100 protein-coding genes, 2 pseudogenes and 1 riboswitch (2 of these 103 running past the window's edge) are annotated in these 114,181 nt (G+C 62.8%); of the genes and pseudogenes, 67 read left to right on the top strand and 35 right to left on the bottom strand.

Translation table 11 applies throughout. The annotated features are described in order from the left end of the window. From V7S54_RS01985 to glcF, 4 genes are all read left to right on the top strand, one after another. Positions 1–390: the end of an FAD-linked oxidase C-terminal domain-containing protein gene (locus V7S54_RS01985; RefSeq protein ID WP_065372725.1), read on the top strand. It extends 1,050 nt beyond the left edge of the window; the window shows 390 of its 1,440 coding nt (coding positions 1,051–1,440); its start codon lies beyond the left edge, outside the window; the stop codon is at positions 388–390. Continuing rightward, positions 387–1,598, top strand: a complete 1,212-nt coding sequence (gene glcE / locus V7S54_RS01980) for a glycolate oxidase subunit GlcE (protein ID WP_065372724.1) — start codon at positions 387–389, stop codon at positions 1,596–1,598. The genes V7S54_RS01985 and glcE overlap by 4 nt, the downstream gene beginning before the upstream one ends. Before the next feature lie 30 nt (positions 1,599–1,628). Beyond that, complete coding sequence (locus V7S54_RS01975) at positions 1,629–2,009, top strand: DUF4870 family protein (protein WP_057250898.1); 381 nt, start codon at positions 1,629–1,631, stop codon at positions 2,007–2,009. A 118-nt stretch (positions 2,010–2,127) separates the two neighbouring features. Then, positions 2,128–3,423: a glycolate oxidase subunit GlcF gene (glcF, locus tag V7S54_RS01970; protein ID WP_065372723.1), complete on the top strand. Its 1,296-nt coding sequence runs from the start codon at positions 2,128–2,130 to the stop codon at positions 3,421–3,423. 64 nt (positions 3,424–3,487) lie between these two features. Here the strand turns inward: glcF and V7S54_RS01965 are convergent, their stop codons facing one another. Then, positions 3,488–4,183: a L,D-transpeptidase gene (locus tag V7S54_RS01965; RefSeq protein ID WP_065372722.1), complete on the bottom strand. Its 696-nt coding sequence runs from the start codon at positions 4,181–4,183 to the stop codon at positions 3,488–3,490. Between the two features lie 180 nt (positions 4,184–4,363). Next, on the bottom strand, positions 4,364–5,134 hold the full coding sequence (locus tag V7S54_RS01960) for a L,D-transpeptidase (protein WP_065372721.1): 771 nt from the start codon (positions 5,132–5,134) through the stop codon (positions 4,364–4,366). A 254-nt stretch (positions 5,135–5,388) separates the two neighbouring features. Here V7S54_RS01960 and V7S54_RS01955 point away from each other — a divergent pair, with 254 nt between their 5' ends. Further along, a complete protein-coding gene (locus V7S54_RS01955) occupies positions 5,389–6,033 on the top strand; it encodes a DNA-3-methyladenine glycosylase I (protein ID WP_065372720.1) in 645 nt (214 codons plus the stop codon). Between the two features lie 117 nt (positions 6,034–6,150). Here V7S54_RS01955 and V7S54_RS01950 read toward each other — a convergent pair whose 3' ends face one another. After that, positions 6,151–6,579, bottom strand: coding sequence for a hypothetical protein (locus V7S54_RS01950; RefSeq protein ID WP_065372835.1), 429 nt, complete (start codon positions 6,577–6,579; stop codon positions 6,151–6,153). A gap of 430 nt (positions 6,580–7,009) precedes the next feature. Here V7S54_RS01950 and hisS point away from each other — a divergent pair, with 430 nt between their 5' ends. The 6 genes from hisS (at position 7,010) to V7S54_RS01920 (ending at position 15,555) form a co-directional block, all read left to right on the top strand. Next, on the top strand, positions 7,010–8,521 hold the full coding sequence (gene hisS / locus V7S54_RS01945) for a histidine--tRNA ligase (protein WP_065372719.1): 1,512 nt from the start codon (positions 7,010–7,012) through the stop codon (positions 8,519–8,521). Positions 8,522–8,526: 5 nt separating this feature from the next. Beyond that, positions 8,527–9,669 (top strand): ATP phosphoribosyltransferase regulatory subunit, encoded by a 1,143-nt coding sequence (locus V7S54_RS01940; RefSeq protein WP_065372718.1) that lies wholly within the window; start codon positions 8,527–8,529, stop codon positions 9,667–9,669. Then, complete coding sequence (gene hisG / locus V7S54_RS01935) at positions 9,666–10,361, top strand: ATP phosphoribosyltransferase (protein ID WP_065372717.1); 696 nt, start codon at positions 9,666–9,668, stop codon at positions 10,359–10,361. The genes V7S54_RS01940 and hisG overlap by 4 nt, the downstream gene beginning before the upstream one ends. A 159-nt stretch (positions 10,362–10,520) precedes the next feature. Continuing rightward, the gene (locus tag V7S54_RS01930) at positions 10,521–11,228 is read left to right on the top strand and encodes a glutathione binding-like protein (protein WP_065372716.1); all 708 of its coding nucleotides are present in this window, start codon (positions 10,521–10,523) and stop codon (positions 11,226–11,228) included. 89 nt (positions 11,229–11,317) lie between these two features. Further along, on the top strand, positions 11,318–12,541 hold the full coding sequence (locus tag V7S54_RS01925; RefSeq protein WP_065372715.1) for an NAD(P)/FAD-dependent oxidoreductase: 1,224 nt from the start codon (positions 11,318–11,320) through the stop codon (positions 12,539–12,541). Between the two features lie 215 nt (positions 12,542–12,756). Beyond that, positions 12,757–15,555, top strand: a complete 2,799-nt coding sequence (locus V7S54_RS01920; RefSeq protein WP_336408032.1) for a bifunctional diguanylate cyclase/phosphodiesterase — start codon at positions 12,757–12,759, stop codon at positions 15,553–15,555. Positions 15,556–15,664: 109 nt separating this feature from the next. Here V7S54_RS01920 and V7S54_RS01915 read toward each other — a convergent pair whose 3' ends face one another. The 3 genes from V7S54_RS01915 to groES all read right to left on the bottom strand — a co-directional run bounded on the left by V7S54_RS01915 (position 15,665) and on the right by groES (position 18,643). Next, positions 15,665–16,114: a hypothetical protein gene (locus tag V7S54_RS01915; protein WP_057250878.1), complete on the bottom strand. Its 450-nt coding sequence runs from the start codon at positions 16,112–16,114 to the stop codon at positions 15,665–15,667. Positions 16,115–16,643: 529 nt separating this feature from the next. Further along, positions 16,644–18,284: a chaperonin GroEL gene (gene groL, locus V7S54_RS01910; protein WP_065372713.1), complete on the bottom strand. Its 1,641-nt coding sequence runs from the start codon at positions 18,282–18,284 to the stop codon at positions 16,644–16,646. Positions 18,285–18,346: 62 nt separating this feature from the next. Then, complete coding sequence (gene groES / locus V7S54_RS01905; RefSeq protein WP_004675403.1) at positions 18,347–18,643, bottom strand: co-chaperone GroES; 297 nt, start codon at positions 18,641–18,643, stop codon at positions 18,347–18,349. A gap of 444 nt (positions 18,644–19,087) precedes the next feature. Between groES and V7S54_RS01900 the strand changes: the two genes are divergently transcribed. The 5 genes from V7S54_RS01900 (at position 19,088) to V7S54_RS01880 (ending at position 25,332) form a co-directional block, all read left to right on the top strand. Beyond that, positions 19,088–19,936: a TIGR01459 family HAD-type hydrolase gene (locus tag V7S54_RS01900; RefSeq protein ID WP_065372712.1), complete on the top strand. Its 849-nt coding sequence runs from the start codon at positions 19,088–19,090 to the stop codon at positions 19,934–19,936. Positions 19,937–19,949: 13 nt separating this feature from the next. Continuing rightward, positions 19,950–20,933 carry a bifunctional riboflavin kinase/FAD synthetase gene (locus V7S54_RS01895; RefSeq protein WP_065372711.1) on the top strand — a complete coding sequence of 328 codons (984 nt, stop codon included), beginning with the start codon at positions 19,950–19,952 and terminating at the stop codon, positions 20,931–20,933. 247 nt (positions 20,934–21,180) lie between these two features. Beyond that, positions 21,181–24,090, top strand: a complete 2,910-nt coding sequence (ileS, locus tag V7S54_RS01890; protein ID WP_065372834.1) for an isoleucine--tRNA ligase — start codon at positions 21,181–21,183, stop codon at positions 24,088–24,090. Between the two features lie 127 nt (positions 24,091–24,217). Then, a complete protein-coding gene (locus V7S54_RS01885; RefSeq protein ID WP_058320442.1) occupies positions 24,218–24,838 on the top strand; it encodes a hypothetical protein in 621 nt (206 codons plus the stop codon). A 14-nt stretch (positions 24,839–24,852) separates the two neighbouring features. After that, positions 24,853–25,332: a GNAT family N-acetyltransferase gene (locus V7S54_RS01880; RefSeq protein WP_065372710.1), complete on the top strand. Its 480-nt coding sequence runs from the start codon at positions 24,853–24,855 to the stop codon at positions 25,330–25,332. 51 nt (positions 25,333–25,383) lie between these two features. Here V7S54_RS01880 and V7S54_RS01875 read toward each other — a convergent pair whose 3' ends face one another. Then, entirely contained in the window at positions 25,384–25,833 is a 450-nt protein-coding gene (locus V7S54_RS01875) for a nucleoside deaminase (RefSeq protein WP_058320440.1), read from the bottom strand. Positions 25,834–25,906: 73 nt separating this feature from the next. On the opposite strand from V7S54_RS01875, the gene V7S54_RS01870 reads away from it, so the two are divergent. The 3 genes from V7S54_RS01870 to V7S54_RS01860 all read left to right on the top strand — a co-directional run bounded on the left by V7S54_RS01870 (position 25,907) and on the right by V7S54_RS01860 (position 29,661). Then, on the top strand, positions 25,907–28,066 hold the full coding sequence (locus V7S54_RS01870) for a pseudouridine synthase (protein WP_065372709.1): 2,160 nt from the start codon (positions 25,907–25,909) through the stop codon (positions 28,064–28,066). 6 nt (positions 28,067–28,072) lie between these two features. Then, positions 28,073–28,633: a 16S rRNA (guanine(966)-N(2))-methyltransferase RsmD gene (gene rsmD, locus V7S54_RS01865; RefSeq protein ID WP_065372708.1), complete on the top strand. Its 561-nt coding sequence runs from the start codon at positions 28,073–28,075 to the stop codon at positions 28,631–28,633. 146 nt (positions 28,634–28,779) lie between these two features. Continuing rightward, positions 28,780–29,661: a patatin-like phospholipase family protein gene (locus tag V7S54_RS01860; RefSeq protein WP_065372707.1), complete on the top strand. Its 882-nt coding sequence runs from the start codon at positions 28,780–28,782 to the stop codon at positions 29,659–29,661. A gap of 48 nt (positions 29,662–29,709) precedes the next feature. Here V7S54_RS01860 and V7S54_RS01855 read toward each other — a convergent pair whose 3' ends face one another. After that, complete coding sequence (locus V7S54_RS01855) at positions 29,710–31,545, bottom strand: monovalent cation:proton antiporter-2 (CPA2) family protein (RefSeq protein ID WP_058325442.1); 1,836 nt, start codon at positions 31,543–31,545, stop codon at positions 29,710–29,712. Between the two features lie 146 nt (positions 31,546–31,691). On the opposite strand from V7S54_RS01855, the gene V7S54_RS01850 reads away from it, so the two are divergent. The 6 genes from V7S54_RS01850 to lpxK all read left to right on the top strand — a co-directional run bounded on the left by V7S54_RS01850 (position 31,692) and on the right by lpxK (position 37,720). After that, positions 31,692–33,038 (top strand): TldD/PmbA family protein, encoded by a 1,347-nt coding sequence (locus V7S54_RS01850; RefSeq protein ID WP_336408060.1) that lies wholly within the window; start codon positions 31,692–31,694, stop codon positions 33,036–33,038. An 82-nt stretch (positions 33,039–33,120) separates the two neighbouring features. Further along, positions 33,121–33,936: a 3'(2'),5'-bisphosphate nucleotidase CysQ gene (locus V7S54_RS01845; RefSeq protein ID WP_065372706.1), complete on the top strand. Its 816-nt coding sequence runs from the start codon at positions 33,121–33,123 to the stop codon at positions 33,934–33,936. A gap of 59 nt (positions 33,937–33,995) precedes the next feature. Continuing rightward, positions 33,996–34,232, top strand: a complete 237-nt coding sequence (locus V7S54_RS01840; RefSeq protein WP_057250859.1) for a DUF4170 domain-containing protein — start codon at positions 33,996–33,998, stop codon at positions 34,230–34,232. Between the two features lie 91 nt (positions 34,233–34,323). Continuing rightward, on the top strand, positions 34,324–35,637 hold the full coding sequence (gene waaA, locus V7S54_RS01835; protein WP_065372705.1) for a lipid IV(A) 3-deoxy-D-manno-octulosonic acid transferase: 1,314 nt from the start codon (positions 34,324–34,326) through the stop codon (positions 35,635–35,637). A 25-nt stretch (positions 35,638–35,662) separates the two neighbouring features. Further along, on the top strand, positions 35,663–36,367 hold the full coding sequence (locus V7S54_RS01830; RefSeq protein WP_065372704.1) for an HAD family hydrolase: 705 nt from the start codon (positions 35,663–35,665) through the stop codon (positions 36,365–36,367). A 312-nt stretch (positions 36,368–36,679) separates the two neighbouring features. Next, complete coding sequence (lpxK, locus tag V7S54_RS01825; protein WP_065372703.1) at positions 36,680–37,720, top strand: tetraacyldisaccharide 4'-kinase; 1,041 nt, start codon at positions 36,680–36,682, stop codon at positions 37,718–37,720. 35 nt (positions 37,721–37,755) lie between these two features. Here lpxK and V7S54_RS01820 read toward each other — a convergent pair whose 3' ends face one another. Beyond that, a complete protein-coding gene (locus tag V7S54_RS01820) occupies positions 37,756–37,989 on the bottom strand; it encodes a DUF2093 domain-containing protein (protein ID WP_057250852.1) in 234 nt (77 codons plus the stop codon). 91 nt (positions 37,990–38,080) lie between these two features. Beyond that, a complete protein-coding gene (gene mutL / locus V7S54_RS01815; RefSeq protein WP_065372702.1) occupies positions 38,081–39,889 on the bottom strand; it encodes a DNA mismatch repair endonuclease MutL in 1,809 nt (602 codons plus the stop codon). 378 nt (positions 39,890–40,267) lie between these two features. Here mutL and V7S54_RS01810 point away from each other — a divergent pair, with 378 nt between their 5' ends. Both V7S54_RS01810 and V7S54_RS01805 read left to right on the top strand, forming a co-directional pair. Further along, a complete protein-coding gene (locus tag V7S54_RS01810; RefSeq protein ID WP_065372701.1) occupies positions 40,268–41,992 on the top strand; it encodes a response regulator in 1,725 nt (574 codons plus the stop codon). A gap of 308 nt (positions 41,993–42,300) precedes the next feature. After that, positions 42,301–43,608: a putative bifunctional diguanylate cyclase/phosphodiesterase gene (locus V7S54_RS01805; protein ID WP_065372832.1), complete on the top strand. Its 1,308-nt coding sequence runs from the start codon at positions 42,301–42,303 to the stop codon at positions 43,606–43,608. A 5-nt stretch (positions 43,609–43,613) separates the two neighbouring features. On the opposite strand, the gene V7S54_RS01800 is transcribed toward V7S54_RS01805, so the two are convergent. Then, a complete protein-coding gene (locus tag V7S54_RS01800; RefSeq protein ID WP_065372700.1) occupies positions 43,614–44,552 on the bottom strand; it encodes a LysR substrate-binding domain-containing protein in 939 nt (312 codons plus the stop codon). A 92-nt stretch (positions 44,553–44,644) separates the two neighbouring features. Between V7S54_RS01800 and V7S54_RS01795 the strand changes: the two genes are divergently transcribed. The 3 genes and pseudogenes from V7S54_RS01795 to V7S54_RS01785 all read left to right on the top strand — a co-directional run. Beyond that, positions 44,645–46,195, top strand: coding sequence for a trimethylamine methyltransferase family protein (locus V7S54_RS01795; protein ID WP_065372699.1), 1,551 nt, complete (start codon positions 44,645–44,647; stop codon positions 46,193–46,195). A 39-nt stretch (positions 46,196–46,234) separates the two neighbouring features. Beyond that, on the top strand, positions 46,235–46,360 hold the full coding sequence (locus V7S54_RS01790) for a hypothetical protein (protein ID WP_268753016.1): 126 nt from the start codon (positions 46,235–46,237) through the stop codon (positions 46,358–46,360). Then, positions 46,327–46,650, top strand: a pseudogene (locus V7S54_RS01785) (N-methylproline demethylase); the annotation flags it as partial. The gene V7S54_RS01790 and the pseudogene V7S54_RS01785, both read left to right, overlap by 34 nt. A gap of 118 nt (positions 46,651–46,768) precedes the next feature. Here the strand turns inward: V7S54_RS01785 and V7S54_RS01780 are convergent. Next, positions 46,769–47,404 carry a PRC-barrel domain-containing protein gene (locus V7S54_RS01780; RefSeq protein WP_065372697.1) on the bottom strand — a complete coding sequence of 212 codons (636 nt, stop codon included), beginning with the start codon at positions 47,402–47,404 and terminating at the stop codon, positions 46,769–46,771. A 363-nt stretch (positions 47,405–47,767) separates the two neighbouring features. Between V7S54_RS01780 and V7S54_RS01775 the strand changes: the two genes are divergently transcribed. After that, the gene (locus V7S54_RS01775; RefSeq protein ID WP_065372695.1) at positions 47,768–48,871 is read left to right on the top strand and encodes a hypothetical protein; all 1,104 of its coding nucleotides are present in this window, start codon (positions 47,768–47,770) and stop codon (positions 48,869–48,871) included. 63 nt (positions 48,872–48,934) lie between these two features. Here V7S54_RS01775 and V7S54_RS01770 read toward each other — a convergent pair whose 3' ends face one another. From V7S54_RS01770 to V7S54_RS01750, 5 genes are all read right to left on the bottom strand, one after another. Then, complete coding sequence (locus V7S54_RS01770; RefSeq protein WP_065372694.1) at positions 48,935–50,659, bottom strand: IlvD/Edd family dehydratase; 1,725 nt, start codon at positions 50,657–50,659, stop codon at positions 48,935–48,937. 82 nt (positions 50,660–50,741) lie between these two features. Next, entirely contained in the window at positions 50,742–51,626 is an 885-nt protein-coding gene (locus tag V7S54_RS01765; protein ID WP_336408031.1) for an SMP-30/gluconolactonase/LRE family protein, read from the bottom strand. Beyond that, positions 51,626–52,261: a 2-dehydro-3-deoxy-6-phosphogalactonate aldolase gene (locus V7S54_RS01760; protein ID WP_065372692.1), complete on the bottom strand. Its 636-nt coding sequence runs from the start codon at positions 52,259–52,261 to the stop codon at positions 51,626–51,628. Before V7S54_RS01760 ends, V7S54_RS01765 begins: the two co-directional genes overlap by 1 nt. A 15-nt stretch (positions 52,262–52,276) precedes the next feature. Next, complete coding sequence (locus tag V7S54_RS01755; RefSeq protein WP_065372691.1) at positions 52,277–53,194, bottom strand: 2-dehydro-3-deoxygalactonokinase; 918 nt, start codon at positions 53,192–53,194, stop codon at positions 52,277–52,279. Beyond that, positions 53,194–53,964 (bottom strand): SDR family NAD(P)-dependent oxidoreductase, encoded by a 771-nt coding sequence (locus tag V7S54_RS01750; protein WP_065372831.1) that lies wholly within the window; start codon positions 53,962–53,964, stop codon positions 53,194–53,196. The genes V7S54_RS01755 and V7S54_RS01750 overlap by 1 nt, the downstream gene beginning before the upstream one ends. Before the next feature lie 152 nt (positions 53,965–54,116). On the opposite strand from V7S54_RS01750, the gene V7S54_RS01745 reads away from it, so the two are divergent. From V7S54_RS01745 to V7S54_RS01690, 12 genes are all read left to right on the top strand, one after another. After that, positions 54,117–54,932 (top strand): IclR family transcriptional regulator, encoded by an 816-nt coding sequence (locus V7S54_RS01745; RefSeq protein WP_065372690.1) that lies wholly within the window; start codon positions 54,117–54,119, stop codon positions 54,930–54,932. Positions 54,933–55,126: 194 nt separating this feature from the next. Continuing rightward, positions 55,127–55,867 (top strand): autoinducer binding domain-containing protein, encoded by a 741-nt coding sequence (locus V7S54_RS01740; RefSeq protein ID WP_065372689.1) that lies wholly within the window; start codon positions 55,127–55,129, stop codon positions 55,865–55,867. Positions 55,868–56,009: 142 nt separating this feature from the next. Further along, entirely contained in the window at positions 56,010–56,783 is a 774-nt protein-coding gene (locus tag V7S54_RS01735) for a LuxR family transcriptional regulator (protein ID WP_065372688.1), read from the top strand. 472 nt (positions 56,784–57,255) lie between these two features. Further along, positions 57,256–58,419, top strand: a complete 1,164-nt coding sequence (locus V7S54_RS01730; RefSeq protein WP_065372687.1) for an Mrp/NBP35 family ATP-binding protein — start codon at positions 57,256–57,258, stop codon at positions 58,417–58,419. Positions 58,420–58,964: 545 nt separating this feature from the next. Then, the gene (locus V7S54_RS01725; RefSeq protein WP_065372686.1) at positions 58,965–59,942 is read left to right on the top strand and encodes a magnesium transporter CorA family protein; all 978 of its coding nucleotides are present in this window, start codon (positions 58,965–58,967) and stop codon (positions 59,940–59,942) included. Between the two features lie 16 nt (positions 59,943–59,958). After that, a complete protein-coding gene (locus V7S54_RS01720) occupies positions 59,959–61,857 on the top strand; it encodes a potassium transporter Kup (RefSeq protein ID WP_065372685.1) in 1,899 nt (632 codons plus the stop codon). Between the two features lie 300 nt (positions 61,858–62,157). Further along, complete coding sequence (locus V7S54_RS01715; protein ID WP_336408030.1) at positions 62,158–63,333, top strand: cell wall hydrolase; 1,176 nt, start codon at positions 62,158–62,160, stop codon at positions 63,331–63,333. A 301-nt stretch (positions 63,334–63,634) separates the two neighbouring features. Next, on the top strand, positions 63,635–63,994 hold the full coding sequence (locus tag V7S54_RS01710) for an AtpZ/AtpI family protein (protein ID WP_065372683.1): 360 nt from the start codon (positions 63,635–63,637) through the stop codon (positions 63,992–63,994). Positions 63,995–64,054: 60 nt separating this feature from the next. Further along, the gene (locus tag V7S54_RS01705; RefSeq protein ID WP_058325455.1) at positions 64,055–64,807 is read left to right on the top strand and encodes a F0F1 ATP synthase subunit A; all 753 of its coding nucleotides are present in this window, start codon (positions 64,055–64,057) and stop codon (positions 64,805–64,807) included. Positions 64,808–64,889: 82 nt separating this feature from the next. Beyond that, a complete protein-coding gene (locus V7S54_RS01700) occupies positions 64,890–65,117 on the top strand; it encodes a F0F1 ATP synthase subunit C (RefSeq protein WP_025426100.1) in 228 nt (75 codons plus the stop codon). A gap of 76 nt (positions 65,118–65,193) precedes the next feature. Beyond that, positions 65,194–65,811 (top strand): F0F1 ATP synthase subunit B, encoded by a 618-nt coding sequence (locus tag V7S54_RS01695; protein WP_065372682.1) that lies wholly within the window; start codon positions 65,194–65,196, stop codon positions 65,809–65,811. Positions 65,812–65,824: 13 nt separating this feature from the next. Then, on the top strand, positions 65,825–66,310 hold the full coding sequence (locus V7S54_RS01690; RefSeq protein ID WP_065372681.1) for a F0F1 ATP synthase subunit B: 486 nt from the start codon (positions 65,825–65,827) through the stop codon (positions 66,308–66,310). A 305-nt stretch (positions 66,311–66,615) separates the two neighbouring features. On the opposite strand, the gene V7S54_RS01685 is transcribed toward V7S54_RS01690, so the two are convergent. Continuing rightward, positions 66,616–67,263 (bottom strand): ribonuclease HII, encoded by a 648-nt coding sequence (locus V7S54_RS01685; RefSeq protein ID WP_065372680.1) that lies wholly within the window; start codon positions 67,261–67,263, stop codon positions 66,616–66,618. 249 nt (positions 67,264–67,512) lie between these two features. Beyond that, positions 67,513–68,670 carry a PA0069 family radical SAM protein gene (locus V7S54_RS01680; protein WP_065372679.1) on the bottom strand — a complete coding sequence of 386 codons (1,158 nt, stop codon included), beginning with the start codon at positions 68,668–68,670 and terminating at the stop codon, positions 67,513–67,515. 188 nt (positions 68,671–68,858) lie between these two features. Between V7S54_RS01680 and V7S54_RS01675 the strand changes: the two genes are divergently transcribed. After that, positions 68,859–69,395: a glycosyl transferase gene (locus V7S54_RS01675; protein WP_065372678.1), complete on the top strand. Its 537-nt coding sequence runs from the start codon at positions 68,859–68,861 to the stop codon at positions 69,393–69,395. A gap of 288 nt (positions 69,396–69,683) precedes the next feature. Here V7S54_RS01675 and moaB read toward each other — a convergent pair whose 3' ends face one another. The 4 genes from moaB to V7S54_RS01655 form a co-directional block, all read right to left on the bottom strand. Continuing rightward, positions 69,684–70,226, bottom strand: coding sequence for a molybdenum cofactor biosynthesis protein B (gene moaB / locus V7S54_RS01670; protein WP_065372677.1), 543 nt, complete (start codon positions 70,224–70,226; stop codon positions 69,684–69,686). A 1-nt stretch (position 70,227) separates the two neighbouring features. Then, positions 70,228–71,142: a 4-(cytidine 5'-diphospho)-2-C-methyl-D-erythritol kinase gene (locus tag V7S54_RS01665; protein WP_065372676.1), complete on the bottom strand. Its 915-nt coding sequence runs from the start codon at positions 71,140–71,142 to the stop codon at positions 70,228–70,230. Positions 71,143–71,149: 7 nt separating this feature from the next. Beyond that, positions 71,150–72,994, bottom strand: coding sequence for a tetratricopeptide repeat protein (locus tag V7S54_RS01660; RefSeq protein WP_065372675.1), 1,845 nt, complete (start codon positions 72,992–72,994; stop codon positions 71,150–71,152). A gap of 162 nt (positions 72,995–73,156) precedes the next feature. After that, positions 73,157–74,173 (bottom strand): polyprenyl synthetase family protein, encoded by a 1,017-nt coding sequence (locus V7S54_RS01655; RefSeq protein WP_058320418.1) that lies wholly within the window; start codon positions 74,171–74,173, stop codon positions 73,157–73,159. Positions 74,174–74,280: 107 nt separating this feature from the next. On the opposite strand from V7S54_RS01655, the gene V7S54_RS01650 reads away from it, so the two are divergent. From V7S54_RS01650 to V7S54_RS01625, 6 genes are all read left to right on the top strand, one after another. Next, the gene (locus tag V7S54_RS01650; RefSeq protein ID WP_057250796.1) at positions 74,281–74,502 is read left to right on the top strand and encodes a putative signal transducing protein; all 222 of its coding nucleotides are present in this window, start codon (positions 74,281–74,283) and stop codon (positions 74,500–74,502) included. Then, positions 74,499–75,287 (top strand): tRNA1(Val) (adenine(37)-N6)-methyltransferase, encoded by a 789-nt coding sequence (locus V7S54_RS01645; RefSeq protein WP_065372674.1) that lies wholly within the window; start codon positions 74,499–74,501, stop codon positions 75,285–75,287. Before V7S54_RS01650 ends, V7S54_RS01645 begins: the two co-directional genes overlap by 4 nt. A gap of 147 nt (positions 75,288–75,434) precedes the next feature. Further along, on the top strand, positions 75,435–76,301 hold the full coding sequence (locus V7S54_RS01640; protein ID WP_065372673.1) for a S49 family peptidase: 867 nt from the start codon (positions 75,435–75,437) through the stop codon (positions 76,299–76,301). A 132-nt stretch (positions 76,302–76,433) separates the two neighbouring features. Continuing rightward, positions 76,434–76,625, top strand: a complete 192-nt coding sequence (locus tag V7S54_RS01635) for a hypothetical protein (protein ID WP_065372672.1) — start codon at positions 76,434–76,436, stop codon at positions 76,623–76,625. Between the two features lie 127 nt (positions 76,626–76,752). Further along, positions 76,753–77,709 (top strand): glycine--tRNA ligase subunit alpha, encoded by a 957-nt coding sequence (locus tag V7S54_RS01630; RefSeq protein ID WP_065372671.1) that lies wholly within the window; start codon positions 76,753–76,755, stop codon positions 77,707–77,709. Then, positions 77,706–78,257: an AAA family ATPase gene (locus V7S54_RS01625; RefSeq protein WP_065372670.1), complete on the top strand. Its 552-nt coding sequence runs from the start codon at positions 77,706–77,708 to the stop codon at positions 78,255–78,257. Before V7S54_RS01630 ends, V7S54_RS01625 begins: the two co-directional genes overlap by 4 nt. Here the strand turns inward: V7S54_RS01625 and V7S54_RS01620 are convergent, their stop codons facing one another. Next, positions 78,258–78,455: a hypothetical protein gene (locus V7S54_RS01620; RefSeq protein WP_065372669.1), complete on the bottom strand. Its 198-nt coding sequence runs from the start codon at positions 78,453–78,455 to the stop codon at positions 78,258–78,260. It lies immediately after the preceding gene. Between the two features lie 254 nt (positions 78,456–78,709). On the opposite strand from V7S54_RS01620, the gene V7S54_RS01615 reads away from it, so the two are divergent. The 6 genes from V7S54_RS01615 (at position 78,710) to V7S54_RS01590 (ending at position 86,011) form a co-directional block, all read left to right on the top strand. Next, positions 78,710–79,258, top strand: a complete 549-nt coding sequence (locus V7S54_RS01615; RefSeq protein ID WP_065372668.1) for a LemA family protein — start codon at positions 78,710–78,712, stop codon at positions 79,256–79,258. Positions 79,259–79,344: 86 nt separating this feature from the next. Continuing rightward, positions 79,345–80,616, top strand: a complete 1,272-nt coding sequence (locus tag V7S54_RS01610; RefSeq protein WP_065372667.1) for a 3-phosphoshikimate 1-carboxyvinyltransferase — start codon at positions 79,345–79,347, stop codon at positions 80,614–80,616. A 48-nt stretch (positions 80,617–80,664) separates the two neighbouring features. Next, entirely contained in the window at positions 80,665–82,605 is a 1,941-nt protein-coding gene (locus V7S54_RS01605; RefSeq protein ID WP_065372666.1) for a DUF2207 domain-containing protein, read from the top strand. A gap of 112 nt (positions 82,606–82,717) precedes the next feature. Further along, entirely contained in the window at positions 82,718–84,883 is a 2,166-nt protein-coding gene (gene glyS / locus V7S54_RS01600; RefSeq protein WP_065372665.1) for a glycine--tRNA ligase subunit beta, read from the top strand. Between the two features lie 120 nt (positions 84,884–85,003). Next, positions 85,004–85,384 carry a cupin domain-containing protein gene (locus V7S54_RS01595; RefSeq protein ID WP_065372664.1) on the top strand — a complete coding sequence of 127 codons (381 nt, stop codon included), beginning with the start codon at positions 85,004–85,006 and terminating at the stop codon, positions 85,382–85,384. A gap of 126 nt (positions 85,385–85,510) precedes the next feature. Further along, complete coding sequence (locus V7S54_RS01590) at positions 85,511–86,011, top strand: DUF523 domain-containing protein (protein ID WP_065372663.1); 501 nt, start codon at positions 85,511–85,513, stop codon at positions 86,009–86,011. 118 nt (positions 86,012–86,129) lie between these two features. Here V7S54_RS01590 and V7S54_RS01585 read toward each other — a convergent pair whose 3' ends face one another. From V7S54_RS01585 to V7S54_RS01565, 5 genes are all read right to left on the bottom strand, one after another. After that, entirely contained in the window at positions 86,130–86,657 is a 528-nt protein-coding gene (locus V7S54_RS01585; protein ID WP_065372662.1) for a plant virulence effector HPE1-like domain-containing protein, read from the bottom strand. A 107-nt stretch (positions 86,658–86,764) separates the two neighbouring features. After that, positions 86,765–88,036 (bottom strand): phosphoribosylamine--glycine ligase, encoded by a 1,272-nt coding sequence (gene purD / locus V7S54_RS01580; RefSeq protein ID WP_065372661.1) that lies wholly within the window; start codon positions 88,034–88,036, stop codon positions 86,765–86,767. Between the two features lie 106 nt (positions 88,037–88,142). Next, positions 88,143–90,512: a putative bifunctional diguanylate cyclase/phosphodiesterase gene (locus tag V7S54_RS01575; RefSeq protein WP_065372660.1), complete on the bottom strand. Its 2,370-nt coding sequence runs from the start codon at positions 90,510–90,512 to the stop codon at positions 88,143–88,145. Then, complete coding sequence (locus V7S54_RS01570; protein ID WP_065372659.1) at positions 90,509–91,549, bottom strand: polyamine ABC transporter substrate-binding protein; 1,041 nt, start codon at positions 91,547–91,549, stop codon at positions 90,509–90,511. The genes V7S54_RS01575 and V7S54_RS01570 overlap by 4 nt, the downstream gene beginning before the upstream one ends. Positions 91,550–91,722: 173 nt before the next feature. Continuing rightward, positions 91,723–92,919, bottom strand: coding sequence for an MFS transporter (locus V7S54_RS01565; RefSeq protein ID WP_065372658.1), 1,197 nt, complete (start codon positions 92,917–92,919; stop codon positions 91,723–91,725). Between the two features lie 109 nt (positions 92,920–93,028). On the opposite strand from V7S54_RS01565, the gene V7S54_RS01560 reads away from it, so the two are divergent. From V7S54_RS01560 to ubiA, 3 genes are all read left to right on the top strand, one after another. Next, on the top strand, positions 93,029–93,844 hold the full coding sequence (locus V7S54_RS01560; RefSeq protein WP_065372657.1) for an AraC family transcriptional regulator: 816 nt from the start codon (positions 93,029–93,031) through the stop codon (positions 93,842–93,844). Between the two features lie 172 nt (positions 93,845–94,016). After that, positions 94,017–94,823 carry a MipA/OmpV family protein gene (locus V7S54_RS01555; protein WP_065372656.1) on the top strand — a complete coding sequence of 269 codons (807 nt, stop codon included), beginning with the start codon at positions 94,017–94,019 and terminating at the stop codon, positions 94,821–94,823. A 70-nt stretch (positions 94,824–94,893) separates the two neighbouring features. Beyond that, the gene (ubiA, locus tag V7S54_RS01550) at positions 94,894–95,853 is read left to right on the top strand and encodes a 4-hydroxybenzoate octaprenyltransferase (protein WP_065372655.1); all 960 of its coding nucleotides are present in this window, start codon (positions 94,894–94,896) and stop codon (positions 95,851–95,853) included. A gap of 512 nt (positions 95,854–96,365) precedes the next feature. Here ubiA and V7S54_RS01545 read toward each other — a convergent pair. Continuing rightward, on the bottom strand, positions 96,366–96,932 hold the full coding sequence (locus V7S54_RS01545; protein ID WP_057250756.1) for a DUF6101 family protein: 567 nt from the start codon (positions 96,930–96,932) through the stop codon (positions 96,366–96,368). A 336-nt stretch (positions 96,933–97,268) separates the two neighbouring features. Here V7S54_RS01545 and V7S54_RS01540 point away from each other — a divergent pair, with 336 nt between their 5' ends. Then, positions 97,269–99,743: a DUF1217 domain-containing protein gene (locus V7S54_RS01540; RefSeq protein WP_065372654.1), complete on the top strand. Its 2,475-nt coding sequence runs from the start codon at positions 97,269–97,271 to the stop codon at positions 99,741–99,743. A 70-nt stretch (positions 99,744–99,813) separates the two neighbouring features. On the opposite strand, the gene V7S54_RS01535 is transcribed toward V7S54_RS01540, so the two are convergent. The 3 genes from V7S54_RS01535 to V7S54_RS01525 all read right to left on the bottom strand — a co-directional run bounded on the left by V7S54_RS01535 (position 99,814) and on the right by V7S54_RS01525 (position 103,044). Continuing rightward, positions 99,814–101,247 (bottom strand): FAD-binding oxidoreductase, encoded by a 1,434-nt coding sequence (locus tag V7S54_RS01535; protein ID WP_336408027.1) that lies wholly within the window; start codon positions 101,245–101,247, stop codon positions 99,814–99,816. A gap of 143 nt (positions 101,248–101,390) precedes the next feature. Beyond that, positions 101,391–102,365 carry an L-threonylcarbamoyladenylate synthase gene (locus V7S54_RS01530; RefSeq protein WP_065372652.1) on the bottom strand — a complete coding sequence of 325 codons (975 nt, stop codon included), beginning with the start codon at positions 102,363–102,365 and terminating at the stop codon, positions 101,391–101,393. Positions 102,366–102,444: 79 nt separating this feature from the next. Then, positions 102,445–103,044: a DUF6656 family protein gene (locus V7S54_RS01525; protein WP_057251094.1), complete on the bottom strand. Its 600-nt coding sequence runs from the start codon at positions 103,042–103,044 to the stop codon at positions 102,445–102,447. A gap of 313 nt (positions 103,045–103,357) precedes the next feature. After that, a riboswitch (cobalamin riboswitch) is annotated at positions 103,358–103,562 on the top strand. 104 nt (positions 103,563–103,666) lie between these two features. Here V7S54_RS01525 and V7S54_RS01520 point away from each other — a divergent pair. Then, positions 103,667–104,911 (top strand): aromatic ring-hydroxylating oxygenase subunit alpha, encoded by a 1,245-nt coding sequence (locus V7S54_RS01520; protein ID WP_065372651.1) that lies wholly within the window; start codon positions 103,667–103,669, stop codon positions 104,909–104,911. Between the two features lies 1 nt (position 104,912). Beyond that, positions 104,913–106,007, top strand: coding sequence for a hybrid-cluster NAD(P)-dependent oxidoreductase (locus tag V7S54_RS01515; protein WP_065372650.1), 1,095 nt, complete (start codon positions 104,913–104,915; stop codon positions 106,005–106,007). Positions 106,008–106,202: 195 nt separating this feature from the next. Here the strand turns inward: V7S54_RS01515 and V7S54_RS01510 are convergent. Continuing rightward, positions 106,203–107,243: pseudogene (locus tag V7S54_RS01510) on the bottom strand (glycoside hydrolase family 25 protein); the annotation flags it as partial. Between the two features lie 79 nt (positions 107,244–107,322). On the opposite strand from V7S54_RS01510, the gene V7S54_RS01505 reads away from it, so the two are divergent. Both V7S54_RS01505 and V7S54_RS01500 read left to right on the top strand, forming a co-directional pair. Beyond that, entirely contained in the window at positions 107,323–107,478 is a 156-nt protein-coding gene (locus V7S54_RS01505; RefSeq protein ID WP_176707514.1) for a hypothetical protein, read from the top strand. Between the two features lie 172 nt (positions 107,479–107,650). Continuing rightward, positions 107,651–108,103 (top strand): BA14K family protein, encoded by a 453-nt coding sequence (locus V7S54_RS01500; protein WP_065372649.1) that lies wholly within the window; start codon positions 107,651–107,653, stop codon positions 108,101–108,103. A 59-nt stretch (positions 108,104–108,162) separates the two neighbouring features. Here V7S54_RS01500 and V7S54_RS01495 read toward each other — a convergent pair whose 3' ends face one another. Further along, the gene (locus V7S54_RS01495) at positions 108,163–109,152 is read right to left on the bottom strand and encodes a transporter (protein ID WP_065372648.1); all 990 of its coding nucleotides are present in this window, start codon (positions 109,150–109,152) and stop codon (positions 108,163–108,165) included. Positions 109,153–109,339: 187 nt separating this feature from the next. Between V7S54_RS01495 and V7S54_RS01490 the strand changes: the two genes are divergently transcribed. The 3 genes from V7S54_RS01490 to mcpU all read left to right on the top strand — a co-directional run. Further along, positions 109,340–111,121, top strand: a complete 1,782-nt coding sequence (locus V7S54_RS01490; protein ID WP_065372647.1) for an acyl-CoA dehydrogenase — start codon at positions 109,340–109,342, stop codon at positions 111,119–111,121. A gap of 11 nt (positions 111,122–111,132) precedes the next feature. Continuing rightward, a complete protein-coding gene (locus V7S54_RS01485; protein ID WP_065372646.1) occupies positions 111,133–111,885 on the top strand; it encodes a crotonase/enoyl-CoA hydratase family protein in 753 nt (250 codons plus the stop codon). 360 nt (positions 111,886–112,245) lie between these two features. Then, a protein-coding gene (mcpU, locus tag V7S54_RS01480) for a methyl-accepting chemotaxis protein McpU (RefSeq protein WP_442892529.1) crosses the window boundary here: on the top strand, positions 112,246–114,181 show its 5' portion. 152 nt of this gene lie beyond the right edge of the window; 1,936 of the gene's 2,088 nt are visible here — the first part of the coding sequence; its start codon is at positions 112,246–112,248; the stop codon falls past the right edge of the window.

Here is a 114,181-nt window from a genome sequence, read left to right as displayed (position 1 = left end):
ATCTGCATGGACGGCACCGTGCCGCTCAGCCAGCTCTCGCATGTGTTGCGTCGCACCGGCGAGATCGTCGCGGGCTATGGCCTGCGCGTCGCCAATGTCTTCCACGCCGGCGACGGCAACATGCATCCGCTGATCCTCTACAACATCAACGACCCGGAGGATGCGGCGCGCGCCGAAGCCGCCGGCAACGATATCCTCAAGCTTTGCGTCGATGCCGGTGGCTGCCTGACGGGCGAGCACGGCGTCGGCATCGAAAAACGGGACCTCATGCTGCACCAGTACAACCAGGCCGACCTCGACCAGCAGATGGCGGCACGGGCCGCCTTTGATCCGCAATGGATCCTGAACCCCTCCAAGGTCTTCCCGCTCGAAGGGCGTCCCGCCGCATGATCGTGCATTTTGAACCGGCAAGCGAAGAGGGGATTGCAACCGTCGTGCGCGCGATGGCGGCCGATAGGGCTTCGCTCGCGGTGATCGGCGGCAACACGCGCTCGGGTCTCGGCAATCCCGTGCGCGCCGACCGCGTACTGTCGACGCGCCGCTTGTCCGGCATCGTCAGCTACAATCCGGCCGAGATGACGATCACCGCGCTTTCGGGGACGCCGCTGCGCGAGATCGAAGAGGCACTGGCAGAGAACCGGCAGATGCTTGCCTTCGAACCGATGGACCATCGGCCGATTTTCGCCTCGTCGGGAGAGCCGACGATCGGCGGGGTCTTTGCCGCCAACGCCTCCGGCCCCAGGCGCTATGTCGCCGGTGCCGCCCGCGACAGCCTGCTCGGCGTTCGCTTCGTTAACGGCCAGGGCGAGGCGATCAAGGCTGGCGGCCGGGTGATGAAGAACGTCACCGGCCTCGATCTGGTCAAGCTATTGGCCGGCTCGCACGGCACCCTCGGCATCCTCACCGAAGCCACGTTCCGCGTCCTGCCGCTGCCACCGGCGTCCGAGACCATTGTGGTCTCCGGGCTCAACGATGCCGAAGCCGCGGCGGTCATGGCCGAGGCGATGGCGCAAACGGTGGAGGTTTCGGGTGCCGCGCATCTGCCGGAGAGCGTGCGCGGGCGGTTCCTCGACGGCGGGCTTCCAGACGGTTCCTCGACGGTGCTGCGGCTCGAAGGACTGGAGGCATCGGTTGCGCTCCGGGCTGAAAAACTGACGAACGCGGTCGGCCGCTTCGGCGCGGTGACTCGGCTCGATGCGCCGCAGACGCGGCAGCTCTGGGCCGAGATCCGCGACGTCAAACCCTATGCCGACGGCACCAGGAAGCCGCTCTGGCGCGTCTCCGTCGCCCCGTCGCTCGGCCATCAATTGGTGGCGGCGCTCCGGTTGCAGACCGGCGTCGATGCCTTCTATGACTGGCAGGGCGGTCTCGTGTGGCTGCGCATGGAGGCCGACCCCGAAGCGGAACTCGTGCGCCGCTATATCAAGGTTCTCGGTGGCGGCCACGCGACCCTAGTCAGGGCCGAAGAAGGCTATCGTGCCGCCATTCCATCGTTTGAACCACAACCCTTGGCCGTGGCACAATTGAGCGAGCGCGTCCGCGCGAAGTTCGACCCGCACCGGATCTTCAATCCGGGCCGCATGGCTGCGGTCTCCTGAGGCGACGGCGGTGGAACATGGGAGGAGTTGATGAGCGATAATGGTCCGCAGACACCGTTTTCCCGCGAGACTGATCGCTGGCTGGAGCCGGGCAAGATCAATGTCCAGGTGATCTATGTCCTTTATCTCGTGGGCTTTGCGGTGGGGATCACTCCGATCATCGGCGTGGTGATGGCCTATCTCAATCGCGGCAAAGGTGCGCCGTGGGTCCAGACGCACTATGAATGGGCGATCCGGACCTTTTGGATCGCCCTGTTGTTCGGAGTGATCTCGTTGCTGCTGACGGTGCTGTTGATCGGCGTTCTCGGTTTCATCGCCACCGCCGTCTGGATCGTCGTGCGCTGTGTCGTCGGCCTGCAACGGGCGGCGCGCCAGGAGCCGATCACCAATCCCGAAAGCTGGATGGTGTAGACCACGGCGCAAACCCTGAAGCCGGCTTCGGTCGAAGGATGCTGAAATCAGAATGCCGCGGTGATCGAAGCACGTCGCACGTGCCCGTTACCACGGAACCGGAAAGTGGAGTTCGCGTTTGCAGACCAATTTTACCCCCGCACAGCTCGCCGACCCGCATGTGGCCGAATCCGAGGCCATCCTGCGCAAATGCGTGCATTGCGGTTTCTGCACGGCGACCTGTCCGACCTATGTGACGCTCGGCGACGAACTCGATAGTCCGCGCGGGCGCATCTATCTCATCAAGGACATGTTGGAAAACGGCAGGGCGGCCGACAAGGAAACGGTGACCCACATCGACCGCTGTCTCTCCTGTCTCGCCTGCGTAACCACCTGTCCCTCCGGCGTCGACTACATGCATCTCGTCGACCATGCGCGCGTCCACATCGAAAACACCTATCGGCGCCCGTTTAGGGACAGGCTGGCGCGTTCCGTGCTCGCGGCTGTGCTGCCCTATCCCGCGCGCTTCCGTCTGTCGCTGAAGGCGGCCGGCCTTGCCCGGCCCTTCGCAGGGATGATGAAGCGCATGCCGTTGCTGAAGACCTTCGGTATCATGCTCGATCTGGCACCTGCCGCCGTGCCGCAGCCCTCCGCTTCCGCCTTGCCCGGCGTCCACACGGCGCAGGGAAAACGTGTCAGTCGTGTCGCGCTCCTGAACGGATGTGCGCAGCCGGTGCTGAAGCCGGAAATCAACGAGGCGACGATAAGACTGCTGACGCGCTTTGGCGTCGAAGTGGTTGTTTCGGCCGGCGAAGGCTGTTGTGGCGCCCTGGTGCACCACATGGGGCGCGAGAACCAGGCGCTTGAGGCGGCGCGTCGCAACGTCGACGCCTGGCTGAAGGTCGCCGACGAAGGCGGGCTCGATGCCATCGTCATCACCGCTTCGGGCTGCGGAACGACGATCAAGGACTACGGCCACATGCTGCGGCTCGATCCGGATTATGCGGAAAAGGCGGCACGTGTCTCGGCGCTGGCAAAAGACATCACCGAGTACCTGTCTACGCTAGACCTGCCGGAACAGGACGCGAGGGGCATGACGCTTGCCTATCATTCCGCCTGTTCGATGCAGCACGGCCAGAAGATCACCATGGCGCCGAAGCAGCTTCTGAAGCGTGCCGGTTTCGTCGTTCGCGATCCGGCCGAAGGCCACCTCTGCTGTGGTTCGGCCGGCACCTACAACATTCTGCAGCCGGAAATCTCGGCGAAACTGAAGGCGCGCAAGGTCAAGAACATCGAGGCGACCAAACCGGATGCGATCGCCACCGGCAATATCGGCTGCATCACCCAGATCGCCAGCGGCACTGCGATCCCCATCCTGCACACGGTCGAGCTGCTCGACTGGGCCTATGGTGGAGCGAAACCCAAGGGGCTCTGATTGACAGGAAAAAGGCCGGCTCCGTGAGGAACCTGCCTTTCAAACTGTGCATGGTCGATGGCTGTCAGCCGCCGAAGATCTGGCGGAAGATATCGACGCCGCGATCGTCGAAATAGGTGTCGCCTGGCTTGCTGCCCGGGCCGATGACGATGACCTTGGTGCCGACATCGGCGCGGTCATAGAGATGCTCCACGTCGTCGTTCATCATGCGGATGCAGCCGGACGACATGTTCTGGCCGATGGTCCAGGGCTGGTTGGTGCCATGGATCCGGAAGATCGTGTCGCGGCCGCCCTTGTAGAGATACATGGCGCGGGCGCCGAGCGGGTTGTCGATGCCGCCTTCCTGGGTGATCGGCAGGATGCGGCCTTTGGCAGCCTCGCGCCGGCGCATCTCCGCCGGCGGCGTCCAGGTCGGCCATTCGGCCTTGCGGCCAACCTTCACGACACCCGACCAGCCGAAGCCGTCGCGGCCGACGCCGATTCCGTAGCGCGTCGCGCGGTTCGGGCCGTCGATGTAGTAAAGGTACTTGTTGTTGGTATCGATGATGATCGTGCCGGGGGCTTCGTCGGTGCGGAAGCGAACCTTGGTGCGCCAGTATTGTTTTGCCGGTTTCTTCGGCGTGGCCACGAGTACTAAGTCTGATGATTTGACCTTGGGGCCTGTGGCCGGCGTCGGCGTGAAAGCCGAGGCGCTGGCGGCGGCAAGAATAGTGCTGGTCGCGATGGCGATCGCGACCACTTTGCTGGCATGACGCTTCATATACGATTCCCTCTAACCCTCGTTGCAGGCAGGCTAAGCAAAATGCGCCGAAGTTCAAGCCTGCCATACAGCCGGCGGACCGCCGAACTTATATCTGTTCATGCTGCTGTTGCCTGAAAATCACGCATAGGCAATAGCAAAACGTGCGAGGGGGAGGGAATATTCTATGCTATGCTCCAATTATATGACGATAACCTTCGTACCCAGCTTCACGCGCTCGTAAAGGTCGACGACGTCTTCATTGCGCATGCGGATGCAGCCGGAGGAAACGGCATAGCCGATCGTCCAGGGCGCATTGGTGCCGTGGATTCGATAGAGCGTCGAGCCGAGATACATGGCGCGCGCGCCAAGCGGGTTTTCCGGGCCGCCGTCCATGCGCGCCGGTAGGTAGTGGCCCTTGGCGGCTTCGCGGCTGATCATCTCCTGCGGCGGCGTCCAGCTCGGCCACTCCGCCTTGCGCGTGACCTTGTGGGCGCCTGCCCATTCGAAGCCCGGCTTGCCGACGCCGACGCCATAACGCCGTGCCTCGCCGTTGCCAGTCACCAGATAGAGAAAGCGGTTGTTCGTATCGATGACGATCGTGCCCGGCTTTTCCTTGCTCTCATAGGCGACCGTCTGCGGCAGGTATTGCGGGTCGAATTTCGACTTGACCGGCCGCTGAGCGCGCATGGCGTTCGCCGGCTGGATCAGCGGGTTGATGGCGCGGCGCTTGACCTGCGGCTGCGCGACCTGTCCCTGATAATACTGTTTTCGGGTGGCGGCCGGAATCTGCTGCCGGTAGATGACCTGCCGCGTGCGGGCCTGCTGCCCGCCGAGCTGCATTACCCAGGGGGCGGTGAGGTCGGGGCTGACGACCACCGGAGGCCGGTTCTGATACCGATCCTGCGCCACGGCGGGAGCGGCGACGAGGGTCAGCAGGGAGACTGCTAAAAGAAGGGATTTTTTCAACATCGGACGGACTCGCTACCTTTCGCCGAAATTCATCAAGGGGGCGCAGACAGCCGAAGAACCGGACGCTCGAGCGGGGGGGTATGCGCCTTGGCAATGGCGCGATCGTGTCACCGGGGGGCCACCGAATGGTAAACGGCGCTTCATTAAAAGGCGAAGGCGCCGATAAAGCTTTGGGTAGGGTTATCCGCCGCTTTAGGAATCTGGTTTGCAAATGGTAAAGGCAGGGAAATGAACGGGATGGAGCGAGGAAAGCGATGACGGTCAAGGGCATAGTAATTGGCGAGGACGGACTTCAGCGCTGCGCCTGGCAGGGCAATCTCGACGACTACCGTCGCTATCATGACGACGAATGGGGCCGTCCGGTCACCGACGATCGCCGCCTGTTCGAGAAGATCTGCCTCGAAGGGTTCCAGTCCGGCCTGTCATGGCTGACGATCCTGCGCAAGCGCGAGGCGTTCCGCGCGGCCTTTTCCGGTTTCGATTTCGATAAGGTCGCGACATTCGATGAGACGGATATCGAGCGCTGCCTGGCAGACACGGGCATCGTGCGCCACCGCGGCAAGATTGTCTCGACCATCAACAATGCGCGCCGCGCCCAGGAGCTCAGGCAGGAGTTCGGTTCGCTCGCGGGCTATTTCTGGTCCTATGAACCCGCCGCGGAAGAGCGCCCGAAACAGGTGACCTACGAGGCGATCGTTGCCAATCCTACGACCCCGACCTCGACGCGGATTTCCAAGGACCTGAAGAAGCGTGGCTGGACCTTCGTCGGGCCGACGACGATCTACGCCTTCATGCAGGCCATGGGCCTCGTCAACGATCACATCGAAGGCTGCCATTGCCGCGTGGTTGTCGAGGAACTGCGTGGCAGGCTCGCAAGACCCAGGGCTCGCGTGGTCTGATTGGCGCGCCCGTCATCAGTTTGGGGGTAGGCGTTTCCCGGTGAGGGAGCGCCAGCGAGGCTCTTCATAGAGCTGCTTCAACCCAGGGAAAAGTGTCCGCGGTTTCAAGCTTTGCGCTCAAGCGCAGAGCATCACGCGCTCGCGCGGAAAGGCGAAGACGCCTTGCAGCAGTTCCTCGCCGGTTGGGGTGTCCAGCAAGGACCGACCGACGCAGATAAGCTGCGCCGCTTGCGATGTCGGCGCGCGCACCATGGCGGTAAAGCAGAACGAGGATGACGAGGCGGTCGCCTGTTCGAGTATGTTGAGCACGGTTGGGCGATCCTTGCGGTCATAGGCGCGAACCAGATCGATGATGCCGCAGGAAGGAGCGGAGATGCCGAGCAAGGCGGCGGTATTTTGGCCGAGCTGGAAAATGCCGGTCGCGAGATCGCAGCGCCAGGCTTCGATGAGGTAGGTCCCCTCGTCGAGGCCCCGCATCCAATTGTCATGTGCGCCCAGATGTCCGGGCTGGATCGCCCCGCAGCCAGGTGTCATGAATCTCAACATGATGCCCATCCCTCTCTTCGCGCCGACCGCGAGACGTCTCCGCAGAAATCCGCCATTCCCGATGAAATGGTTCGCCGTTCCATTTTGCCGTTGGGGTATTGGGTCCGATGCTCTCATTGCATCCGGAGTGACCTGCGGGTAATGCTCCGGACCGAAATTAGCCGATGATCTCCATGATCGAAACGTCGGCGATCGATCGGGTGATAAACTTTTAGTGATTGCTGGCGATTTAATGCGCCTTATGGTTGAAGTCAACCCGTTCCGATCGACAGGGTCGAGACAACCGGCTCCAGCTTCGTCTCGCGCCGAGTGGCCTGCGTCGCTTGCTACGACCGGCGCGACGCGCGCTTTGCGCGGTGCAAACCCTTGCCGCCCCCCACTTGATCCGATAGGGAAAGCAGCCAACACGCTGACAGTCCGGAATGCTCCCATGACCGAGAAACAGAAGAAACCGCAGAAGCTCAAGGCGCGCCTGCCGCGCGGCTTTGTCGATCGCTCCGCCGCCGATATCCGTGCGACCGACGAAATGATCGGCAAGATCCGGGCGGTCTACGAGCATTATGGATTCGATCCGGTCGAAACGCCGCTGTTCGAATATACCGACGCGCTCGGCAAGTTCCTGCCCGACAGCGACCGGCCCAACGAAGGCGTCTTCTCGCTGACGGACGATGACGACCAGTGGATGTCGCTGCGCTACGACCTGACGGCGCCGCTCGCTCGTCACGTTGCCGAAAACTTCAATGAGATCCAGCTTCCGTTCCGCACCTACCGTGCCGGTTACGTCTTCCGCAACGAGAAGCCGGGCCCTGGCCGCTTCCGCCAGTTCATGCAGTTCGACGCCGATACCGTCGGTGCTGCCGGCGTCCAGGCGGATGCCGAAATGTGCATGATGATGGCCGACACCATGGAAGCCCTCGGCATCGCGCGCGGCGACTACGTGATCCGCGTCAATAACCGCAAGGTGCTCGATGGCGTCATGGAAGCTATCGGCCTTGGCGGCGACGACAAGGCGAACGCCCGCCTGACGGTGCTGCGCGCCATCGACAAGCTCGACAAGTTCGGTCCCGAAGGCGTGCGGCTGCTGCTCGGCGAAGGCCGCAAGGATGAAAGCGGCGACTTCACCAAGGGCGCTGGCCTGAGCGCCGAACAGATCGACAAGGTGCTCTTCTTCGTCGGCATCAAGGACTACGCCGAAAGCGCTGCCGAACTCGCGGCCCTCGTTGCTGGAACGTCGAAGGGCGGCGAAGGCGTCGAGGAACTGAACACGATCCGCAGCCTTGTGCTGAGCACCGGCTATGAGGCTGACCGCATCAAGATCGATCCCTCGGTCGTGCGTGGTCTAGAATATTATACCGGCCCGGTCTTCGAGGCCGAACTGCAGTTTGCCGTCACCAATGAGAAGGGCGAGAAGGTCGTCTTCGGATCGGTTGGCGGCGGAGGCCGCTATGATGGCCTCGTGTCGCGCTTCATGGGCCAGCCGGTGCCGGCCACCGGTTTCTCGATCGGCGTTTCCCGTCTGATGACGGCGCTGAAGAACCTCGGCAAGCTCGGTGCCTCCGAAGTGATTGCTCCGGTCGTCGTCTGTGTCATGGACCGCGACATCGAGAGCATGGGCCACTACCAGCGCTTCGTGCAGCAGCTGCGCCATGCCGGCATCCGCGCTGAAATGTACCAGGGCAACAAGAAGAATTTTGGCGATCAGCTGAAATATGCCGACCGCCGCGGCTCGCCGCTGGCGATCATCCAGGGTGGCGACGAACGCGCCGCCGGTCTCGTGCAGATCAAGGATCTGATCGAGGGCAAGCGCCTGTCGGGTGAGATCGAGGACAATGCGGCCTGGCGCGAGGCGCGCGTGGCCCAGGTTTCCGTTCCGATGGCCGAGCTGGTCGAAAAGGTACGCGAGATGCTGGCGGCGCAGGCCGAGGATCGGGCAAGGGGCTGACGGTCATGGCCCTCATCAATCTGCCTGCCTTCGCCGACGATCTGCTTGCCGACTTCGAAAGCCTTGGCACGCTGCGTGTCGACACACCGGTAATCCAGCCGGCCGAACCCTTCCTCGCCATGGCTGGCGAGGATCTGCGCCGCCGTATCTTCATGACCGAGAGCGAGACGGGCGAGAGCCTCTGCCTGCGCCCGGAATTCACCATTCCTGTCTGCCTGCGCCACATCGAGGCGGTGACCGGCACGCCGAAGCGCTATGCCTATCTCGGCGAGGTCTTCCGCCAGCGCCGCGAGGGCGGCAACGAATTTTACCAGGCCGGCATCGAGGATCTCGGTGATACAGACATTGCCACAGCCGATGCGCGCATCGTCGGCGATGCCATGCGTGTTGTCGCCAACCGTCTACCCGGCCGCGCCCTCAGCGTGACGCTCGGTGACCAGGCGGTGTTCGAAGCCGTCGTCGGCGCCTGCGGTCTGCCGGCCGGCTGGCAGAAGCGGCTGATCCATGCCTTTGGCGACCAGAAGCACCTGCAGAAGCTGCTCACCGAACTCGCCCATCCGCGGACCGTCGGTGTCTTCGGCCCTGAGGTGGTCCGCCTGTCGATGGACGGATTGCTTGAGGATGAAGCCCGCCTCGTCGCCCATATCGCCGAAACGATGGAAGCGACCGGCTACTCCACCAATGCCAGCCGCTCGCCGCAGGACATCGCCCGGCGGCTGAAGGAAAAGATGGAGCTGGCGAACACGCAGCTCGATCGCAAGACGCTGGACCAGGTTGGCGCGTTCCTGGCGCTCGACGTTCCGCTCGCCGATGCTCCGGCGGCACTCTTCGCCTTCGCGCAGAAGTCCGGCCTCAAGCTCGATGAGGCGCTCGTCCGCTTCGATGCCCGTGTCGCAGCACTTTCCAAGGCCGGTGCCGACATCGGCGTGATCCGCTATCGCGCTGCCTTCGGTCGTCCGCTCGACTATTACACAGGCCTCGTCTTCGAGGTCGAAGTCGCCGGCATTCAGGCCGTTCTGGCCGGCGGAGGTCGCTTTGACCGGCTGCTGACGCTGCTCGGCGCCCGCGAACACATTCCCGCCGTCGGTTTCTCGCTCTGGCTCGACCGCATCGAAAAGGCGATTACCTCCCAGGGAGGCGTTCAATGACCATCACCATCGCGCTGCCGTCCAAGGGCCGGATGAAGGATGACGCCTCGGCGATCTTCGAACGGGCCGGCATGAAGATCGTCGCCGTCGGCAACGATCGCTCCTATCGCGGTCGGGTCGAAGGTTCTGATGATGTGGAGATCGCGTTCCTGTCGGCCTCCGAGATTTCCCGCGAACTTGCCAACGGCTCGATCGATTTCGGCGTCACCGGCGAGGATCTGGTGCGCGAGGGGCTTGCCAATGCCGATGCCCGCGTCGAGTTCTGCGCCCGTCTCGGCTTCGGTCATGCCGATGTCGTCGTCGCAGTGCCGGAGATTTGGTACGACGTCGACACCATGGCCGATCTCGGCGACGTTGCCGCCGACTTCCGTGCCCGCCATGGCCGCCGCCTGGCGATCGCGACCAAGTACTGGCGACTGACGCAGAACCATTTCTCGGGAAGCCACGGCATCCAGCTCTATCGCATCGTCGAAAGCCTCGGTGCGACCGAAGGCGCGCCGGCGTCCGGCTCGGCCGACATCATCGTCGATATCACCTCGACCGGCTCGACGCTGAAGGCGAACCATCTGAAGATCCTGACGGACGGCGTGATCCTGCGTTCCGAGGCCTGCCTGGTGCGGGCGCGTAAATCGGCGCATGACGGCGATCCGGTCGTGGCACGGGTTATTGCGGCGGTTCGCGGCGTGCTTTGACGCTGCGAACGGGGCAGGGCGGAGCCTACGGCTATCTCGCTGGCCCCGCGGACTGCAAAAATTAAAGTAGGGCCCTCACAAAGCACGCCCTCCGCTCCTATGTAAGGCGTGCGAACGGCGCTTCTGCCGTTCTGCGCCATTCCGTTCCAGGAGACCTTCATGGCCGATCTTTCCGCCTTTCCGATCACCAAGCGCTGGCCGGCGAAAAACCCCGATATCATCCAACTTTATTCGCTGCCGACGCCGAATGGCGTGAAGGTCTCGATCGCGCTCGAAGAGCTGGGTCTCGCCTACGAGCCTCACCGGGTTGCCTTCGATGCCAACGAGCAGAAATCGCCGGAGTTCGTTTCGCTCAATCCGAATGGCCGCATCCCGGCGATCATCGATCCCAATGGCCCGGATGGAAGGCCGATCGGTCTCTTCGAGTCCGGCGCGATCCTGATCTATCTGGCGGAAAAGACGGGAAAACTGCTTCCGGCCGATGCGGCTGGTCGCTACGAGACCATCTGCTGGGTGATGTTCCAGATGGGTGGCATTGGCCCGATGCTCGGTCAGTTCGGCCATTTCTTCAAGTTCGCTGCCGACAAGGTCGCCAACAATTCCTATCCCGTCGAGCGCTACCGTGACGAAGCGAAGCGTTTGCTCGGCGTGCTGGAAGCGCGCCTTGAGGGGCGGCAATGGCTGATGGGTGACGATTACACGATCGCCGACATCGCCACCTACCCCTGGGTCGAAGGCGCTCGCAGGTTCTATGGCGGCGCCGAGGTCCTCGATTACAAGAGCTTTCCGAACGTGATGGCCTGGGTCGAGCGCGGTCTGTCGCGCCCGGCGGCTCTAAAGGGCATGGAAGTGCCGCGCAAGGAATAGCAATCACGACAGCCGTGTGCCTGAGTTGACGAAGCTCGGGCGCAAGGCTAGGCCTTGCTGTACAGACGAATAAGAAGCAGGTGAGAAGCGTGTCGGGAAGGCTTGTAGTTGTCGGTGGCGGTCAGGCCGCCTTTGCCCTGGTTGCCAAGCTGCGTGCCCTTAAGGACGAGCGGCCGATCACCATCGTCGCCTCCGAAGCGAGCCTGCCCTATCAACGCCCACCGCTTTCCAAGAAATACCTGCTGCGCGAGATGAGCCTCGATCGGCTGCTCTATCGGCCGGAGGCCTGGTACGGCGAGCACAATGTCGACATACGGCTCCAGACGACCGTGACCGGCCTTGATCGCGCCGGCAAGCGCGTGACGCTCAGCGACGGGACCTCGCTCGAATACGAGGTGCTCGCCTTTGCGACCGGCGCCACGCCGCGCCGGTTGCCGGCTTCCGTCGGCGGGGATCTCGAGGGCGTGTTCGTCGTGCGCGACTTCCGGGATGCGGATCGCCTTGCCGAGGAAATGAAGCCCCGCCGTCGCGCCCTGGTCGTCGGCGGCGGTTATATCGGTCTTGAAGCGGCGGCGGTCGCCCGGACCTGCGGGCTCGAGGTCACGGTCATAGAGATGGCCGACCGCATCCTGCAGCGCGTTGCCTCGTCGGCGACATCCGGCCTGGTGCGCGATATTCACCACGCCCGCGGCGTCGATATCCGCGAGGGGACCGGGCTCAATCGTCTCGTCGGCGAAAACGGCCGCGTCACCGCCGCTGAACTCTCCGACGGTTCGGTCTTGCCGGTCGATGTCGTCATCGTCGGCATCGGTGTCACCGCGAATGACCGCCTGGCGCATGACGCCGGCCTCGAAACGGCAAACGGCATTGTCGTCGACGCTTTCGGCCGAACGGCGGACCCGGCGATTTTCGCTATGGGCGATTGCGCCGTGCTCCCCTGGGAAGACCTGCGCATCCGGCTGGAATCGGTGCAGAACGCCGTCGACCAGGCCGAGGCCATTGCGGCAATCCTCGCCGGTAGCGAACACCCTTACGAACCCAAGCCCTGGTTCTGGTCCGACCAGTACGACGTCAAGCTGCAGATCGCCGGCTTTGGACTCGGTCATGACGAAACCATCGTCAGACCCGGTCAGCGCGAGGGTAGTGTGTCCGTCTGGTACTTTAGGCAGGGGCGCTTCGTGGCGGTCGATGCGATCAATGACGCCAAGGCCTATGTGACGGGCAAGAAGCTCCTGGAATCCGGCATCAATCCCGACCGGGCCGCCATTGCCGATCCGCAATCGGACCTCAAGGCGCTGCTATCCCAGCCCTGAGCGGCAGGACCACGCCTGGCCGCGCTTTCCACCCGCTGCAACTTGCAGGCGGTCCGATTTCAATTTTCGTTAACGACGAAACGACTGTTTGGCCACGCAACTGTGGGCCGGAGCGACGATTTATCATTTCCTTAAATCACCTGACGTCAACACAGGCCGCTTAACTGGAGGCGAAAGGTCTCGTTTCCCGGCGGTTGTTGATTTAGGCGATTGCGATGTTCAAGGTTCTTACATGCCTCGTGGTGGAGCATAATCCGAAGCTGGTCGCGTTGGCGGCGCTCATATGCTTCCTGTCCAGCTACGGCGCGGTGGCGCTGTTGCAGCGCGCTCGTGGATCTTCCGGCAAGGCGCGGACGATCTGGGCGGTGGCTGCAGGCATTGCCAGCGGCTTCGGCATCTGGGCCACCCACTTCATCGCCATGCTTGCCTACGACCCCGGGGTCGTCCTTGGCTACCAGATGGACCTGACGGCCCTGTCGTTGGCCGTTGCGATCGTGCTGACCACGACGGCGCTGCTGATCGCGACCTGCGTGCAGGATCGGCTGGCCTGGATTGCCGGCGGCCTGGTGCTCGGCGCCGGCGTTGCCTGCATGCATTTCCTCGGCATGGCGGCCCTCGAGGTTCCCGGCAACCTGCGCTGGGATGCCACGCTCGTTGTCGCGTCGATCGTGCTCGGCTCGCTGTTCGACATCGGCGCACTCGGCACGATTGCCCGTATGGGCAAGCCGCTGAAGGCGAAGATCATCGCGACGCTCCTGATGACGCTCGGCATCGTCGCGCTGCACTTCACCGCCATGGGCGCCGTGACGATCGAAGTCGGTCTCATCACCCCAACCTATGAAGGCATGATCCAGCCGCACTTGCTCGCCTTCGTCATTGCCGGAACCGCCTTCTTCCTTCTGTCCCTGGTGCTGGTTGCCGCCGGCTTTGCCCATCATGCCGAGCTCTCCGCCGCCGCAACCGAACGGGAGTTCACGCGCTTCGTCCGCAGCGTGAAGGACTACGCGATCTACATGCTCGACGTCGATGGCCGCGTGGCGAGCTGGAATGCCGGCGCCGAGGCCAACAAGGGCTATGCCGCCGAGGAAATCATTGGCAAGAATTTCGCCTGCTTCTATTCGGACGACGATCAGCGCGATGGCCTGCCGCGCCGCGCGCTTGAGGTTGCCGTGGCTGAGGGCAAGTTTGAGAACGAGGGTTGGCGCTATCGCAAGGACGGCTCTCGCTTCTGGGCGCATGTGGTGATCGATCCGTTCCTGGACGAGGAGGGCAAGCACGCCGGCTTCATCAAGATCGTCAAGGACACCACCAAGGCGAAGGCCGATGCCGATCGCATCGCCGAGGTCAGCAACAACCTCGATGTCGCGCTCGAGAACATGTCGCAAGGTATCTGCCTGTTCGATAGCGATGACCGGCTGCTCCTGTCGAACCGACGCTGCCGCGAGATCTTCGGCTTCTCCGAGACGCTTGCCGGCAAAGGCCTGACCTTCCGCGAGATTCTCGATATCGTCTTCGCCCGCATTTACGCCGAGCCCGAAATTGCGCGAGCCAAGGCCGAGGAACTCTATCAGAAACACCGGATTGAAATGGTCGGCAAGGGCGGTGGCGATATCGTCGAGAAGCTCGCCAACGGCCGCTCGATCCTGACCAAGCACCGCACGCTGCCCGATGGTGGCTGGGTCAGCACCTATGAGGACATTACCGAGCGGCTCGACACCGAGGAGCAGATCACCTTCCTTGCGCGTCATGACAGCCTGACGGGCCTGCCGAACCGGTTGCAGTTCAGCAGCTATCTCGAAGAGGAACTGGATGCCGCCGCCTGGTTCAACCGCAAGGCTGCCGTCATCGGCATCGACCTCAACAAATTCAAGGAAGTCAACGACCTGCACGGCCATGCCGCCGGCGATTTCGTACTGGTGACGATTGCTCAGCGCGTGAAGGGCCTGTTGCAGGAAGGCGAGTTCGTGGCGCGCCTCGGCGGCGACGAGTTCGCCGCGGTCAAACGCTTCGAGGAACTGGCCGAACTCAACGACTTCCTGCGCCGCATCGAAAAGAGCCTGCACGAGGAAATGCGCTTCGGCGATTTCGAGCTCAAGTCCGGCGGCAGCATGGGCGTCGCGATCTACCCGCAGGATGCGGAAACGGCCGATACGCTGATCAACAATGCCGACCTCGCGATGTACAGGGCGAAGGCTGCGCTCAACCAGACCATCTGCTTCTACGAGGTTTCGATGGACGAGGCTGCCCGCCAGCGGCGTGCGCTTGCCAACGATCTCTGGGATGCCGTCGACAAGAAGCAGCTTGCCTTGCACTACCAGGTGCAGAAGTCGGTGATGACCGGCGCCGTCATCGGCTACGAGGTGCTCCTGCGCTGGCATCATCCCGAACGCGGCATGGTGCCGCCCAGCGAATTCATTCCACTGGCCGAAGAGTGCGGTGCGATCCTGCCGATCGGCGAATGGGTGCTGCGCGAAGCCTGCCGCGAGGCCGCCGGTTGGGAGAGCAACCACAAGATCGCCGTCAACCTGTCGGCGGTCCAGCTCGCCAATGGCGATATCGTCAGCCTGGTGCAGGACGTGCTTGCCGAGACCGGGCTCGATCCGAACCGGCTGGAGCTTGAAATCACGGAGTCGACGATCATCGACGACAAGGAGCGCGCGCTGCTGACCCTGCGTCAGATCAAGGAACTAGGCGTAACGATCGCGATCGACGATTTCGGCACCGGATATTCCTCGCTCGAAACGCTGCGATCGTTCCCCTTCGACAAGATCAAGCTCGACAAGAGCTTCATGTGGGAAGTGGAGGGCAGCCCGCAGGCCAAGGCGATCGTCCGCGCCATCCTGGCGCTCGGACAAAGCCTGTCGGTGCCGGTCCTTGCCGAGGGCGTCGAGACGCAGACGCAGCTCGATATCCTGCAGGCGGAAGGCTGCGACGAGGCACAGGGCTATCTGCTCGGCCGCCCGGCCCCGATAACGCTCCTGTTCAGCGGCGACGAAGAGGCGGCCGCCGCCTGATCGGGCGGCCGTCCTTCATCATCGCGAGGATCGTGTCCATGGCGAGCGCCATTTCTGGTCGGGGTTTCAAGCCTTGTCGGCGCGAACTGTCGGCCGGGTCAGGTCTTCGCTATTGCCGCAGCAACGTCCGGCCGGCGCCTTCCACCAGGAAGCGCGGGAAGAAGAAGACACCCGTTATCGTGCCGGAATAGCGCTGTTCGAGACCTGAGGATTCGCCGATGCAGAACAGCGGCTGTTTCTGGCCGTGCTCTTCGAGTGCGATCGTCGTCGAAAAGCAGAAGGATGAGCAGCTTGTCGCCGCCTGCTCGAAAAGCTCGAGCACGTGGTTGCGATCGGCCGGGTCGTAGCAGCGCACGAAGTTGAGCAGGCCGCATTCGCCGTCGCGCAGGCCATGGATGGCGGCAGCTTTCTCGCCAAGCCGGAACAGCCCCGTGGACAAGTCGCCCGACCAGCCTTCCGCCGCGCAGAACTGCTGCAGGAACTCATGATGTGGCAGGTCGAGGTGCGGCTGTCCCGGGGAGCCGAGGGGAACGGAATTTGCTCTCGTGATCTTGAACACGGTTTACCCCAGCAGCACTCCTGGACATCGTCTTCGACGCCCCAGGAAACACGTCCTATTGTGCAAATTTCGCCCAACCATCAACCAATGCAAGAGTACACGCCGCCTACTGCGGGCGGTTGTTCAACTCGAATGGGTCGCGAGATAGCAATGAAGCTCGCCAGCGAAGTAATTTCGTCGGAGAGGTCGGCTCAATTTGCGATTAAATACTTATATGCTTTTCGTGATATTCTCGAAGAGGTCTCGGATGTTCGGTTAGTGCGAAAAAGCTTTGGCGATTGTTCGCCCGCTTGAGTTCGCTACCCGATCTCCCATGAATCTCCGCCCACTTGGGGCGCTGTTATAGTTCGTTTTTTTTCGACTTCAACGGTTTTTTGAAGCCGGACTACAACCGGTGGCTTTTTTCTGCGGAGAGATTGCCAGACAGGTTCATCACCAGTGAATGGCATTGATAAAAAACGAGAAAGGCGACCCGAAGGCCGCCTTTCCGATCCGGATGGATCATGAATGCGAAAAGGCTATCGCCTTATCACATCATGTCCATTCCACCCATGCCGCCCATGCCGCCCGGCATGCCAGCAGGTGCATCCTTCTTCGGCAGTTCGGCGATCATGGCTTCCGTCGTGACGAGGAGGCCGGCAACCGAAGCTGCGTCCTGAAGGGCGGTGCGAACGACCTTGACCGGGTCGATGATGCCCATGGCGATCATGTCGCCATATTCGCCGGTCTGGGCGTTGTAGCCGAAGTTGTCCTGGTCCTTGTCGAGGATCTTGCCGACAACGATCGAAGCTTCGTCACCAGCGTTCTCTGCGATCTGGCGGGCCGGAGCCTGCAGAGCGCGACGAACGATGTTGATGCCGGCTTCCTGGTCGTCGTTGGCACCCTTGACGGTGATCTTGACGGAAGAACGCAGCAGGGCAACGCCGCCGCCCGGTACGATGCCTTCCTGAACAGCAGCGCGCGTCGCGTTGAGAGCGTCGTCGATGCGGTCCTTCTTTTCCTTCACTTCGACTTCCGTCGAACCGCCGACGCGGATGACGGCAACGCCGCCAGCGAGCTTGGCAAGACGTTCCTGCAGCTTTTCGCGGTCGTAGTCGGAGGTGGTGTCTTCGATCTGGGCCTTGATCTGGGCAACGCGGCCTTCGATGTCGGCCTTCTGGCCGGCGCCGTCGACGATCGTCGTGTTTTCCTTGGAGATCGAAACCTTCTTCGCACGGCCGAGCATGTCGAGCGTGACGTTTTCGAGCTTGATGCCGAGGTCTTCGGAGATCACGGTGCCGCCCGTCAGGATGGCGATGTCTTCGAGCATGGCCTTGCGGCGATCGCCGAAGCCCGGAGCCTTGACAGCAGCAATCTTCAGGCCGCCACGCAGCTTGTTGACGACGAGCGTAGCAAGAGCTTCGCCTTCTACGTCTTCAGCGATGATCAGGAGCGGCTTGCCGGTCTGAACGACAGCTTCGAGAACCGGGAGCATTGCCTGGAGGTTCGAGAGCTTCTTCTCGTGGAGGAGAACGAAGACGTCGTCGAGGTCAGCGACCATCTTTTCCGGGTTGGTGACGAAGTAGGGGCTGAGGTAGCCGCGGTCGAACTGCATGCCTTCGACGACTTCGAGTTCGGTTTCGGCGGTCTTGGCTTCTTCAACCGTGATGACGCCTTCGTTGCCGACCTTCTGCATCGCTTCAGCAATGTCGAGGCCGATCTGACGCTCGCCGTTTGCCGAGATCGTGCCGACCTGTGCGACTTCTTCCGAAGTGTTGATCTTCTTGGCCTTGGCCTGGAGATCCTTGACGACTTCGGTGACGGCGAGGTCGATACCGCGCTTCAGGTCCATCGGGTTCATGCCGGCAGCAACGGCCTTGGCGCCTTCGCGAACGATCGCCTGGGCAAGAACGGTTGCAGTCGTGGTGCCGTCGCCGGCGATGTCGTTGGTCTTCGAAGCAACTTCGCGGACCATCTGGGCGCCCATGTTTTCGAACTTGTCTTCGAGTTCGATTTCCTTGGCGACCGATACGCCGTCCTTGGTGATGCGCGGAGCGCCGAAGGACTTGTCGATGATGACGTTACGACCCTTCGGGCCGAGCGTGACCTTTACCGCGTCAGCGAGGATGTCGACGCCACGCAGCATCTTTTCGCGCGCGGTGCGGCCGAACTTGATTTCTTTTGCAGCCATTAGAGAAAACTCCCGGGCTCATTGCCCATTGGTTGTCATAAAAAGGGGTGGACGACGGCTGATCAGCCGATGATGCCCATGATGTCGGCTTCCTTCATGATCAGAAGGTCTTCGCCGTTGATCTTGACTTCGGTGCCCGACCACTTGCCGAACAGAACGCGGTCGCCAGCCTTGACGTCGAGAGCAACAACCTTGCCGCTTTCGTCACGGGCGCCCGAACCGACGGCGACGATTTCGCCTTCCTGCGGCTTTTCCTTGGCGGTGTCCGGAATGATGATACCGCCCTTGGTCTTCTCTTCAGACTCGACGCGGCGAACGACGACGCGGTCGTGCAGCGGGCGGAAGTTGGTGCTTGCCATTAGTCTAATCCCTCGATCAAATGACATTACGGATCGCTGATCGACCCGATGGATGGGTGTTAGCACTCTCATTTATCGAGTGCTAGCGATGCCGAGATAAGCCTGGGTATGGGGTGAGTCAAGGATCGGGCCCAGATTTTTTGCCGGCGGCAGTAGCCTTGGGCGAGCGCGGCAGGCGAGGGCGTAGGCAGCCTAGCCCCATTCTTGGCGAAATGTAGGCGATCGCGTGGACGAATGGCATTGGCGGGGTTTTGACGGTTGATAACCGCTGCAAAGTGCCTTGGCGCCGCAAACCACGAGCGGGCGGCATCCGCAATGCACTTTTCTTCGACGCCCGACAGTGCCGGAATCCTTGGGAGGGGGCGCCTTTTTCAGGCGACGAGACTTGTATTCTCCTGCCTTCCTTGCCATGCAAGCCGGAAACCGTGTTTGCAGGAAGCCAGAATGGCCGCAAGGATCAACAGTTTTCGGGAAATCGCTGCGCGCTACGACGTGGTGCTGTGCGATGTCTGGGGCGTTCTTCACAACGGCGTGCAGGCCTTTGCCTCCGCCTGCGAGGCGTTGGCCGAGGCGCGTGCCGCCGGCCTGACCGTGGTGCTGATCACCAACTCGCCACGTCCGCATCCGGGTGTGAAGATCCAGATCCGCGGTCTCGGCGTTCCGGACGAGGCCTATGACCGGATCGTGACCTCGGGCGATGTGACCCGCGCGCTGATCGCCGCCGCCGCCAAGAAGATCTTCTTCATCGGCGCCGAGCGCGACCTGCCGCTGCTCGAAGGCCTGGGAACGCAGATCGTTTCGTCGGAAGATGCTGAGACGGTCGTCTGTGCCGGCTTCTATGACGACGAAACCGAAACGCCGGAGCATTACCGCGCGACGCTGACGGGCCTTGCCCAGCGCAAGATCCCGTTCATCTGTGCCAATCCCGATCTGGTGGTCGAGCGCGGTCACCGGCTGATCCCCTGTGCCGGCGCAATCGCCAAGCTCTATGAAGAGCTCGGTGGCGAGGCGCGCATTGCCGGCAAGCCCTATATCGCCATCTACCGTGCGGCGCTGACGGAGGCGAAGGCCGTTCGTGGCGCGCTTGACCTGTCGCGTGTCATCGCCGTTGGCGACGGCATGCCGACGGACGTCAAGGGCGCCCAGGATGCCGGCTTCGATCTGCTCTATATCAGTGCCGGTATCCACGCCCAGGAATACATGAACGAAAGCCGCACCGACGAGGCGAAGCTCGCCGCCTTCCTGAAGAAGGAAGGCGCGTCGCCGAAATATTGGATGCCGCGGCTCGCCTGACAGGAAGACGGAGATGACGGTTTTTCATCGCAACGAGACCCGTGATCCGCTTCCGCAGCATCTGCGCGGCGGCGTCGTCGCGATCGGTAACTTCGACGGCGTGCACCGGGGTCACCAGTCGGTGCTCAATCGGGCGCTGGAAGAGGCCAAAGCGCGCGGTGTGCCGGCGCTCGTGCTGACCTTCGAGCCGCATCCGAGAACCGTGTTCCGTCCGGAAACCCCGGTCTTCCGACTGACGCCGGCACCGCTGAAGGCGCGCATCCTCGAAGGCATGGGTTTCGGCGCCGTCATCGAGTATCCGTTCGACCGCACCTTCTCGCAGCTTTCCGCATCGGATTTTATCCACCGTATCCTGCTCGAATGGCTGCACGCCTCACATGTCGTCACCGGCTTCGATTTCCACTTCGGCAAGGGGCGCGAGGGCGGCCCCGCCTTCCTGATGGCGGCCGGCGGCGATAACGGATTTGGCGTGACGCTCGTCGATGCCTTCCGCGACGAAAACGCATCGGTCATCTCGTCCAGTTACGTGCGCTCGCTGCTTGGCGAAGGGGATGTCTCGCAAGCTGCCGGCATGCTCGGCTATCGCTACCTGGTCGAGGCGGAAGTGATCGGCGGCAAGAAGCTCGGCCGCGAACTTGGCTTTCCCACCGCCAATATGCGGCTTGCGCCTGAGGTGGAGCTCCGGCCGGGCATCTACGTCGTGCGCTTCCGCCGACCCAACGGTTCGCTCTATGACGGTGTCGCCAGCTTCGGACGCCGTCCGACAGTCGATAGCGATGGCGAGCCCTTGCTTGAAACCTTCGTCTTCGACTTTTCGGGCGATCTCTACGGCGAGATCTGTGCGGTCACCTTCTTCGGCCACCTGCGCGACGAGCTGAAATTCGACGGGCTCGATCCGCTGGTGGCGCAGATCCGTCAGGACGAGGCAGAGGCGCGGGCGTTGCTCTCCGGTGTGCAGCCGCTCGGCGACATCGACCGCAAGCTCAACTTCGCCTGACAAAAGAATTCGGCGTCCGCGCAGCGGCGGACCTTTTCAAAAGCCCGAAAACGCCTTAAACAACCGGCCACCATGACCCGGCACCGTCGATTGATCATCGATCAGCGAATTATTGGCCCGGCCTTCCGCGCGCTTTAGTCAGCCGGAAGGTCCGGGATTTCGGCGTTTCCGACGCCCCAGTCATCTCTCGATACCGAGCCCATTTCGTATGCGCGGCCCCTCGCGCGAAGAAGCGATTGCAAAGACCATGACCGACACCGCTGAAAAGATCGACTACTCCTCGACCCTCTATCTGCCGCAGACGGAATTCCCGATGCGCGCCGGCCTGCCGCAGAAGGAGCCGGAAACGGTGGCCCGCTGGCAGCAGATGGGCCTCTACAAGAAGCTGCGCGCATCGGCCGCCGGCCGCGACAAGTTCGTGCTGCATGACGGCCCGCCCTATGCGAACGGCAACATCCACATCGGCCATGCGCTGAACAAGATCCTCAAGGACGTCATCAACCGCTCGTTCCAGATGCGCGGCTTCGACGCCAACTATGTGCCCGGCTGGGACTGCCATGGTCTGCCGATCGAGTGGAAGATCGAAGAGAAGTACCGCGAGAAGGGCCAGAACAAGGACGAGGTCCCGGTCAACGAATTCCGTAAGGAGTGCCGTGACTTCGCCTCCGGCTGGATCCAGGTCCAGGCCGAGGAGTTCAAGCGTCTTGGCATCGAGGGTGATTTCGACAATCCCTACACGACGATGAACTTCCATGCGGAAGCGCGCATCGCCGGCGAACTGATGAAGATCGCCAAGCTCGGCCAACTCTACCGCGGCTCCAAGCCGGTCATGTGGTCGGTCGTCGAGCGCACCGCGCTTGCCGAAGCCGAAGTCGAATATGCCGATGTCGAAAGCGACATGATCTGGGTGAAGTTCCCGGTCACCGAAGGCCCGGACGCGCTTTCCGGCAGCTTTGTCGTAATCTGGACGACCACGCCCTGGACCATCCCCGGCAACCGCGCCATCGCCTTTTCCTCGCGCTACGCCTATGGTCTCTATGAAGTGGCGACCGCCGAGAACGACTTCGGCCCGCAGCCGGGCGAGAAGCTGATTTTCGCCAAGCGCCTGGCCGACGAGTCTGCCGCGAAAGCCAAGCTCACCTTCAACTTCGTTCGCGACCTTGAGGCCAACGAGCTTTCTGCCGTCACCTGCGCCCATCCGCTGCATGGTCTCGGCGGCGGCTACGCCTTCAAGGTGCCGTTGCTCGACGGCGATCATGTCACCGACGATGCCGGCACCGGCTTCGTGCACACCGCGCCCGGTCACGGCCGCGAGGACTTTGATGCCTGGATGGACAGTGCCCGCGCGCTCGAAGCCCGCGGTATCTCTTCGGCGATCCCGTTCACGGTCGACGATGCCGGCTACTTCACCGCCGACGCCCATGGCTTCGGTCCGGATGCCGAAGGTGGCGCCGGCCGCGTCATCGACGACAAGGGCAAGAAGGGCGATGCCAACGAGCGCGTCATCAAGGCGCTGATCGGCCGCCACGCGCTCTTTGCCCGCGGTCGCCTGAAGCATTCCTATCCGCATTCCTGGCGCTCCAAGAAGCCGGTGATCTTCCGCAACACGCCGCAATGGTTCGTCTATATGGACAAGGCGTTCGGCGACGGAACGACGCTGCGCTCGCGCGCACTTTCGGCGATCGACGACACCCGCTTCGTTCCCGGCGCCGGCCAGAACCGCCTGCGCGCGATGATCGAAGGGCGCCCGGACTGGGTGCTCTCGCGTCAGCGCGCCTGGGGCGTGCCGATCGCGATCTTTGCCGACGACCAGGGCGAGATCCTGATCGACGAGGCCGTCAACGCCCGCATCCTCGACGCCTTCGAACTGGAAGGCGCCGACGCCTGGTTTGCCGAAGGTGCGAAGGATCGCTTCCTCGGAAACGACCACGACCACGAAAAGTGGCACCAGGTCATGGACATCCTCGACGTGTGGTTCGATTCCGGTTCGACCCACACGTTCACCCTTGAGGACCGTCCGGACCTGAAGTGGCCGGCCGACGTCTATCTCGAAGGCTCCGACCAGCATCGCGGCTGGTTCCACTCCTCGCTGCTCGAGGCCTGCGCGACCCGCGGCCGCGCGCCGTACAACGCCGTTGTCACCCATGGCTTCACCATGGATGAGAAGGGCGAGAAGATGTCGAAGTCGAAGGGCAACACCGTCACCCCGCAGGAGGTGATGAAGGATGCCGGCGCCGACATCCTGCGCCTGTGGGTGATGACGACGGACTATTGGGAGGATCAGCGTCTCGGCAAGACGATCATCCAGACCAACATCGACGCCTATCGCAAGCTGCGCAATACGGTCCGCTGGATGCTCGGCACGCTTGCCCACGACAAGGGTGAAGAGATCGCCTATGCGGACATGCCGGAACTCGAAAAGCTGATGCTGCATCGGCTGGCGGAACTCGATCAGCTTGTGCGCGAAGGCTACGATGCCTTCGACTTCAAGAAGATCGCCCGCGCGCTGATCGATTTCTCGAACGTCGAGCTCTCGGCTTTCTATTTCGACGTGCGCAAGGACGCGCTCTACTGCGATGCGCCGTCGAGCCTGCGCCGCCGTTCGGCACTCGCCGTCATCCGCAAGCTCTTCGATTGCCTCGTCCTGTGGCTGGCGCCGATGCTGCCGTTCACCTCGGAAGAAGCCTGGCTGTCGAGGAAGCCCGATGCGGTTTCGGTGCATCTCGAACAGTTCCCGGCAATCCCGGCGGAATGGAAGAACGATGCGCTCGAAGCCAAGTGGGACAAGATCCGTACGGTCCGCACCGTTGTCACCGGTGCGCTCGAGATCGAACGCAAGGACAAGCGCATCGGCTCGTCGCTGGAAGCGGCTCCGGTCGTCTACGTCGCCGATCCGGAACTCTTGAAGGCGCTCGAAGGCCAGGACTTCGCCGAGATCTGCATCACTTCGGGCATCGTGATCGAAGCCGCGGAAGGCCCTGCGGATGCGTTCCGCCTTGCCGACGTGGCCAAGGTGAGCGTGGAGCCGAAGCTTGCCGAAGGCCAGAAATGCGCCCGCTCCTGGCGGATCACGACCGATGTCGGTTCAGACCCGACCTACCCCGACGTGTCTGCTCGTGATGCCGCTGCCTTGCGTGAACTTGGTTTCAAGGCTTAACGCATTGTTACCGGATGAATTGCACTCGTTGCGTTCATCCGGTAAAACCTGCCCGAAATTTGGCGGATTTCTCCGCCATGGGCGCTTGAGTGGCCGCGCTGACCGGTGGCCGGCTGGAAGGAATCTCATGGAAATGACGCGAGAGTTGCGAGTGTTTGCCAGCGTGGCCGCCATTTTGACGAGCGGCCTGGTGCTTTCGGGCTGCATCGGCGGCCCGACCTATGGCACGGACAAGACCGCCGGCGAACAGCTCATGGACGACCTCGGCAGCGTCGCCAGCTTCGGCCCGCCGAAGCGTGATCCGGTCAAGTATCAGCCGCGCCCCGGACTCGTTCTGCCGCCATCGGCGCAGCAGACTGCTCTCGTCGAGCCGCAGAAGTCGCTTGCCAGCCGTGAGGCGAACCCGGAATGGGTCGAGTCTCCGGAAGAGGTTCGCAACCGTCTGCGCGAAGAGGCTGACGCGAACAAGAACAACCCGAACTACGTTTCCCCGCTTGCCAAGGCTAGCGCCAACGGCCGCCGGCTCTCGGCCAAGGAGCAGCAGGAAGCCTATCGCGCAGCCCGTAAGATCGAGATGGGCGCCTATTCCGACAAGCGCCGCTTCCTCAGCGATCCGCCGCTTGACTACCGCCGCCTGCCGGAGGGTACCGAGACCGAACTCGGCGAGCCGGAGAAGGACAAGGAGCGCCGCCGTAAGAAGGAGGCGCAGATCAAGAATTCCGGCTCCAAGTGGTATTGGCCCTTCTAAGCAGCGCATAAGCCATGACGATCAGCATTCGCGACGCTCGCCCGGAAGACGCGCAGACCATTCTGCGCTTCATCACCGAACTTGCCATCTACGAGAAGGAGCCCGACGCAGTCGAGGCGACGGTCGAGATGCTGCAGGCCTCGCTCTTTGGTCCGGGCGCCATTACCCGCGCCGTGATCTGCGAGAAGGATGGCAAGCCCGCGGGCTTTGCCATGTGGTTCTACAACTATTCGACCTGGCAGGCCCGCAAGGGTCTCTACCTTGAGGACCTTTACGTCACGCCGGATTGCCGTGGTTCGGGTGCCGGCAAGATGCTGCTGAAGCACCTCGCGAAAATTGCCGTCGAGGAAGGCTGCGGCCGCTTCGAATGGAGCGTGCTCGACTGGAACGAGCCGGCCATCCGGGTCTACGAGGCGGTCGGTGCCGAGCCGATGTCCGAATGGACGCGCTACCGCCTCTCCGGCGCGGCCCTCGAAAGCTTCGCGGCCGACTGAGGCGATCTCAAGAAATCTGAAGCGGGGTCGCGTTGAGAGTCGGGACTGGTTTCACCGCTTGCCGGCGAAGAAATCCCTGAGAATGTCGGCAGCCTCGCGCTCGGCGAGGCCCGAATAGACGTCAGGCACGTGATGGCAGGTGGGCGAACCGAAGAAGCGCACGCCGCTGTCCACCGCACCGCCCTTCGGATCGTCCGCGCCGTAGTAGAGGCGGCGGATGCGGGCGAACGAAATTGCCGCGGCGCACATGGTGCAGGGTTCGAGGGTGACGTAGAGATCGGCGCCCGTCAGCCTTTCGTCCTTGAGGACGGCAGCAGCCTCGCGGATGGCGACAATCTCCGCATGTGCGGTCACGTCGTTGAGTTCACGGGTGCGATTGCCGGCGCGGGAAACGATCTGGCCATCGAAAACGACGACGGCGCCGATCGGCACTTCGCCGCGTTCTGCCGCCTTCCTGGCCTCCTCAAGGGCCACATCCATGAAGTGTGTCGTCTCAGCCATCGCTCAAACAATAATTTCTCTTAACCCACGGGCCGCGACCTGATAGGACAGCCGCAAAAGGCAGGCAACACAAATGACATCCAAAGACAAGCCCACACGGCCTGGCGGCAAGTCCGCCGGCCGGGACAAGAAACCGCATTTCGCCGAAAAGAAGGCTGGAGCACCGAAAAAGGCTGCAGGCCCGAAGACTTTTGGCGCCAAGACCTCCGGACCGAAGGCTTCCGGCCCCAAGGCTGGCACTTCGCGTCCGGCCAGGGAGCGCCCGAACGCGGCTGCTCCCGGTGTCGACGAACCGCAGCGCATCTCCAAGATCCTGGCGCGCGCCGGCGTCGCCTCGCGCCGCGATGTCGAGCGCATGATCATGGAAGGCCGCATCAAGCTCAACGGCGTCATTCTCGACACGCCGGTCGTCAACGCGACGCTTGCCGATGCGATTGAGGTCGATGGCCAGCCGATCCGCGGCATCGAGCGCACGCGCCTCTGGCTCTACCACAAGCCGGCTGGCCTGGTGACCACCAATGCCGATCCGGAAGGCCGTCCAACCGTATTCGACAATCTGCCTGACGAGTTGCCGCGCGTGCTGTCGATCGGCCGCCTCGACATCAACACCGAGGGCCTACTGCTTTTGACCAACGATGGTGGTCTTGCCCGCGTGCTCGAGCTGCCGTCGACCGGTTGGCTGCGCCGCTATCGCGTGCGCGCCCACGGCGAAATCGACCAGGATGCGCTTGACCGGCTGAAGGACGGCATCGCCGTCGACGGCGTGCTCTACGGCGCGATCGAGGCGACGCTGGACCGGGTGCAGGGTTCGAACGTCTGGATCACCATGGGGCTGCGCGAAGGCAAGAACCGCGAGATCAAGAACGTTCTTGGCGCGCTCGGTCTCGACGTCAACCGCCTCATCCGCATTTCCTACGGACCCTTCCAGCTCGGCGAACTGCCGGAGGGACATGTCCAGGAAATCCGTGGCCGGACGCTCCGCGATCAGCTCGGTCCGCGCCTGATCGAGGATGCCAAGGCAAACTTCGACGCACCGCTATACAACGATCAGGCAGCGACCGTTGCCGGCGACGCGCCGGAAGATGATGCCGCCGACACGCGCCGGCCTGAACGTGCCAACCGCTGGGAAAAGCCGGAGGACAAGCGCGAGCGTGCTCTGGCCCGGCTCGACACGCGTCGCGACGATCGCCGTGACGGTGGCCGCAAGGACGGTCCTCGTGGCAAGGGCGGCTCCCGCGACGACCGTGACGCCAAGTTTGAGGACCGGCCGAAGCGCGCGCCGGCGCAGCGCGCCCGCACCGCCAATGTCTGGATGGCGCCAGGCGCCCGTCCGCTGGCCGAAAAGAAGCCGAAATCCGCTGAAGGCGACGCCACGGAGAAGCCCGCTCGTCGCGAGCGTCCGGAAGGCGCGCCGAAGACCAAGCGCTACGGCCGCAGCAAGGATGGCTTTGCGACGAAGACATCCGGCAAGTTCGATCCGGACCGCAAGGGCGGCTCGCACAGGGACTTCGATCGTCCGGCTGCGGCCGCGCCGGTCAAGCGTCGTGACGAAGAGGGCGAATGGATCAGCGCCAGCGAGCCTGCCCGTCGCGGCAAGGACGAGGGCCGGGATGGCGGTTTCGGCCGGCGCAAGACGGGCGACGCGGGAGACCGCAGGTCGCGCGATCACGGTGACCGTCCTGCGCGCCGTGAAGGCGGCGACCGTCCGGCTCGTTCTGAAGGCGGACCGCGCAGCTTCTCCGACAAGCCGCGGTATCCGCGTGCCGACGGCGATCGTCCTGCCCGCCGCGAAGGTGGCGACCGCCCTCGAGGTGATCGACCTGCCCGCTCCGAGGGTGGTCCACGCAGCTATTCCGACAAGCCGAGGACCCCGCGCGCCGAGGGCGATCGTCCGCCACGCCGCGAAGGTGGCGACCGACCGTTCGGTGATCGGCCTGCCCGCGCCGACGGCGGCCCGCGCAGCTATTCCGACAAGCCAAGAGCCCCACGCGCCGAGGGTGATCGTCCGCCGCGCCGTGAAGGCGGTGACCGTCCGTTTGGCGACAAGCCGCGCGGCAAGTCCTTCGGTGGCAAGCCATCGGGCGGAAAATCCTTTGGTGAACGTTCTGGTGGTCCGCGCGGCGGCAAGCCTGGCGGCGGCAAACCCGGCGGTGGACGTCCGGGCGGCGCTGGACGTTCCGGTGGTGGCGGACGCCCGGCCGGCGGCGGCAAGCCGCGCGGCAGAGGAAACTAAGCGGCGGTGCGTATCGTCGGTGGAGAGTTTCGGGGGCGCAGCCTGGCGACCCCCAAGTCCAACGATATCCGTCCGACCACGGACCGGACGCGCGAAAGCCTGTTCAACATCCTGAGCCATTCCTATCCGGAGGCGCTCGACGGCACCCGTGTGCTCGACCTTTTTGCGGGCACCGGCGCCGTTGGCTTCGAGGCTCTCTCACGCGGCTGCCGGCAGGCACTCTTCGTTGAGCAGGGCGTCGAGGGCAGGGGAATTCTGCAGACGAATATCGAAACGCTCGGCCTCCAGGGCCGAGCCAAGGTCTTCCGCCGTGATGCGACCAGCCTCGGCGGCGTCGGAACCATGGAGCCGTTTCATCTGGTTTTCGCCGATCCGCCCTACGCGAAGGGCCTCGGCGAGAAGGCGCTGGAATCGGCCGCCGCCGGCAATTGGCTCGTCCCCGATGCACTGGTGATCCTCGAAGAGCGGGCGGACGTTCAGCCTGCGCCGACGGCCGTGTTCGAGCGGCTCGATGTCAGAGCCTTCGGCGATACACGCATGCATTTCTACCGCTTCCGCGGTGCCTGATCGTCATATTTTCGATTTCTTTGCGAATGTAGGCTGACGCCGACCATACACGTTTCCTTATCCCGCGCCTTACGGCGACCTTCTGCATAAGTTGTCCCTAAAACGATTCCGCTTTAGGGAATCATGCAGAAGCGGAGGGCATGCCGATGAAGCAGGATCTTTCGATGACGAAGGGGCCGACCCAGGTGACGAGCCAACCGACGGTGGCCCTCGCGCTTGGCGGGGGCGGCGCGCGCGGGCTTGCGCATATTCACGTCATCGAGGCCCTGGACGAGCTCGGCATTCGCCCGGTGGCGATCGCCGGCTCTTCGATCGGCGCAATCATGGGTGCCGGCATGGCCGCCGGCATGCGCGGCGAAGAGATCAGGGGCCACACGCTCTCGACCATCGGCCATCGCCGCGAGGTCCTCAATCGGCTCTGGCAGTTGCGGCCGTCGAGCCTTTCCGAAGCCATGGCGAACGGTTTTCGTTTCGGGCAATTCAATGTCGAGCGCGTTCTCAGGGCTTTTCTGCCCGAGGCCATTCCGCCGAAGTTCTCGGATCTCGGCATTCCGCTCAAAGTGGTCGCTACCGACTATTACGGCCAGACAGAACATATCTGCGAAAAGGGTGACCTGTGGCAGGCGCTGGCTGCCTCCGCTGCCCTGCCGGCGATCTTCATCCCGGTGAAGATCGCCGGGCGCGTGATGATCGATGGCGGTATCTACAACCCGATCCCCTTCGATCATCTGCGCGGCCTGGCGGACATTGTCATCGCCGTCGATGTCGTCGGTGGTCCTGACGGCGACGGCAAGACGATCCCAAGCCGCATCGACAGCCTGTTCGGTGCGAGCCAGTTGATGATGCAGTCGATCATCGCGATGAAGCTCAAGGAAGGTGCGCCGGATATCCTGCTGCGCCCCGATGTCGGCCGCTACCGGGTGATGGATTTTCTGCGGGCCCAGGACGTGCTGAACGGAACCGTCGCGATCAAGGACCAGCTGAAACGGGCGCTCGATGAACGGATGCGGGCGCCGAAGCTCAAGTGAGCTCCGACGACCGACGATTACTTGGTTCCCGAAACGAGGCTAGCGGAGTCAGGCGCTCTCGCGCTCGTCTGCAGGAAGCCCCGGCAGGATCCGTTCGCCCGTCTCCTGGGAGTGATCGACCTCGCGCTTCGGCTTGACCAGCGGCTCCGGCCGGACCGGTCGCGAATGCAGCATGTCGCGACCGGCGGTGATGCCTTCGGCCTCCTGCAGCACGAGGCGCGCCTCGTCGCGCTTGCGGATGTCGTCCATGATGGCGATTGCCTCGTCGTCGCCGACCCCCAATGCCTCCAGTGTCTTGCGGCCGAAGAGCAGGCCGGACTCGAAAGTCTCGCGCAATTCGTAGTCGACGCCCTTGGCGCGCAGTTCCAGCGTGTGCAGGCGGTCGTAGGAGCGGGCGTAGATGCGTGCATTTGGATATTCGGACTGCACGAGGTCGATGATGTGGTCGGTCGTTTCCTTCTTCTGGGTGCAGACGGCGACGATCTTGGCCCGTTCGATGCCGGCGGCGCGCAGCACATCGAGACGATTGCCGTCGCCGAAATAGATGCGGAAACCGAAGGTCGCGGCCTGGCGCACGCGCGCGGCCGAGTGGTCGATGATCGTCACGTCGCGGCCGCCGGCGAGCAGGATTTGCGCGGCGATCTGGCCGAAGCGGGAAAAGCCGATCATCAGCACGTCGGCATTGGCGCCGTCGAAGTCCTCCTCGATCTCTTCGTCCATCTCGTCCTGTTCGCGCATCAGCTTTGCGGCCAGCATGGAGGCAAGCGGCGTCAGCGCCATCGACAAGGTCACGATCGCAACCAGCAGCGAGGCGTCGCCATCCGAGAAGACGCCAGCGGTTGCCGCCGCGGTGAACAGCACGAAGCCGAATTCGCCGCCCTGCGGCAGGAGCAGGCTAATGCGCACCGCGTCGTTGTGGTGTGATCCGGTGAGCCGGCAAAGCCAGTAGAGCACCAGGCTCTTCAACGCCATCAAGAGCGGCACGGCGATGATGATCAGCTGGTAGCGCTCGACGATGACGCCGAGTTCCAGCGACAGGCCGACGGCCATGAAGAACAGCGCCTGCAGGATACCGCGGAACGGTTCGATATCCGCTTCGAGTTCATGGCGATAGGAGGATTCCGCCAAGAGCACGCCCGCGAGGAAGGCACCCATCGCCATGGAGAGGCCGGCAAGTTGCATCATGGTCGCCGCGCCCATGACGACGAGCAGGGCGGCGGCGATCATGACGTCGCGGGCGCCCGTGCGGCCGATGATCTGGAACAGGGGGTTCACGAGGTAGCGGCCGGCAGCGAAGAGCACGACGATCGCGGTGGTGGCGATCGCAAAATCCTCGAGCGGCGGTGTCGTATCCTCAGGCGCTTGCGCCGCCATAAGCGGGATCAGTGCCAGCAGCGGCACGATCGCGAGATCCTGCAGCAGGAGAATGGAGAAGGATCGCTGCCCGTAGCGGGTGTTGCGGTCGTTGCCCTCGTCGAGAATCTGCATGGCAAAGGCGGTCGACGACAGCGCCAGGCCGAAGCCGGCGATGATGCTGCCGCCCTGGCCGAGGAGCCCGAGGGCATAGATCATTGAAGAGAGCACGATGCCGGTCAGCACCACCTGAGCCGTGCCGAGGCCGAAGATATCGCGCCGCATCTGCCAGAGACGCGACGGTTTCAATTCGAGCCCGATGATGAACAGCAGGAACACGACGCCGAGTTCCGAGACATGCAGGATCTGCTCGCCATCGGTGATGCTTTGGGCGACCGGACCGATGAGCACGCCGGCGCAGAGATAGCCGAGGATAGTGCCGAGGCCGAGCCGCTTGAAGATTGGTGCGGCCACCACTGCGCCGCCAAGCAGCATCAGCGCCTGAGAATAGATGATCGGTGTCGTTGCCATGCCTGCGGCTTTCACTATTGGGCACCCGGCCCCGATGAGGGAGCTTTCGAGAGCGGTCATTTGCGGTGTATGGGCGGGAATCAGGCCGATGCCCTTGATGCCTGCGTCACTGCACAATAAATGGGGCAGGAATGAAAGGCTACATCATGTCAGACACGATCGATTCTGCCGACCTCGAAAAACGCGCCTCCGAACTCGTGGACCTCGCCCGAAAGGCCGGCGCCGATGCGGCGGATGCGGTGGTGGTGCGCGGGCGCTCCCGTTCCGTCTCGGTGCGCCTCGGCAAGGTCGAAGCGACGGAAGCCTCCGAAAGCGACGATTTCTCGCTCCGAGTATTCGTCGGGCGACGCGTCGCCAGCGTTTCGGCGAATCCGGGCTTTGATCTGAAGCTGCTCGCCGAACGCGCCGTCGCCATGGCCAAGGCTTCGCCGGAGGATCCCTTTGCCTCGCTCGCCGATGCGGACCGGCTGGCAAAGTCCTATCCGGACCTCGATCTCTTCGATCCCACCGCCGTTTCCACGGATTCTTTGACGGAAGCGGCATTGGCTGCCGAAGAGGCGGCCCTTGCGGTCTCAGGCGTCACCAATTCCAGCGGCGCCGGCGCTTCGGCCGGCATGGGCGGTCTGGTTCTCGTTACCTCGCACGGTTTCTCCGGCTCCTACATGGCGACCCGTTTCGGTTGCTCCGTCAGCGCGATTGCCGGCGAAGGCACGAAGATGGAGCGCGACTATGATTTCGACAGTCGCCTCTATGTCGCAGACCTGCGTGCCGCCGATGAGATCGGCCGTCTGGCTGGCGAACGCGCCGTTGCCCGCATCAATCCGCGCCAGGTGCCGACGGCAAAGAACGTTACCGTTGTCTTCGATCCGCGCATGGCGCGCGGCTTTGTCGGCCATCTGGCCGGTGCCATCAACGGTGCGGCCGTCGCCCGCAAGACGAGCTTCCTGCGTGACCGGATGGGCAAGCAGGTGATGAAGGCGGGTCTTTCGGTGACCGACGACCCGCTGATCGTGCGCGGCTCCTCTTCGCGTCCCTTCGACGGCGAAGGCGTCAGCGGCGAAAAGCTCGTGATGGTCGAGGACGGTGTGCTGAACCATTGGTTCCTTTCAACCTCGGCAGCGGCCGAACTCGGGCTTGAGACCAACGGCCGCGGCGTGCGCGGCGGCCCGACGGTCAACCCGGCATCGACCAATCTTGCTCTGGAGCCGGGCACGATCTCGCGTGAGGATCTGATCCGCGGTGTCGGCAACGGCTTCTACGTGACCGAACTGATCGGCCAGGGCGTCAACATGGTGACCGGCGAATACAGCCGTGGCGCCTCCGGCTTCTGGATCGAAAACGGCGAACTCACCTTTGCCGTTTCGGAGGTGACGATCGCCTCCAATCTCAAGGACATGTTCATGGCATTGACGCCGGCAGACGACATCGATCGCAAGTTCGGCGTTGCCGCACCGACGCTTGCCATCGAGGGCATGACGCTCGCTGGTCTCTAAACAGGCCGAAGACAAACCGGCGCGGGGACCCGCGCCGATCCGGCTCTCGTGCTATAGGAGAGGCGGGCTGACGGGGTTTTGAATGTTTGACACAGCACCATCGGGCGCGGACTGGAAGCCGGATCTCGAGTTGATCCGCGCCGCCGCGGTCGTCGCCGGCGAAACGGCGCTCGGTTATTTTCGCAAAGCGCCCGATGTCCGCTGGAAGAACGAGGGCCGCTCGCCGGTCAGCGAAGCGGATCTGGCGGCAAACGATGTGCTGAAGACGCGGCTGCTCGCGGCGAGACCCGGCTATGGCTGGCTGTCGGAAGAGACCGACGATGATTCCAGCCGCCTGACCCGCGAAACGGTCTTCGTCGTCGATCCGATCGATGGCACGCGCGCCTTCATCGCCGGCAAGGAGCTCTGGTGCGTCAGTGTTGCCGTCGTCCACCGGGGGCAGCCCGTCGCCGGTGTCCTCTATGCCCCGGCGCTTGACGAACTCTTCGAGGCGGTCGCCAGCGGTAGCGCGCTGAAGAACGGCACCGCGATCTCGGTGCGAGAGGCAAAGGCCGGGGAAACGCTGCATCTGGCGGCTGCCGAAGATACGGTCGGTAAGCTTCCGGCCGTCTATCGCAACACCGTCACGCGCGTGCCCCATGTGCCGTCGCTTGCCTATCGGCTGGCCATGGTTGCCGACGGGCGGATCGACGGTACGCTGGTGAAGAAGAATTCCCATGATTGGGATCTGGCTGCGGCCGATCTCATTCTCGCCCGGGCCGGTGGCGCGCTCGTCGATCTCGACGAGCAGCCCTTGTCCTACAACCGCTCCACCGTCGTTCACGGAATTCTCTGCGCAGCGGCAAAGCCGCTCTTACCAGGCCTGATCGCCGCATCGCGGTCGATGGAGCCCCATTGACCTTTGGGGCCGAATGCCTCAAATCAACGCCCATACCCAAAAAGAAAAATGGAATTCCGATGGCTCACGAATCCGAGAAGAAACAACGTCTGCACCTCGTCTTTGGCGGTGAACTCACCACGCTGACGGACGTCCACTTCCGTGACCTGGACAAGCTCGATATCGTCGGCATCTACCCGGACTACGATAGCGCTCTCGTTGCCTGGAAATCCAAGGCGCAGATGACCGTCGACAACGCTCACATGCGTTATTTCATCGTCCACATGCATCGTCTGCTCGACCCGGAAAACGGCTGATGCCGATGAGGTCGGGATGCGCGGCGCAAACCCGCATGCCAGTCGCCCCTAAGTTTCTCGCCGCTGAGACGGCTGGGGAAGGTGTCTCGTCATGAGCAGCTTTCGCGCGCGCCTGGCGCTCTCCAGCTACCGCTGGATCGGCTCGGCCATCTATCCCCTGGTTTGGTCCTACCTCGCCATTCGCGCGGCGAAGGGCAAGGAGGACCCCGCTCGCCGTCGCGAGCGCTACGGCCACGCGAGTGCACCGCGGCCGCAGGGCCCGCTCGTCTGGTTTCATGCCGCCAGCGTCGGCGAGACCAATGCGGTCATCCCGCTGATCAAGGAAATCCGCCGGCGCGGCATCAATGTCGTGCTGACGACGGGTACGACGACCTCGGCCCGTGTCGTTGCCCAGCGCCTGGGAACGGGCGTCATCCACCAATATGTTCCGCTCGATTTCAAGCCGGCGGTCAGCCGGTTTCTGAACTATTGGGAGCCGGATCTCGCGATTATCGCCGAGTCCGAAATCTGGCCGATGACCATTCTGGAGCTCGGCCGGCGCCATATTCCGCAGGTTCTCGTGAACGGCCGTCTGTCCGATCGTACCTTCGCCCGGTGGAAGCGGCGGCCGGCGCTCGCCGACGCGCTGTTCGAAAACCTGGCGCTGGTCATCGCCCAGTCCGATGTCGACGCGGAGCGCTTCCGTACGCTCGGCGCACTGCCGGTCATGGTCTCCGGCAATCTGAAGGTCGACACAGATGCGCCGCCGCATGATCCGCTGGCGCTGAAGGAGTATCAGCAGCAGATCGGCACGCGGAAGACCTGGGCGGCGATCTCGACCTTCGACGGCGAGGAAAACGCTGCTGGCGTCGTGCATCGCGCGCTGAAGGAACGCACCGGCCTCCTGACGATCATCGTGCCACGCCATCCCGAGCGCGGCGATGCGATCGAGGCGGCGCTGACGGCCAAGGGCCTGAAGGTCGCGCGCCGCACGCGGCGTGATCCGCTGACGCCGGATGTCGATGTCTTCCTCGGTGACACCATCGGTGAAATGGGCCTCTATCTGCGCCTGACCGAAGTCGCCTTTGTCGGCCGCTCGCTCTTTGCCGAAGGCGGCCAGAACCCGCTGGAGCCGGCGATGCTCGGCTGCGCTATCCTGTCCGGCGGCAATGTGCAGAATTTTCGCGAGACCTATCAGACGCTTGCGAAGAACGGCAGCGCCAAGATCGTGCGCGACGTCGAGATGCTGGCGAAGGGCGTCAACTATCTGCTCGCCAACGACGACATGCGTCGCTCGATGATCGATGCCGGCCTCGAAACCGTGCAAGAGATGCGCGGCGCTCTGTCGGCGACGATGAAGGGGCTCGAGCCCTACATCAATCCGCTCATCGTCAAGGCGCGTCTCAATCCGCCGACCGAAAGCTGACACAAGCAGGAGACGATCCCTCATCATGACCGCATCCAAAGCCATAGCCGGCATCCTGTTCGACAAGGATGGAACCCTGCTCGACTACGCAAAGAGCTGGGTGCCGGTGAACTATGAGCTGGCACGGATTGCGGCCAAGGGTGATGAGGCATTGGCCCGCGCATTGCTGAAAGCGGGCGGCATGGACGCCGATACCGGTCATGTACTGCCCGACAGCCTGCTTGCTGCGGGCAACACGGTCGAGATCGCGACCGGTTTCGTGGGTGCGGGCGCGCCCTTCACGGTAGGGGATCTCACCACCCTGTTCGACAGCCTGTTCGCACGCTCGGCGGAATATGCCGTCCCGGTCACCGACCTCGGCACCTTCTTCGCCGGTCTGCATGCCAAGGGCTATCGACTTGGCGTCGCTTCCAGCGACAACGAAAAATCGATCCGCGAGACCGCCAAGCGCTTCGGCTTCGATGGTTACCTGCATTATGTGGCGGGCTATGACAGCGGCTACGGCGTCAAGCCGGAGCCCGGCATGGTGCTCGGCTTTTGCGCCGCAACGGGCCTAGCGCCGCATCAGGTCGTCGTCGTCGGCGACAACAATCACGACATGCACATGGGCCGCAGTGCCGGCGTCGGCATGACGGTCGCCGTGCTGACCGGGACCGGTTCGCGCCAGTCGCTCGCGGCGGCCTCGGACCATTGCCTTGCCGACATCACCGAACTTGAGGCTGTCCTCTAGAGCGCCGTGCGTTCAGATGAACGCACTAAGACGCTCTAGCACTTTGTTTCTAGAGCATCTTTCCGCTTTCACGTGATTCCACTCGAAAGCGGGATGCTCTAGCCGCAAATCCGGGAAAAGCGTGAAGCACTTGTCTGTCGACACGCCATTCTGCCTCGCGGCCGCCGGCCCAGGTTGTTGCAATCGTATCCATAGCTTGCGTTTTTTCACATTCTGACGTTTTTTGGGCGATCCGTCGGCTTCCGGCGGCAAGAACGACATATGTCCTCCCGGAGCGGATGGACGACACCGGCTGGGGGCCGCGGAACGAAGATGGTATCGGAAGCGCCGCCATTCTGGTGGACAAAGGCGGATTGGCGTGCGCGCGCGTTGTGGCCGTTTTCATGGGTATATGGCCGGATTGCCGGCCTGCGCATGGACCGCGCCCATCGAGCCTCGGTTCCGGTTCCGGTCATCTGCATCGGCAACTTCACCGTCGGCGGTGCCGGCAAGACGCCGACCGCGATCGCGCTTGCCCGCGTCATCCGTCAGAAAGGGTTGAAACCCGGGTTCCTGAGCCGCGGCTATGGCGGCTCGCTCGACGTGACGACCGTCGTCGACCCGGAGCATCACCGTGCCCGCGACGTCGGCGACGAGCCGCTGCTTCTGGCGCGTGAGGCGTTGACCGTCGTCTGCCGCCGCCGTGTCGATGGCGCCCGCCGGCTGGTGAAGGAAGGTGTCGATATCATCCTCATGGACGACGGCTTCCAGAGCGCGCGCCTGGCCTTCGACTTTGCGCTTTTGGTGATCGACTCGCGCCGCGGCATCGGCAACGGCTATCTGGTACCGGCAGGTCCGGTGCGGGCGCCGTTGCCCAATCAACTTCGGCACGCAACCGCGCTGCTGAAGATCGGCGGCGGCACGGAGGCCGATGCCCTGATCCGTCGCGCAGCCCGTGCCGGAAAGCAGATCTACGAGGCCGATGTGGTGAGGCTCGACGACGGGTCGCTGAAGGGCGTCAAGGTCCTTGCCTGGGCCGGTATCGCCGATCCGGAGAAATTCTATCGCACGGTGCGCGAGACCGGTGCCATCGTCGAGGAAACCCGCAGCTTTCCGGATCATCATCATTTCTCCGACGACGAGATCGCCGACCTGCTCGATCGAGCGGCAGCTTTGGGCTGCACGCTCGTCACGACCGCCAAGGACATGGTTCGGCTCGAGCCCGGCCATGGCCGCGCCGCCGAGCTGGCCTCGGCAAGCCGGGTAATCGAGATCGACGTGCGCTTCGACGACCCTATGGCGCCCAAGAAGATTATCGAGACGGCACTTGCTGTCGCTCGCGCGCGAAAGCTGCGCGAAGGCGCGGGCAAGTAATCACTTATCGGTGGTAGCAGAAGCCGGGCTGAGCCTTAGCGGCGCTGGTTCGGCAGCGCGCCGGCGCGTTTTTCCGCCTCGAGCGAGGCCTCGGCATCGACATAGGCTTCCTGCCGGGCGACGCTCCAGTAGCGCAACTCGTCGACGGGAATGGTCTTGCCGGTCATCGCGCAGATCACATGCGAGCCGGCGAGAATGATCTGGAAGTCGCCGTCGAGATAACGGATCTTCGCCTCGCGCGATGCGCTTCCTTCAAACCGGTTCATCATGTTCGTTGCCTATAGCGTCTCTGTGGTCTGTTCTCTGGTCTAGCTTGCCATCCGGCAAAATGCCAGCCGCATTTCGCTGCCGCGCGCGCGATCAGCTTCGGCCGAACAGCCGTTCAATATCGGAAAGCTTGAGCTCTATGTAGGTCGGCCGCCCGTGGTTGCATTGGCCGGAGCCGGGCGTCGCCTCCATCTGCCGCAGCAAAGCGTTCATTTCCTCGGTGCGCATGCGTCGGCCGGAGCGGACCGATCCGTGGCAGGCCATCGTCGCAGCGAGATATTCGAGCCGGCTTGTGAGGCCGTTGGCGGTGTCCCATTCGGCAAGCTCATCGGCAAGCTGACGCACCAGGCCGACGGCGTCCATTTCGCCGAGCATGGCAGGCGTCTCGCGCACGGCGATTGCACCCGGGCCGAAGCGTTCGATGGCAAGGCCGAGGCGGGCGAACTCCGCCGCATGGGCCATCAGTCGGTCGCAATCGTCTTCGGCCAGATCGACGATTTCCGGGATCAGCAAAGCCTGCGCCGCGACGGGCCGTGAATGCAGCGCCGTGCGCATCGCCTCGAACACCAGACGCTCATGGGCGGCATGCTGGTCGACGATGACGAGGCCGTCATTCGTCTGGGCGACGATGTAGTTCTCATGGAGCTGCGCCCTGACCGCGCCGAGCGGGAAGGATGGCGGCGGTGTCTCCTGTTGCGCTATCGCTGCCTCACGCTCGATCGGGGCGCCAGTCCGTGCCGATGGTGCCGCAAAGGCGGCGAAGCTTGCCTGCGGCTGTTCGGAGAAGCGGCCGTTTACCGTCTCGAATTGCATGGGTCGTGATGGCGAACTTTCCGGCGTCCACGGCGTCTGCGGCCGATAGGGCTCCGGTCGGAAGGCCCGCATCAGGCCACTGGCGCCGGTGGTTGCCGCCCGGTCGCCTTCGCGCGTCAGCGCCTGGCGGATCGCGCCGATGATCAGACCTCGGATGAGGCCCGGGTCGCGGAAACGCACATCGGACTTCGCCGGATGCACGTTGACGTCGACGAGCGCCGGATCGAGCGTGATTGACAGCACCGCGACCGGATAGCGGCCGCTCGGGATCGTTTCGGAATAGGCCCCGCGGATCGCCGACAGCAATAGCTTGTCCTGCACCGGGCGGCCATTGACGAAGACATATTGCTGGAGCGAGTTGCCGCGATTGTAGGTGGGCACGCCGGCAAAGCCGGTGAGCCCGACATCTTCGCGCTCGGCATCGATTTCGATCGCGTTGTCGCGGAAATCCTTGCCGAGCACCTGGGCCATGCGCGCCAGACGATCGTCGCCGGTGGCCGGGAATTCGAGCGTCGAGCGGTCGCTGCCTGAGAGCACGAAGCGGACCGCCGGAAAGGCGATCGCCATGCGGCGTACGATCTCGGAGATCGCCGCCGCTTCCGCCTTCTCCGACTTCATGAACTTCAGTCGCGCCGGCGTCGCGAAGAAGAGGTCGCGGACCTCGACGACCGTGCCGGTGTTGGCTGGCGACGGGCGAACCGGATCGGTCCTGCCGCCGATGACGGTGATGACCGCGCCTTCGCTGGCGCCGGCCGTGCGCGTCGTGATCGAGAGGCGAGCGACCGAGCCGATCGAAGGCAGCGCCTCGCCTCGAAAGCCGAGCGTGCGGATGTCGAACAGGCTGTCGTCGAGCTTAGACGTGCAGTGCCGGCGCACCGCCAGTTCGAGATCGTTCGGTGTCATGCCTGAGCCATTGTCGGTCACGCGCAGGAGCGTCTTGCCGCCGCCTGCGGTCGCGATTTCGATGCGCGTGGCGCCGGCATCGAGCGCGTTCTCGATCAGCTCCTTGGCGGCGCTGGCGGGGCGTTCGATCACTTCGCCGGCGGCGATCTGGTTGATGAGGGTTTCTGACAGTTGCTTGATGGCCATGTCCCATTTTCCAGGATTCGCTTGGGAAACGAAAGGGGAAATGGCGCCTCGTCCTCGGCCTCAAATGAACGCAGTCTTCGATGCGGAAAAATGAGCGGGCGGTTTAATCGGCCCTTAACACTCTGCTGCGATTTTCCACAACAACCTGAATGATCACGGGTTTTGTCTTTTGAGCATTGCGGCGTAGCTGGACGCCGTACTCCCACCGCTCGAAGAGACGCCTGCCAAGGCCTTCCCAGCATGTCCCGAAATGAACCGCCGCTGCAGCACCGCGCGTCCTACTGGGTGCGCTGAGGTCGCTGTAGCACTGTGAATGGCCGCAAGTGTCCTCAGATCGGGGACGATTGAAGCATGCGGTAGGCGAGTGAGGACAGCGCAATGAGCGATGGGGCGTCGAACGGCGCGGACATCAACCGGATCATTCTGGAGTCGAGCTGCGACGCGCTCGGCATCGCTGTGCTTGTCTGCAGTCGAGACGACACCATTCTCTTCGCCAGCCGCACGATGCTGCAGTTCTTCCCCGTGCCCTCGGAAATCCTGATGCCGGGCGCGCGTCTGCGAGATTTTCTCGGCGCCGTCTATGACACCGGCGTTCGCCCGGGCACCGTTCCGGAAAGCAGCCGCCGCCGCACCAATCGCGAGGACTGGATTGCCGAGCATATGGCGCTGCACTGGCGCGAACGTTACGAAAGCGTCGAGCGCGCCGGCCGTACCCGCTGGGTTTCGATGCGCAAGCGTCGGCTATCGAGCGGCATCGGTATCCTGTCGATCAGCGACGTTTCCGATCAGAAGAAGCGCGACGAGCAACTTCAGACGGACCTGGAGCGCGTCGAGCTGACCGAACAGATCCTCGATGCCCAGCCCAATCCGATCTGCGTCAAGGATCGCAACCTCAACTATATCGCCGTCAACAAGGCCTTTTGCCTGATCCATGATCTGCAGCAGGATGCCATTCTCGGCCGTTCCGCCTGGGATCTGGTCGAAAGCGAGCTTGCCGAACGTTTCGAGCAGTCCGACCGGATGGTGCTCGAGACCGGCAAGCCATACTCGCAGGCCGAGCACATCGTGCGCGCCGATGGCAGCGATCTCTGGGTGCTCACGCGCAAGTACCGTGTCGGCATGCCCGGCCGTCATTTCGTCGTGACCTGCATGAACGACGTGACCGATATCGCCGATTTGCATCAGCGTAGCGATGAAGCTCCGGCCGAGGTCGGCCTGCAGATCCGCGATTACAGCATCTTCGCGGCGGCGCAGAATTTCTACGACCCGTTCCGGGCGCTGAACGTCCAGCAGCTCGTGGAAGCGGGATCGATGATCGAGACCTTGCCCGCCCGCGGCCTTCGCGTTCTGGTCGCCACGGCCGACCGGGCGATGGAAGACCGGCTCGTCGCGCGTCTGCGTGGCTCCGGGCTCGACGCCTGCGCCGTTCGCGATGCGAGTGAGCTTCGTGCCTTCGGACATGCGGTCGAAGACGCTGGCATCAAGCTCGATGTCCTTCTTGTCGACCTGGCGTTTTCCGAGAGACAGCAGATCGTGTCGGCCTGGCGTCATTGCCCGATCCTGCCGCTGTCCGCGCAGCAGGACGGCGCTGCGGTGCTGGCCGAAGTGTTCCGCGTCTGCTCGGAGCGGACAACGGCATCTGCGACGCTGCAGGCCGATTGGTCGTTGTCGTTTGAAGGCGAGGGGATTGCCGCACCGCCGCCGACGCCGCAGGTCGACGTGCTCGTTGCTGAAGACAATCAGATCAACCAGTTCGTGTTCACGCAAATCCTGGAGGGGCTCGGCATCTCCCATCGGATCGCCGCCAACGGCCGCGAGGCCGTCGAGCTTTGGCACGAACTGCAACCGGCCCTGGTGCTGATGGATGTTTCGATGCCGATCATGAACGGCTTCGACGCCACGGTCGCCATCAGGGCGGCAGAAAATACCAGGGGACAGAAAACGCCGATCATCGGGGTCACCGCGCAGGCGCTGGATATCGACCTGCAGCAGTGCAAGGCATCCGGCATGGACGACCATATCATGAAGCCCGTGAGCCCCGACATGATCGAGGCGGTGCTTAGAAAATTCATGCCGGCAAAGGCGATGCGAACGGCAGGTTGAATGAAAGACGTGTCAACTCGCTAGAATTGGGGAGGCTAATGGCAGATCTAGGAGCAGAGCGATATCGGATTGTTAACCGCCGATTGCGATCGTCTGCACCGAATTGCCGTTAAAGTGTAGAGCCTCACCCGAATGCATTGCGCCCATCCCGTTGCCCATGTCCGGACCGTGTCGGAACGACATTGCCGGTTCGCGCCGTGGCGTGCGGTTTCGCCGGCAGCGGAGCGTCGCCCGCATTCTGCTGACCGAGGTGCGGAGGCGCGGCAATGACGGCGGTTGAGACCCCCTATCACCGCATCGGCCTTGAGATGCCCGCCGTGACGGGCAATGTCGATCTGTTGACGGGGCTCGGTAATTCCCGCTGCCTGCGCCAGACCGTGCTTGATCTCGCCAGGGAGCGTGCCAGCGATCCCGCGCCCTTCACCATCGGCCTTGCCAATATCGATGGTTTCAAGCCGATCAACGACCTGTTCGGCCCGGCCGCCGGTGACGAGATCCTCTGCCAGGTGGCCTACCGACTGAAAGCCTGTGCGCCCGAGGGCGCGACGATCACCCGTTCGGAAAGTGACGAGTTCGCCTTCGTGCTGCCGCTCGTCTTCGAGCGCAAGGGGGCGGAGAAGGTCGGGCAGATGTTGAAGGAGGTGCTGTCGGCGCCCTTCGATCTCGGCGACCGCCATGTGCGTCTGTCCGCGTCCTTCGGATTTGCCGTCTACCCCTTTGCAGGCGAAGTGTTCGAGGATCTGTTGAAGAGCGCCGATACAGCGCTCTATCGCTCGAAGCGTCGCGGCCGTGGCCAGATCACCGTCTATTCGCAGGAAATCGCCCAGGAGATGAAGCGCGCGACGCAGCTTGAGCAGGCGCTGCGCAATGCCATCATCGCCAACGAAGTCGACGTGCATTTCCAGCCAATCGTCGATCTGCGCAATGATGCGGTCGTCGGTTTCGAAGCCCTGGCGCGCTGGTGCGATGCCGATCTCGGCTATGTTTCGCCGGCGGTTTTCGTGCCGCTGGCCGAGGAGCGTGGCTTCATCGAATCTCTGGCTGAAGTGCTGTTGCGCAAGGCGGCGCATGCGGCGCTCTCCTGGCCGAAGGAGCTTTTCCTCTCCTTCAACCTCTCCTCGGCGCAGCTCATGGATCCGGCGACCAGCCACCGGTTGCTGTCGATCATCCATCAGATCGGCCTCGATCCCAGGCGCTTGGAACTGGAGATCACCGAGACGGCTGTCATGGCCGATGCCGACATCGCCCAGAAGATCGTTGCGGAACTGCGTGCCGCCGGCGTGCGCGTCTCGCTCGACGACTTCGGCACCGGGCAGTCGAGCCTGGGACGCCTTCGCGATTTTTCCTTCGACAAGGTCAAGATCGATCGCGCCTTCGTCTCGCGCATTTCGGCCGACCGTGCTTCGGAGCACATCATCAAGGCGATCGTCTCGATGTGCGAGGGCCTCGAACTGGAAGTCGTCGCCGAAGGCATCGAGGACTTTTCCGAGGCTCTGAAGCTGAAGGCGCTCGGTTGCGGCCTCGGGCAGGGCTATTTCTATGGAAAGCCGGCCGATGCCGTGGCGACGATGCGGTACCTTTCCGATCGTTATAGCGGTGTTTCGGCCCAGGCCTGATCGGTCTATTCACCGGTTCCCGAAAGCGCCACGCGGTCCCGCCGCCCTTCTTCCAACAGCCAGTCGCGGACCCGTTTTGCCTGGGCGTTGAGTTCGCGTGACCGCGGCCAGACGACATGAAAGGCGAGACCGGTCTTGAGCACGTGCCCAGCGACCGGCATCAGGGCGCCGGAGCGGATCTGCGGGTTGATCAGGTGTTCCCAGCCGAGCGCCACGCCTTCGCCCGCGAGCACCGCCTGAATGACCAGAACATAGTCGTTGATCGTCAGGCGGCGTGCCTGCTTGGGATAGGTGAGGCCGGCGCTCGCAAACCATTCGATCCAGTCGCAGGCCCGTCGCACCGGTTCCTCGAGATGAATGAGGTTGTGCCGCTGCAGGTCGGTTGCGGTCTTCGGCAGCCCGTGCTCCTCGATATAGGCCGGCGTTGCGACGGCGTTGACGACCTCTTCGGCGAGCTGGGCGGCATGATAGCGCGGCCAGTGGCTGGGGTCGCCGCCGCGGATGCCGAGCGGGATCGGCTCTTCCTCAAGATCGAGATCGCGCACGCTCGTCTGGATGCGGAGGTCGATCTCCGGCAGGTCCTCGCGCATGCGGTTGAGGCGCGGCAGCATCCACATCGAGGCAAAGGCGGTCGACGCCGCAAGCGTCACGTTGGTTTCGCGGCCCTTGGCGCGGATGTCCTCGGCCGACTTCTGAATGCGTGACAGACCGACCGACACGTCGGCGTGAAATTTCTCCCCCGCCTCGGTCAGTTCCACCGCCCGATGCACGCGGTGAAACAGCGGCACGCCCAACTGGTCTTCGAGGCCGCGGATGGCATAGGAGACCGCAGCCTGCGTCATGCCGAGCTCGCTGGCGGCTCGGGTGAAGTTCTGGTGACGGCCGGCGGCCTCGAAAACGATGAGGCTGGCGGCGGAGGGAAGCAGGCGGCGCAGGTTTTTCATAAATCATGCTTATCGCATGGCTCGAATTTTTCCAGCGTTACAATGGAATTTTTCGCCAATAGCATCATTTCAGGTGATGGGAGGATGTGAGAATGGATACGGCACCGGCAGCAGGCGAGGCGGCACCGAGACGGACGCGAGGCTCAAGACCGCAACGGCGCGAAGGCGCTGGCCGGAGCCTCGGCGTTCCCTACATCGTCCGCAACATCCCGACCTACGATATCCTCGGCGAGGAGAGCCTGCTGCGGATCGAGGCGGTCGCCGATCGTATCCTTGCCGAGGTTGGCATCGAGTTCCGCGACGACCCTGAGGCGCTCGCCCATTGGAAGCGGGCCGGCGCCAAGATTGATGGTGTGCGTGTCACCTTCGAGCCCGGTATGCTCAAGGAAATCGTTGCGTCGGCACCAAGGCAGTTCACCCAACACGCCCGCAATCCCGCCCGCAATGTCGAGATCGGCGGCAACAACGTCGTCTTCTCCCCGGCCTATGGGTCGCCCTTCGTCATGGATCTCGACAAGGGCCGGCGCTACGGCACGATCGAGGACTTTCGCAACCTGGTCAAGCTGGCGCAGTCGAGCCCCTGGCTGCACCATTCCGGCGGCACGATCTGCGAGCCGGTCGATGTGCCGGTCAACAAGCGCCATCTCGACATGGTCTACAGCCACATCAAGTATTCCGATCGCGCCTTCATGGGCTCGATCACCGCCGAAGAGCGGGCGGAAGATTCCATCGAGATGACGCGCATTCTTTTTGGCCGCGATTTCGTCGACCGCAACTGCGTCATCCTCGGCAATGTCAACGTCAACTCGCCGCTGGTCTGGGACGGGACGATGACGAAGTCGTTGCGCGCCTATGCGCGCGCAAACCAGGCGGCGGTCATCGTGCCCTTTATTCTGGGCGGCGCCATGGGACCTGTCACCAATGCCGGCGCCATCGCCCAGTCCTATGCCGAAACGCTCGCCGGCTGCGCGCTGACCCAGCTCGAACGCAAGGGCGCACCGGTGATTTTCGGTAATTTCCTGTCGTCGATGTCGCTGCGTTCGGGTTCGCCGACCTTCGGCACGCCGGAGCCGGCGATCGGCAGCATGGTCGTCGGTCAGCTTGCGCGCCGGCTCGGCCTGCCGCTGCGCTGCGCCGGCAACTTCTCCAATTCCAAGCTGCCCGATGCGCAGGCGATGCAGGAAGGCGCGATGTCGATGCTGTCGGCGGTGCATTGCGGCGCCAATTTCATCCTGCACTCGGCCGGTTTCGTCGACGGGCTGCTCGCCATGTCCTACGAGAAGTTCGTCATGGACACGGACTTCTGCGGCGCCCTGCATTCCTATCTCGCCGGTGTCGTCGTCGACGACAACACGCTGGCGATGGACGCTTTCCTGCAGGTCGGTCCCGGCAGCCACTTCCTCGGCTGCGACCACACCATGCGCAACTACCAGACGGCCTTCTGGGACTCCGCTGTCTCCGACAATGAGCCTTTCGAAAAATGGGTCGAGGAGGGCGAGACCGATATGGCAACACGCGCCAACCGCGCCTGGAAGAAGACGCTTGCCGAATACGAAGCGCCGCCGCTGGATGTGGCGCTCGACGAGGCGCTGATCGATTATGTCACGCGCCGCAAAGAGAGCATGGCGGATGCCTGGTACTGACGAAACCGGCATGATCCGTCGCGTCTCAAGGAATATGAAATGACACTATCGAAAGACCCGCTGCTCCAGCCCTATCGCCTCAAGCATCTGACGCTCAAGAACCGGATCATGTCGACGGCGCACGAGCCGGCCTCAGATCCGTTCGGCGCGATGGCAATGGGTTGATTGCGACGCTGGGGTCGGACTTCTCGGAGAAAGCCGTCGTCGAACGGCGCGTGGCCCAGGTCGTGGTCGAGCACGGCACGCTGCCGATGGATGATCTCTATCGTGAACTGAAGCCGCTGTCGCGCAATCTGGGCGCGGTCGACTACAAGGCGCTGCTTCGCGGCGAAAACCCGATCCCCCACCGCAACCCCGCGGCCGGCTTCGACATGTTCCGGATCGGCGACGCCGTGTCCAGCCGCAACATTCATGCGGGCATCTATGACGCCTTGCGCTACGGCATGCTCATCTGAACGAAACTAAGCGGCGATGCCAGGCACCGCCGCTCGTTGGAAGGCGTACTGAACAGCTTGAGTGCAATTCCAGGGAAAGTGTGAAACGGTTTTCCGTTCGGAATTGCGTTATCCAATGTTACTGCTGCGGCTGCTCGGTACCCTGCTGCATCGGCTGTGCCGGTACAGTTGTGGTGGTCGAAGAGGTCGTCGAGGTGTCAACCGGCTGGTTGGCGTTCTGCTCGGCCACCTGCTGCGCCTTTGTCTTGAACTCCGGCGCCGCCTTCAGCGTATCGGCAGTTTCCGTTGTCGTCAGCTTCAGGTCGTCCGTGTTCGGCTGTTCGGCGATCGCAATGCGATCGAACGGAACTGCGACGTTCTTTTCACCGAGACCCAGGAAGCCACCGACGCCGATCACGGCCGCTTCAACAGCTCCATCCTTCTTCATGATCAGGTCGTTGATCTCGCCGATGCTTTCGTCACCGGCGTTGTAGACGGTCTGGCCCATATAGGTGCTGGCTGCAATCTGGTCGCTCGCCTGCTCGGTCAGATAGGTGGCATCCGACTTCGCGACGTCGGCAGGTGCTTCACCTGCGGCCGGAGGCGTCGTCGTCTGAGCCTCGTTAGCCGGAGCTTCCGTGGTCGGTGCCGGCTGCATGGTCTGCGTCTGGTCGGGCTGAGGCTGTGTCGTATCCTGGGTGTAAGCTACCGGGGCGACAGCAAGACCCGCGAAGAGCGCGCCAGCCGCGACGGTTGTTACGAGTTTCTTAGTCATGTCAAACTGCCTTTCCTTGACGTTTCAGATCAAGGTACGGGCCTGGCTGCTGTCGCCAGATCCACCGCACCGGTGATATGATGTCAACGCCTAAGCGCCCAAACGGTTCCGGAAAAAACAGTCAAAATCTCAATGGGTAAGGCCGCACTTGCGTTCATCCCCGATGTCCTTTGGAACTTAGCGGGAGATTACCGGCCCATTTTTCACGGGAGTTGTCTTTATATTCAGCATTCAGGTATTTTAGAGGTTTATAATGATCTTCTATTCGTTGACGGATTCTTGATTGTTCTTGCAGATACTTCGCGAAAGGACAGGATATAGAACGCAGAGCTGCTTCGTCCTGTTATCCTGGACGACATCACCATGTTTCTGCCGCGGCGCTTTCTTTCGGTCTCCCTCCTCTCTGTCCTGGCGATGGCCGCTCTCGTTTCCATCGAGCGTAACCTTTTCGGCGCGCGCTATTTTTCCGAGCGTGCGCCTCAGGTTCAGCCCTATAACCTCTGGCATGCCTGGGTCGCGCTCAGCCTGTCGCTCTCCGCGGTTCAGGGGTTCACCCGCGATGTCTCCAGGCTCGGAGAGCCGGTGCTCCGGCTGGCCTCGCGTCGCGAGTTGTGGATCTGCGTGGCGACGTGGACGCTTGCGACGCTCATGGCACTGGTCTTCGCGATCGATCCGAACGTCTTCAGTGTCCTGGCGCGCGAGGACGGCCTGGTCGAGTGGTCGTCCGCCCTGCTGATCTTCGTCGCCAGCGGGTTCCTTGCCGCGGCCGCCACGGGCCAGCTTCGTGCAGCCCTCGCCGGGGGAGAGCGCCTTGCGTGGGTCGCCGCAAGCGCTGCCGCGCTTCTGAGCGCCGGCTTCTTCGTGATTGGCATGGAGGAGATATCCTGGATGCAGCGCATCTTCGGCATCTCCACGCCGGAAGGGCTCCTAGCCGCCAACAAGCAGCAGGAATTGAACCTGCACAACATTTCAACCGGCTTTTCCGAGTTGCTCTATTACACCGGCAGTTTCGTGCTGCTGACGCTTGCGCCCTTCATCTGGCTCCATCTTCGCAAGGGCGTGAGCCTTGGCCGGCTCGACGCCTTCGCGCCGGGCGTGCTCGTGCTGGTCGCAAGCGCGCCTATGGCCGCCTTCAACAGCGACAACTGGAGCATGCTGCCGACGCAGATGATGGTGATGATGACCGTGATCATGCTGCTGGTGATTGCGGATATCGCATTGAAGGCGGGTCATTGGCGCGAGTTCATCGTCCTGACGATCGGCGCCGTCCTGATCGTTGCCATCCAGGAGCTGTTTATCCTGCAGGCTTCGCTGCTCGTTCGGCTCTGGGACCCGACCGAATACAAGGAGTTCTTCATTGCCCTTGGTCTGGCGCTTTACGGCTTTCAGATCTGGTCGCGTCTGCGTTCGCCCGTCACGGCATCTGCTGCAACACGCCCCTTCAACTCTCATCCGCTCGCCGGATAAAAATACCCCGCCGGAGTGGCGGGGTATGTGAACAGTTCGAATTGCCGTTGCGACGCGTCGTCGTCAGTGGCTTTCGCGCAGGACCTCGCTGCCGCTGCCACCGACGAGGAAATCCAGGTCCGCGCCCTTGTCCGCCTGCAGCACCGTATCCTGGTAGAGCTTGTAGTAGCCGCGCGTCCATTTCTGCGGCGGCGCCTGCCAGGCGGCCATGCGCGTCGCAAACTCTTCTTCGCTGATCATCAGGTTGAGCTCGCCTTTCATTGCGTCGAGGCGGATGCGATCGCCGGTTTTGACGATGGCGAGCGGCCCGCCGGCGTTCGATTCCGGGCTGACATGCAAGACCACGGTGCCGAAGGCGGTGCCGGACATGCGGGCATCGGAAACGCGCACCATGTCGCGCACGCCTTTTTCCACCAGCCGCCGCGGGATCGGCATGTTGCCGACCTCGGCCATGCCCGGATAGCCCTTGGGCCCGCAGCCCTTGAGCACGAGAATGGTGTCCTCGGTCACCGGCAGATCAGGATCGTCGATCTTTGCCTTCAGCTCCTCGATCGTTTCGAAGACATAGGCCGGGCCCTCGTGTATGAGCAGATGCTCGCTCGCGGCCGACGGCTTGATGACGGCGCCGTTCGGCGCAAGGTTGCCCTTGAGCACGCGAATGCCGGCGGCGGCCCGCAGCGGATTGTCGAGCGGGCGGATGACGTCGTCGTTGTAGACCTCGGCATCTTCCCAATACTTGCTGATCGGCACGCCGAAGACCGTCGGCGCATCGGCATGCAGCAGATGCTGGATGCGGTTCATCACCGCCGGCAGGCCGCCGGCATAGGCGAGGTCTTCGATCAGATACTTGCCTGACGGCATGCAGTTGACGATGCACGGAACCTGGCCGCCGACGCGGTCGAAATCCTCGAGACAGAGATCGACGCCGGCGCGCCCGGCAATCGCCAGCATGTGGACGACCGCATTGGTCGAGCCGCCGACGGCGGCATTGGCGATGATGCCGTTTTCGAAATTCTTCTTGGTCAGCACCTTCGACAGGCGCAGATCCTCATGCACCATCTCGACGATGCGTTTGCCGGTCATGTGCGACAGCGCCATGCGGCGGGCGTCGACGGCCGGAAGCGCGGCATTGGTCGGCAACGACAGACCCATGGCCTCGACGATCGAGGCCATGGTGGTGGCGGTGCCCATCGTCATGCACACGCCCGGCGAGCGCGACATGCCGCTTTCGGCCGCCATGAATTCCTGCATGCTCATTTCGCCGGCGCGCACGGCCTCGGAGAACTTCCAGACATCCGTGCCGGAGCCGATGTCCTTGCCCTTCCATTTGCCGTTCAGCATCGGTCCGGAGGAGACGACGATGGTCGGCAGGTCAACGGAGGCAGCACCCATCAGCTGGCCGGGTGTGGTTTTGTCGCAGCCGCCAAGCAGCACCACGCCGTCGATGCCGTAGGCGCGGATCGCCTCTTCGACGTCCATGGCGAGCAGATTGCGAAACAGCATCGCGGTCGGGCGCATCTGCGTCTCGCCGAGCGAAGACACCGGGAACTCGACTGGGAAGCCGCCGGCTTCCCAGACGCCGCGCTTCACCCCTTCGGCAAGGATGCGAAGGTGGCTGTTGCAGGGCGTCAGCTCGGACCATGTGTTGCAGATGCCGATGATCGGACGGCCATCGAAGACGTGGTCCGGAAATCCCTGGTTCTTCATCCAGGAACGATGGATGAAGCCATCCTTGTCGGTGCCGCCGTACCAGTGACGGCTGCGCAGTTCTTTCTTCTTTTCGCTCATGCGAGCTTCCTCCTCACCATGCGATGAAACGCGTGGCTGAATTGTATGACTTTTTATTGGCGCTTCGCCAAGCGTTTCTGTTTTAGAAACGGAACGACGGTTCAAACCGGCCCTTGACGCTGATGCCGAGATCGAAGGTCTTGCCGGCATGCGGATCGGCCGCACGCGCTGCCTCGTTCAGGTCTTGCCAGGCGGATGTCACCAGCATGCGGTCGGCCTTCGGCCCGATGAAGGCGGTGCAGCTCGGCTGCGTCGTCGGCAGCGCGTAGCGCGCGATCCGTGCACCGTCGGGCCTGTAGACGTCGACCGTGCCGCTCCCCCAGCGGGCGTTCCATATCAGGCCATCGGTATCGCACACGGAGCCGTCGATGCCGCCTTTCTCGCCGCTGCTGTCGACAAGCAGGCTGGGCTCACCCTTCGGCAACCCGGTTTCGGCATCGATATCGACGCGCATCAGGTGGTTGATCTCGGTGTCGACGAAATAGGCGACAGTTCCATCCGGCGAAAAACAGATGCTGTTGGGGATGGTGATTGCGTCGTAGAGCTTCGTCACCTTCGTGCCGGCGACGTGATAGATCGCGCCGGCGCCCTTCTCGGCGCTGCGGCCCATGGTGCCGATCCACAACGAACCGGAAGCGTGCACGCGGCCGTCGTTTGAGCGATTGCCGGGCTTGTCTTCAAGCGTGGTCAAGAGGCTGAAGGCGCCCGTCTGCGTGTCCCTGAGGAAAAGCCCCTGGTCGGAGGCAATCAGTTGCCGGGACGGATCGATGACGGCCAGCACGCTGCCGAGGAATGGCAGGTTGTGTACAGCCTTGCGGCCGGTTTCGAGATGCAACTCATGCAGTTCCTGGCCCTTGATATTGAACCACCAGGCGGTGCCGCTGACGGGGTCATAGGTCGGGCCTTCCCCGAGGATCGAGGGCGATTCGCAAAGGATGCTGCCGGAAAAAGGAATGGTATCGCTCATCAGCGTGCTCCGTAGACGGCGTCATAGGCCTTGATCGTTGCGACGGCGCGTTCGCGGACTTCGGCGCCGCTCATGCCCGGCCTGTAGAGGCTTGAGCCGAGGCCGAAGCTGCGAATGCCGGCCTTGGCGTAGTCGCCGAAGTTGGCATCGGAAACGCCACCGACGGCAGCAATCTCGAGGTCGGGCGGCAGGATCGCGCGGATCGCGGTAATGCCCGATGGCCCGAGCACGCTCGCCGGGAAGAACTTGAGGCCGGTCGCGCCCGCTGCCGCGGCCGAAAGCGCCTCGGTCGGGGTGAGCACGCCGGGCATGGTGACCATGCCTTTCTTTGCGGCAAGCGAAATCACCGCCGGTTCGACGTTCGGGCTCACCATCAATTGGCCCCCGACATCGGCAAGCTGCTCCACCTGTGCCGTCGTCAGCACCGTGCCGGCGCCGATCAGGCAGCCCTCCGGTGCCATCTTGACGGCCGTCTCGATCGAGCGGAACGGATCGGGAGAGTTCAGCGGGATCTCGATTGCGGTGAAGCCGGTCTCGATCAGAGCGCCGACGACGCCTTCGGTCTCCTCGGGCTTGAGGCCACGCAGGATCGCGATCAGCGGGTACTTCATCGGCGGGAAGGGAATGCGGGTCATGAGCTTGTCTTTCGTTCAGAGAGGCCAGATCGCCTGGGCGGCGGTCGAAAGGCCGGCGCGGACGGCCGTGTCGGCGTCGACGACCCGAAGCGGGTGGCCGAGGCTTTCGAGCGCGGCTTGATAAAGTGTACCGAGTGAACCGGAGGCCACGAGGCAGATGCTGTCGATCGTCTTGGTTGAAGCCAGCGCGCCGGCGATCTCAAGGCCGATCAACGTGCCCGACAGCAAGGCCTTGGCGTCGGTCGCACTGGCGCCGTGCAGCAATTGTCCGGCACGTGCGCCGAAGACCAAGCTGGTCCCCAACGCGGGATTGGCGCGTGCCTCGGCTACCGCTGCAGCGAAGGCAGGGTGATCGCCGGAAAACGCATGGGCATCTGCGATCGAGTGGCTGAGGATCGAGTGCTTCGAAATCACGTCGAACAGTTCGCCGGTCATGAAGGTGGAAAAGCCGCTGACGGTGCCGTCTTCGAGGCGGACCCACTTGCTGTGCGTGCCCGGCATGCAGACGAGGTGTCGACCGCGGCCGAGTTCACCGGCACCGCCGAGCAATTGCGTTTCCTCGCCGCGCATGACGTCCGGGTGCCGCGTGTCGCGTTGCGCGAGACCCGGCAGGATGCGGATGTCACGATCTAGATCCGGCACCGCAACCGCATGGGAAGCGATGTCGGCAAGGGCCGCGGGGGTATCAATATAGCCAGCCTCGACCCAGCCCTGCTTGGCGCCAGCCATGCCGCAGATGATCGCAGGCAGATGGCGCGGCGCGTCGACCGCAGCGAGGTGGCGTTCCAGGGTCGTGTGGAAACCGGCCTTGTTGGCGGTCGTCATGCCTTCGCCGCTGCGGCGTTCGGCAAGCACCGAGCCATCCTCGCCGACGATCCACAGCCGGAAACTCGTCGTTCCCCAGTCGACTGCCGCATAATAGGCTGCCGTCATCACAGTGCGCCTCCATCGATGATCATTGTTTGCGCCGTCATGCCCGCGGAGCAGTCCGACGCGAGGTAAAGGCAGGGCCCGACGAGATCGTCGGCGGTCAGGCTGCGTTTCAGGCACTGCCTTTCCTGCATCTTGGCGATCGCCACGTCGTCCAGCCACAGTCGCTTCTGTCGTTCGGTGACGATCATGCCGGGCAGGATCGCGTTGACGCGGATATTGTCAGGCCCGAGCCTGCCGGCGAGCGATTTGGTCAGGCCGACGATACCGGCCTTCGCCGTGGCATAGGCTGGAATCTCGCCCATGTTGAGCAGAAAGGCGATCGAGGAGAAATTGACGATTGAGCCGCCGCCCGCTTGCCGCATGTGCGGCACGATCGACTGGCTCATGAAGAAGAGGTGCCGGAGATTGACCGCCTGGCTTTCGTCCCAGATCGCTTCCGTCACGGCTTCCAATGCCTGGCGATCATCGCGCGCCGCATTGTTGACGAGCACATGGATCGCACCGAGCGATGCCGCCGCCGCTTCCGCCGCATGACGCACCGCTTCGATATCGCGCAGGTCACCGGGGATGAAATGCGGCTTGTAGCCCGTTTGATCATCAAGCCGTTCGACGAGCTCGGCACTTGCCCGCTCGTCGATATCGACGAAGGCGACCCGTGCGCCCTGGCGCACGAAACCCTCGACCAGCGCAGCGCCGATGCCCGAGCCGCCGCCGGTTACCAGCACGCAGCGGTCGCGCAAATCGTGAAATTGTACCTTGGGCGCCGGCATGTCCCGCATTCCCTCGTAAAACCGTTCTAAGGCTATGATTTGTTCCATTATTTGGAACTTGATTTTAGTATGTGGAATTATCGTGTCGAAGCGTCTATCTTGTCAAGATCAGGCGCGCGACGGCGACGCCACTGGAAGACAAGCGAACGACGATGACAAACGAAATGATGGTGGCGGACGAGGGGCGAGGGGAGGCCGGAACCGGCACGCTCGGCAAGGCGATTGCCGTGCTGGAAGCGGTGGTCACGGCAGACGGCCCGCAGCGCTTTACCGATATTCTTGCCCGATCCGGCCAGCCGCGCGGCACATTGCACCGGTTGCTCAGCCACCTCGTCGAGGAAGGGCTGCTGATTCAGCGCCGGGATCTCTCCTATGAGCCCGGCCTTCGGCTGCTGACGCTTGCCTATCGTTCCTGGTCTGCCAACCGCTTTCGCGACGTTGCCGAACCGCACCTGCAGCGCCTGCACGAATTGACCGGCGAGACCGTGCATCTCGGCATCCTGCGCGAAACGGAGATCGTCTATGTCGACAAAGTCGAGAGCCGTCAGACGGTGCGCATGAGCTCGCAGATCGGCAAGGCCTCGCCCGCCTATTGCACCGGCATCGGCAAGGCGGCGTTGTCCTTGCTGGCGCAGCCGGTCCTCAAGCATGTGCTGGCGAGAACGGCGTTTCACCCTTTCACTTCGCACACGCATCGTTCGGCGGCGACGCTGCTGGCGGAAGTCGAAGAGATCAGGCGCGACGGCCATGCCTTCGATCGCGAGGAGCATGAAGCGGAGATTCGTTGCGTGGCTGCGCCCATCGCTATTCCCGGTAGCGAGCTTGCGGCGGGGATATCGGTGACGGGGCCGGCCTACAGGGTCAGCATGGAGCAACTGGTGGCCTGGGCGGCACCTGTGCGCGAAGCGGCTCGGGCGATTGCCGAGGAGGCCGCGATACGGCTTGGGCCCGGACGTGGTGGACCTTGAATTCACTTTACGGTAAATTAGAAACATCGACTGGACGCGGCGCGTCAAGCTCGATAGCTTTAATATATCAGACTCAGGTTCGTGGATGGTCTTAGTCTGGTTTGGTTTTGGTATTTGTAGAATTTTTGACGTGGTCTTCATGCGGCGTCAGCGGCCGGCCTTTCTTTGGCGCCGGATGTGGAGAAGGGCGGAAGATGATCGATTTCAGCGCGAATTTGTCGTCGTTGACGCTTCCTGATGGGCGGAGCATCAGGGGGCAGATCTGTTGCGAAGAAGACTTTCGGCGAGTGATCGCCCAGGTAGCGGATGCCTATGGCTTCCGCGGCTTTCTGGTTCTTGCGGTTCCGGACACGGGCTGCAGCAGCCTGACGGCCAATGCACTTATGACCAATTATCCGACCGCGTTTTTGCAGGGGTATGACAGCGCTGGCCTGATCAGTGGCAGCCCGGTTATCCAGCGCCTGCGCCGCAGCACCATTCCCTTCACCTATGACGCGCATCAACTGGCGCGCCGTCGGTCCGACGGCAAGGGCGATGCGGCCATTTGTGTCTTCGAACAGGCGAACATGCCGCGCGGCCTCTATCTGCCGGTACATGATGCAAGCGGCCATCGCGCGGCCATCGCCTTTGGCGGTGATCGTTCCGTCGTCTCGAACGACGAGTTGCAGGAACTCAATCTGTGGGCGGGCCTGCTCTATAGCAAGTACATGGAAGTTCGCGACCGCGATCGGCGCGGGCCAGGCAGTCTTTCGCGCCGCGAGGTGGAGTGCCTGCGCTGGGCGGCTGCCGGCAAGACCACCAGTGAGATGGCGAAAATCCTGGCGCTGTCCGAGTATACGGTCAACCATTACCTCAACCGTGCGACGCGCAAGCTGGACTCGGTCAACCGCGTCCAGACCGTCGCCAAGGCCATGCGCGCCGGTCTTATCAATTGAGATCGGTGCCGGCTGCGCCTGAAGCGAACGGCACTGCCTGCGCTTCGCGAGAGAAATACACAGACTTTTGGGCCGAGGAGGCAGGGAATCTCGATCATCTGTTGGCATTGGCAGGCCGCTCGGTCTATTTGATACTTGATGAATGCCATGGAACGCGCGAATGCAGGATACGATGACGACCGGGATGACTGACGCAGATCTGCCCCGGGGCGGTGATTTCGCGTCCGAGATCGCAAAGCTTGAGACCCAATTCGATATCATCCGCTATATGCGGCGGATTACGCAGGTCTTCGGCTTCAAGACCTTTCTGATCTGCTCGATCCCCTCGATCGACGTGGAGCGGCTGGCCGCGAGCACGGTCATCTCCAATATGCCGGCGGAACTGCTGAACAAATATGACAGCCTGTCGATGCTGCGCTTCAGCACCGGCGTGCGCCGCCTGCGCGAGACGACGACGCCGTTCCAGGTGACGCTTGAAGCCTGGGAAGGCGAGGGCGGCAAGCCGGAGACGGCGGCCGAGTACATCGCGATGCTGCGCGAGAACGGCATCTTCCAGGCAAGCTATTTCCCTGTTCATGACGCTGAGGGCGGCCGCGGCGCGGTCATCCTCATGGGCCCGCTGGTCGAATTGCCGATGACGGTGACCATGGAGTTGCAGATGATTGCGATCCATGTCTACAATCGCCTCGCCGAGATCGGCTCTGTGTGGAAGAGCAGCGGCGCGGCGCTTTCGGAGCGCGAGATCCAGTGCTTGAGCTGGACGGCGGCCGGAAAGACCAGTGCCGAGATCGCCGGCATCCTCGGGCTCTCCGAACATACGGTCAATCACTACCTCAATCACGTGACCAAGAAGCTCGACGCCGTGAACCGTACGCAGGCGGTCGTGAAGGCGATGAAGAAGGGCTACATCAGCTAGCCCTCCCGGCGTCGAAGGCCGTTTGCCTCTTCTCGCTTGCCCTCCGTCTCCGTTGCGATCACGAAGGCTGCCGCAATCGCCGCGCCTGCGTTCCTATCCCGCTGAGATCGCCCACCGCCGCGGCCGATTTGCTCCATCATTGGACGATTTGCAGAGAGGTGCCCAGAATCTGGGCAGATGCTCTGGCCGCCTTGAGCGCTGCGGATTCGATCATCTATTTGAAATGAATTGCTATTTTTGCAGGATTTGAATCTGGCACGCATCCTGCATTTCTATTGGCATGTCCAGAGGGGACTAAAAAGAAGACAGCGCCCATGAAGGTCGCGACCGAAAGGGCCACTGCCCGCCTCAAGGTGATCCCGGATGTACGGACACCGGGGTGGACGGTGGCCCTTCCTTTTTCCGTTATGTCGCATTGGCGAAGCGCCCCGCCTCGACTATCTAAGGGATAACAAAAGAATGAGAGGGCGCGATGCCGGAAGTCACGAAAGAAGTGGTCCTTGAGAAGCTGCGTACGGTGCGTGGCCCGGGCATGGAAGGCAACATCGTCGACCTCGGGCTTGTGTCTGATGTCTTCATCTCCGATGGCAAGGCCTATTTCTCGATCACCGTGCCGGCCGACCGTGCCAAGGAACTGGAGCCGATGCGGGCCGCAGCCGAGCGCGTCGTGCGCGACATCCCGGGCATCACGGCGGCCATGGTTGCACTGACCGCCGACCGCAAGGCGGCGCCCGCCGGCGCCCCGGTGCAGCGTCCGCAGCCCTCGGCAGCATCTCATGCCGGCCATTCCCACGCGCCGCGTCCCGCCGGTGGTCCGCCGGCCAAGGCCGGGATTCCGGGTGTCGGCGCCATCATCGCCGTCGCCTCCGGCAAGGGCGGTGTCGGCAAGTCGACGACCTCGGTCAACCTGGCGCTGGCGCTGAAGGCAAACGGCCTGAAGGTCGGCCTGCTCGATGCCGACATCTACGGCCCCTCGATGCCGCGGCTTCTGAAGATTTCCGGACGGCCGCAACAGATCGAAGGGCGCCTTATCCGCCCGATGGAGAATTACGGTCTCAAGGTCATGTCCATGGGCTTCCTCGTCGATGAGGAAGTGGCGATGATCTGGCGCGGACCGATGATCCAGTCGGCCCTGCTGCAGATGCTGCGGGAAGTCGCCTGGGGCGATCTCGACGTGCTGGTCGTCGACATGCCGCCCGGCACGGGCGACGCCCAGCTCACCATGGCCCAGCAGGTGCCGCTCGCCGGCGCCGTCATCGTCTCGACGCCGCAGGATCTGGCGCTGATCGATGCCCGCAAGGGCCTCGCCATGTTCCGCAAGGTGGAAGTCCCGGTTCTCGGCATCGTCGAGAACATGAGCTATTTCATCGCGCCCGACACCGGCAAGCGCTACGATATCTTCGGCCATGGCGGTGCGCGCAAGGAAGCCGAGCGCCTCGGCGTCCCGTTCCTCGGTGAAGTGCCCCTGACCATGGGAATTCGCGAAACGTCGGACGCCGGCACACCGCTCGTCGCGTCCGACCCGAGCGGTGAGATCGCGCGTGTCTATCGCGATATCGCCACCAAGGTCTGGGATCAGGTATCCGCCACGCAACAGGACAAGAGCCGCGCCGCCCCGACCATTGTCTTCGAGTGACGGTTTCCGGGAAGGCCGTCTGGTCTTTCCGGGCCGCGGTTCCCTGTTCCGGAACACGCCGCAATTCAACGTGCTACAGCGACTTTGCACGTCAGGCATGACGTGACGCTCGGCACCGAATCGTTTTGCCCTTGATTCGATTTTGATTTAAGCAGACATGCGGTAGGGTGGCGCCGATATGGCGGCACATGCCCGCGTGCCGGATTGCAAGGGGGCATTGATTTTGCGTTTGCGTTGCGCCATATGCCTTGCCGCACGTGCGAAGGTGCCCAACTTGACGCCCGCTCGCCGGAGATTTTGGCCTCGAGCGATGACTGAGTTGAAGACTTTGTCCTGACTGGCGGAACGCTCCATCCGATGGATTTCTATTGTGGGTATTTTGTGGCGCACGACCTTTCGCCTTCGCGGTTCGGCACGCTGCATGATTCCTTAGATCGGAATCGATTTAAGGAAAAAATTATGCAGCCGCTCAATGTGTTACAGCGACCCTTGCGCGTCTCAGAAGATGGGCGGCGCTGTCAGGTCTGCATGACGAGGGCGGTCGCATGATCACCGGCTATTGCGCCGATGGGACAACCGTCGTTCTGACGCCGGCCGAACCGCCTGAGAAATTGCGTCCCGATGTCATCTGGCTGGATCTGGTCGAGCCCACCAAGGCAGAAGACCTGATGATGGAGAAGCTTCTCGGCATTTCCATCCCGACACGCGACGATCTGAAGGACATCGAACCGTCGAGCCGCCTCTATGTCGAGGAGAATGCCGTATTCATGACGGCGTCGCTGGTGTTCCGTTCGGATACGGATATCCCCGGCCTGACGGATGTCGGCTTTATCCTGTCCGGTGGCCGGCTCGTGACCATCCGCTATGCCGAGCCCCGGTCGTTCAGCCTCTTCAAGACATCGATGCATCGCTTCCCGGGCGGTTGCCGCGATGGCGCGGTTGTCCTGACCCGGCTTCTGGAAACGGTCGCCGACCGAACCGCCGAGATTCTCGAGCAGGCGGTTACCAAGATCGACGATCTGTCGATCGACGTCTTCGGCGACAAGGCTGCTGGCAAGCGCCGGTCGCCGCATTATCTCGAGGCGCGCTTGCGTGATGTCGCTGGCCATCATCGCCTCGTCGCCAAGACGCGTGACAGCCTTGCCTCGCTCTCGCGCCTGCTGACCTTCGTCTACACTGTTCCGGAGGTGCAGGAAGACAAGGACACGCGCGAACTCTGCCGTTCGATCTCACGCGATATCCAGTCGCTATCCGAACACGCAAGTTTCATTTCCGGCAACATCACCTTCCTGCTTGATGCGTCGCTGGGCCTGATCAACGTCGAGCAGAACGCCATCATCAAGATTTTCTCGATCGCGTCGGTCGTCCTGCTGCCGCCGACCCTGGTCGCTTCTGTCTACGGCATGAACTTCCGCGTTATGCCCGAACTGGAATGGCACTTCGGCTATCCCTGGGCGATTGCAGCGATGGTGATATCGGCCGTGATCCCCTTTTTCTTTTTCCGCTGGAAAGGCTGGCTGTGAACGCCAGTAGGTTTGCATGACCCAACCGCATGCCCCCTCCCACGAGCCGAAGGATCTGCGGCGCCTGCTGATCCTCGGGCTTGGCTCGATCGGTGTCGTCTACGGCGATATCGGCACCAGCCCACTCTATGCCTTTCGTGAAGCGCTGCGCCCGGTTTCCCACGACGGCGTGACCGACGTGGAGATCATCGGCCTGATCTCGCTGATGATCTGGACGCTGACGATCATCGTCACGATCAAGTACGTGCTGTTCCTGCTGCGCGCCGACAACCAGGGGGAGGGCGGCACGCTGTCGTTGCTCGCTCTTCTGATGAAGTCCGCCAACGGGCACGCATCGATCCTCTTCTTCATGGGGATTGCGGGTGCAGCACTTTTCATCGGTGATGCGATGATCACGCCGGCCTTGTCCGTTCTTTCGGCGGTCGAAGGTCTGAAGCTGGTGACGCCGGCGCTATCGGAATACGTGGTTCCGATCGCGGTCGTCATCCTGCTCATGCTCTTTGCGGTGCAGTCCAAGGGAACGGCAGCCGTCTCCAACTTCTTCGGGCCGATCACGCTGGTCTGGTTCCTGGTGATGGGCTGGATTGGGCTTGTCCACATTGCCGACGACCTGACGATCTTCAAGGCCTTCAATCCCTACTATGCCGTGAGCTTCATGCTGAATGAAGGCTATGTCGGCATCATCGTCCTTGGCGCCGTTTTCCTGACGGTGACCGGTGCCGAGGCGCTCTACGCCGACCTCGGACATTTCGGTCGCCGACCGATCCAATGGGCCTGGTTCCTGGTCGTCTTCCCGGCGCTGACCCTCAACTATCTGGGGCAAGGTGCCTTCGTGCTGCAGAACCCGGAAGCGATGTCCGATCCGTTCTTCCTGATGTTCCCGAAATGGGCGCTGCTACCGGTCGTCATTCTGGCGACGGCGGCGACCATCATTGCCAGCCAGGCGGTGATAACAGGGGCCTTTTCGCTGACACGTCAGGCGATCCACCTGGGCTTCCTGCCGCGCATGGCGATCTTCCACACGTCGGAGACGCATACGGGCCAGATCTATCTTCCGAACGTCAACACGCTGCTGATGTTCGGCGTCATGGCGCTCGTCTTCGTCTTCGGTTCGTCGGAATCGCTCGCCACTGCCTACGGCATCTCGGTCACCGGCGCGATGGTGGTGACGACGGTGCTTTCGTTCGAGTTCCTGCGCACGCGCTGGAATTGGTCCGGGCTCTGGGCGGCGGCGCTGCTGCTGCCGCTGTTTGGGCTTGAGTTCATCTTCCTCGGCGCCAACATGCTGAAGGTCCACGACGGCGGTTACGTGCCGGTGCTGATCGCCGCCACCTTCATCGTCATCATGTGGACCTGGCGGCGCGGAACCGAAATCCTGCACGCCAAGACGCGCCACATCGACATTCCGCTTGCAAGCTTCATCAAGTCGATCGAGCGCAAGAGCGAGCATGCACCGGTGGCCGTTCCCGGCACGGCCGTGTTCCTGACGAGCGATCCGGAGTCGACCCCGGCCGCACTGCTCCACAACATCAAGCACAATCATGTGCTGCACAATCAGAACTTCATTCTGACGATCCGTACCGCTAACACACCGAAAGTGCCGAAGTCGGAGCGGGTGAGCATGCAGCCGCTTTCGGATCGCTTCACGCTGCTCGAGATGCGCTTCGGCTTCATGGAAACGCAGAACGTCTCGCAGGCGCTCGGCCTTTTCCGCAAATCGGGGCTGAAGTTCGACATCATGTCGACCTCCTTCTATCTCGGTCGCCGCAAGCTCGTGCCCGATGCCGAATCCGGCATGCCCCATTGGCAGGACCGGCTGTTCATCGCACTGGCGAATGCGGCGATCGATCCCTCGGACTATTTCCGCCTGCCGACCAACCGCGTCGTCGAACTCGGCTCGCACGTCATCATCTGATCCTTGTGCCCCTCAACCGGGTGTACCGGGCAAGGGGCTTCGCGCACGCAGTCAAGATAAAACGGAGCCGTTCCCGGCCGGGGCGGCTCCGTTCGCGTTATGACGGCCGTGTTCTTCAGCGATGCTGCATTAACCAAACATCAAGGTTAATGCTTCATTTTCAAAGCTCGAACGAAGCGGCTCCGGCGGGGTGTCCGGCCGCCTCATTGTCTTAGCTTCCCGCGCGGAATCTCCGACGCTGGCTTCTTGCCGGCGCGGGCGAAGCCGTGGCGTTCGTCAAGCGTTGCGTGGAGTCGGTTGATGCGTAAGAGTCGGAACCTGCGTCAAAAGTCTCGCCTGAACGTGTCTGCGTGGATGGCGCCTGCAATCATCGGCCTCGCGCTCTATCTCGGTTTCCCTTCCGTTGCGGCCTATGCGGATCTCGCAACCTTCCTGTCCGGCATCAATCGTGGCGGTGAGCGCTGGCGCATGTACATGACGCCGTCGCCAGCTGGCTCGATCCACGAAGTCGAGATGGTCTTTGCCGACCCGATCACCACGGGCGCGCTCGATGGCGGCGCAGGCATCAACATGCCCGACGGCAGCCGCGTCGCACTCACATCCGAGACCAAGCATTCCGGCACGCCAGACGAGGAGCGTATCAACCGCCGCGCCAAGAAGGGGCGCATCGTCGCCGTCACGCCGGTGACGCCGCCCAAGGATTTCACCGCCGGCTCCATCCTGCAGCGCACGAGTTCCCTCACGGAGCCGCGCTTCGAGGAAGGCGAGAAAATGGTCTTTGCCAAGTCGCGCATCAAGGGCAAGGAGATCGAGATCGCCACGGCCTTCTATAGAAAGAAGCCGCCAAAGGCGGATCCCGGCGTTTCGCCGATGCTGGCCAAGCTCGTGACGAACGACAAGCCCGACATTCTTGCGACTGCTTACGTCCGGCCCGAGCCGGACTATGCGCGTGAATCACCCTTCGATTCGATCCTGCGCGAAGACCAGAACGCTGGCCGCTTCATTCCCGAAATCGCGCCTGACGACCACGCCTGGGCGGCAACGGTGCTGCCTTCGACCGTATTCGGCAAGGAAGAGCAGGCCTGCCTGGCCGAAGGCATCTATTTCGAAGCGCGCAGCGAGTCGCTCAAGGGCCAGGCGGCCGTCGCTCAGGTGATTCTCAACCGCGTCCGCAATCCGACCTATCCGAAAACCATCTGCGGCGTCGTCTATCAGAACAAGACCTGGCGCAACCGTTGCCAGTTTTCCTTCGCCTGCGACATGATCCGCGACCTGATCTATTCCCGCTCGCACTGGAAGATGGCCAAGGAAGTCGCGATGGCGGTCACGGCCGGCAAGATCTGGCTGCCGGAAGTGGGCTCTGCCACCCATTACCATGCGACCTACGTCAATCCGCCCTGGGCGAAGACGATGAAGCGGGTCGGCAAGATCGGCATGCACGTCTTCTACCGGACTTATGGTGGCGGCTGGAGCTGATCGGCGCCTGACGCGATTCCGCCGTCTTTTCCTGTCTGGCCGTAGAGCCGAGATTCCAGCCGGCGGAGCGCAGGAATCCTGCGACAACCTTGCCGGGGATCGTGCTTTCCAATTCTAACTATTTGAATTATCGTAGTAATATTGTCCACGGTCAAGCTGGCCGCATGCCTTGACTATGCGGGTGCCTAAAACTATGTTGCGCGCGACTTCAAATGGGGCCGAAACGTGGCTTGAACGATGGCCTATTGTATGACCGAAATCGCGGTCTGAGACCCGATTAGGACGGCAAGGGAGTGGCCACGTGGCGGAGAAACCTGAAGAAAGTCTGGAAGCGCGGCTGAAGCAGCTCGGCGATAAGATTGAGGCCAAGAAGCCTCATGCGTCTGATGCAGCGGAGGCCCGTGCCGCCGAAAGCCGCAAGGGCTATGCGGCGGCGATGAAGCTGTCGAGCGAATTCATCGCCGGCATCGTTGTCGGCGCGTTTCTGGGCTATCTTTTGGACCACTTTGCGGGTACAGGGCCGTGGGGCATGATCATCCTCCTGCTTCTTGGCTTCTGCGCTGGCGTGCTAAATGTGCTGCGCTCGGCCGGTATGGTGGCAACACCGGAAGCTGGAAGTGGCGGCTCTGAGGAAGACAAGAAGGACGGTGACGCCCACTGAGGCGTTGTCCCGAAGAAAACGGTTTCCGCTCTTGGGCGGGCAGAACGAAAGAGAAGCGCGGTGTCAAACGATCCGACCCACCAGTTCCTGGTTAACAAGATTGTCCCGATCGAGATTGGCGGAATTGACTTTTCCTTCACCAATGCGTCGCTGTTCATGGTTGCGACCGTGGGTGCTGCCGCAGGCTTCCTTTATCTGACGACGTCGCAGCGCGGTCTGATCCCGAACCGCATGCAGTCGGTCTCCGAAATGTCCTACGAGTTCATCGCCTCGATGCTGCGCGAAGGCGCCGGCAGCGGCGGCATGAAGTTCTTCCCGATGGTGTTCTCGCTGTTCATGTTTATCCTGACGGCGAACCTGCTCGGCATGTTCCCGTACTTCTTCACGATCACCAGCCAGATCATCGTCACCTTCGCTTTGGCACTATTCGTCATCGGTACGGTGCTGTTCTATGGTTTCTACAAGCACGGTTTCGGTTTCCTGAAGCTTTTCGTGCCGCATGGCGTGCCAGGCATCCTGCTGCCGCTGGTCGTGTCGATCGAAATCATCTCGTTCCTTTCCCGCCCCATCAGCCTCTCGGTCCGTCTTTTCGCCAACATGCTGGCCGGCCACATCACGCTGAAGGTCTTTGCAGGCTTCGTCACTTCGCTGAGCGCCCTTGGCGCGCTCGGCATCGGTGGCGCCATCCTGCCGCTCATCATGACCGTCGCCATCACCGGTCTTGAATTCCTCGTCTGCTTCCTCCAGGCCTATGTCTTCGCGGTACTGACCTGCATGTACCTCAACGACGCTGTGCATCCCGGAAGCCACTAAGGAATAACAGTCGCTTGCTTTCGGTCGGCCCTCCGCCGGAAGCACAATCCTAAGCCGCAACACCATTCGAAGGAGTTCACACATGGAAGCGGAAGCAGCAAAGTACATCGGCGCAGGTCTCGCTTGCCTCGGTATGGCCGGCACGGCTCTCGGCCTCGGCAACATCTTCGGCAGCTACCTGTCCGGCGCACTGCGCAACCCGTCGGCTGCTGACGGTCAGTTCGGCCGCCTCGTATTCGGCTTCGCCGTTACGGAAGCTCTGGGCATCTTCTCGCTGCTCGTAGCCCTGCTCCTCCTCTTCGCCGTCTAATATCGGCTGGAGTTTCGGCCGCGGCCCGTCAAAAGGCCGCGGCCGCGCATATTCTTGAGTGCACCTGGAGGTGAGCATGTTTGTGACCGCGGCCTATGCCCAGCAGTCAACCACCACTGAAGGCGCCGAAGCACACGATGCCGCTGCGGCCGGTGAGGTGCACACCGAAACGGGTGTGGCCCACGAAGGCGAGGCTGGCTCCGGCGTGTTCCCGCCCTTCGATTCGACCCATTTCGCATCGCAGCTGCTTTGGCTCGCGATCACGTTCGGCCTCTTCTATATCCTGATGTCGAAGGTCATCATTCCGCGTATCGGCGGAATTCTCGAAACCCGTCACGATCGGATCGCTCAGGATCTCGATGAAGCGTCCCGCCTCAAGGGCGAAGCCGACGCGGCCATCGCTTCCTACGAGCAGGATCTGGCAACGGCCAAGTCCAAGGGTCACAAGATCGCTGACGACGCTCGCGAATCCGCAAAGGCCAAGGCCAATGCAGACCGCACAGCTGTCGAGGCCGATCTTTCCAAGAAGATCGCCGCTGCGGAAGACCGCATCGCCGACATCAAGACCAAGGCACTCGCAGACGTTGGCGCTATCGCCGAGGAAACTGCGACCGCCGTCGTCAAGCAGCTCATTGGTGGCACTGTCACCAAGGCTGAGATCGTCGCTGCCGTCAAGGCATCGGCCGGTAACTGAGGAGCACTGAACCATGCATCTTGATGCGACCTTCTATGCCCTCGTCGGCTTGATCCTGTTCTTCGTCCTGATCGCCTATCTCAAGGTTCCGGGCATGATCGGCAAGGCGCTCGATGGACGCGCCGACAAGATCGGCAACGAGCTGGCCGAAGCCAAGCGCCTGCGCGAAGAAGCACAGAGCCTTGTCGCCGAGTACCAGCGCAAGCGTAAGGATGCCGAAGCGGAAGCTGCAGGCATCGTCGCCGCCGCTCAGCGCGAAGCCGAAATGCTGACCGCCGAAGCCAAGCAGAAGACGGAAGAATTCGTTGCCCGCCGGACCGCGCTGTCTGAGCAGAAGATCAAGCAGGCCGAAAGCGATGCGATCAACGCCGTCCGTTCCGCTGCTGTCGATCTGGCAATTGCAGCGGCCGAGAAGGTCGTTGCCGCCAAGGCCGACGCCGGTGCACAGAGCGATCTGTTCACGAAGGCGCTTGGCGAAGTCAAGGCACGCCTGAACTAGGCCTCAGGACATTCCGGATTGAAGAGCCCCGCCCTGTGCGGGGCTTTTTGTTTGGGCCATGCACCGGGTTTGGCTGCAGGCACTGGCTTGCCGGCGATACGCTGGGCGATCGTTGAGACGATGGCGCGCATGCCACGGTTCACGGCGGGCCGCATCGCGCGGCGCCGGTGACCCCGATAAAACTCTACGCGTGTGCATACTCGTCGGCAGGTGGCCTTATGGGGCACGCGCTGGCGTCTCAGACAAGATTTCTTTTGCAAGCTGGTGAGACGGAACCGGCGCTCCCAAGAACCGCTCAGCCGCTACTAGTCTTGCCGCAGGGGACGGAAGCTCATGCGGTGCAGGGCGCAGGGACCATGCGTTTCTATGGCGCGGCGGTGGGTTACGGTCGCATAGCCGGCATGGAGCGCAAAGCCGTAGCCGGGATGCGCGAGGTCGGCGCGAGCCATCATGCGATCGCGCGTAACCTTGGCGACGATCGAGGCGGCGGCGATCGACAGCGACCGCGCGTCGCCCTTCACGACTGCCTTGGCGTGGCAAGAAAGCCCGGGCGGCACGTCGCGGCCGTCGACGAGTACGAAGCGTACAACCGAGGGAAGACCCGCCACTGCGCGTCGCATCGCCTCCAGGCTTGCCTTGCGGATATCCGTGGCATCAATCGTGCCGGCCGAGGCTGAGGCGATCGATACCTCCGATGTCGCGAGGATTTCGTCGAACAGCTTCTCGCGCGCCTGCGCGCTGAGCTTCTTGCTGTCATCGAGGCCCTCGGGAATGGCGTCGGGATTGAGAATGACCGCAGCCGCCACGACCGGCCCTGCGAGCGGGCCGCGACCAGCTTCATCGGCACCGGCGATCGGCCAGAATCCATCACCTCGTGCCGAGAGTTCAAAACTGAAATCGGGCGCTTCGATGATATCGGGAAAAAGGGGAGAATCGGACGACCTGCGAGACATAAGTCTAATTCGCATGATCGACCGATTCTCTTCAAGCCCCCAGGTCCGAGTGCGGCGGCGGACGGGGGATTGGCCGATGCCCCAGGCGGGGGCGGGGCACCGGAACTGCTTTGCGACCTTCAAGCGTTCACACCGGCTTGCCTGAGGGGAGCGGTGACGAAAACTCCCCCATTGCCCCCGGGCATGCTCGGTGCCTATCGCTGGCCACAAGCCCGGAATAGCCATCGCGCAGGCCATTCCGGAAAATCGTCAAAGGAGCGAGAGTTGCACCCCCGTTCCGAGCGGCGGCACGAACAGATCGTCGCGAAGCTGCCGGCGTGTCGGGTTGAAGCCGAGACGTTTGGTGGCGAGATCGAAGCGGCGACCGATCTGCCAGGCATAGGGGCCGGCACCTTTCATGCGCTTGCCGAACTCGGCGTCATAGTCCTTGCCGCCACGCATGGAGCGGACGAGCGACATGACGTGGCGGTAGCGATCCGGATAGTTGCGCAACAGCCAGTCGCGAAACAGCGGGCTGACTTCGAGCGGCAAGCGCAACAGCACATAGCTCGCCTCCGTCGCACCGGCCGTCCTTGCCGCTTCGAGAACCCGCTCGATCTCATGGTCGTTGAGCGCCGGGATGATCGGAGAGACGAGAACCCCGGCGGGGATGCCGGCCTCGGCAATGGCACGCATCGCCTCCAGCCGCTTGGGCGGCGTTGCGGCGCGGGGCTCCATTGTCCTCGCCAGCTTGCGGTCGAGCGTGGTGACTGAAATGCCGACCCGCGCCAGTCCCTTCTCGGCCATCGGCGCGAGAATATCGATATCGCGCGTGACCATCGCCGATTTGGTGACGATCATGACCGGGTGGTTGGCGTCCCTCAGCACTTCGAGGATCTGGCGCATGATGCGCCATTCCTTTTCGATCGGCTGATAGGGATCGGTGTTGGTGCCGATGGCGATTGGCCTGACCTTGTAATCCGGTCGCGCCAGTTCGCGCTCCAGCAGCCGCGCGGCATCCGGCTTGGCGAAGAGCTTCGCCTCGAAATCCAGACCCGCCGACAGGCCCATGAAGGCGTGGGTGGGACGGGCGAAACAATAGATGCAGCCGTGCTCGCATCCGCGATAGGGGTTGATCGAACGGTCGAAGGAGATATCGGGGGAATCGTTCCGAGTGATCACCGTCCGCGGCTTCTCGACCTGGACTTCGGTCTTGAAGGGGGGCAGATCTTCCAGGCTTTCCCAGCCGTCGTCGAAGCTTTCCCGCGCCTGCGGCTCGAAGCGGCCGGACATGTTGAGCCCGGCGCCGCGTCCGCGGCGGCGGTCGACATCGATCCGCAAGCCCGTTGTGCTCATCATCGCTTCGGCGACATCTGCCGTATTGGCGGGCGCAAGCGCACCCTGCCTGATCTGAGACAGCTCGTTCATTGGAATCTCCCCGGAATCAGATATTTGATCCCGTTTTGTTCTGATTATTTTCCTATCGCGAATATGAGAACAATTCAAGAACAAAAGGGCAGGAGCAGTACGTTTGGAGTTTCGTGCTCCCCGGTTTGGTTTTCAGCCAATCCAGCAGTGCATGTAGCAATTGTGAGTGTGATGCGGTAGGACGGGCTATGCTGACGATCATCATGGAAACGCGGGACAACGAAGCCGAGCTGGTGCAGACGCTGTCGGTGCTCGTCGCCGGCGCTGTGGAGGGCCTCGTCAGTGATGTGATCGTCCTCGATCACGGCTCCAAGGACGGCTCGTCGCGTGTGGCGGAAGCGGCCGGCTGCCGCTTTCACGTCGATTGGAATCTCGGCGATGTCGTGCGTTCGGCGCGCGGCGAATGGCTGATGCTGCTCGAACCCGGTGCCCGTCCGATCGGCCGGTGGATCGACGAGCTTGCCGAATACGTCTCGCTCAACAGGGCGCCCGCGCGCTTCTCCGATTCCAGAATGCACCGCAAACCGTTCTTCCGCCGCCTGATCCGGCGAAGAAAGCCGTTGGAAACGGGTTTCCTGGTGAACAAGCATGATGCGCTCGCAGCGGCCGATGGCAATCGATGCCTCGGCGACATGACGAATGTCCGGGCGGTCCGCAAACTCTCGACGGAGCTCGTTCCGGCCTGGGTGGTCACCGAAGGCAAGCCGATGTCGGGGCGCTCCTGACCGCTGTGCACGAAAAAGGCGCCAGTCCCAGGGGGCGGCACCTCAAGGTGGCTCTCAAATGACCTTGTCTGGTAAATTTCTTGCCGGGCAGCATTCTGGCTGCACGTCGTATCCCCTTGTTCTCCCCGCCCGCGGATATCGGCGGGGAGGCATCTTTGCAGCCCGACAAGAAAGGTGCGGCGGCCGATCTGCGCTGGGCTGACCTCGGACGCTAAAGAGACGAAAAGTGGCTGTCAGTTCCAAAGGTAACAGACGGGCCAGAAGAGCGGTGGATGTGGCGGATCCGGTTCAGCCGCGTTTCAGATGTTCGTCCAGCCGGGGCATGATCTCGACGAAATTGCAGGGCATGTGCCGGTAATCGAGCTGCTGCTTCAGGATGCTGTCCCACGCATCGCGGCAGGCGCCGGGTGAGCCGGGCAGGACGAAGATGAAGGTGGCGTTGGCGACCCCGCCGGTCGCGCGCGACTGGATCGTCGAAGTGCCGATCTTCTCGTAGGAGATCCGATGGAAAACCTCGGAGAAGCCGTCCATGCGTTTTTCGAACAGCGGCTCCAGCGCCTCCGGCGTCACGTCCCGGCCGGTGAAGCCCGTGCCGCCCGTCGTGATCACCACATCGATTGTCGGCTCCAGCGTCCAGGCCTTGACCTGGTCGTAAATCTTCGCCCGATCGTCCGGCACGATCGCGCGCGCTTCCAGGCGATGGCCTGCGTCGCGCACCCGCGCCTCCAGCGTGTCGCCCGATTTGTCGTCGGCGAGCGTGCGTGTGTCTGACACTGTAAGGATGGCAATTCCGACGGGAATGAAGGGGCGTTTTTCGTCGATGCCGGCCATTCTACTTGCCTCTTCCTGTCGTGTTGCAGGCGAGAACGTACCAGCCGGGCTGCGCCTCCGAAAGAGTACGCGCTGTCGCAGCCGCACGCTCACCGTTGCCGAAAATGCCGAAGCAAGTGGCGCCTGAGCCCGACATCCGAACCAGCACGGCTCCGGCCTCCGTCAGCGACTGGCAGACGTCGCCGATGACAGGCTGCAGCTGCTGCGCCGGCGGCTGCAGATCGTTGCGCATCGTTGCCATTGCCGCCAGCCACGCGTCGAGCGTTCCCGGAGCCAGAGGCAGAACGAGCGGCGCATTGGTCTTGTTCGTGAGTGTCCGGAAGACTACCGGCGTCGAAACGGCAACGAGCGGATTGACCAACACGAGGGGCAGGGACGGGAACTGGTCAAGCAGCGTGATGTCCTCGCCGATGCCCTTCGCCATGAGGGCTTTGCCGGCCAGACACATCGGCACGTCGGCGCCGAGCGCCAATGCCATTGCATCGAGGTGGGAGGGTTCGATCGTGGCATCCCAAAGTTCGAGAAGCCCAAGAAGCGTTGCCGCCGCGTCAGCGGAGCCGCCGCCGATGCCGGAGGCGAGGGGCAAATTCTTTTCGAGATGCAGATGAACAGGGCCGGCAGCGGCGAGGTCGCGGGACCGCAGTTCCTCACGCAGGACATCTCGCGCCTTTAGAACCAGATTGCCGCCCTGGGCGCTGGCATCCATTGGCAGTTCGGCGGCAAAGGGTCCCGATACGGTGAAGCGATCCGCGTCTGCCGATGCAAAGCCGATCCGGTCGCCGCGATCGGCAAAGGTAACGAGACTTTCGAGAAGATGGTGGCCGTCGGCCCGCTGGCCGACGACGTGGAGCGCCAGATTGATCTTTGCGGGCGCCGCGCGGGTCAGCGTGAAGCCCGCGATGCCGTCATCAATCATGGATCGATCAGGACTTCTTGTCCGGCGCCGGCGCTTCCGCTTCCGGGGTCACCTTCTTCGGCGCGGTTTCCTTGGCATCGGCGGAGGCCGGAACCTCTTCCTTCAGTGGCGGCAGGCCGTTTTCGATCTTCGCCTTGATCTTCGGGATCTCGGCTTCCTCGGGCTTCAGCTCAAGCGTCTGCGTCCATTGGAACACCGCTTCGAGCTTGCGGCCGACGCGCCAGTAGGCGTCACCGAGGTGGTCGTTGATCGTCGGGTCGCCAGCCATCAGCTCAGCCGCCTTTTCCAGTTCCACCACCGCATCGTCGAAGCGGTTCATGCGGAAATAGGCCCAGCCGAGTGAATCGACGATGTAGCCGTCGTCGGGCTTCAGTTCGACCGCCTTGCGGATCATCTCGAGGCCTTCGTCGAGATTGATGTTCATGTCGACCCAGGAATAGCCGAGATAGTTCAGCACCTGCGGCTGGTCCGGGTTGAGTTCCAGCGCCTTCTTGAAGCTCGGTTCGGCCTTGTCCCAAAGCTTCTGGCGCTCGTAGGCAATGCCGCGCTGGAAGAACACGGTCCAGTCGCTGCGCTTCGGCACCGGCCCGATTTGGTCGACGGCCCGGTCGTAGAGTTCGCCCATCTCCTTGAAGTCCTTGGCGTCGGACAGCACGCTGCCATAGGCGAGATAGTTGCGGATGTTCTTCGGATCGACGTCGATCAGCGCTTTCAGGTGCTTCTTGGCCTCGTCGACCTTGCCAATGCTGGCGAGGCTCAAGCCAAGCTGCAGTTCGGAGACCCGCCGCATCGGCGATGTCTCGGGAATAGCCTTGTAAAGCTCTATCGCCTCATCCGGCTTCTTCAAGTTTTCGGCGATACCACCGAGCATGACCAGAATATCGGCACTGTCGGGGTCGAGCCGGCGCGCGGTCTGCAGATAGAGCGAGACGATATCTTCGGCACCCTCGCGGTTAAGCGCAGCGCCGATAGAGAAGAGCACGGCTGCGGCACCCTGAGAGGCGTTCTTGACCTGCTGCTCCTGCGGTACGCCGTTCTCGATCTCGGTCCTCAGCGCCTGCAGCGGCGTGTAGTTGTTCACCATGTTTTCGCCAACGGCGATGGTGTCGAGTGCCTTCTGCTTGTTGTTTTCACGCGCCTCGAAGCGGGCAAGCGCCTCGACGGCTCGCATGAAGGTGTCGGGTGCAGCGCTGCCGCCTTCGCGGTCCAGAATAGCATCGTTGAGCCTGGTGCGCGCCGTCTGCTTGTCGCCCGCGGCAACTGCGATCGCTCCCGCATGATAGTTCTTGAAGACGCGGAACCAATCCGGACCTTCGAGCCCGTTGATCTGCGCCAGTGCTTCCTTCGGCTTGCCCTGGCCGAACTTCGCCCAGGCGGAAAGCAGGCCGTTCATCAGCCGGTCGAGATCGTTCGGGCCTTGGTAGTTCAGGAGCTTCTGCGCGTTGCGATATTCGCGCTTGCGGATCGCTTCGATCGCGCGGATCACGGTGGTGATGCGCTCGACGGCCGGGTCGGACTTGAGCTGCTCGGCAACCTTCGCGCCCTCGTCGAACTGGCCGGCCATCAGCAGGGTGATCATCAGCCGCTGCTTGACGTCGTTGTTGTTTGGTTCGAACTGCAGCGCGATCTTGTAGAGTTCGGTGGCGGAAGCGAAGTCGCGGTCCGTATCGGCGGTGCGGGCAGCGAGGAAGGCGCCGGCGAAGGTGTTCACCGACTTGATGTCGAAGGGCTCGCTCTCCTCGACAGCTGCGGCGACCTTGTCTTCCGCGAAGGCCTGGTGGCTGCCGCCGACTGCGGCGAGAGCCAGCAGTGCTGCGCCGCTGAGGAGGCGGAGGATCGTCATTTGCCGCATGTCAAACCTTTCGTGCCGATTGCTCGGTCTTGCGCACCACTGAGGGTTGTTTCCGGAGTCAGCCACATATAGCCCAGCGCAACTCTTGAGGAACAGAATGGCTTTTTTGGCGCAATGCGGCAAGAAAATCCTGTCGGTCGTCCCGGTAGGGTTGAGGTCCCGTCAGCTTACCCGGTCGATGCAGAAGTCGATCACTTCCGTGAGCGCCGACTTCCAGGGTGACGCCGGCAGCGGTGCCAGCGCATCCCGGGCAATCGTGCCGTAGTGCTGGGCGCGCGCGATGGTGTCGCTCAAGCCGCCATAGCGCTTGATCAGGCCGAGCGCCTTTTCGAGGTTCTGATCGCTGCTGTCACCACCTTCGATCGCCTCGCGCCAGAAGGCCCGGTCTTCCGCCGTTCCGCGGCGGTAGGACAGGATCACCGGAAGCGTGATCTTTCCTTCGCGGAAGTCGTCGCCGACATTCTTGCCGAGGTCGCTCGAGGAGCCGCCATAATCGAGCACGTCGTCGACGAGCTGGAAGGCGAGGCCAAGGTTCATGCCGTAGGATTTCAGCGCATTGCGGTCGGATTTGCTGGTCTGGGCGACGATCGGTCCGACTTCGGCGGCAGCGGCAAAGAGTGCTGCGGTCTTCGCGCGGATGACCTGGAGATAATCGTCCTCGGTTGTTTCCATGTTCTTGGCGACGGAAAGCTGGAGAACTTCGCCTTCTGCGATGACGGAAGCAGCCGTCGAGAGCACGTCGAGCGCGTCGAGCGAGCCGACATCGACCATCATGCGGAACGCCTGGCCGAGCAGGAAGTCACCGACGAGAACACTCGCCTGGTTGCCCCAGATCGTGCGCGCGGTGGACTTGCCGCGGCGAAGGTCGCTTTCGTCGACGACATCGTCGTGCAGCAGCGTCGCCGTATGCATGAACTCGACGCTGGTGGCGAGCTTGACGTGGGCGTCGCCCTCATAGCCGAACATCGAGGCGGAGGCGAGTGTCAGCATCGGGCGCAGCCGCTTGCCGCCGGAAGAAATCAGGTGGTTGGCGACTTCGGGAATCATCTGAACGTCGGAGCCGGCCTTCGACAGGATGAGCTGGTTGACGCGCTCCATGTCCGGCGCCGTCAGGTCGACGAGCGGCTTAACGGACGCCTGTTTGTTTTTGCTGTCTTCCAGCGGTATCACTACGCCCACACCGGGACTCCTGTTTTCATTGTCGCTTTCGACAATAGGAAGGGGTGTCTCGTGCGGCAAGAGGCGAATTGTCCCGCTTGCTGAAATAGGACAGGAAAAACCGCCGGATGAAGGAACTGATCCGTACCAACGATGCCGTCGTGCTCTCCTTTGCCGAGAGCCTGATGAAGGATGCCGGCATCGCAAGTCTCATCGCCGATCAGGGGATGAGCATTCTGGAAGGCTCGCTCGGCCTGTTGCCCCGCCGTTTTCTGGTCGCGGACGAGGACGCGGAAGCCGCGCGCCGGATACTGATTGACGCCGGGCTCGAGGCGGAGTTGCGGTCGTGAATTCGGACCCAGTGCTGGCGGCCGCAACCGAAACCGTCGATGCCTTCCATCGCGGCAAGTTCCATGTGGTTCAGCCGCTGGGGCAGGGACATCGCTCCGGTATGGACGCGATGCTGCTGGCATCGCTCGTTTCCTCGGACCGTGCCTGCCGCATCGCAGATCTTGGAGCCGGTGCGGGCGCCGCCGGCATGGCAGTCGCTTCGCGGATCGCAGCTGCGGAGGTGGTGCTGGTGGAGCGCTCACCGATCATGGCGGACTATGCCCGCCGCAGCCTGCTGCTGGCTGAGAATGCCCGCTTTGCCTCGCGGGTCTCGGTGCTGGAGGCTGACGTCGCGCTTGCCGGCAAGGCGCGTGTCGCGGCGGGTCTTACGGATGACAGCTTCGACCACGTGATCATGAACCCGCCCTTCAACGACGCTTCCGACCGCAAGACGCCGGACGGCCTCAAGGCTGAGGCCCATGCGATGAGCGACGGGCTCTTTGAGGTCTGGGTGAAGACGGCCGGTGCGATCATGAAGCCGGGCGGGCAACTGTCGTTGATTGCCCGGCCGGAATCGATCGCCGAGATCATCGCCGCCTGCGGCCGCCGCTTCGGCGGCATCGAGATCACGGCGCTGCATCCGCGCGTCGGCGAAAACGCCGTGCGCATCCTGGTGACGGCGATCAAGCAGAGCCGCAAGCGGCTGGTGTTGCGCGCGCCGCTCGTCATGCACGAGGAGGGGCATCGCTTCGCCGATCATGTAGACGATCTCAACAACGGTCGCGCCGCCTATCGCCGCCGCTGATTTAACGTATGCGGCATTGCGTTTGTCGTAGCAGTGCATACATGCCATGGATGGGCCAACACATTTGGCCATCGGAGCGGCATGGGGAAAAGTGCCATGCGGTTTTCCCCATGCCGCTCCGAAGCGATCCAGTAGGCGGGAGTTGAAATGAAGGCGTTCCTGAGACGGTTGTTGCCGAGGCGATTTCGCAGGGAAGGCGTCACGATCCCCGTTGTCCGGCTTCACGGTGCGATCATGGCCGGCGGTGGACAATTCCGGCCGGCGCTCAACCTGGCAACGGCGGCACCGCTTCTGGAAAAGGCCTTTGCAATTAAGGAAGCGCCTGCTGTTACGATCTCCGTCAATTCGCCCGGCGGTTCCCCGGTGCAGTCTCGCCTGATCTATCAGCGTATCCGGGACCTCGCCCAGGAGAAGAAGAAGCGCGTCCTGATCTTCGTCGAGGACGTTGCTGCGTCTGGCGGTTACATGATCGCGCTCGCCGGTGACGAGATCATCGCCGATCCGACCTCGATCGTCGGCTCGATCGGCGTCGTTTCCGGCGGTTTCGGCTTTCCGGAGCTGCTGAAGAAGATCGGCGTCGAACGACGCGTCTATACTGCCGGTGAAAACAAGGTGATGCTCGACCCGTTCCAGCCGGAAAAGGAAAACGACATCGCGTTTCTGAAGAACCTGCAGCTCGATATCCATGATACCTTCATCCAGATGGTGAAGGCGCGTCGCGGACAGATGCTCGCCGACGATCCGGATATCTTTTCCGGGCTTTTCTGGACCGGCCGACGCGGGCTGGAGCTGGGACTTATCGACGGTCTCGGCGATCTGCGCGGCGAGGTGAAGAAGCGCTATGGCGAAAAGGCGCGGCTCGAACTCATCCAGCCGGTACGCAGCCTTTTCGGCCGCCGGCAGACCGGCGCGGCCGTTGCCGGCGCCATTGTGGAGCCCTTGGCAGCGTCGGCTGCAGCGGGTCTTGCCGAAGCAATCGAGGAAAGGGCATTGTGGGCGCGGTTCGGGCTTTGAGCCCAAGCAATTCCAGCGAAATTGTAAGACGGTTTCGCATTCGGAGTTGCGTAAAAACAATGAGATAGGGCGTTCACCGGCTCCTTTTGATCGGCAACGCCCTAGCCCGCGCGCCATGGCCTTGGAGGAAAAATGCCGCAACTCATCCTGCTCCTGATCGCAGGTTTCATCTTCTGGCTCGGCTATCGCAAGTTCGTGGCCGACGCGCAGAAATTGACGCGCCAGCGTGAACAGGCCCGCCGCGAGGAGCGGACCGGGGCGCAGGGCACGCTGGTTAAGGATCCGGAAACCGGCGAGTACAGGCTGAAACGCGACGGCGAGTAGCGAGATCAAAGGGCGCGGAAGCTCCGGCGCGTCTAATTGGCGGGCCGGCGCTGTAGTTGCTTGACCCTTGTCATCAGGCGTGGCACCTGTCCGGCTCAATTTTTATGAAGAAATCCGGACGCGATCCATGACCACTCTGCCCGATCATATGAACCCGAAGCGCTCGTTTCAGGCCCTGATCCTGACTTTGCACAACTACTGGGCCGACAAGGGTTGCGCCGTCCTGCAGCCCTACGACATGGAAGTGGGCGCCGGTACCTTCCATCCGGCAACGACCTTGCGTGCGCTTGGCCCCCGTCCCTGGCGCGCCGCCTATGTGCAGCCGTCGCGTCGCCCGACCGATGGCCGCTATGGTGAAAACCCGAACCGCCTGCAGCACTATTATCAATACCAGGTGCTCCTGAAGCCGAACCCGTCCAACCTGCAGGAGCTCTATCTCGGCTCGCTGGAGGCGATCGGCCTCGATCCGCTGCTGCACGATATCCGCTTCGTCGAGGACGACTGGGAAAGCCCGACGCTCGGCGCCTGGGGCCTTGGCTGGGAATGCTGGTGCGATGGCATGGAAGTGTCGCAGTTCACCTATTTCCAGCAGGTCTGCGGTATCGAATGCTCGCCGGTCTCCGGCGAGCTGACCTATGGTCTCGAGCGTCTCGCCATGTATGTTCAGGGCGTCGACAACGTCTACGACCTGAACTTCAATGGCCGGGAAGGCGCCGAGAAGATCAGCTATGGCGACGTCTTCCTGCAGGCGGAACAGGAATATTCGCGCTACAATTTCGAATACGCCAACACGGCGATGCTGCATCAGCATTTCATTGACGCGGAAGCCGAGTGCCAGGCGTTGCTGGCCGCCGGCGCCCCGGGCGATCACAGCAACAATCAGCTGCACAAATGCGTCTTCCCGGCCTATGACCAGTGCATCAAGGCGAGCCACGTCTTCAACCTGCTCGATGCCCGCGGGGTGATCTCGGTCACCGAACGCCAGAGCTACATCCTGCGCGTGCGCACGCTGGCAAAGGCTTGCGGCGAAGCCTTTCTGTTGACCGATGCCGGTGGCGCAAACCTCAATCGGGACGCCGCTTGACCACGCAACCATCCGGCCTCGTCGTTCACATCAACGGCTGGCCCGGAACCGGCAAACTGACGATCGCGCGCCATCTGGCCGAAAGGCTGGGCGCGCGGCTTGCCGACAATCACACTCTGATCAATCCGGCCGAGGCGCTGTTTGCACGCAGCGACCCGCTCTATCGCTCGTTGCGGGCCACAGTTCGCAAGAGCGTGTTCGAGCATCTGGGGAGGGCGCCGCGCGAGCAGTCCTTCGTATTCACCGATGCGCTCTCGGATGACGCCGCCGACACGCGGGCTTTCGAGGATTGTGCCGCACTCGCGCGCGATCGTGGCGCCCGCTTCGTGGCGGTGGTCATCGATTGCGATGTCGAGGAAAATCTCAAGCGGCTGACACGGGCCGGACGGTCAAAGCAACACAAGCTGACCGATCCCGCGATCCTTTTGGAGCTTAGGGCCAAACACAGATTGCTGCGGGGCAATGGTCATGCGGTTGTCGAGATCGATGTGACGACGCTTGGCGCCAATGAGGCCGCCGAGCATATCGCCGGCCGTATCCTTGCGTGATCAAACAACTTTGACGATGGCGGCGGCCTTGTTGGCCTGGTCCAGCGTGGGGTAGGCGCCGGTGTAGATCTGACCAGCGTAGGTCTGTAAGGCGCGACGAACACCGACTGGCTTTTCCTCTGCCACGGAGACGTTCGCATAGGCAACGAAAAGCGCCGTAAAGGCGATTGCGTTGATGAGGGGTGCGAACGTTTTCATGACCTTAGCTTCGTCTTCCAGGAGTTGCTCTCTGGATTGGAATATGGCTGAAGGTCAGCAATGCTGCCGTTCCCATTGGAACAGGGATTGGACGCCGCACGCGAACACTGTGTTCACAGGGGCGACATGCGCATTGTCTCCGTTCGCTGCGACAGTTGGGGAGGAGTGCGTTTCTCCGCGCAATTGCGGTAGAAAGGCCTTTGCAGCTTGAAAGCCGGTGCTAATCTCGGCCGGGCAATTTTGGAGGGCACCCTATGATCGGTCTGGCAATCGCCGTCGTCGTGATCCTGTATCTGGTTTTCGTCTATAACGGTCTCGTCAAGGCGCGGCAGATCGCCGAGGAGGCCTGGTCCGGCATCGATGTGCAGTTGAAGCGTCGTGCGGATCTCATCCCCAACCTGATCGAAACCGTGAAGGGCTACGCGGCGCACGAGAAGTCGACGCTGGAAGAGGTGATCGCCATGCGCAACCGCGCACAGGCGGTGCCATCAGGCGACGTCGAGGGACGGGCCCAGGCGGAGGGTGCGCTCTCCCAAGCGCTCGGCAAGCTGTTTGCGCTCGCCGAAGCCTATCCGGACCTGAAGGCCAACGAGAATTTCGTCGAGCTGCAGCGCTCGCTGGAGACGATCGAAGGCGAGATCCAGATGTCGCGCCGCTACTACAACGGCGCTGCCCGCGATCTCAACGTCAAGGTCGAGAGCTTTCCGTCGAATCTGATCGCCAATGCCTTCCGCTTCGTCAAGGCTGGCTATTTCGAGATCACCAACGAAGCCGATCGCGCCGTGCCGCAGGTCAAGTTCTGACCATTCCTCGTCGCGATCCCGATCGCTACAAACCTTCCGGCCGCGGGTTCCCACCGCGGCTCAATTCGCATCAAGAGACCTATTCGATGACCACCGATACTATGAAGAAGCTGACCGTCCTGCCGACCGACCATCCGCTGCGCGGCCATGTGCGCCCGCCGGGCTCGAAGTCGATCACCAACCGCGCGCTTTTGCTGGCCGGCCTTGCGAAAGGTACGAGCCGATTGACGGGCGCGCTGAAGAGCGACGACACCCGCTACATGGCGGATGCGCTCAGGGCGATGGGTGTCGAGGTCAGCGAGCCGGATGAAACCACCTTCGTCGTGACCAGCACGGGCAAGCTGCTCCCACCGGCTGCACCGCTGTTCCTCGGCAATGCCGGAACGGCGACGCGCTTCCTGACGGCGGCGGCCGCTCTCGTCGATGGCGCAGTCGTCGTCGACGGCGACCAGCATATGCGCAAGCGGCCGATCAAGCCGCTGGTCGAAGCAATCGGCGCGCTCGGCGTCGAGGTTACCTCCGAGACCGGCTGCCCGCCGGTCACCGTCAAGGGCACCGGCGGCTTCCCGGCCGGCCGCGTCGTCATCGACGCCGGCCTCTCCAGCCAGTATGTCTCGGCGCTTCTGATGGCGGCTCCTGGCGCCAAGGGACCGGTCAGCATCGAACTTGCCGGCGACGAGATCGGCGCCCGTGGCTACATCGACCTGACGGTCGCCGCCATGCGCGCCTTCGGTGCCGAAGTCGAGCAGGTGAGCCCGTCCGTCTGGCAGGTCGCGCCGACCGGCTACAAAGCGGCCGACTATGTCATCGAGCCGGATGCCTCGGCTGCCACCTATCTCTGGGCGGCGGAAGTGCTGACCGGCGGTGCCATCGATCTCGGTGTCCCGGCAACGGCTTTCTCCCAGCCGGATGCACGCGCCCATGCGGTGATCTCAAGTTTCCCGAACCTGCCCGCGGTTATCGACGGTTCGCAGATGCAGGACGCGATCCCGACGATCGCCGTGCTCGCCGCCTTCAACAACACGCCGGTGCGCTTCGTCGGTCTTGCCAACCTGCGCGTCAAGGAATGTGACCGCGTGCGCGCGCTGTCGCTCGGCCTGACGGCGATCCGGCCGGGTCTTGCGCATGAGGAAGGCGACGACCTCATCGTCTCTTCCGACCCGGCTCTTGCCGGCCAGACCCTGCCGGCATCGATCGACACCTTCGCCGATCATCGCATCGCCATGAGCTTCGCGCTTGCTGGCCTGAAGATCCATGGCATCACCATCGAGGATCCCGGCTGCGTCGCAAAGACCTATCCGGCCTATTGGGACGCGCTCGCCTCCCTCGGCGTCGAATTCACCGGCGACCGGCCCTAACGCCCGGCGCTGTGCCTTGAAAGTCAACGACAGGAAAGCTTGATCCGCATGGCCCGCCTCGCTGCCGCATTCGCCGTTCTGGTTCTTTTTCTGGCGACGGCGGGCATCGGGCGGGCGGAGGAAGTCTTCTCCGCCTATCGCTCCGTCATCGACCTCGCCAAGGACGGCACGATGACCGTCACCGAGACGATCACGGCGACGGTCGAGGGCAACAAGATCCGCCGCGGCATCTATCGCGACCTGCCTTTGACCTTCACCGACGCGAAGGGCAAGCGCAGCAAGGTGGACTTCACGCTTCAGTCGGTCGAGCGCGACGGCGAGGAGGAGCCCTACCGCACCGAGACGATCAGCGGCGGCATCCGCATCTACACCGGTTCGGCCGAGGTGTTTCTGGAGCCGGGTGAGCACACCTTCCAGTTCACCTATGAAACCGGCCGGCAGATCCGTTTCTTCGACAATCACGACGAACTCTACTGGAACGTTACCGGCACGGAGTGGGACTTCCCGATTGATGAGGCGAGCGCCACGGTGACCCTGCCGGAAGGCGTCAGGGCGGAAGCACTCGATTTCTTCACCGGCGGCTATGGAGCAAAGGACAAGAGCGCCCGGGCCTCGCGGGACGGCAGCGAGATCTTTTTCGCCACCACCCGCCGTCTCGATCCGCGGGAAGGGCTGACCATCGCCATCAAGATGCCGAAGGGCAGCATCGACCGGCCGTCCTCCAGCCAGGAGAACACCTGGTGGCTGCGTGACCACCTCGCGCTCGTCATCGCCGGTGCCGGGCTCGTCCTCGTCCTCATCTATTACGGCCAGGCCTGGCTGCGGGTCGGGCGTGACCCGGACCGTGGCGTCATGGTGCCGCGCTGGGATCCGCCGGAAGACATCTCGCCGGCGCTGGTCAACTATATCGACAACAAGGGCTTCTCCGGCGAAGGCTGGACGGCGCTTTCGGCGGCAGCACTCAACCTCGCGGTCAAGGGCCATGTGGTTCTAGAAGATCTCAAGAACGCCATCGTCATCGCCGCCACCGGCAAGGGAAGCAACGAAAAACTGCCAACCGGCGAAGCGGCGGTCATGAAGGCGGTCAATGCGGCCGGTGGAAAGCTCACGATCGATCGCGCTCATGGTACACGGGTACAGGCAACCGGCGCCGAATTCCGCAATGCGATGGAGCGCGAGCATCGCGGCAAGTACTACCTGGCGAACAGCGGCTACATCGTTGCCGGCGTCATCCTGTCGGTGCTTTCGGTCGCGGCGGTCTTCCTCTTCGGCGATCTCAGCGAGGACAGCCTGCCGCTGGTGATCGTTCCCGTCTTCATCGCCTTCTTCGTGTCGATCCTCGCCGTCTCATTCGGCAAGTCGCTGCGCCGTGAGAAGAGCCTGATGAGCCGGATCATGTCGATCGTGGTGGTCGCCTTCATCGGCTTCGTCGCCTTCACGATCTTCTCGGCGGTCCTGGCAGCCGTCTTCTATTCAGCCGCTGAAACCCATGAGTTGCCGCTGTTGTTCGTGATCGGCGCCATCGTGCTCGTCAACGTCTTGTTCTTCTTCCTGATGGGCGCACCGACGCCGCTCGGCACGCGGATGATGGATGGCATCGACGGGCTTAGGCAGTACATGACGCTCGCCGAAAAGGACCGGATGAATATGCAGGGCGCGCCCGAGATGTCGCCTCGGCATTTCGAGACGCTTCTGCCCTATGCGGTAGCGCTCGGCGTCGAAAAGCCCTGGACCGCGACCTTCGATCGCTGGCTGCTTGCTGCGGCTGCCGGAGCGGCAGCCGCAGCCGCCTATCAGCCGAGCTGGTACCACGGCGACGGCTTCGGCTCGAGCACCTTCGGCGACCGTATCGGCGGATTTGCCGGTTCGATGGCGGACACGATGACCTCGTCCCTGCCGCCCCCGCCCAAGTCGTCGTCATCAGGCTTTTCGACCGGGGGCGGGTTCTCCGGCGGCGGCGGTGGCGGTGGCGGCGGCGGCGGTTGGTGAATCCGCCGCACACTCGGGCATAGAAATCCAAATTCATCGCGGCGCTTGGTGACAATGTTGCCAGAGATTGCTAAGTCCGCCGCAACCGTCAGGAACAGAAAAAGTCGCTCCCATGCCCGATCTTCTTATCGAACTCCGCTCCGAGGAAATTCCTGCCCGCCTGCAGCGCAAGGCAGCCGGCGACCTCAAGAAGCTGCTGACCGATGCTCTGGTCGAAGCGGGCCTGACCTATGAGGGCGCGCGAGAATATTGGACGCCGCGCCGGCTGACGCTCGATATCCGTGGGCTGAACGCCCGCTCCGCCGATATTCGCGAAGAGCGCAAGGGCCCGCGCACCGACGCCAACGAGAAGGCGATCGAAGGCTTCCTGCGTGGCGCCGGTCTCTCCTCGATCAGCGAGGCGCATGTTCACAGCGATCCGAAGAAGGGCGATTTCTATGTCGCCCACATCGTCAAGCCGGGTCGTCCGGCCGAAGAGATCATCGCCGAGGCGATGCCTGATATCATCCGCAACTTCCCCTGGCCGAAGCCGATGCGCTCCGGCGTGGCCTCGGCAAAGCCCGGTGCGCTTCGCTGGGTTCGCCCGCTGCAATCGATCGTCTGCACCTTCGGCTCGGAGACCGAGGAAACCCATGTGATCCCGTTTGAAGTCGACGGCATCGTCGCCTCGAACGTCACCTATGGCCACCGTTTCCACGCGCCTGAGGCAATCACAGTTCGCCGCTTTGCCGACTACGCCGAAAAGCTCGAAAAGGCGAAGGTCGTTCTCGATGGCGAGCGCCGCAAGGAAATGATCCTTGCCGATGCGCGCAACGTGGCCTTCGCCAATGGTCTTGAGCTGGTCGAGGACGAAGGTCTGTTGGAAGAGGTCTCCGGCCTCGTCGAATGGCCGCAGGTGCTGATGGGCAGCTTCGAGGATGCCTATCTCGAAATCCCCTCGGAAATCATCCGTCTGACGATCAAGACCAACCAGAAGTGCTTCGTCACCCGCGCGCCTGGCGCCGACACGCTCTCCAACAAGTTCATCCTCGTTTCGAACATCGAGGCGAAGGACGGCGGCAAGGAGATCGTGCACGGCAACGGCAAGGTCGTGCGCGCCCGCCTTTCGGACGCCGCCCATTTTTGGCACCGCGACCAGGGCAACCTGCCGGATCTCGAAACGCTGGAAGCGTCCGCGGAAAAGTTCGCTCTCGATCTCAAGAAGCCGCTCGACCAGCGCATGGCCAAGCTCGACTCGCTGAACGTCACTTTCCACGCCAAGCTCGGCACGCAGGGCGAACGCGTAGCCCGCATCCGGGCGCTTGCCACCGAACTCGCCAAGGTGATCGGCGCGGATCAGGAGCTCGTCGACCGCGCCGTGGTGCTCGCCAAGGCGGACCTGCGCACCGAAGCGGTCGGTGAATTCCCCGAGCTTCAGGGCATCATGGGTCACAAATATGCGCTGCTTCAAGGCGAAGAGCAGTCGGTCGCCGATGCGCTCGAGGATCACTACAAGCCGCAGGGCCCGTCCGATCGCGTGCCGACCGATCCGGTGGCGGTAACCGTGGCGCTTGCCGACAAGCTCGACACGCTGGTCGGCTTCTGGGCGATCGACGAAAAGCCGACCGGCTCCAAGGATCCCTATGCGCTGCGCCGCGCCGCACTCGGCGTTATCCGTCTGATCCTGGAAGGCAAGGCGCGCCTGGCTTTGCTCCCGGCTTTCGAAGCCGCGCTGGTTGCTCTCCGAGCACAGAAGCCGGCGCTCGCGGACGACGTTTCCGCCGATCTGCTCTCCTTCTTCCATGACCGGCTCAAGGTCTATCTGCGCGATCTGGGCGCCCGTCACGACCTGATCGACGCGGTCCTGACGTCGGATTCGGACGACCTCCTGATGATTGCCCGCCGCGTCGAGGCGCTGACGGCGTTCATCACCGACGAGGAAGGCCGCAACCTCTTGGCCGGCACCAAGCGTGCGACGCAGATCCTGGCAGCCGAAGAGAAGAAGGGAACCACCGTCGCCGACGCCGTCGATGCCGGCCTTTTCCGTCTCGATGCCGAAAAGGCGCTGCACCAGGCCGTCGAAACCGGTTCGGGCGAAGCGCGCAACGCGATCGCCAAGGAAGACTTCCGTTCGGCGATGGAAGCGCTGGCAAGGCTGCGCGAACCGGTGGATCAGTTCTTCAACGACGTGCTGGTCAATGATGACGATGCCGCGATCCGCGCGAACCGCCTGGCGCTGCTGGGCCTGATCCGTTCGGCAACCGGCACGGTCGCGGACTTCTCCAAGATTGCAGGCTAAGGCGAAGCGGGGTGCCACCGGTTCGCCGGAAGCATCCGCTGTTGCTCTCGCACAAACGTTCAAGCAGGTCGCCGCGGGGCGACCTATATCCTGTCTTCATCAAACCGATGGAGACAGCCGATGAATATCGCGACGAAGACCCACAAGCCGATCAATTTCGCCGAAAAGCTCTCGCTCTTCAGCGATCAGTGGCAACCGCGCGTCATTGCCGAGCTCAATGATTACCAGTTCAAGATCGTGCGCATCGAGGGCGACTTCATCTGGCACGATCACAAGGATACCGACGAGGCCTTCATCGTGCTCGAAGGTACGCTGCGCATCGACTTCCGCGATGGCTCGGTGACGCTTGGGCCAGGAGAGATGTACGTCGTGCCGAAGGGCGTCGAGCACAAGCCCTATGCGGAGCGCGAGGTGAAGATGCTGCTGATTGAGCCACGCGGCACCCTCAATACCGGCCATGAGGGCGGCGGACGCACGGCCGAAAACGATCGCTGGATCTGACGCGCGTGGCTGCCCACTGCATGTCTCCTTAAATCGACCTCGATTTGAGGACGAAGACATGCAGCGCGGCGCTGTAGGGTCGGGATCGCGCTTGATGACCGTCACCGTCTCGGAGTAGGAAGTCGTATGCCCGCAAAGATCCTCGTCAGCGCCTGCCTCATGGGCCATGCCGTCCGCTATGACGGTCAGTCGAAGCCGCTCCTTCATCCGGCGATCGATCGCTGGCGGGCCGAAGGCCGACTCGTGACCATCTGTCCGGAAATGTCGGCTGGCATGCCGGTGCCGCGCCCGCCGGCCGAGATCGCTGCCGGCGCCGTCGGCAAGGACGTGCTCGAAGGTGAGGCGAGGGTGGTGGAGATCAACGGCCGCGACGTCACCGAAGGATTCGTGCGGGCGGCCGAAAACGCGCTTTCGCTGGCGAAGGAAACCGGCTGTCGCTTTGCGCTGCTGATCGATGGCAGCCCGTCCTGCGGATCCGGCTTCGTCTATGACGGCAGCTTTTCCGGCGCTCGCCATCCGGGCGAGGGTGTGACGGCAGCATTGCTGGCCGGCAATGGCATCGAAGTCTATTCGGACAGGCAAATCGAGGCGCTGGTCGCGCGGATCGAAGGACTGCAAGGCCCATAATAAAAGATTACGCCCCTGCTTCTCTCAGGGGCGCAATCTCTCGCTGTGCAGCGAAACGCCCGTCAGCCTTGCATGCAGGGGACAGCTGAGCGGGGCAGGGAACTTTCCCGATAGGAGATCAGTCTAGCCGAAGTTCGAGGGTGGACGGATCAAATTGCTGTGAGCCGTCTTCGGTTGGCGGTGCAACCGTGCCGCCCATGGAGGCGCCGATCGGCGTGACCGCGGCGGTCTTTGCGGTCTGGTCGATCGCGATCATCTTCGCGTCATCCGACACCGGGTTCTGGTCGTCCGCATTCGTCGAGACGACGACCGTCGGGGAGGTATCACTGTCGGCGGAAGCCGCCTTGATGATCTCCGGCGAAGGCTTGCTGACGAAGACGACCGGGGAGCCACCGAGCCAGGCTTCGGTGCGCACCATCTTCATCTCGCCGTTGATTTTCTTGAGCTCGACCGTTTCGTCGCCTGCAGCGATCGTGGGCACGACATAGGTCACCTTCTTCTTCGACTGCAGCGGCGGGCATTCGGCGCAGGAGACCGTGGCGACACTGGCGTTGTCGGTCGTGCCGGACGCGAGCGCCTCGATCGACGACGCCTCTGCGTTGCCGGCGGCAAGCCCAAGGACGGTGGTGATCAGCAACAGGCGCATACGCTTTCTCCCGCAATTGTTAGCGGCGAGAATATGCGCACTCCCTTACTTTCCCGTCAGGAGAATTGGTAAAAATAGAATGATCCGGAAATGAGTTCCGCTCCGGATCACGCTTTCTCGCGTGCAACCGCGCGCCAGCCGATATCGTGCCGGTAGAAGCCGTTTTCCCAGGAAACGGCCGAGACCGCCGCATAGGCTCTGTCCTTGGCCGTGCCGGCATTCGTCCCCGTTGCGGTGATGTTGAGCACGCGGCCGCCGGTCGCGACCAGGGTCCCGTCCTTCATCGCTGTGCCAGCGTGGAACACTTTGGTGGTGTCGGAGGCTGCGGGAAGGGCGGTGATGGGCGTATTCTTGGCGTAGCTGCCCGGATAGCCCTTGGAGGCCATGACCACGGTCAGCGCCGTCTCGTCGCGCCATTCCGCGGTCATGCCGGCGAGCGTGCCGGTCGCCGCGGCATAGAGCAACGGGAGAAGATCGCTCTTCATCCGCATCATCAGCACCTGGCATTCCGGGTCGCCGAAGCGGACATTGTATTCGATAAGTTCCGGGCCCTTGGCAGTAATCATCAACCCGGCAAAGAAGACGCCGGAGAAGGGATGGCCGCTTTCCGCCATGCCGCGCATCGTCGGCTCGATGATCTCCTTCATCGTGCGCTCGATCATCCCGGCCGTCATGACCGGAGCGGGCGAATAGGCGCCCATGCCGCCGGTATTCGGCCCGGTATCGCCGTCGCCGACGCGCTTGTGATCCTGGGCGGAGGCAAGCGCCAGCGCCGTCTTGCCGTCGCAGAGGCAGAAGAAGCTTGCTTCCTCACCATCGAGATAGGCCTCGACCACCACTTCGGCGCCGGCAGCGCCAAAAGCGCCGGCAAAACAATCGTCGACGGCAGCGAGCGCTTCATCGAGCGACATGGCGACGGTGACACCCTTGCCGGCAGCCAGGCCATCGGCCTTGATCACGATGGGCGCACCCTGGGCGCGCACATAGGCCTTGGCGCTTTCGGCATCGCTGAAGCGGCCATAGGCGCCGGTCGGAATGTCGTAGCGGGCGCAAAGATCCTTGGTGAAGCCCTTGGAGCCTTCAAGCTGGGCGGCGGCGGCAGACGGACCGAAGACGGCGATGCCGGCTGCGCGCAGGACGTCGGCGAGACCGGCGACAAGCGGTCCCTCAGGGCCGACGACGACGAAATCGATCGCTTCCTTGCGGCAGAAGTCGGCGACGGCCCGATGATCGTCCGTGTCGAGCGCGACGATGACAGCTTCTTCGGCGATGCCGGGATTGCCCGGTGCCGCATAGAGCTTCGTCAGTTTGGGAGACTGCGCAATCTTCCATGCAAGGGCGTGCTCGCGCCCACCCGATCCGATGAGAAGAACCTTCATTGCAGCCCCCGATATCCCGAAATTGCTGCGCTGCGGTTAGGACGGCAGGGCGGCAAGGTCAAGGGAAAACGGGAGTCCGGGCGGCGATTCCCGCAATCGCCACCGTTCAGGCGATGGCCTGCCGGCTTTGTACGTCGTCCAGCCCTTCGTGGTGCGCGTAGCGGGCGGTGCGTGTCAGCGCCCAGATGCCGAGATCTTCGATCGGCAGCGGCTTGCTGATGAGATAGCCCTGGAACAGATCACAACCGGCCGCGGTCAGCATCGAGAGCTTCTCCGGCGTGTCGATGCCTTCGCCGACGACGGCGACGTCCTTGGCGTGGCAAAGCGCGATGAGCGCCTTGAGTACCGGCAGCGACTGCGACGCGGTGAGGTTCGAGACCAGCGCCCGGTCCAGCTTGATCGTGTCGGCGGTGTACTCGATGATTTGCTGGACGGATGTGTAGCCGGCGCCGAAATCGTCGATCGAAAGGCGGAAGCCGTTCTGGCGGAGCGCATCGATGTTGCGGCGAAGCTGGTCGCTGAACTTGACGGCGAAGGTTTCGGTGAGCTCGATCTCGATCGAACGCGCCTCCAGCCCATGCCGCTCCAGGCAGTCAGAGAAATGGTCGGCAATTGCCTTGGAGTGCAGTTCGGCCGAGGAGATGTTGATTGCCAGCACCGTTTCCGGGCCGAACAGCGCCTTGAGCTGTCGGCAATCCGACATCGCCTTGTTGATCACCCACCAGTCGATCTTGGTGAAAAGGCCGGAGCTTTCGGCGATCGGCACGAATTCGTCCGGGGTAACATTGCCGAGGACGGGCGAGTACCAGCGCAGCAGCGCTTCGCAGCCGGTGACGCGGCCTTCGGTGTCGACCATCGGCATGTAGACGAGATGGAACTGCTCGTCCGGATCGAGCGCGCGCAGCTCGTCCTGGATCTGGCGCAGCCGCGTGCGCTTATCGTGAAGCGCGCGCGAGAAACGGGCGGAGCGGTTCTTGCCGCTGGTCTTCGCCTGATACATCGCTGCATCGGCGTTCGAGATCAGCTCGGCAAGGTTGGTCGCATCGTCCGGGCAGATCGCCGCGCCGATGCTTGCGGTCACCGGATAGCGTTTGTCGGAGACTTCGAAGCCGTCCTCGAACAGCCCCAGAATGGCGGCCGAGATTTCCCGGACCGTTCCGTCGCCGGGTCGTGACCGCACGAACACGGCGAATTCGTCGCCGGAGAGGCGCGCGAGAATGGCCGGCTTCTGGCCGCGCCGTTCGGTGATCGCATCGACACGTTCGCCGATGCGGACGGCGAGCGTCTTCAGCAGTTCGTCACCGATCTCATGGCCATGCTTGTCGTTGACGAACTTGAAGTTGTCGATGTCGATGAAAAGCAGGCTGCACTTCTCGCCGGCAGCAATCGCCTCGCGCACGGCGCCGGCGGCAAGCGCATTGAAATGGCCGCGATTGCTGATCCCGGTCAGGGTGTCTGTCCAGGAGCTGCGTTGCACGAGTTTCAGCGATTGCACCGACTGCCGATGCAGTTCGCGGATGTTTTCCGTCAGCCGCCCGATCTCGCCTTTCTCCTCCATGTCGCGGATCTCGTCGCGCGCGCCCACCATCACCGCCATCACGTTGGCGTCGAGGGTTGCGATAGGGTCGGTGATGAAGCGGCGGATCAGCATGATGATCAGCCAGATCGAGAACAGGCTCATTGCCACGGCGCCGAGCGCCAGCAGGATCTTCTGCCTGGCCATCAGCGCATCGAAATGTTCGCTCGAAACGGTGAGCGTCGCATAAAGCGAGGGCCCGAGATGAACGCTTGCCGAAAGGTCTTCGGTAATCGCCAGCGGCCAGGGCTGGAGCATGATGTCGGAACCGTACTCCTTCTTCAGCGCCTCCTGCATGTCGAGGAACCGGTCCGGCTGGATTGCGACCTGAACGAGCAGCGCGCTTGATTTCTTGCTCGGCAGCGGCCGGGTGAAGGCGACGGGGTCGAGGAAGAAGGAATAGACGATGCGTGGTCTTTGTCCTGCTTCGTAAAGATAGGTCCAGTCGACGAGCTTGTCCTCGCGGATCAAGCGACGGGCGAGGTTGAGCTGGGCCTCGTCGATCTGGGCAAAGGGGTCCCAGCTGTTCTCGAAATAGTAGTCCGTCTTCAGGTCGGAGGTCAGCAGCGCCAGCGACACGTAGCCCGTCGGGTCGTCCAGAAGCGACTTGAGGCTTTCCTGCAGCCTGACACCCAGCGCATTGGCGCGGTAGTTCTCGTCCGTCTCAGAAACATACTGGCGCAGCGAGTTGCCGTTCAACAGCGCATTGAGGAAGCCCTTGCTGCGGCCGATCTCGTTCTGGAACACGGCGGCCGCATGTTCCAGGCGCTGCGACAGTTTGGCGTGTTCGAGCGCGCGGATGGAGCGGCTCTGCGTGACGTGGACCGAGACTGCCGCCAGCAGGTAGCCAGCGAGAACGACGGGGAAGATCAGGATGAGCGCGCGTTTGCCGAGATTCACTGGAAGTTCGCCAATGTGCTGATGATGCGTCGGCGCAATTGCACCGACTCTGTGGACAGTTCCTGTTGGTACTGGCTCTTGGCCAGGATGTCGGGTGAGGGGTAGATGGCGGGGTCGGCGCGGACTTCTTCCGGCAGGAGCGCATAGGCTGCCCGGCTTGCCGTCGGCATGTTGAGCGCCAGCGCGTTCGCGGCAGCACTGCCCGGCGAACCGAGATAGTCGAGCAGAGCGAGCGCGCGGTCCTTGTTCGGCGATTTGGCGACGACCGACATGCAATCGAGCCAGGAAAGCGTGCCTTCCTTGGGAACGGCGTAGCGCCAGACGCCGGGCGTACCTGCCTTGTCGTTCAGCACGTGCTGGTCGCCGCTGTAGCCCAGCGCCATGTAGATGTCCTTGCTGACCGTCGGATTCTGGATCGAGCTGATGATATATTCGTAGGTGAGCACCGAGGGCGCCTGTTCCTTCATCAAGCCGAAGGCCGCCTTCAGCGTCGCGCTATCGTTGGTGTTGATCGATTGGCCGAGCAACATCAGCGGTGCGACGAAGGCTTCGTTGTGGTCGTCGTACATGGCGACATGCTTGGCGAGTGCCGGGGCTGGGCGCATGAGATCCTGCCAGGAGGTCGGCGCCTCCGAAACGACGTCCGATCGGTAGAGGATGCCCATCGTGCCCCAAAGATAGGGAAGGCCGCGGCCCGAGCAGCGCTTGCGCCAGCCTTCGTCATAATCCCGGAGCGAGGCGACGTTGGTCTCATCGAGCTTTTCGAGCACGCCCTTGCGGCCGAAAAGGGCAGCACTGTTTTCGCCTGTCACCACCAGGTCGACGCGGCTGTTCGGATCGGCCAGCACCTCGTCGCGCGTGTCGCCGCTATCGTAGTATACCTGGTGCACCGCGACGCCGGTTATCGACGTCCAGCGGTCGAGGATCTTCTGGTCGATATAGGATTCCCAGATCAGCAGGTTCAGGGTCTCGGCCGGTGCCGCCGTTGCAAATAGCAACGTCGCCAGTAAGGCCGGAATCGCCGTTCGCCCCTGCATTCTATACCCCTGCCCAAGCCCGTCTGACGACCGTAGCGCGCAAAAATTGATGAATGATTACGTAGGGCTGCGACGGGGGATGGGGGCGTCGCGTGCTGCTTGTGGCGGAAACGAAAACCGGGCGCCGCATGACGGCGCCCGGTGAAAACGGAAGCGATTTCGGCGCGAAGAGCCTATCGCGCGGGAATCTTCGGCAGCAGGATCGTGAGGATGCCAAGCAGCGGCAGATAGGAGCAGATGGTGTAGACGAACTCGATGCCCTGCCGGTCGGCAAAGATGCCAAGCACGGCCGCACCCATGCCGCCGAAGCCGAAGGCGAACCCGAAGAAGACGCCCGCAATCAGGCCGACCCGACCCGGCACCAGCTCCTGGGCGAAGACGACGATCGCCGAGAAGGCCGAGGAGAAGATCAGGCCGATGATGACGGAGAGGACGCCGGTCCAGAAGAGGTTCGCATAGGGCAGCAGCAAGGCGAAGGGGATGACGCCGAGGATCGAGAACCAGATGACGAAGCGGGCGCCGTAACGGTCGCCGATCGGCCCGCCGAGGAAGGTTCCGGCCGCGGCCGCGCCGAGGAACAGGAACAGCATGAGCTGCGCCTGCTGCACGTCGATGCCGAACTTCTCGATGACGAAGAAGGTGAAGTAGCTGGAGATGCTCGCCATGTAGACGTTCTTGGTGGCGGTCAAGAGCACGAGCACGGCGACCGCCCACATGACCCGCCCCTTCGGCAGGGGAAGGGCACGGCTCGGCGCAGGCCGGCTCATCGTGGTGCGGCGATGGCGCACATACCAGGTGCTGACCCAAGAGAGCACGAAGAAGCCGATGATCGCGACGATCGAGAACCAGCTGAGGCTTCCCTGACCGAAGGGAATGACGATGAAGGCGGCAAGCAGCGGACCCATGGCGCTGCCGGCGTTGCCGCCCACCTGGAACAGCGATTGCGCCAATCCGTGGCGACCGCCGGAGGCGAGGCGGGCGATGCGCGACGATTCCGGATGGAAGATCGCCGAACCGATACCGATCAGGCTCGCGGCCACCAGCAGGACCCAGAAATCATGCGCGTTTGCCAGCAGGATCAGGCCGCTGCAGGTCGAAAGCATGGCGAGTGGCAGCGAATAGGGCAGCGCCCAGCGGTCGGTGATGATGCCGACGGCCGGCTGCAGCATCGATGCCGTCAGCTGGAAGGTGAAGGTCAAGAGGCCGATCTGCACGAAATCGAGCGAATAGTTCGCCTTGAGCAGCGGGTAGAGTGCAGTCAGCAGCGACTGCATGATGTCGTTCAGCATATGGCAGAAGCTGACGGCCAGGATGACGGAGAAGGCCGTCTTTTCCGGCGAGATCCCGGAAGTTGAGGTCACGGTAGACATGGGTGATTCCTTGCCGTCTCGGAGGTTGTATGCGGCAAGGGCTATCTGTACTGAGGTTGCGATTGGCCTGCTTTTGTGATGTGGTCGATTTCTTTCGTGAGTGGGCCAAATGCCGATCCGCCGATTTCCCTTGCCGCAGCTTCCCGATGACGATCACTTCCGGAACCTCGATTGGGTCGAGACCGGAAACGCCCCGGTGCTGGCGCTCGGACGAGACTATAGCGCCGGTCTTCTGGTTCCCTTCCACAGCCATACGCGCACGCAGCTCTGGTGGGCGCGCGGCGGCGTCGTGCTGATGCGCACTGAACGCGGGCGCTGGATGGTTCCGCCCGGCCATGCCCTCCTGATCCCCGCCGGCATGGAGCACTCGGCCGAGATGATCAGCGACGTGCGCATGCATTCGATCTACTTCGCGCCGGACCTGCTGCGCGCCGAGCGGCCGATGGTCATGGAAATCAACCCGCTCGCCGGCAGCCTCGTCGATGCGCTCGTCAGCGTCGAGAACGAGGCGATGTCGGAGCGGCGTGAACAACTGGTCACGGATCTGCTTCTGGAGGAAATCGGCCGGCTGCAGGAACGCCCGCTCGGCCTGCCGTTTCCGCGCGACGAGAAGCTTGCAGCACTTTGCCGACAGTTCCTGCAGGCGCCATCGGCGGCAGCGAGCATCGACCAGTGGGCGGATCGGATGCGCCTCAGCCGGCGATCGTTCACGCGCTTCTTCCGCAAGGAGACGGGTGTCAGCTTCGTCACCTGGCGCCAACAGGCCTGTATCTTCGCCTCCTTGCCGCTCCTTGCCGATGGCGAGCCGATCACCAATGTGGCGCTCGATGCCGGCTATGAGAACGTCGCGGCCTTCACCACCATGTTCCGCCGCATGCTCGGCAGCCCGCCGAGCGTCTATCTCAAGACCTATCTCGGCCAGTGACCGGGGTTCGCCAACCGGGTATGGCAAAGGAAGGTTGAATTGACCTGGTTAACGGAATCGTAGGAACAAGCCGCATAAGTCGCCCTCGTGCCGTGCCAGTCCACCTCCCTCCCTCGGCCTGTCGGCACGGTCAAAACTTCGCCCCGGCGAATGATTCTTCCGGAGTTGTTTCTTGCGTATCCGTTCTCTCGTCCTCCTTTCTGGAACCCTTTTGCTGTCGGCGAACGCCGCCTCTGCCGGTGACGGCCAGTATTTCTGGTCCGGTGACTGGTACCTGAAGGTCGGTGCCACCGGCTTCCTCGGCCCGAAGTATGAAGGCGCCTCGAAGCGCATGTTCCAGGCAGCACCCCTGATCTCGCTCGGCAAGGCCGGCAGCTCGGTCCGCTTCTCCTCGCGCAACGACAACATGTCCTATGCGCTCGTCGACCAGGGGAGTTTCCGTGCCGGTCTCGTCGGCAAGCTGATCTTCGAGCGCGACGCCAGCACCTCGAGCGACCTGAAGGGCCTCGCTCCGATCAAGTTCGGCGGTGAAGTCGGCGGCTTTGCGGAGGTCTATCCGACGGACTGGCTGCGGGTGCGCGCCGAAGTCCGCCAGGGCATTCGCAGCCACCACGGTGTCGTTGCCGACGTCGCGGCCGACGCCTTCACCGATGTCAGCAGCAATGTCCGCATTTCCGGCGGCCCGCGCCTGAGTGCGGCCACGAGCGGCTACTACTCGGCCTACTACGGCGTAAACGATCGCGAGTCGGCTGCATCCGGGCTCAGCACCTACAGTCCACATGGCGGCGTCGGTTCTGCCGGCGTCGGCGCCGCGATCACCTGGCAGGCAACGGAGAAGCTTGAGACGAGTGCCTATGCCGAGTATCGGCGCCTGCTTGGCCCTGCCGCCGATTCCAGCCTCGTTCAAGAGCGCGGGAGCCGCAACCAGGTCCTGGTCGGTCTGTCGGCGACCTACCGCTTCGACTTCACCCTTCCCTGACATTGCGCTGGTCCGGCGTTGCGGCGATCTCGCCGCTTGACCGGCCGGACCTGCGGCGTCAAACAGGGGCATGAACACGTTCTCCGCCGATTCCGGCCGCGTCCACGACGCGCCGTCCAACAACTGGGTTTATCGCGTACTGCCGCGCGCGCTCTGGCCCTATGCCCAGCTTGCCCGTTGGGACCGTCCGATCGGCTGGCAATTGCTGCTGTTGCCCTGCCTCTGGTCCGTGGCGCTGGCGACGGGCGCAGCGGCGGGCACCGAAGCATTCTCGTTCGGCCGTTTCCTGTACCATTGCTTCCTGTTCACCGCCGGCGCGATCGCCATGCGCGGTGCCGGTTGCACCTACAACGACATCGTCGACCACGACATCGACATGGAAGTTGCCCGCACCCGCTCGCGGCCGCTGCCGTCGGGGCGCGTTTCGCGTCTTCAGGCGAAAGTGTTCATGGTGCTGCAGGCGCTCGTCGGCCTTGTCGTGCTGCTGCAGTTCAACACGGTCTCGATCGTGCTCGGCATCCTGTCGCTGGCGATCGTCGCGATCTACCCCTTTGCCAAGCGGTTTACCGATTGGCCGCAATTCTTCCTGGGCCTCGCCTTCTCCTGGGGTGCGCTAATGGGCTGGGCGGCCGCGTTCGGCACGCTGTCGCTGGCAGCCGTGCTGCTCTACGGTGCGGCGATTGCCTGGACGATCGGCTATGACACGATCTACGCCTACCAGGACCGGGAGGACGACGAGCTGATCGGCGTGCGTTCGACGGCAAGGCGGTTCGGCGAAAATCCGCGGCCGTGGCTGATCGGCCTTTATGGCATCGCGACGCTGTTGTTGCTGCTGTCCTTCGTGGCCGCCGGTGCCGGCGCCATTGCCTATATCGGACTTCTGATTGCGGCGGCGATGCTGACCTATCAGATCCTGGTGCTGAACATCCACGATCCGGCGCAGTGCCTGGCGCTGTTCAAGTTCAATGGGGTCGTCGGCCTTATTATCTTTGTCGGCCTGGTGCTGGCGTTTCTTGTTCGCCTGATATGAAAAATCCTCCGTCGCGGCGGAGGATCCTCTTCATGCAATCGGTTCGTCCCGCTTCTGCATGTTTCCTTAAATCGTAGCCGGTTGAAGGGTAAAAACATGCAGCCCTGAAAGTGCTACAGCGACCTTTGCGCGTTTGAAAAGACGCGCGGCGCGGTAGTGGCGGGCCGTAAAAGCTTCAGGCCCAGCTGATCTCGCGGGCGGCCTTGCGCTCCTTCGCCTCGTGACGCGCACGGAAGCTGGACAGGATCACGGCAACCGCGGCGGCGATATGCTTGCGCATCGGGTTTCTCCTTCTTTCGTGTTCTTGGCTATGAACCCGATATGGCACGAAGAAGGCGGCGGAGCTGTTTCCGTGGGAACATCTCGAGCAATCCCGGAAAACCTGTGAAATGGCTTGCCGTCCGCAACGGCATCCCAAAATAGGCAGCCCCAAGATCGCCAGCACAGAAATCGAACGACAACAGCCGGCCGCAGGGAACGGCCGGCTGTCGCGCTGGAGTTACTGCTGCGGATTAGCTGCGGGCGATGATCTCGCGCCCGTCGATTTTCATGTGAACGCCAAGCGTGCCGGTGGAACGGCGCACGAGGAAACGCGGCCGGCGCTCGGCGAAGAAGGAGTGGCGGCGCCGCGGCTTGACCGGTGCCGTGCGCACGTCGCCGAGATGCTCTTCGAGGGGCCTTGCGACGCCATCCGCTTCCACCATCAGCATGGGAATGCGATAGGCTTCCGCCCAAGCGCGCCAGTCGGCCGCGATGTCGGACAGGTCGTGTGCGACGAGCAGCGGAACGCAGAGGTCCGGGTCGTCGTGATGAAGTTCCAGCGTCACTGTAACGTCTCCGTCGCCGTGATCGATCGCGCGAGCCGCGACCCCTTTGAATGCCCGCGCCGGCAGTGCGATCGAAAGCGGCAGGCCGCTCGATGGTAGCACCTTGCGCAGAACTGCGCCACGCTCGTCCAGGCTGATCGTGACATTACCCGTATGACCGCGCAAGGCGTAGCTTGCCTGCTGTGGAAAGCGCTTCGGATCAAGACGGAGCGTGTTTTCGACCCATGCGGGTTGAGAGAGTGTGTTGCGCATTTCAATCGCCCTTGTTTTTCCTTGAGAGCCGGTTTCCGGTCTTCTCGTCGGGACTTTTTCGTCCTCTATGGGCTGAAGAATAGGCGCCCCCCTTTCCGAACGGCTTAAGAATCGCGGTTAAGAAAACTTTGCGTTTTTCGATGGTTAGCAAAAGCCGACCGCTCAGGGTTTCCGTTTCGTCAACGGCTTCGGCGGTCTTGTTCCGATCGGACGCAACAGGCAGCATGTCGGCGGCCGGTCAAAAGCCACACACAAGCCAGTGCTGCAATCATGACGCGTCAGAATTCTGTTTCGGGGTTGGTTCGGCCGCCCCATGGGTAACCGACGGGGCCAGGCATGGTATCGACCTATCTCGACTACAGTCGCATCACGCGTGATTTACGCAGCAGCCTCAATCGTGTTGCCCAGCAGCCGCAGATCGCGCGCGAAGCTGAATATTACCGGGAAAACATCGACAAGGTGAAAACCGTCGACGCGTTCCTCGACGACTACCGGCTCTACTCCTACGCGATGAAGGCGCATGGCCTGGAGGACATGACCTATGCCAAGGCCTTCATGCGCAAGGTTCTGGAAAGTGACCTCAAGGACGACAACAGTTTTGCCAACCGTCTCACGGATGAACGCTACCGCAATTTCGCGCAGGCCTTCAACTTCAGTTCGGCAACCGCGGTGGCCCAAACCAACGCACAGCAGGATGCGCTGATCGGCCTCTACAACGACCGCATCAACGATCTCGATACAGTCATGCGGCAAGAGATGGCCTATTTTGGCGCGGCCATGGATCTGGTCACCGATGTCGACCAGTTCCTGGGCAACGAAAAGCTGCGCTCCTTTGCCTTCACCGTGTTCGGACTGAACCCGAAGACCTTTTCGTACACGGAAGTTCGCAATGCGTTGACCAGCGATCCCGCGACCTTGACCGCCAACCAGACGGCAGCCAAGACGCGGTTGACCGAAGCGAGCAAGCAACTGACGGATCTCGGCGCACGCGACACGGCTCTCGCCCAGATCGTCAGCCTGACGGCCCAACTGGCCGCCGCGCCCGATGCCGACAAGCCTGCCATCCAGACGAAGATCGACGAGCAGAACGCGATCGTCACCGACCTCGATGCACGGCTGCCGCCGCGCGACCAGGCGCCGGCGCTAAAGGCGCAGCTCTCCCTGGAGGTGAACACGCTTGCCAGGCAGATCAGCGGTCTCGATATCTATATCCAGCTCGCCTCGACATTCAATTTCAATGCCGACGGCAGCGTGCCTGCCGGCGAGAAGGCGATCAGCGACGAAAAGAAAAAGCTGCTCAACGAGGCCTATGTCTTCGTGAGACCCGGCGTCACACCGTCGGGTGGGGCACGGCTGACCGGCGCTGGCGCGCTGCTCAACAAGGAATACTACGAACAGAAGATCGGCAGCATTACCAAGGTCTCGGACCTGATCGCCGACAACCGCTTGCTCAACTACGTCATCACCGCCTTCGGCTTGCCGTCCGCGACGACGATGCCGTCCACGGTCGAAAACATCCTCACAAGCGACATCAACGACCCGGAGAGCTACGTCAACAAATATGGCGGCGAATACAACGCCGCCTACAAGAAGATGCTGGCCGCCTTCAACTTCCAGACTGACGGTACGCTGCAAGCCGGCAAGACCGCGCAGGATGCGGACCAGACGAAGACGACGTCCGACGGCTACATGGTGCGCTACAACGACAAGAGCGACGCTGAGGACGAAGCGCTGGTCAAACGTTTCAAGCTCCTGATCGGCACGATGAAATCGGTCGACGAGTTGCTCGCCAACAATGACATGAAGAAATTCATGCTGCGTGCTTTCGGCCTCGAGAATGAGGATCTGAGCACGCGAACGCTGAAGCGGATTCTGACCAGCGACCTCAACGATCCCAAAAGCTACGCCAACACGCTGCGCGATGAGCGCTATGTCAAGCTGGTAAAGGCATTCAACTTCAATCCGGACGGCACGCTCGGCGCACCAAAGCTGGCGCAGAGCGAAGCCGACATCATGAACACGGCCAAGGCCTATGTGATCGCCAAGTCCCGGTTCGGCACGGATGAAGAGAAGAAGGTCGCCAAGGATAAGGCGCAGGAGGAAGCCAAGTACTACAGTGCCGAGATGGAGAAGGTCGAGACGCTCGATGCCTTCCTGGCGAACCGGCGGCTGGTCGATTTCGTGCTCGTCGGGTCCGGCATCGATCCGGAAACGGTCAAGACCGAATACCTCAAGGACATGTTCACGTCCAACCTGGACGATCCCAAGAGCTTCATCAATACCGATCCGAACGGCCTGAAGTACCGCGGGATCGTCGCCTCTTTCAACTTCGATACAGAAGGCAAGATCGTCCGCGGCGAGGCCGGTCAGATCCAGACCCGACGCGGATTGATCACCACCGTCGACCTCTATCTCAATCAGTCGCTCGAGGAGTCCGAAGGCGCCGACAACGGCGGCGTTCGCCTGGCGCTCTACTTCAAGCGCAAGGCCCCGGAGATCAACACGGCCTACGACATTCTGGCCGAGACCGCCCTGTTCCAGGTTATCAAGACGGCCTACAGCATGCCGGAGGGGCTGCAGAACGCCAAGATCGAGGCGCAGGCCGCCTATATCGAGCGCGTCGTCGACATCAAGGATCTGCAGGATCCCGCGAAGCTCGAGAAGCTCCTGCAGCGGTTCACGGCACTTTATGACGTCGAAAACAACACGGACGTATCACCCGGGCTGGCGATCCTCAGCGGTAGCGGCGGAGGCGGCGTCAGCGCCGAGACGCTCCTGTCTCTCTCGCAGTTGCGCGCAGGCGGTCGCTGACGTGAGTTGCGTGAGGTGCAGCGAACCCTTTGCGGCAGGTGCCTAAGCTTGCCGCAGAAGACTGCCCGCTTCACCGGTCGGCGCGCAGCACCTTGTCAGGGTTCATGATGCCCGCCGGATCGAAGGCGTGCTTGATCCGTTGCATCAGCTCGATCTCGATCGGTGCGCGGATTTCTGCGAGCTCGTCGCGTTTCAGCTGGCCTATGCCGTGCTCGGCCGAGATCGAGCCGTTATATTTCAGAACAATACCGTGCACGATCGCGTTGATCTCGCGCCAGCGATCGAGGAAGGCCTGCTTGTCGGCGCCGACCGGCTGCGAGATGTTGTAGTGGATGTTGCCGTCGCCCATATGGCCGAAGGAGCAGATGCGGGCACCTGGTATCGCCTTCATGACAGCGACGTCCGCCTCCTTCATGAAGGCGGGAATGCTGGAAACGGGCACTGAAACGTCGTGCTTGATCGAGCCGCCCTCGGGTTTCTGCGCCGGCGACATGCTTTCGCGCATATGCCACAGCGCCTTGCCTTGCGTCTCGTTGGCGGCGATCACCGCGTTTTCGACGAGACCGGCGGCAAAGCCCTGCTCCAGGAGGTCGTTGACCATGCGCTCGGCGCTTTCGGCCGAATCCGAGGTCGAGATGTCGATCAGTGCGTACCAGGGATGGACGGTTTCCATCGGGTCGCGAACGCCGGGAATATGTTTCGTCGTGAATTCGACGCCGAGGCGCGGCATCAGCTCGAAGCCGGTCAGCGCCGGCCCGCAAAGGCTGGCGGCCTTTTCGAAGAGAGCGAGCGCATGCTCGACACTGCCGACGCCGGCGAAGGCCACCTGATGTCCGAGCGGCTTCGGGAATAGCTTGAGCACCGCGCCGGTGATGACGCCGAGCGTGCCCTCGGCGCCGATGAAGAGGTCGCGCAGGTCGTAGCCGGTATTGTCCTTCTTCAGCCGGCGCAGCCCGCCCCAGATCTCGCCGGTTGGCAACACCACCTCGAGGCCGAGGCAGAGCTGGCGCATGTTGCCATAGGCGAGCACCGCCGTGCCGCCGGCATTGGTGGAGAGATTGCCGCCGATCCGCGCGGAGCCTTCCGAACCGAGCGACAGCGGGAACAGGCGATTGTGATCGTCGGCAGCCTTCTGGATATCGGCGAGAATGCAGCCGGCGTCCGCGACGATCACGTTGCCGACCGGATCGACGTCGCGGATCCGGTTCAGCCGTTCGAGCGAAAGCACGATGTCCGCCTTGCCTTCCCGCGGGATCTGTCCGGCGACGTGGCCGGTGTTGCCGCCCTGCGGCACGATCGCCGTGCGGGTCGCGCTGGCGAGTTTCATGATGCGCGAGACCTCGTCGACCGAACCGGGGCGAAGCACCATCGGCGTCGTGCCGCGATAGAGCCCGCGGGATTCGACGAGATAACGCGCCTTGTCCGCTTCGGCGGTGAGCGCATTGGCACTGCCGACGATCTCGATGAAGGAGGCAATGAGTTCAGGAGAGGGAAGGGGCGTCATGGGTCTGCCTTCGCGTTGCGCTTGAGGGCGCTATCGGATCGGTCGATCTGAAGTCACGATCCTCGGTTCGTATCGATTGCGATCATAGCCGCAATCGCAGCCGTTCGGTGAGCGCGGGTGCGGAGGAGGCGCCGCACGCCAACTCACCCTCGCGGAGCCGCCGCCCGCTGCAGCCGGTCGATGATCGCTTCTCCCAATCCTTCCGAAGGGATCGGCCCGAAGGCGATCGTCGCAGCGCCGCTGGCATCGGCCCGCTTCATGTAGTCGAAGAGATTGGCTGCCGCTTCGCGAAGATTTCCGCTCGGGCTGAGATCAAACACGATGGCCGCCTGTTCCTCTCCGGTGACCCGGCCGCCGCCGAACCGGATCAATGCCTCGCCCGCACGCACATCGGCAACATCGAGCCTGACGGCCGCGCCGGGCGCGTAATGCGAGGCCAGCATGCCCGGCGCCTCGATCGTCGCCCCCGCCGTCTCCGGCCTGATGACCGGACGACCGAGCAGGCGCTCGATTTCTGCGGCATCGAGGCCACCGGGGCGGAGCAGCCGGATCTCGCCGCCGTCGACCTTGATGATCGTGGACTCCAAGCCGATCTCGGCCGGGCCGGCATCGAGGATCAGTTTCAGCTTTTCACCGAGATCGGCATCGACGTGGGCCGCACTGGTCGGGCTGATCTTGCCCGAGGTGTTAGCGCTGGGCGCTGCGAGCGGCCGCCCGAAGCCAGCGATCACCCGGCGTGAGAAGCCGTCGGGCATGCGGATGCCAAGCGTATCGAGGCCGGCCGAGGCCAGCGCATGCACGCTGCTATCAGGCCGCTGCGGCAGGATCAGCGTCAGGGGGCCGGGCCAGAAGGCTTCCGCCAGGCGTCGGGAAATCGGGTCGAAGCGCACATGAGCCTCGGCCATCGCCATGTCGGAAACATGCGAGATCAGCGGATTGAAGCGCGGCCGACCCTTCATCTCGTAGATGCGGCTGATCGCATCGGGATTGGTGGCGTCGGCGGCAAGGCCATAGACAGTTTCGGTCGGAATGGCGACCGGTTCGCCTTCGGCAAGAACGGCGCAGGCGCGTTCGATCGCGCGGTCCGGTTCCTTATCCGTGTCGATGATCTCTGCCATGCCGCTTCCTTTCCGACGCTTCCTTAACGGACGCGCCGGGAAAACAGAACGATTTTCTTTGCGGGAATCGGTTGCTGCCTCAGAGACTGCGGATGATGCGGCGCAGCGCGGAGTCCCGGGCACCCAGCATCAGCACGTTCTTGAGAGCAACCTTGGGGTCGTCCGTGCGGAAGAGGAGCCCGTTGTCGCGGACGTTGCGGTTGATGACCATCTGTCCGTCTTCGGCGTTCGGCTCGATCGCGACCGCGAAATACATGCGGGAATAGCCGCTCTGGATACGGTCGAAGAAATGCGTCTCGTCACCAAGGTCGCTGAAGAAATTGGCGAAGTAGAATGACCAGGTGATGTCCTTGGAAGGCGTGACCGCCGTCCGCGCCGCCGTCACATGGCAATAGCCGAGATGCGGCTTGCCGACGAGCGTGCGGTGGAAAATCAGCTTGGGAAATTGGATCGAGGCATGAAAGCCGTTGATCCGCTTGTGCGTCGTGTCACCGGCGGTCGCGAGCTTCTTGCCGGTCCTGTCCGCGACTTCCTCGTAGCTCAGATACCGTCTTTCGCTCGGCAGCCATTGCCGGCGGTTGATCCTGCCGGTGCGCAGAAACTCGGTGTGAACTGCCGTCTTCGGCATGACCGCCGGCGGCTTCTCGGCCGCTGCGTCGTAATATCTGAACTTTGCCATGATCGTCAGCGTGCCATCTGCCTGCCGGACATCTTCGTCCGCCGGCAAGCCTAGTGGCTTATGGTTAATGAAGGATTTCCGTTCGTTCGCGGAAGATACCCCTGCACGTTCATGGGAATGTCGCAAACGGGCGAAGCCTTCCCGTGCCTGCGCCATATCGGTCGCAAAAGACGGCATATGCCCAGTTTTTGATCTATCTATATGTTTATAAAGTGAAAAATTTTCATATCCGTTTCCAGAAGACGGTTTCGATCGTGTCGTCATTCTGGAATTGAATGTCGCTATCCGGCGCCTGCCGGGGCGCCTTCCACGCTTACATATCCTTACTCAAGGTGTCGTCTTCCAAGGGGGAAGGCGGAGAATTGGGAAGCCGGTCAAATCCCGGCGCTGCCCCCGCAACGGTGGTGGAGCGAAAGCCTCGGCACAAGGCCACTGGACGGTTCCGTCCGGGAAGGCGCCGGGCTGGTCCCACAAGGACGGCTCCTGAGCCCGGAACCAGCCTTGACAGACATAACCGTAACGGGTTGCGGCGGGCAGCCGGATCGGAGCCTCAAACGCATGGGTGTGCGCCCGTGCGGGTTCCTGTCCTGCCTCTCCGAAACATGGCGCATGAGGACAGGACATGGACACCAGAAACGATATGCTTCGTAAGCTCAAGGGCCGGCGTGACGGCTACAGCCTCGATCGGGCCTTCTATATCGACCCCGACTACTACCGGCAGGACCTGGAAAACATCTGGTATCGGGATTGGCTGTTCATCGGCCACGATTGCGAAATCCCGCGGGCCGGCAACTATTTCACCGTCCAGGTCGGCGATTATCCCGTCGTCGTCACCCGCGATCGCCAGGGCACGATCCGCGCGCTCCACAACTCCTGCCGTCACCGCGGCTCCCGCGTCTGCACGCAGCACAAGGGCTCTTCGGCAAAGCTCGTCTGTCCGTATCATCAATGGACCTATGAGCTCGACGGCTCGCTGCTCTTCGCACGCCAGATGGGCGAGGACTTCGACAAGGCAGCCCACAGCCTGAAACAGATCCACTGCGAGACGGTCGGCGGCTACATCTTCATCAACCTGTCGGAGACGCCGGCGGATTTCGCCGCCTTCCGCGAGCTGGCCACGCCCTATCTCGCGCCGCACCGGCTGGGAGAGACCAAGGTCGCCTTCGAAAGCACGATCATCGAAAAGGGAAACTGGAAGCTCGTCTGGGAGAACAACCGCGAGTGCTACCACTGCGCCGCCAATCACCCCGAGCTCTGCCGGACCTATCCGGAAGCGCCGACCGCGACCGGGGTGCAGGGCGCCAAGGACGATCCGGTGATTGCCGCCCATTGGGCGAAGTGCGAGGCCGAGGGCCTGCCGAGCGAGTTCCGGATGTCGCCGACCGGCCAGTTCCGCGCCGCGCGCATGCCGCTGGTCGATGATGCCGAAAGCTACACCATGTCGGGTGCGCCCGCCGTCAAAAGGGCGCTGTCGGCCGATGTCAGGCAGAAGCAGATCGGCACGCTCCTGATGTTCCACTACCCCACGACCTGGAACCACGTGCTTTCGGATCACGCCATCACCTTCCGCGTATTGCCGCTCGGGCCGGAACTCACCCAGGTGACGACGAAGTGGCTGGTCAACAAGGACGCGGTCGAAGGTGTCGACTACACGCTCGAGGATCTGACTCATGTCTGGACCGAGACCAACGACCAGGACCGCCAGATCGTCGAAGAAAATGCCTTCGGCATCCGCTCGCCGGCCTATGAGCCCGGCCCCTATTCGCCGGAGCATGAAGGCGGCGTGATGCAGTTCGTCGAATGGTACTGCAAGTTCATGGGGCAGCGCCTGCAGGGCGATGCGGCTCCCCTTTCCAAGGTCGCCTGACATGCAGATGGCGTCCTCCTTCCATCATTTCGACGAGCTGCATGTCTGGATCGATCGGCAGCAGATGCTCGAATGCACATCGGCGGTTGTCGAAACCGCCGATGTCATGACCTTCACCTTCCGCGCGGAGAAGCCGGCCTGGTTTCGTTATCTGCCCGGGCAGTTCGTCACCCTCGAATTGCCGGTCGCAGACGAGCCTGTCATGCGTACCTACACACTCTCGTCGACGCCATCGCGACCGCTCTCGATTGCTGTCACGGTGAAGGCACAGGCCGACAGCATCGGCACGCGCTGGATGTTCGATCACCTGAAGCCCGGCATGAAGCTCAGAGCCTTCGGCCCGCTCGGCGATTTCAGCTTCGTCCGTCATCCCGGCGAAAAGTACCTGTTTATCTCCGCCGGCTCCGGCATCACGCCGATGATGTCGATGACGCGCTGGATGGCCGACTGCGTGCCGGAGACCGATGTCACCTTCATCTCCTGCGCGCGTCGGCCGGACGACCTTCTGTTTCGCTCGGAGCTCGAGGTTCTGGCGACACAGATGTCCGGGCTGAACCTCGGCTTCATCGTCGAGGGGCACGAGGCGCGTCACGGCTGGCATGGCCTGCGCGGCCGCATCGACGGTGCCAAGCTGCCGCTGCTCGCTCCCGACTTCCTGGAGCGCACGGTGTTCTGCTGCGGTCCTGAACCGTTCATGCGCGGCGTGCGCGAGATGCTGAAGGCAGCCGGCTTCGACATGGCCCGCTATCACGAGGAGAGCTTCCAGCCGGCGGCAGCGCCTGCGGCGGAAGAGATCGCCGTCCGCGCTGGCGTGGCGGGCGACAGCGAAGCCGCTGCCGCCAAGGTTGCTTTCACCATGAGCGGCAAGGAGGTGGAGGCGAAACCTGGCCAGACGATCCTGCAGACGGCGCGTGCTAATGGTGTCAGGATCGGCGCTGCCTGCGAGGGCGGTATCTGCGGCACCTGCCGGGTGATGAAGGTCGCGGGCGAGGTCGAGATGAACCACAATGGCGGTATTCTCGATGACGAGATCGACGAGGGTTACATCCTCGCCTGCTGCTCGCGGCCGCTGGGAGATGTCCAGATCGAAGCCTGAGAGCGCCGTTTGGAAGGAACGGACGGCTTTACGTCGAGCGGTGCAGCCGCGGATAGGATTCAGGCTGCTTCAGCTATCGCCCTACTGCGCATGGCAAAGGGAGACCTTGACCGCGACGCGCCTCAGGCTGTCCTCGCCTGCGGCCGGTTCGGGACATCCATGCTGTGTGGTGTCGTCGGCAGCGGTCGCCAGGCGCAAGGCGCGCTCTTGGCGGGCGAAATCGATCGAGCCGGTCACAAACATATCGACGCCGCTGCCAGCACCGCTCGTTGCTTCCGTGCGGCTGACGAGCAGCGGCTCGCTTTCAAAAGTCGCGGTTGCGCGAGCGGTCGTCCCAACCCCGGTCCCTTGGCTGGCCTCTGCGACGAGGACCAGCGGGAGCGGCTTTTCGGGCAGCAACGCGCCTTGCGCCCAGATTGCTTTCAGTGCGAGCGGCGACATCGCAGCGACATTCACGTCGATATCGTCGAGTGTCCCCGGGACGCGGTAGGGGCAACGCCGCTTGCCGCAATTGATGCCGGAGGAGAATTGCCACAACGCATAGCTTTCCCAATTGCCCATCGGGAAGACCTGGCGGATATCCGGCTTGTAGCGCGCGTACCACAGCGGCAGGCGCGACAGCAGCCGGTGCTTGGCGCGGTGCGCGGCGATATATTTGGCGGTGATGTGATTGGTATAGAGGATCGGGTAACGTCCGGTGCGGGTCTTGACGTGGCCGGCGAAGATCGCGGCATCCTCTAGCGACATGTATTTGTCTGCATCGATGCCCTCGAGATCGAGAACCATCAACTCGTCGTCGCGCGGCTCGGCGTAGTCGAGGAAATGGTTCGCCTGGTCGACGGGATTGCCGGGACGGGCGAGATGGTAGGCACCCCACAGCAGCCCGTGTGTGCGGGCAAGCATGCGCCGGGTCTGGTAGAGCTCGCGGCTGACGGCGTATTTGCGCCACATGGTCTTGCAGTGGTTGAAGGTGTCGCCGTTGTGGTCGCCGGTGCAGGAGAAGCTTTCGGGCAGGCCATCGGAGGCCTTGGCGATGAAGCCGGAGATGCGCTTGTCCGCGAGCATCGTTTCCCAGTCGATGCTGTTCATCTCATAGGCATCGACGATGATGGCGTTGGACTTGGTCTTCCAGGGCTCCAGTTCACCGGCGCGTGCGATCGCCGCCGCGAAAGCCAGACCTAGAAAGGTCGCGAGGCGCAGAACCATCCCTGTGGTGGAGATATACCGCTTTGCCATTCTCTGAGATTGCCGACAGTATCGTTAATGTATCGTAAATCCCAGCCCCCGAGGCGGACTGTGCTGGAGCGGCGCGCCAATGTATACCGACCTCCGGCTGTATATGAGCAATGCCTTGCATAATATTGGTGTGTTGCGCGATGCCTTCGAGACCGACAGGCGGATGAACGAATGCGCCGAAGCCGTCACTGCTGCCGATCTGCCGCTACTGATCCGCCGCAGCCGCGATGCCTGAAGATGGAACAAAACCGGTGACTTATGCGTTGCTGGCTGGTTTCGGATTTCCCGGCTGAGGGTCATCCCCGGTTTTGCAGCGAACCGGGTGAAATCATGCAGAGGCTGAAGTTCCCGTGGTTGCCCGATTTTTCGGCACCCTGCGGAGCGTGGATTCGGTTATGGAGGTTTTGATGAAGGCATTGCTGAAGACCGGGAAGAGCCGGTGGTTTTCTTCGATCATTGCCGTGGCAGTCCTGATGACGTCCGCGGTCCCGTCGCAGGCGTTCATGCCGGCGCCGCCGCGCGTCGAACGGCAGGACGATGCGATGAACGTTCAGTATCGCCGGCCGGGCTATGAGCGCCGCGGCAACTATTACTACTACAACGGCTATCGCGGCTATCGCTACGAGCGCCCAGGCTATCGCTACTATAACGGTTGGTGGTACCCGATGGCCGCTTTCGGCGCCGGCGTGATCATCGGCGGGGCGATCGCCCAGCCGCCACGCTACGAACGTCCCGCACCCGGCTATGGCAACCGCCATGTGCAGTGGTGCTATGACCGCTATCGGTCCTACAGGGCCTACGACAATACCTATCAGCCCTATGGCGGCCCGCGCCAGCAGTGCTATTCGCCCTATAGCTAACCTACAGCTAAGGGGTGAGCAGGGCCGGGGGCTTCCGCCGCCGGCCCTTTCTCATAGGCCTACAGAATTCCGATCCGCCTGAGGATCCACCAGGCAAAGGCCATCGAGCCTCCGATGAACAGAGCCGCATAGAGCGTTCCCGTTCCATCGGCGAAGGGGAGCGCCCCGGTGTTCATGCCGAAGAAGCCGGTCACGAGTGTCGGCGGCAGCAGGAACGCGGTCATCAGCGACAGGATGTAGAGGTGGCGATTGGTCTCCGAGGAGATCTTGCTGTCGATTTCTTCGTGCAGCAGCCGCGCCCGTTCCTGTAGCGCGAAGACGTCGCGGTCGACCGCCTCGAGCCGGTCCGAAAGTCGCTCGGCAACGTCGATGAAACCGGGCGGCACCTCGTCCTCGTCCGAGGCGGCCGCCCGCCTCAGCAAAGCCAGGATCGTGCGCAGATGTCGATGAAGCCGCACCACTGTGCGGCGGAGCGGCGCAAGCCCCGGCTGCTGGCGATGCCCGGCCGCGCCATAGACATGATCCTCGATGACGTTCAGTTCCTCGGTCAGTTCCAGAACCAGCGAGATCAATGTGCGCTGGAACTCGATCACGATCATCTCGAACAGGTCGATCGGGCGGGCACATTTCGTGCTCTTCTCCACGGCCGCCTTGACGCGGTCGATGCTGCGCAGCGGATGCAGGCGTGTGGTGATGATGATCCGGTCGCTGACGGCGAAATGCAGCCAGCCGATCGTCTTGGTTACGGCATCGAAGGTGCGCTCGAAGTCGACGAGCGTGCCGTGTACGATATCATCCGAAACCGTAATCGCGGCCTGCGTGTCGTGGCTGGTCAGCGCGGTGACCGCGAGTGGCGGAAGGTTGCCGATCCGCTCGATGAGGGCAGGCGTGCGTGCATCGGAGAGCGCCAGATGAACCCAGACCCATCCTTCGCCTGTCAGCAGGCTGTCGACCGAAGCGTCGGTGGCGATGCGCTGGCAGCGGCTTTCGCCCGGCAGGAAACGATAGGCCCAGACGATGCCGGGTATTTCGGGGGAAATCAGGTTCATCTGAACGCCTTGGCAAAAGCCTTACGCCTTGGCTTCTATGCGCCGTTGATGACAGTTTTGTTACAGGCGAAGCGGCGCGACGTCGCGGCAGAGTGCGGCAATTGACGTTGACGTTTACGTAAAAATCAATAGTGTTCGGCGCAACGAGGATGCGCCTTGCGCGACCTGGCTATCTGGGAGGATCATCATGTACAAGGCACCCGTCGACGAGATCGCGTTTACGCTGAAACACGTGGCAGGCATGGGCGACGCGCTGCAATCGGGTGCGCTCGGCGACCTCGGCGAAGATCTGGTCGATGCCATCCTGTCGGAAGCGGGCCGATTCGCGACGGAGGAGGTGGCGCCCCTCGGCGACGTCGGCGACCGGCAGGGCTCGCGTCTCGTTGAAGGCAAGGTCGAGACGCCGGATGGCTGGCGTGACCTCTATCACAATTGGATCGCTGGCGGTTGGAACGGGCTGACGGCTCCGGAAGAATTCGGCGGCCAGAACCTGCCGCACATGCTGCATGTCGCCGCCATGGAGATGTGGAACGCCGGCTCCATGGCCTTCGCGCTCGGCCCGACACTCACCATGGGCGCCGTCGAAGCGCTGGAGAAGCACGGTTCAGAGACGCTGAAAGCTACCTATCTGCCGAAGATGGTCTCCGGCGAATGGACCGGCACGATGAACCTGACGGAGCCGCATGCCGGCTCCGATCTCGGGGTCTTGAAGACCCGCGCCGAGCGCCGCGACGACGGCACCTATCGCATCTTCGGCCAGAAGATTTTCATCACCTGGGGCGAACACGACTTCACCGACAACATCGTCCATCTGGTGCTCGCCCGGCTTCCCGATGCACCGGCGGGGACGAGGGGTATTTCGCTCTTCCTGGTGCCGAAGTTCCTGGTCAAGGATGACGGTTCGCTCGGCGAACGCAATGATCTCTTCTGCCATTCGCTCGAACACAAGCTGGGCATCCACGGTTCACCGACCTGCACGATGATCTACGGCGACGGCAAGTTCGGCGCGGAAAAGGGCGCGATCGGCTATCTGATCGGCGAGGAAAACCGCGGTCTCGCCTGCATGTTCACCATGATGAACAATGCCCGGCTCGCCGTCGGCATGCAGGGCGTCGCCATTGCCGACGCCGCCACCCAGAAGGCCATCGCCTTTGCCAAGGAACGCACCCAGGGCAAAGCGCCCGGCTGGACCGGGCAGGGCATGAGCCCGATCATCGAGCACCCCGATGTCGCCCGTACGCTGTTGACGATGAAGGCGCTGACGCAAGGTTCACGCGCGATCTCCTATGCCTGCGCCCACGCGGTCGACATGGGGCATGCAGTCGAAGGCGACCAGGCGAAGTTCTGGCAGGAGCGCTCCAGCCTGCTGACGCCGATCGCTAAATCCTTCTCGACGGATGCCGGCGTCGATGTCGCTTCGATGGGCATCCAGGTTCATGGCGGCATGGGCTTCATCGAGGAAACCGGTGCTGCCCGCTACCTGCGCGACGCCCGCATCGCGCCGATTTATGAAGGCACCAACGGCATCCAGGCGATCGATCTCGTCACCCGCAAGCTGCCGCTTTCCGACGGCGCGCATGTGCGCGGTTTCATCGGCGAACTGCGCGAGATCGCTAAGGCCCTGCGCGCCTCGAACCGGAATGGCTTCGGCGAGACGGCGGCGCGCCTTGATGCGGCGCTGGATGATCTTTCGGCTGCAACCGAGTGGCTGATTGCGGCCGTCGCCGGCGGCAAGCTCGCCGAAGCGCTGGCCGGTGCGACGGCCTATCAGCGCCTCTTCGGCCTGGCGCTGACCGGCGCCTATCTCGCCAAGGGCGGTCTGGCCGAAGTGGCTGACGGCAAGGAAGACCAGCGCATCGCACTCTGCCGCTTCACCGCCGAAAACCTTCTGGCGGAAACCGCTGCCCTGAAGGATCGTGTCGTCAACGGCGCCGACAGCCTTGCCGTCGCGCGCGCCGTTCTGGCTTGAGAGGATCTATCATGACTGACCACGTGCTCATCGAGCGTCCGGAAGCCCACCCCGGCGTCCAGGTGATCCGCTTCAACCGACCGGAAAAGAAAAACGCCATCACTCGCGACATGTACGCGAAGATAACCAATGCGCTAACGGTCGCCTCAAGCGATCCGGCCGTGCGCGCCACCGCGTTTCTCGGCACCGAAGGTTGCTTCTCCGCCGGCAACGACATGGCAGATTTCCTCGCCTTCGCCATGGGCGGGAGCATGGGCACGGAGGTCATCGAGTTCCTGAAGGCGCTCGCAACCGCCTCCAAACCCATCGTCTCGGGCGTGGACGGCCTGGCGATCGGCATCGGCACAACGATCCATCTCCATTGCGACCTGACGATCTCCTCTGAACGTTCGCTGTTCAAGACGCCCTTCGTCGATCTGGCGCTGGTGCCGGAAGCCGCCTCCAGCCTGATCGCGCCGCGCATCATGGGCCACCAGCGCGCCTTCGCGCTGTTGGCCGCCGGCGAGCCGCTGGACGCCAAGGGCGCGTTGGACGCCGGGCTGATCTGGAAGATCGTCGGTCAGGATGCAGTTGAAGAGGAAACGCTGTCTCTCGCTGCTCGTCTCGCCAAAAAACCGCCGGAGGCGTTGCGTATCGCCCGCGACCTCGTCCGTGGCGACCGCAGTGACGTTCTTGCGCGCATCGACGAAGAAGCCAAGCATTTCGCCGCGCAGTTGAAGAGCGCCGAAGCGCGTGCCGCCTTCGAGGCCTTCATGCGCCGCTAAGCAGTCTCCAGGCTTTTGTGAGTGGGAGAACGGGTGCCGCAGTGCACCCGTTTTTGCTTTCGGGGGCGGTGTTCTAGCCGCCGCACGGTAAAGATCGCGTTGCCGTCGGCATCGCGAGCTTGCATAGATCAATTTTAATTTGTTCTTAAATAGCGATCGCTAGCGTGCGGCGCGATAGGCCTATCCTCATTTCGAGAGGCCCCAGCCGCATGAAGCATGGCTGGCTCCGCCTTCTGGCATGTTCAACGTTTTCCCGCAGGCGTCTGCGCTCCGTCCCTCCGGCGGACGAAGGATGCTGCGCGAAAATCATCGAGAGCTCATGTCCGGCGGGAGCCGCCGGCACCCCATTGGGAGCCCATCTTGTCCAAGCGATCGAACCTCATGACGCGCATTCTCGTTGCCGCGTCCTGTGTCGTTGTCGGCGCCTTTGCCGGCTTTTCCGTTTACATTGACACGCTGCAGCGTGGCACTACCACCAAGGCTGTCGAGGAGAACATTGCATCCTCCGGCACGCAGGCCGCCCAGAGCGTCGCCAAGTGGCTGAACGGCCGCGTCACGCTGACGGCGATGGTGGCCGATGCCACCGGCAACGTCGCGGACGATAGCGCCATCCAGCCGATCCTGAAGAACGACGTGCTCACCACCGAGTTCATGTCGACCTATGTCGGAAACGAGAGCGGCAAGTTCATCACCTGGCCGGACAATCCGATGCCGGCCGGCTACGATCCGCGCCAGCGCCCCTGGTACCAGCAGGCCGTCAAGGCCGACGCCCGCGTCCTGACCGAGCCCTATGTCGACGCCTCCAGTGGCGCGCTGATCATCAGCGCCGCCGTCCCGGTCAAGCGTGACGGCAAGCTCTATGGCGTTGCGGCCAGCGACTTTTCGCTCGATACGCTGGTGGCGATGATCAAGGGCGTCGATGTCGGCGGTGAAGGCTTCGCCTTCCTCGCCAGCAAGGACGGTCAGATCCTCGTGCATCCGGATGCCAAGCTCGTCACCAAGACGCTCACCGACGCATTCCCGATCGACACGCCGACGATCGGTTCTGGCATCATGCATACCGAACTCGGCGGCAAGCCGATGCTCGTAAGCTTCGTCCCGGTTCAGGGGCTTCCCTCGGTCGAGTGGTATGTCGGCTTCGTCATCGACGCCGATGCCGCTTACTCCGCGATCGACCAGTTCCGCATCGCCGCGACCATCGCCACCATTCTCGCTGTCGGCGTGATGCTCGTCTTCCTCGCGACCTTCCTCAACCGTCTGGTCATCCGCCCGGTCACCGAAATGACCGGCGCGATGGAGAAGCTCGCGGCCGGCAACCACAACGTCGAAATCCCCGGCGAGGAGCGTACCGACCAGATCGGCTCGATGGCCGCTGCGGTCGCCATCTTCAAGGCCAACGCCGTCGAACGCGCCCGTCTCGAAAGCGAAGCGGACGCGAACCGGTCGCTGTCGGAACGCGAGCGTCTGGAGCGGGAGGCGCAGAAGGCGCGCGACGCGGCCGAGATCCAGCAGGCCGTCGATGGTCTGGCGTCCGGCCTTGGCCGCCTTGCCGAGGGCGATCTCGCCTATCGCATCGACAACCCGTTTGCCGATCGCCTCGATCGTCTGAGGGCCGACTTCAACAACTCGGTCGCCAAGCTGCACGACACGCTCTGCGCTGTCGGCGCCAACGCCCGCGGCATCGATGCCGGTGCAACGGAAATCCGCTCGGCCGCCGACGATCTTGCCCGCCGCACCGAGCAGCAGGCAGCCTCGGTTGAAGAGACCGCCGCAGCGCTGGAAGAGATCACCACGACCGTCAAGGACTCCGCCCGCCGGGCCGAGGAAGTCGGCGCGTTGGTCGCCCGCACCCGCGCTGGCGCGGAGAAATCAGGCGAAGTCGTTGCCAACGCCGTCGAAGCCATGCACGCGATCGAAAAGTCGTCCGGCGAAATCTCCAACATCATCGGCGTCATCGACGACATCGCCTTCCAGACGAACCTGCTGGCGCTGAACGCCGGCGTCGAGGCGGCCCGTGCCGGTGAGGCCGGCAAGGGCTTTGCCGTTGTCGCCCAGGAAGTGCGCGAACTCGCCCAGCGCTCGGCCAATGCCGCCAAGGAGATCAAGGCGCTGATCACCACCTCGGGCAACCAGGTGCGCAACGGCGTGACGCTGGTCGGTGATACCGGCAAGGCGCTGCAGACGATCGTTTCCGAAGTCCAGGAGATCAACAAGCATGTGAGCGCGATCGTCACGGCGACGCGCGAGCAGTCGACCGGTCTTCAGGAGATCAACACGGCGGTCAACACCATGGACC

It is taken from the genome of Ensifer sp. CCNWLY38 (assembly GCF_037120565.1).
Taxonomy (GTDB): domain Bacteria; phylum Pseudomonadota; class Alphaproteobacteria; order Rhizobiales; family Rhizobiaceae; genus Ensifer; species Ensifer adhaerens_H.
Note: the sequence above shows the minus strand (reverse complement) of the source record. Positions and strands in the feature narration are given on the sequence as shown.

Excerpts from the sequence above, each read along its gene's own strand:
- V7S54_RS01965 (WP_065372722.1), bottom strand. The coding sequence starts at position 4,183 with ATGAAGCGTCATGCCAGCAAAGTGGTCGCGATCGCCATCGCGACCAGC.
- V7S54_RS01620 (WP_065372669.1), bottom strand. The coding sequence starts at position 78,455 with ATGAAAACGTTCGCACCCCTCATCAACGCAATCGCCTTTACGGCGCTT.
- V7S54_RS01560 (WP_065372657.1), top strand. The coding sequence starts at position 93,029 with ATGCCGATCCGCCGATTTCCCTTGCCGCAGCTTCCCGATGACGATCAC.
- V7S54_RS01880 (WP_065372710.1), top strand. The coding sequence starts at position 24,853 with ATGACGATCAGCATTCGCGACGCTCGCCCGGAAGACGCGCAGACCATT.
- V7S54_RS01630 (WP_065372671.1), top strand. The coding sequence starts at position 76,753 with ATGACCACTCTGCCCGATCATATGAACCCGAAGCGCTCGTTTCAGGCC.
- V7S54_RS01845 (WP_065372706.1), top strand. The coding sequence starts at position 33,121 with ATGTTTGACACAGCACCATCGGGCGCGGACTGGAAGCCGGATCTCGAG.
- V7S54_RS01725 (WP_065372686.1), top strand. The coding sequence starts at position 58,965 with ATGATCACCGGCTATTGCGCCGATGGGACAACCGTCGTTCTGACGCCG.
- V7S54_RS01535 (WP_336408027.1), bottom strand. The coding sequence starts at position 101,247 with ATGACGCCCCTTCCCTCTCCTGAACTCATTGCCTCCTTCATCGAGATC.
- V7S54_RS01735 (WP_065372688.1), top strand. The coding sequence starts at position 56,010 with ATGCCATGGAACGCGCGAATGCAGGATACGATGACGACCGGGATGACT.
- V7S54_RS01975 (WP_057250898.1), top strand. The coding sequence starts at position 1,629 with ATGAGCGATAATGGTCCGCAGACACCGTTTTCCCGCGAGACTGATCGC.
- V7S54_RS01740 (WP_065372689.1), top strand. The coding sequence starts at position 55,127 with ATGATCGATTTCAGCGCGAATTTGTCGTCGTTGACGCTTCCTGATGGG.
- V7S54_RS01900 (WP_065372712.1), top strand. The coding sequence starts at position 19,088 with ATGGCCGCAAGGATCAACAGTTTTCGGGAAATCGCTGCGCGCTACGAC.
- V7S54_RS01795 (WP_065372699.1), top strand. The coding sequence starts at position 44,645 with ATGGATACGGCACCGGCAGCAGGCGAGGCGGCACCGAGACGGACGCGA.
- V7S54_RS01615 (WP_065372668.1), top strand. The coding sequence starts at position 78,710 with ATGATCGGTCTGGCAATCGCCGTCGTCGTGATCCTGTATCTGGTTTTC.
- V7S54_RS01505 (WP_176707514.1), top strand. The coding sequence starts at position 107,323 with ATGTATACCGACCTCCGGCTGTATATGAGCAATGCCTTGCATAATATT.
- V7S54_RS01490 (WP_065372647.1), top strand. The coding sequence starts at position 109,340 with ATGTACAAGGCACCCGTCGACGAGATCGCGTTTACGCTGAAACACGTG.
- hisS (WP_065372719.1), top strand. The coding sequence starts at position 7,010 with ATGACCGAGAAACAGAAGAAACCGCAGAAGCTCAAGGCGCGCCTGCCG.
- V7S54_RS01745 (WP_065372690.1), top strand. The coding sequence starts at position 54,117 with ATGACAAACGAAATGATGGTGGCGGACGAGGGGCGAGGGGAGGCCGGA.
- V7S54_RS01685 (WP_065372680.1), bottom strand. The coding sequence starts at position 67,263 with ATGTCTCGCAGGTCGTCCGATTCTCCCCTTTTTCCCGATATCATCGAA.
- V7S54_RS01485 (WP_065372646.1), top strand. The coding sequence starts at position 111,133 with ATGACTGACCACGTGCTCATCGAGCGTCCGGAAGCCCACCCCGGCGTC.
- V7S54_RS01610 (WP_065372667.1), top strand. The coding sequence starts at position 79,345 with ATGACCACCGATACTATGAAGAAGCTGACCGTCCTGCCGACCGACCAT.
- V7S54_RS01565 (WP_065372658.1), bottom strand. The coding sequence starts at position 92,919 with ATGTCTACCGTGACCTCAACTTCCGGGATCTCGCCGGAAAAGACGGCC.
- V7S54_RS01850 (WP_336408060.1), top strand. The coding sequence starts at position 31,692 with ATGTCAGACACGATCGATTCTGCCGACCTCGAAAAACGCGCCTCCGAA.
- V7S54_RS01540 (WP_065372654.1), top strand. The coding sequence starts at position 97,269 with ATGGTATCGACCTATCTCGACTACAGTCGCATCACGCGTGATTTACGC.
- ileS (WP_065372834.1), top strand. The coding sequence starts at position 21,181 with ATGACCGACACCGCTGAAAAGATCGACTACTCCTCGACCCTCTATCTG.
- V7S54_RS01590 (WP_065372663.1), top strand. The coding sequence starts at position 85,511 with ATGCCCGCAAAGATCCTCGTCAGCGCCTGCCTCATGGGCCATGCCGTC.
- V7S54_RS01585 (WP_065372662.1), bottom strand. The coding sequence starts at position 86,657 with ATGCGCCTGTTGCTGATCACCACCGTCCTTGGGCTTGCCGCCGGCAAC.
- V7S54_RS01820 (WP_057250852.1), bottom strand. The coding sequence starts at position 37,989 with ATGATGAACCGGTTTGAAGGAAGCGCATCGCGCGAGGCGAAGATCCGT.
- V7S54_RS01920 (WP_336408032.1), top strand. The coding sequence starts at position 12,757 with ATGTTCAAGGTTCTTACATGCCTCGTGGTGGAGCATAATCCGAAGCTG.
- V7S54_RS01665 (WP_065372676.1), bottom strand. The coding sequence starts at position 71,142 with ATGATTGATGACGGCATCGCGGGCTTCACGCTGACCCGCGCGGCGCCC.
- moaB (WP_065372677.1), bottom strand. The coding sequence starts at position 70,226 with ATGGCCGGCATCGACGAAAAACGCCCCTTCATTCCCGTCGGAATTGCC.
- V7S54_RS01870 (WP_065372709.1), top strand. The coding sequence starts at position 25,907 with ATGACATCCAAAGACAAGCCCACACGGCCTGGCGGCAAGTCCGCCGGC.
- waaA (WP_065372705.1), top strand. The coding sequence starts at position 34,324 with ATGAGCAGCTTTCGCGCGCGCCTGGCGCTCTCCAGCTACCGCTGGATC.
- V7S54_RS01675 (WP_065372678.1), top strand. The coding sequence starts at position 68,859 with ATGCTGACGATCATCATGGAAACGCGGGACAACGAAGCCGAGCTGGTG.
- V7S54_RS01895 (WP_065372711.1), top strand. The coding sequence starts at position 19,950 with ATGACGGTTTTTCATCGCAACGAGACCCGTGATCCGCTTCCGCAGCAT.
- V7S54_RS01955 (WP_065372720.1), top strand. The coding sequence starts at position 5,389 with ATGACGGTCAAGGGCATAGTAATTGGCGAGGACGGACTTCAGCGCTGC.
- V7S54_RS01650 (WP_057250796.1), top strand. The coding sequence starts at position 74,281 with ATGAAGGAACTGATCCGTACCAACGATGCCGTCGTGCTCTCCTTTGCC.
- groL (WP_065372713.1), bottom strand. The coding sequence starts at position 18,284 with ATGGCTGCAAAAGAAATCAAGTTCGGCCGCACCGCGCGCGAAAAGATG.
- groES (WP_004675403.1), bottom strand. The coding sequence starts at position 18,643 with ATGGCAAGCACCAACTTCCGCCCGCTGCACGACCGCGTCGTCGTTCGC.
- V7S54_RS01750 (WP_065372831.1), bottom strand. The coding sequence starts at position 53,964 with ATGCCGGCGCCCAAGGTACAATTTCACGATTTGCGCGACCGCTGCGTG.
- V7S54_RS01755 (WP_065372691.1), bottom strand. The coding sequence starts at position 53,194 with ATGACGGCAGCCTATTATGCGGCAGTCGACTGGGGAACGACGAGTTTC.
- V7S54_RS01700 (WP_025426100.1), top strand. The coding sequence starts at position 64,890 with ATGGAAGCGGAAGCAGCAAAGTACATCGGCGCAGGTCTCGCTTGCCTC.
- V7S54_RS01525 (WP_057251094.1), bottom strand. The coding sequence starts at position 103,044 with ATGGCAAAGTTCAGATATTACGACGCAGCGGCCGAGAAGCCGCCGGCG.
- V7S54_RS01520 (WP_065372651.1), top strand. The coding sequence starts at position 103,667 with ATGGACACCAGAAACGATATGCTTCGTAAGCTCAAGGGCCGGCGTGAC.
- hisG (WP_065372717.1), top strand. The coding sequence starts at position 9,666 with ATGACCATCACCATCGCGCTGCCGTCCAAGGGCCGGATGAAGGATGAC.
- V7S54_RS01545 (WP_057250756.1), bottom strand. The coding sequence starts at position 96,932 with ATGCGCAACACACTCTCTCAACCCGCATGGGTCGAAAACACGCTCCGT.
- V7S54_RS01780 (WP_065372697.1), bottom strand. The coding sequence starts at position 47,404 with ATGACTAAGAAACTCGTAACAACCGTCGCGGCTGGCGCGCTCTTCGCG.
- V7S54_RS01640 (WP_065372673.1), top strand. The coding sequence starts at position 75,435 with ATGAAGGCGTTCCTGAGACGGTTGTTGCCGAGGCGATTTCGCAGGGAA.
- mutL (WP_065372702.1), bottom strand. The coding sequence starts at position 39,889 with ATGGCCATCAAGCAACTGTCAGAAACCCTCATCAACCAGATCGCCGCC.
- V7S54_RS01775 (WP_065372695.1), top strand. The coding sequence starts at position 47,768 with ATGTTTCTGCCGCGGCGCTTTCTTTCGGTCTCCCTCCTCTCTGTCCTG.
- V7S54_RS01720 (WP_065372685.1), top strand. The coding sequence starts at position 59,959 with ATGACCCAACCGCATGCCCCCTCCCACGAGCCGAAGGATCTGCGGCGC.
- V7S54_RS01660 (WP_065372675.1), bottom strand. The coding sequence starts at position 72,994 with ATGCGGCAAATGACGATCCTCCGCCTCCTCAGCGGCGCAGCACTGCTG.
- lpxK (WP_065372703.1), top strand. The coding sequence starts at position 36,680 with ATGGTATCGGAAGCGCCGCCATTCTGGTGGACAAAGGCGGATTGGCGT.
- V7S54_RS01930 (WP_065372716.1), top strand. The coding sequence starts at position 10,521 with ATGGCCGATCTTTCCGCCTTTCCGATCACCAAGCGCTGGCCGGCGAAA.
- V7S54_RS01760 (WP_065372692.1), bottom strand. The coding sequence starts at position 52,261 with ATGACCCGCATTCCCTTCCCGCCGATGAAGTACCCGCTGATCGCGATC.
- V7S54_RS01885 (WP_058320442.1), top strand. The coding sequence starts at position 24,218 with ATGGAAATGACGCGAGAGTTGCGAGTGTTTGCCAGCGTGGCCGCCATT.
- V7S54_RS01800 (WP_065372700.1), bottom strand. The coding sequence starts at position 44,552 with ATGAAAAACCTGCGCCGCCTGCTTCCCTCCGCCGCCAGCCTCATCGTT.
- V7S54_RS01515 (WP_065372650.1), top strand. The coding sequence starts at position 104,913 with ATGCAGATGGCGTCCTCCTTCCATCATTTCGACGAGCTGCATGTCTGG.
- V7S54_RS01730 (WP_065372687.1), top strand. The coding sequence starts at position 57,256 with ATGCCGGAAGTCACGAAAGAAGTGGTCCTTGAGAAGCTGCGTACGGTG.
- purD (WP_065372661.1), bottom strand. The coding sequence starts at position 88,036 with ATGAAGGTTCTTCTCATCGGATCGGGTGGGCGCGAGCACGCCCTTGCA.
- V7S54_RS01790 (WP_268753016.1), top strand. The coding sequence starts at position 46,235 with ATGACACTATCGAAAGACCCGCTGCTCCAGCCCTATCGCCTCAAGCAT.
- V7S54_RS01690 (WP_065372681.1), top strand. The coding sequence starts at position 65,825 with ATGCATCTTGATGCGACCTTCTATGCCCTCGTCGGCTTGATCCTGTTC.
- V7S54_RS01715 (WP_336408030.1), top strand. The coding sequence starts at position 62,158 with ATGCGTAAGAGTCGGAACCTGCGTCAAAAGTCTCGCCTGAACGTGTCT.
- V7S54_RS01860 (WP_065372707.1), top strand. The coding sequence starts at position 28,780 with ATGAAGCAGGATCTTTCGATGACGAAGGGGCCGACCCAGGTGACGAGC.
- V7S54_RS01840 (WP_057250859.1), top strand. The coding sequence starts at position 33,996 with ATGGCTCACGAATCCGAGAAGAAACAACGTCTGCACCTCGTCTTTGGC.
- V7S54_RS01680 (WP_065372679.1), bottom strand. The coding sequence starts at position 68,670 with ATGAACGAGCTGTCTCAGATCAGGCAGGGTGCGCTTGCGCCCGCCAAT.
- V7S54_RS01500 (WP_065372649.1), top strand. The coding sequence starts at position 107,651 with ATGAAGGCATTGCTGAAGACCGGGAAGAGCCGGTGGTTTTCTTCGATC.
- V7S54_RS01805 (WP_065372832.1), top strand. The coding sequence starts at position 42,301 with ATGCCCGCCGTGACGGGCAATGTCGATCTGTTGACGGGGCTCGGTAAT.
- V7S54_RS01875 (WP_058320440.1), bottom strand. The coding sequence starts at position 25,833 with ATGGCTGAGACGACACACTTCATGGATGTGGCCCTTGAGGAGGCCAGG.
- V7S54_RS01530 (WP_065372652.1), bottom strand. The coding sequence starts at position 102,365 with ATGGCAGAGATCATCGACACGGATAAGGAACCGGACCGCGCGATCGAA.
- V7S54_RS01960 (WP_065372721.1), bottom strand. The coding sequence starts at position 5,134 with ATGTTGAAAAAATCCCTTCTTTTAGCAGTCTCCCTGCTGACCCTCGTC.
- V7S54_RS01605 (WP_065372666.1), top strand. The coding sequence starts at position 80,665 with ATGGCCCGCCTCGCTGCCGCATTCGCCGTTCTGGTTCTTTTTCTGGCG.
- V7S54_RS01765 (WP_336408031.1), bottom strand. The coding sequence starts at position 51,626 with ATGAGCGATACCATTCCTTTTTCCGGCAGCATCCTTTGCGAATCGCCC.
- V7S54_RS01635 (WP_065372672.1), top strand. The coding sequence starts at position 76,434 with ATGCCGCAACTCATCCTGCTCCTGATCGCAGGTTTCATCTTCTGGCTC.
- glyS (WP_065372665.1), top strand. The coding sequence starts at position 82,718 with ATGCCCGATCTTCTTATCGAACTCCGCTCCGAGGAAATTCCTGCCCGC.
- V7S54_RS01770 (WP_065372694.1), bottom strand. The coding sequence starts at position 50,659 with ATGAGCGAAAAGAAGAAAGAACTGCGCAGCCGTCACTGGTACGGCGGC.
- V7S54_RS01855 (WP_058325442.1), bottom strand. The coding sequence starts at position 31,545 with ATGGCAACGACACCGATCATCTATTCTCAGGCGCTGATGCTGCTTGGC.
- V7S54_RS01810 (WP_065372701.1), top strand. The coding sequence starts at position 40,268 with ATGAGCGATGGGGCGTCGAACGGCGCGGACATCAACCGGATCATTCTG.
- V7S54_RS01495 (WP_065372648.1), bottom strand. The coding sequence starts at position 109,152 with ATGAACCTGATTTCCCCCGAAATACCCGGCATCGTCTGGGCCTATCGT.
- V7S54_RS01950 (WP_065372835.1), bottom strand. The coding sequence starts at position 6,579 with ATGTTGAGATTCATGACACCTGGCTGCGGGGCGATCCAGCCCGGACAT.
- V7S54_RS01940 (WP_065372718.1), top strand. The coding sequence starts at position 8,527 with ATGGCCCTCATCAATCTGCCTGCCTTCGCCGACGATCTGCTTGCCGAC.
- V7S54_RS01830 (WP_065372704.1), top strand. The coding sequence starts at position 35,663 with ATGACCGCATCCAAAGCCATAGCCGGCATCCTGTTCGACAAGGATGGA.
- glcE (WP_065372724.1), top strand. The coding sequence starts at position 387 with ATGATCGTGCATTTTGAACCGGCAAGCGAAGAGGGGATTGCAACCGTC.
- V7S54_RS01570 (WP_065372659.1), bottom strand. The coding sequence starts at position 91,549 with ATGCAGGGGCGAACGGCGATTCCGGCCTTACTGGCGACGTTGCTATTT.
- V7S54_RS01695 (WP_065372682.1), top strand. The coding sequence starts at position 65,194 with ATGTTTGTGACCGCGGCCTATGCCCAGCAGTCAACCACCACTGAAGGC.
- ubiA (WP_065372655.1), top strand. The coding sequence starts at position 94,894 with ATGAACACGTTCTCCGCCGATTCCGGCCGCGTCCACGACGCGCCGTCC.
- V7S54_RS01595 (WP_065372664.1), top strand. The coding sequence starts at position 85,004 with ATGAATATCGCGACGAAGACCCACAAGCCGATCAATTTCGCCGAAAAG.